98 protein-coding genes, 1 pseudogene and 1 riboswitch are annotated in these 90,691 nt (G+C 64.9%); of the genes and pseudogenes, 58 read left to right on the top strand and 41 right to left on the bottom strand.

All coding sequences use genetic code 11. The features are described 5' to 3' along the window. Positions 1 to 943 precede the first annotated feature (943 nt). The 4 genes from CV770_RS15760 to CV770_RS15775 all read left to right on the top strand — a co-directional run bounded on the left by CV770_RS15760 (position 944) and on the right by CV770_RS15775 (position 3,650). The gene (locus tag CV770_RS15760; RefSeq protein WP_245453764.1) at positions 944 to 1,498 is read left to right on the top strand and encodes a TetR/AcrR family transcriptional regulator; all 555 of its coding nucleotides are present in this window, start codon (positions 944 to 946) and stop codon (positions 1,496 to 1,498) included. A gap of 53 nt (positions 1,499 to 1,551) precedes the next feature. Then, a complete protein-coding gene (locus tag CV770_RS15765; protein WP_104462964.1) occupies positions 1,552 to 2,745 on the top strand; it encodes an MFS transporter in 1,194 nt (397 codons plus the stop codon). A 149-nt stretch (positions 2,746 to 2,894) separates the two neighbouring features. Beyond that, positions 2,895 to 3,314, top strand: coding sequence for a DUF4118 domain-containing protein (locus tag CV770_RS15770; RefSeq protein WP_104462965.1), 420 nt, complete (start codon positions 2,895 to 2,897; stop codon positions 3,312 to 3,314). A gap of 138 nt (positions 3,315 to 3,452) precedes the next feature. After that, complete coding sequence (locus tag CV770_RS15775; protein ID WP_028144073.1) at positions 3,453 to 3,650, top strand: hypothetical protein; 198 nt, start codon at positions 3,453 to 3,455, stop codon at positions 3,648 to 3,650. Positions 3,651 to 3,664: 14 nt separating this feature from the next. Here the strand turns inward: CV770_RS15775 and CV770_RS15780 are convergent. Next, positions 3,665 to 4,892: pseudogene (locus CV770_RS15780) on the bottom strand (class I SAM-dependent methyltransferase). A 152-nt stretch (positions 4,893 to 5,044) separates the two neighbouring features. Between CV770_RS15780 and rfbC the strand changes: the two are divergent. After that, positions 5,045 to 5,569: a dTDP-4-dehydrorhamnose 3,5-epimerase gene (rfbC, locus tag CV770_RS15785; protein WP_091964811.1), complete on the top strand. Its 525-nt coding sequence runs from the start codon at positions 5,045 to 5,047 to the stop codon at positions 5,567 to 5,569. After that, positions 5,566 to 6,462 (top strand): NAD-dependent epimerase/dehydratase family protein, encoded by an 897-nt coding sequence (locus CV770_RS15790; protein WP_104462966.1) that lies wholly within the window; start codon positions 5,566 to 5,568, stop codon positions 6,460 to 6,462. Before rfbC ends, CV770_RS15790 begins: the two co-directional genes overlap by 4 nt. A 229-nt stretch (positions 6,463 to 6,691) precedes the next feature. On the opposite strand, the gene CV770_RS15795 is transcribed toward CV770_RS15790, so the two are convergent. Beyond that, positions 6,692 to 7,669, bottom strand: coding sequence for a LysR family transcriptional regulator (locus tag CV770_RS15795; RefSeq protein WP_091964807.1), 978 nt, complete (start codon positions 7,667 to 7,669; stop codon positions 6,692 to 6,694). Between the two features lie 118 nt (positions 7,670 to 7,787). Here CV770_RS15795 and CV770_RS15800 point away from each other — a divergent pair, with 118 nt between their 5' ends. The 10 genes from CV770_RS15800 (at position 7,788) to CV770_RS15845 (ending at position 19,029) form a co-directional block, all read left to right on the top strand. Continuing rightward, positions 7,788 to 8,825 (top strand): class 1 fructose-bisphosphatase, encoded by a 1,038-nt coding sequence (locus CV770_RS15800; RefSeq protein ID WP_104462967.1) that lies wholly within the window; start codon positions 7,788 to 7,790, stop codon positions 8,823 to 8,825. Between the two features lie 12 nt (positions 8,826 to 8,837). Beyond that, a complete protein-coding gene (locus CV770_RS15805; protein ID WP_018321765.1) occupies positions 8,838 to 9,713 on the top strand; it encodes a phosphoribulokinase in 876 nt (291 codons plus the stop codon). A gap of 16 nt (positions 9,714 to 9,729) precedes the next feature. After that, complete coding sequence (gene tkt, locus CV770_RS15810; RefSeq protein ID WP_091964803.1) at positions 9,730 to 11,748, top strand: transketolase; 2,019 nt, start codon at positions 9,730 to 9,732, stop codon at positions 11,746 to 11,748. Between the two features lie 11 nt (positions 11,749 to 11,759). After that, on the top strand, positions 11,760 to 12,845 hold the full coding sequence (gene fba, locus CV770_RS15815; RefSeq protein WP_091964801.1) for a class II fructose-bisphosphate aldolase: 1,086 nt from the start codon (positions 11,760 to 11,762) through the stop codon (positions 12,843 to 12,845). Positions 12,846 to 12,883: 38 nt separating this feature from the next. After that, positions 12,884 to 14,344 (top strand): form I ribulose bisphosphate carboxylase large subunit, encoded by a 1,461-nt coding sequence (locus CV770_RS15820; RefSeq protein WP_091964799.1) that lies wholly within the window; start codon positions 12,884 to 12,886, stop codon positions 14,342 to 14,344. Between the two features lie 11 nt (positions 14,345 to 14,355). Beyond that, positions 14,356 to 14,763: a ribulose bisphosphate carboxylase small subunit gene (locus tag CV770_RS15825; protein WP_091964797.1), complete on the top strand. Its 408-nt coding sequence runs from the start codon at positions 14,356 to 14,358 to the stop codon at positions 14,761 to 14,763. A 98-nt stretch (positions 14,764 to 14,861) separates the two neighbouring features. Continuing rightward, entirely contained in the window at positions 14,862 to 15,794 is a 933-nt protein-coding gene (cbbX, locus tag CV770_RS15830; RefSeq protein ID WP_091964795.1) for a CbbX protein, read from the top strand. After that, positions 15,791 to 16,528: a ribulose-phosphate 3-epimerase gene (rpe, locus tag CV770_RS15835; RefSeq protein WP_104462968.1), complete on the top strand. Its 738-nt coding sequence runs from the start codon at positions 15,791 to 15,793 to the stop codon at positions 16,526 to 16,528. The genes cbbX and rpe overlap by 4 nt, the downstream gene beginning before the upstream one ends. Before the next feature lie 265 nt (positions 16,529 to 16,793). Further along, positions 16,794 to 18,650, top strand: a complete 1,857-nt coding sequence (locus CV770_RS15840) for a putative bifunctional diguanylate cyclase/phosphodiesterase (protein ID WP_104463006.1) — start codon at positions 16,794 to 16,796, stop codon at positions 18,648 to 18,650. A 166-nt stretch (positions 18,651 to 18,816) separates the two neighbouring features. Then, positions 18,817 to 19,029: a hypothetical protein gene (locus CV770_RS15845; protein WP_063203548.1), complete on the top strand. Its 213-nt coding sequence runs from the start codon at positions 18,817 to 18,819 to the stop codon at positions 19,027 to 19,029. A gap of 20 nt (positions 19,030 to 19,049) precedes the next feature. On the opposite strand, the gene CV770_RS15850 is transcribed toward CV770_RS15845, so the two are convergent. Further along, positions 19,050 to 19,886 (bottom strand): universal stress protein, encoded by an 837-nt coding sequence (locus CV770_RS15850; protein ID WP_165637682.1) that lies wholly within the window; start codon positions 19,884 to 19,886, stop codon positions 19,050 to 19,052. Positions 19,887 to 20,095: 209 nt separating this feature from the next. On the opposite strand from CV770_RS15850, the gene CV770_RS15855 reads away from it, so the two are divergent. Next, a complete protein-coding gene (locus CV770_RS15855; RefSeq protein WP_201759874.1) occupies positions 20,096 to 21,631 on the top strand; it encodes a Do family serine endopeptidase in 1,536 nt (511 codons plus the stop codon). Positions 21,632 to 21,907: 276 nt separating this feature from the next. Then, positions 21,908 to 22,270 carry a hypothetical protein gene (locus tag CV770_RS15860; RefSeq protein WP_092262621.1) on the top strand — a complete coding sequence of 121 codons (363 nt, stop codon included), beginning with the start codon at positions 21,908 to 21,910 and terminating at the stop codon, positions 22,268 to 22,270. A gap of 12 nt (positions 22,271 to 22,282) precedes the next feature. Here the strand turns inward: CV770_RS15860 and CV770_RS15865 are convergent, their stop codons facing one another. Beyond that, positions 22,283 to 22,570, bottom strand: a complete 288-nt coding sequence (locus CV770_RS15865) for a DUF6496 domain-containing protein (protein ID WP_091964784.1) — start codon at positions 22,568 to 22,570, stop codon at positions 22,283 to 22,285. A gap of 79 nt (positions 22,571 to 22,649) precedes the next feature. Continuing rightward, entirely contained in the window at positions 22,650 to 22,844 is a 195-nt protein-coding gene (locus CV770_RS15870) for a DUF3072 domain-containing protein (protein ID WP_091964783.1), read from the bottom strand. Between the two features lie 115 nt (positions 22,845 to 22,959). On the opposite strand from CV770_RS15870, the gene CV770_RS15875 reads away from it, so the two are divergent. Both CV770_RS15875 and CV770_RS15880 read left to right on the top strand, forming a co-directional pair. Continuing rightward, a complete protein-coding gene (locus CV770_RS15875) occupies positions 22,960 to 23,181 on the top strand; it encodes a hypothetical protein (RefSeq protein WP_104462970.1) in 222 nt (73 codons plus the stop codon). 18 nt (positions 23,182 to 23,199) lie between these two features. Continuing rightward, positions 23,200 to 23,397 carry a hypothetical protein gene (locus CV770_RS15880; protein WP_104463008.1) on the top strand — a complete coding sequence of 66 codons (198 nt, stop codon included), beginning with the start codon at positions 23,200 to 23,202 and terminating at the stop codon, positions 23,395 to 23,397. Between the two features lie 112 nt (positions 23,398 to 23,509). On the opposite strand, the gene CV770_RS15885 is transcribed toward CV770_RS15880, so the two are convergent. Together CV770_RS15885 and CV770_RS15890 are read right to left on the bottom strand one after the other, a co-directional pair. After that, positions 23,510 to 23,758 carry a hypothetical protein gene (locus CV770_RS15885; protein WP_104462971.1) on the bottom strand — a complete coding sequence of 83 codons (249 nt, stop codon included), beginning with the start codon at positions 23,756 to 23,758 and terminating at the stop codon, positions 23,510 to 23,512. Positions 23,759 to 23,853: 95 nt separating this feature from the next. After that, the gene (locus CV770_RS15890) at positions 23,854 to 24,111 is read right to left on the bottom strand and encodes a hypothetical protein (protein WP_091964781.1); all 258 of its coding nucleotides are present in this window, start codon (positions 24,109 to 24,111) and stop codon (positions 23,854 to 23,856) included. A gap of 142 nt (positions 24,112 to 24,253) precedes the next feature. Between CV770_RS15890 and CV770_RS15895 the strand changes: the two genes are divergently transcribed. After that, complete coding sequence (locus tag CV770_RS15895; RefSeq protein WP_028144049.1) at positions 24,254 to 24,475, top strand: hypothetical protein; 222 nt, start codon at positions 24,254 to 24,256, stop codon at positions 24,473 to 24,475. A 97-nt stretch (positions 24,476 to 24,572) separates the two neighbouring features. Here the strand turns inward: CV770_RS15895 and CV770_RS15900 are convergent, their stop codons facing one another. Next, a complete protein-coding gene (locus CV770_RS15900) occupies positions 24,573 to 26,060 on the bottom strand; it encodes an HWE histidine kinase domain-containing protein (protein ID WP_104462972.1) in 1,488 nt (495 codons plus the stop codon). A gap of 13 nt (positions 26,061 to 26,073) precedes the next feature. Further along, a complete protein-coding gene (locus CV770_RS15905; protein WP_104462973.1) occupies positions 26,074 to 32,370 on the bottom strand; it encodes a HAMP domain-containing protein in 6,297 nt (2,098 codons plus the stop codon). 281 nt (positions 32,371 to 32,651) lie between these two features. Between CV770_RS15905 and CV770_RS15910 the strand changes: the two genes are divergently transcribed. Continuing rightward, entirely contained in the window at positions 32,652 to 32,933 is a 282-nt protein-coding gene (locus CV770_RS15910; protein WP_091964777.1) for a hypothetical protein, read from the top strand. A 7-nt stretch (positions 32,934 to 32,940) separates the two neighbouring features. Here CV770_RS15910 and CV770_RS15915 read toward each other — a convergent pair whose 3' ends face one another. Then, positions 32,941 to 33,453, bottom strand: coding sequence for a DUF4142 domain-containing protein (locus CV770_RS15915; RefSeq protein WP_104462974.1), 513 nt, complete (start codon positions 33,451 to 33,453; stop codon positions 32,941 to 32,943). Positions 33,454 to 33,547: 94 nt separating this feature from the next. Between CV770_RS15915 and CV770_RS15920 the strand changes: the two genes are divergently transcribed. From CV770_RS15920 to CV770_RS15925, 3 genes are all read left to right on the top strand, one after another. After that, the gene (locus CV770_RS15920) at positions 33,548 to 33,742 is read left to right on the top strand and encodes a hypothetical protein (protein ID WP_018321739.1); all 195 of its coding nucleotides are present in this window, start codon (positions 33,548 to 33,550) and stop codon (positions 33,740 to 33,742) included. Between the two features lie 118 nt (positions 33,743 to 33,860). Further along, positions 33,861 to 33,992, top strand: coding sequence for a hypothetical protein (locus CV770_RS43875; protein WP_257787559.1), 132 nt, complete (start codon positions 33,861 to 33,863; stop codon positions 33,990 to 33,992). 70 nt (positions 33,993 to 34,062) lie between these two features. After that, a complete protein-coding gene (locus CV770_RS15925) occupies positions 34,063 to 34,284 on the top strand; it encodes a hypothetical protein (RefSeq protein WP_028144043.1) in 222 nt (73 codons plus the stop codon). 252 nt (positions 34,285 to 34,536) lie between these two features. Here CV770_RS15925 and CV770_RS15930 read toward each other — a convergent pair whose 3' ends face one another. After that, on the bottom strand, positions 34,537 to 34,785 hold the full coding sequence (locus tag CV770_RS15930) for a hypothetical protein (protein WP_091964774.1): 249 nt from the start codon (positions 34,783 to 34,785) through the stop codon (positions 34,537 to 34,539). A 172-nt stretch (positions 34,786 to 34,957) separates the two neighbouring features. Between CV770_RS15930 and CV770_RS42600 the strand changes: the two genes are divergently transcribed. Together CV770_RS42600 and CV770_RS15935 are read left to right on the top strand one after the other, a co-directional pair. Further along, entirely contained in the window at positions 34,958 to 35,116 is a 159-nt protein-coding gene (locus CV770_RS42600; RefSeq protein ID WP_018321736.1) for a hypothetical protein, read from the top strand. Next, a complete protein-coding gene (locus tag CV770_RS15935; RefSeq protein ID WP_104462975.1) occupies positions 35,100 to 35,294 on the top strand; it encodes a hypothetical protein in 195 nt (64 codons plus the stop codon). Before CV770_RS42600 ends, CV770_RS15935 begins: the two co-directional genes overlap by 17 nt. On the opposite strand, the gene CV770_RS15940 is transcribed toward CV770_RS15935, so the two are convergent. From CV770_RS15940 to CV770_RS15970, 7 genes are all read right to left on the bottom strand, one after another. Next, positions 35,265 to 35,750 (bottom strand): hypothetical protein, encoded by a 486-nt coding sequence (locus CV770_RS15940; protein ID WP_104462976.1) that lies wholly within the window; start codon positions 35,748 to 35,750, stop codon positions 35,265 to 35,267. The two genes, CV770_RS15935 and CV770_RS15940, sit on opposite strands and share 30 nt — an antisense overlap. Further along, entirely contained in the window at positions 35,750 to 36,097 is a 348-nt protein-coding gene (locus CV770_RS15945; RefSeq protein ID WP_091964771.1) for a DUF3147 family protein, read from the bottom strand. Before CV770_RS15945 ends, CV770_RS15940 begins: the two co-directional genes overlap by 1 nt. Next, on the bottom strand, positions 36,094 to 36,672 hold the full coding sequence (locus CV770_RS15950) for a phosphatase PAP2 family protein (RefSeq protein WP_104462977.1): 579 nt from the start codon (positions 36,670 to 36,672) through the stop codon (positions 36,094 to 36,096). Before CV770_RS15950 ends, CV770_RS15945 begins: the two co-directional genes overlap by 4 nt. Before the next feature lie 101 nt (positions 36,673 to 36,773). Next, positions 36,774 to 37,664: an SDR family oxidoreductase gene (locus tag CV770_RS15955; protein ID WP_201759878.1), complete on the bottom strand. Its 891-nt coding sequence runs from the start codon at positions 37,662 to 37,664 to the stop codon at positions 36,774 to 36,776. A 199-nt stretch (positions 37,665 to 37,863) separates the two neighbouring features. Continuing rightward, positions 37,864 to 38,415, bottom strand: coding sequence for a DUF4142 domain-containing protein (locus CV770_RS15960; protein ID WP_091964768.1), 552 nt, complete (start codon positions 38,413 to 38,415; stop codon positions 37,864 to 37,866). A gap of 88 nt (positions 38,416 to 38,503) precedes the next feature. After that, positions 38,504 to 38,731: a hypothetical protein gene (locus tag CV770_RS15965; protein ID WP_018321730.1), complete on the bottom strand. Its 228-nt coding sequence runs from the start codon at positions 38,729 to 38,731 to the stop codon at positions 38,504 to 38,506. A gap of 8 nt (positions 38,732 to 38,739) precedes the next feature. Continuing rightward, positions 38,740 to 40,536, bottom strand: a complete 1,797-nt coding sequence (locus CV770_RS15970) for a thiamine pyrophosphate-requiring protein (protein WP_104462979.1) — start codon at positions 40,534 to 40,536, stop codon at positions 38,740 to 38,742. A gap of 141 nt (positions 40,537 to 40,677) precedes the next feature. Between CV770_RS15970 and CV770_RS15975 the strand changes: the two genes are divergently transcribed. From CV770_RS15975 to CV770_RS16005, 8 genes are all read left to right on the top strand, one after another. Continuing rightward, positions 40,678 to 41,052 carry a PRC-barrel domain-containing protein gene (locus CV770_RS15975; protein ID WP_028144036.1) on the top strand — a complete coding sequence of 125 codons (375 nt, stop codon included), beginning with the start codon at positions 40,678 to 40,680 and terminating at the stop codon, positions 41,050 to 41,052. Positions 41,053 to 41,073: 21 nt separating this feature from the next. Beyond that, positions 41,074 to 41,232 carry a hypothetical protein gene (locus tag CV770_RS42605; RefSeq protein ID WP_201759875.1) on the top strand — a complete coding sequence of 53 codons (159 nt, stop codon included), beginning with the start codon at positions 41,074 to 41,076 and terminating at the stop codon, positions 41,230 to 41,232. 198 nt (positions 41,233 to 41,430) lie between these two features. After that, on the top strand, positions 41,431 to 42,579 hold the full coding sequence (locus CV770_RS15980; RefSeq protein ID WP_104463010.1) for an HlyD family secretion protein: 1,149 nt from the start codon (positions 41,431 to 41,433) through the stop codon (positions 42,577 to 42,579). Then, positions 42,576 to 44,195 (top strand): DHA2 family efflux MFS transporter permease subunit, encoded by a 1,620-nt coding sequence (locus tag CV770_RS15985; protein ID WP_104462980.1) that lies wholly within the window; start codon positions 42,576 to 42,578, stop codon positions 44,193 to 44,195. Before CV770_RS15980 ends, CV770_RS15985 begins: the two co-directional genes overlap by 4 nt. Positions 44,196 to 44,332: 137 nt before the next feature. Continuing rightward, positions 44,333 to 45,334 carry an NAD(P)H-dependent flavin oxidoreductase gene (locus CV770_RS15990; protein WP_104462981.1) on the top strand — a complete coding sequence of 334 codons (1,002 nt, stop codon included), beginning with the start codon at positions 44,333 to 44,335 and terminating at the stop codon, positions 45,332 to 45,334. A 107-nt stretch (positions 45,335 to 45,441) separates the two neighbouring features. After that, positions 45,442 to 45,861: a hypothetical protein gene (locus CV770_RS15995; RefSeq protein ID WP_104462982.1), complete on the top strand. Its 420-nt coding sequence runs from the start codon at positions 45,442 to 45,444 to the stop codon at positions 45,859 to 45,861. Positions 45,862 to 46,178: 317 nt separating this feature from the next. Continuing rightward, positions 46,179 to 47,753 (top strand): alkaline phosphatase D family protein, encoded by a 1,575-nt coding sequence (locus CV770_RS16000; protein ID WP_104462983.1) that lies wholly within the window; start codon positions 46,179 to 46,181, stop codon positions 47,751 to 47,753. Positions 47,754 to 47,951: 198 nt separating this feature from the next. Continuing rightward, complete coding sequence (locus tag CV770_RS16005) at positions 47,952 to 48,770, top strand: aldo/keto reductase (RefSeq protein WP_104463011.1); 819 nt, start codon at positions 47,952 to 47,954, stop codon at positions 48,768 to 48,770. 174 nt (positions 48,771 to 48,944) lie between these two features. Here the strand turns inward: CV770_RS16005 and CV770_RS16010 are convergent, their stop codons facing one another. Together CV770_RS16010 and CV770_RS16015 are read right to left on the bottom strand one after the other, a co-directional pair. After that, positions 48,945 to 49,181: a hypothetical protein gene (locus CV770_RS16010; RefSeq protein WP_104463012.1), complete on the bottom strand. Its 237-nt coding sequence runs from the start codon at positions 49,179 to 49,181 to the stop codon at positions 48,945 to 48,947. 95 nt (positions 49,182 to 49,276) lie between these two features. Further along, positions 49,277 to 49,729 carry a hypothetical protein gene (locus tag CV770_RS16015; RefSeq protein WP_104463013.1) on the bottom strand — a complete coding sequence of 151 codons (453 nt, stop codon included), beginning with the start codon at positions 49,727 to 49,729 and terminating at the stop codon, positions 49,277 to 49,279. A 159-nt stretch (positions 49,730 to 49,888) separates the two neighbouring features. Here CV770_RS16015 and CV770_RS16020 point away from each other — a divergent pair, with 159 nt between their 5' ends. Further along, a complete protein-coding gene (locus tag CV770_RS16020; RefSeq protein WP_026202606.1) occupies positions 49,889 to 50,161 on the top strand; it encodes a helix-turn-helix domain-containing protein in 273 nt (90 codons plus the stop codon). Positions 50,162 to 50,245: 84 nt separating this feature from the next. Here the strand turns inward: CV770_RS16020 and CV770_RS16025 are convergent, their stop codons facing one another. Beyond that, complete coding sequence (locus CV770_RS16025; protein WP_104462984.1) at positions 50,246 to 51,478, bottom strand: aminotransferase-like domain-containing protein; 1,233 nt, start codon at positions 51,476 to 51,478, stop codon at positions 50,246 to 50,248. Between the two features lie 55 nt (positions 51,479 to 51,533). After that, complete coding sequence (locus CV770_RS16030; protein WP_201759876.1) at positions 51,534 to 52,061, bottom strand: DUF3124 domain-containing protein; 528 nt, start codon at positions 52,059 to 52,061, stop codon at positions 51,534 to 51,536. Between the two features lie 67 nt (positions 52,062 to 52,128). On the opposite strand from CV770_RS16030, the gene CV770_RS16035 reads away from it, so the two are divergent. The 4 genes from CV770_RS16035 (at position 52,129) to CV770_RS16050 (ending at position 57,504) form a co-directional block, all read left to right on the top strand. Next, on the top strand, positions 52,129 to 53,859 hold the full coding sequence (locus CV770_RS16035) for a cation:proton antiporter domain-containing protein (protein WP_091964759.1): 1,731 nt from the start codon (positions 52,129 to 52,131) through the stop codon (positions 53,857 to 53,859). A gap of 174 nt (positions 53,860 to 54,033) precedes the next feature. Then, the gene (gene ribB / locus CV770_RS16040; RefSeq protein ID WP_091964758.1) at positions 54,034 to 55,110 is read left to right on the top strand and encodes a 3,4-dihydroxy-2-butanone-4-phosphate synthase; all 1,077 of its coding nucleotides are present in this window, start codon (positions 54,034 to 54,036) and stop codon (positions 55,108 to 55,110) included. Between the two features lie 129 nt (positions 55,111 to 55,239). Continuing rightward, on the top strand, positions 55,240 to 56,454 hold the full coding sequence (locus tag CV770_RS16045; RefSeq protein ID WP_104462986.1) for an acyl-CoA dehydrogenase: 1,215 nt from the start codon (positions 55,240 to 55,242) through the stop codon (positions 56,452 to 56,454). Between the two features lie 132 nt (positions 56,455 to 56,586). Next, positions 56,587 to 57,504: an MBL fold metallo-hydrolase gene (locus tag CV770_RS16050; protein WP_104463014.1), complete on the top strand. Its 918-nt coding sequence runs from the start codon at positions 56,587 to 56,589 to the stop codon at positions 57,502 to 57,504. A 127-nt stretch (positions 57,505 to 57,631) separates the two neighbouring features. Here CV770_RS16050 and CV770_RS16055 read toward each other — a convergent pair whose 3' ends face one another. Both CV770_RS16055 and CV770_RS16060 read right to left on the bottom strand, forming a co-directional pair. Next, the gene (locus tag CV770_RS16055) at positions 57,632 to 58,486 is read right to left on the bottom strand and encodes a DUF1499 domain-containing protein (RefSeq protein WP_091964755.1); all 855 of its coding nucleotides are present in this window, start codon (positions 58,484 to 58,486) and stop codon (positions 57,632 to 57,634) included. Between the two features lie 207 nt (positions 58,487 to 58,693). Beyond that, positions 58,694 to 60,322: a fatty-acid--CoA ligase gene (locus CV770_RS16060; RefSeq protein WP_091964754.1), complete on the bottom strand. Its 1,629-nt coding sequence runs from the start codon at positions 60,320 to 60,322 to the stop codon at positions 58,694 to 58,696. A 65-nt stretch (positions 60,323 to 60,387) separates the two neighbouring features. Here CV770_RS16060 and CV770_RS16065 point away from each other — a divergent pair, with 65 nt between their 5' ends. Continuing rightward, on the top strand, positions 60,388 to 61,521 hold the full coding sequence (locus CV770_RS16065; protein WP_104462987.1) for an extensin family protein: 1,134 nt from the start codon (positions 60,388 to 60,390) through the stop codon (positions 61,519 to 61,521). Between the two features lie 36 nt (positions 61,522 to 61,557). Here CV770_RS16065 and CV770_RS16070 read toward each other — a convergent pair whose 3' ends face one another. Next, positions 61,558 to 62,244: a L,D-transpeptidase gene (locus CV770_RS16070; RefSeq protein ID WP_018321707.1), complete on the bottom strand. Its 687-nt coding sequence runs from the start codon at positions 62,242 to 62,244 to the stop codon at positions 61,558 to 61,560. A 336-nt stretch (positions 62,245 to 62,580) separates the two neighbouring features. Here CV770_RS16070 and CV770_RS16075 point away from each other — a divergent pair, with 336 nt between their 5' ends. Both CV770_RS16075 and CV770_RS16080 read left to right on the top strand, forming a co-directional pair. Continuing rightward, positions 62,581 to 63,558: a magnesium transporter CorA family protein gene (locus tag CV770_RS16075; RefSeq protein ID WP_028144018.1), complete on the top strand. Its 978-nt coding sequence runs from the start codon at positions 62,581 to 62,583 to the stop codon at positions 63,556 to 63,558. Positions 63,559 to 63,762: 204 nt separating this feature from the next. After that, complete coding sequence (locus CV770_RS16080; protein WP_038972668.1) at positions 63,763 to 63,981, top strand: hypothetical protein; 219 nt, start codon at positions 63,763 to 63,765, stop codon at positions 63,979 to 63,981. Between the two features lie 1,096 nt (positions 63,982 to 65,077). Here the strand turns inward: CV770_RS16080 and CV770_RS16095 are convergent. Then, positions 65,078 to 65,830 carry an SDR family NAD(P)-dependent oxidoreductase gene (locus tag CV770_RS16095; RefSeq protein WP_091964864.1) on the bottom strand — a complete coding sequence of 251 codons (753 nt, stop codon included), beginning with the start codon at positions 65,828 to 65,830 and terminating at the stop codon, positions 65,078 to 65,080. A 26-nt stretch (positions 65,831 to 65,856) separates the two neighbouring features. Continuing rightward, a complete protein-coding gene (pdxH, locus tag CV770_RS16100; RefSeq protein WP_091964751.1) occupies positions 65,857 to 66,498 on the bottom strand; it encodes a pyridoxamine 5'-phosphate oxidase in 642 nt (213 codons plus the stop codon). A gap of 113 nt (positions 66,499 to 66,611) precedes the next feature. Here pdxH and CV770_RS16105 point away from each other — a divergent pair, with 113 nt between their 5' ends. Together CV770_RS16105 and CV770_RS16110 are read left to right on the top strand one after the other, a co-directional pair. Further along, on the top strand, positions 66,612 to 67,019 hold the full coding sequence (locus CV770_RS16105) for an RT0821/Lpp0805 family surface protein (protein ID WP_161966502.1): 408 nt from the start codon (positions 66,612 to 66,614) through the stop codon (positions 67,017 to 67,019). Positions 67,020 to 67,128: 109 nt separating this feature from the next. Next, positions 67,129 to 68,091 carry a DnaJ C-terminal domain-containing protein gene (locus CV770_RS16110; RefSeq protein WP_091964750.1) on the top strand — a complete coding sequence of 321 codons (963 nt, stop codon included), beginning with the start codon at positions 67,129 to 67,131 and terminating at the stop codon, positions 68,089 to 68,091. A gap of 321 nt (positions 68,092 to 68,412) precedes the next feature. On the opposite strand, the gene CV770_RS16115 is transcribed toward CV770_RS16110, so the two are convergent. Continuing rightward, complete coding sequence (locus CV770_RS16115; RefSeq protein ID WP_091964748.1) at positions 68,413 to 69,183, bottom strand: anti-sigma factor family protein; 771 nt, start codon at positions 69,181 to 69,183, stop codon at positions 68,413 to 68,415. Between the two features lie 106 nt (positions 69,184 to 69,289). Then, positions 69,290 to 69,778: an RNA polymerase sigma factor gene (locus CV770_RS16120; RefSeq protein ID WP_028144186.1), complete on the bottom strand. Its 489-nt coding sequence runs from the start codon at positions 69,776 to 69,778 to the stop codon at positions 69,290 to 69,292. A 173-nt stretch (positions 69,779 to 69,951) separates the two neighbouring features. Between CV770_RS16120 and fabI the strand changes: the two genes are divergently transcribed. From fabI to CV770_RS16140, 4 genes are all read left to right on the top strand, one after another. Continuing rightward, positions 69,952 to 70,767, top strand: coding sequence for an enoyl-ACP reductase FabI (gene fabI / locus CV770_RS16125; protein ID WP_091964746.1), 816 nt, complete (start codon positions 69,952 to 69,954; stop codon positions 70,765 to 70,767). Between the two features lie 13 nt (positions 70,768 to 70,780). Then, complete coding sequence (locus CV770_RS16130) at positions 70,781 to 71,380, top strand: histidine phosphatase family protein (RefSeq protein WP_104462989.1); 600 nt, start codon at positions 70,781 to 70,783, stop codon at positions 71,378 to 71,380. Positions 71,381 to 71,564: 184 nt separating this feature from the next. Then, on the top strand, positions 71,565 to 72,653 hold the full coding sequence (gene aroC / locus CV770_RS16135; protein ID WP_104462990.1) for a chorismate synthase: 1,089 nt from the start codon (positions 71,565 to 71,567) through the stop codon (positions 72,651 to 72,653). A 75-nt stretch (positions 72,654 to 72,728) separates the two neighbouring features. Further along, positions 72,729 to 73,919 carry an adenylate/guanylate cyclase domain-containing protein gene (locus CV770_RS16140; RefSeq protein WP_091964740.1) on the top strand — a complete coding sequence of 397 codons (1,191 nt, stop codon included), beginning with the start codon at positions 72,729 to 72,731 and terminating at the stop codon, positions 73,917 to 73,919. 21 nt (positions 73,920 to 73,940) lie between these two features. Here CV770_RS16140 and CV770_RS16145 read toward each other — a convergent pair whose 3' ends face one another. The 6 genes from CV770_RS16145 to CV770_RS16170 all read right to left on the bottom strand — a co-directional run bounded on the left by CV770_RS16145 (position 73,941) and on the right by CV770_RS16170 (position 77,518). Further along, entirely contained in the window at positions 73,941 to 74,702 is a 762-nt protein-coding gene (locus tag CV770_RS16145; RefSeq protein ID WP_104462991.1) for a hypothetical protein, read from the bottom strand. A 76-nt stretch (positions 74,703 to 74,778) separates the two neighbouring features. Continuing rightward, a complete protein-coding gene (gene clpS / locus CV770_RS16150; protein WP_018322577.1) occupies positions 74,779 to 75,084 on the bottom strand; it encodes an ATP-dependent Clp protease adapter ClpS in 306 nt (101 codons plus the stop codon). A gap of 43 nt (positions 75,085 to 75,127) precedes the next feature. Next, positions 75,128 to 75,469 (bottom strand): DUF190 domain-containing protein, encoded by a 342-nt coding sequence (locus CV770_RS16155; protein WP_104462992.1) that lies wholly within the window; start codon positions 75,467 to 75,469, stop codon positions 75,128 to 75,130. 2 nt (positions 75,470 to 75,471) lie between these two features. Then, positions 75,472 to 75,894 carry a fluoride efflux transporter CrcB gene (crcB, locus tag CV770_RS16160; RefSeq protein ID WP_104462993.1) on the bottom strand — a complete coding sequence of 141 codons (423 nt, stop codon included), beginning with the start codon at positions 75,892 to 75,894 and terminating at the stop codon, positions 75,472 to 75,474. A 6-nt stretch (positions 75,895 to 75,900) separates the two neighbouring features. Continuing rightward, on the bottom strand, positions 75,901 to 76,290 hold the full coding sequence (gene crcB / locus CV770_RS16165; RefSeq protein WP_104462994.1) for a fluoride efflux transporter CrcB: 390 nt from the start codon (positions 76,288 to 76,290) through the stop codon (positions 75,901 to 75,903). A 19-nt stretch (positions 76,291 to 76,309) separates the two neighbouring features. Beyond that, positions 76,310 to 77,518 carry an MFS transporter gene (locus CV770_RS16170; protein WP_104462995.1) on the bottom strand — a complete coding sequence of 403 codons (1,209 nt, stop codon included), beginning with the start codon at positions 77,516 to 77,518 and terminating at the stop codon, positions 76,310 to 76,312. 114 nt (positions 77,519 to 77,632) lie between these two features. Next, a riboswitch (Fluoride riboswitch) is annotated at positions 77,633 to 77,723 on the bottom strand. Positions 77,724 to 78,150: 427 nt separating this feature from the next. Here CV770_RS16170 and CV770_RS16175 point away from each other — a divergent pair. Both CV770_RS16175 and CV770_RS16180 read left to right on the top strand, forming a co-directional pair. Beyond that, a complete protein-coding gene (locus CV770_RS16175; protein WP_091964726.1) occupies positions 78,151 to 79,014 on the top strand; it encodes a DUF1194 domain-containing protein in 864 nt (287 codons plus the stop codon). A gap of 168 nt (positions 79,015 to 79,182) precedes the next feature. After that, a complete protein-coding gene (locus CV770_RS16180; protein ID WP_104462996.1) occupies positions 79,183 to 79,818 on the top strand; it encodes a hypothetical protein in 636 nt (211 codons plus the stop codon). A gap of 37 nt (positions 79,819 to 79,855) precedes the next feature. Here the strand turns inward: CV770_RS16180 and CV770_RS16185 are convergent, their stop codons facing one another. Together CV770_RS16185 and CV770_RS42145 are read right to left on the bottom strand one after the other, a co-directional pair. Continuing rightward, positions 79,856 to 80,629: an enoyl-CoA hydratase/isomerase family protein gene (locus CV770_RS16185; protein WP_104463015.1), complete on the bottom strand. Its 774-nt coding sequence runs from the start codon at positions 80,627 to 80,629 to the stop codon at positions 79,856 to 79,858. Between the two features lie 15 nt (positions 80,630 to 80,644). After that, positions 80,645 to 80,809: a hypothetical protein gene (locus tag CV770_RS42145; protein ID WP_161499996.1), complete on the bottom strand. Its 165-nt coding sequence runs from the start codon at positions 80,807 to 80,809 to the stop codon at positions 80,645 to 80,647. A gap of 42 nt (positions 80,810 to 80,851) precedes the next feature. Between CV770_RS42145 and CV770_RS16190 the strand changes: the two genes are divergently transcribed. Both CV770_RS16190 and CV770_RS16195 read left to right on the top strand, forming a co-directional pair. Then, on the top strand, positions 80,852 to 81,235 hold the full coding sequence (locus tag CV770_RS16190; RefSeq protein ID WP_104462997.1) for a bleomycin resistance protein: 384 nt from the start codon (positions 80,852 to 80,854) through the stop codon (positions 81,233 to 81,235). Positions 81,236 to 81,312: 77 nt separating this feature from the next. Then, positions 81,313 to 81,930 (top strand): hypothetical protein, encoded by a 618-nt coding sequence (locus CV770_RS16195; protein ID WP_104462998.1) that lies wholly within the window; start codon positions 81,313 to 81,315, stop codon positions 81,928 to 81,930. A gap of 199 nt (positions 81,931 to 82,129) precedes the next feature. Here the strand turns inward: CV770_RS16195 and CV770_RS16200 are convergent, their stop codons facing one another. Beyond that, entirely contained in the window at positions 82,130 to 83,038 is a 909-nt protein-coding gene (locus tag CV770_RS16200) for a GntR family transcriptional regulator (RefSeq protein WP_245453767.1), read from the bottom strand. Positions 83,039 to 83,128: 90 nt separating this feature from the next. Here CV770_RS16200 and CV770_RS16205 point away from each other — a divergent pair, with 90 nt between their 5' ends. The 5 genes from CV770_RS16205 to CV770_RS16225 are packed head-to-tail and all read left to right on the top strand — an operon-like array spanning position 83,129 to position 88,063. Beyond that, on the top strand, positions 83,129 to 84,064 hold the full coding sequence (locus CV770_RS16205) for a hydroxymethylglutaryl-CoA lyase (protein ID WP_104462999.1): 936 nt from the start codon (positions 83,129 to 83,131) through the stop codon (positions 84,062 to 84,064). Beyond that, positions 84,061 to 85,275, top strand: coding sequence for a CaiB/BaiF CoA transferase family protein (locus tag CV770_RS16210; RefSeq protein ID WP_104463000.1), 1,215 nt, complete (start codon positions 84,061 to 84,063; stop codon positions 85,273 to 85,275). Before CV770_RS16205 ends, CV770_RS16210 begins: the two co-directional genes overlap by 4 nt. Before the next feature lie 42 nt (positions 85,276 to 85,317). Next, entirely contained in the window at positions 85,318 to 86,364 is a 1,047-nt protein-coding gene (locus CV770_RS16215; protein WP_104463001.1) for an ABC transporter substrate-binding protein, read from the top strand. Further along, positions 86,361 to 87,209, top strand: a complete 849-nt coding sequence (locus CV770_RS16220; protein WP_104463002.1) for an ABC transporter ATP-binding protein — start codon at positions 86,361 to 86,363, stop codon at positions 87,207 to 87,209. Before CV770_RS16215 ends, CV770_RS16220 begins: the two co-directional genes overlap by 4 nt. 2 nt (positions 87,210 to 87,211) lie before the next feature. Next, positions 87,212 to 88,063 (top strand): ABC transporter permease, encoded by an 852-nt coding sequence (locus CV770_RS16225; RefSeq protein ID WP_104463003.1) that lies wholly within the window; start codon positions 87,212 to 87,214, stop codon positions 88,061 to 88,063. Positions 88,064 to 88,073: 10 nt separating this feature from the next. On the opposite strand, the gene CV770_RS16230 is transcribed toward CV770_RS16225, so the two are convergent. The 3 genes from CV770_RS16230 to CV770_RS16240 are packed head-to-tail and all read right to left on the bottom strand — an operon-like array spanning position 88,074 to position 90,629. After that, positions 88,074 to 89,321 (bottom strand): class I SAM-dependent RNA methyltransferase, encoded by a 1,248-nt coding sequence (locus tag CV770_RS16230; protein WP_104463004.1) that lies wholly within the window; start codon positions 89,319 to 89,321, stop codon positions 88,074 to 88,076. Beyond that, positions 89,314 to 90,048: a TlyA family RNA methyltransferase gene (locus CV770_RS16235; RefSeq protein ID WP_104463005.1), complete on the bottom strand. Its 735-nt coding sequence runs from the start codon at positions 90,046 to 90,048 to the stop codon at positions 89,314 to 89,316. Before CV770_RS16235 ends, CV770_RS16230 begins: the two co-directional genes overlap by 8 nt. A gap of 26 nt (positions 90,049 to 90,074) precedes the next feature. Next, positions 90,075 to 90,629, bottom strand: a complete 555-nt coding sequence (locus CV770_RS16240) for a nucleoside 2-deoxyribosyltransferase (RefSeq protein ID WP_091964704.1) — start codon at positions 90,627 to 90,629, stop codon at positions 90,075 to 90,077. Positions 90,630 to 90,691: the final 62 nt, after the last annotated feature.

Genomic DNA, 90,691 nt, shown 5'->3' on the forward strand with positions numbered 1-90,691 from the left:
GCTGCCAGGCTTCGTCTCGTCTGTAAGTTTCCGGCTTCGTCGACGGAGTCAGGGAAAACTGCGGCGAAATGGCGGGCCGTGCGTACGGCAAAACCGTGTGGTCCTGGCCGTCGTTGCTACGGTCAAGCTTCCGCGGAGATGCGAGCGAGCCCAACCGGGCAGACTGCATCATCAATTCGCGGGGCGAGGGAGGCCAGAAGGAATGGTCGGCTCCCGGGAGATCACGGCATAAGCCGTCCAGCCATCGCGCAGGGAAGGCCGAGTGATCGGCACCACCTGTATGCTGCTGTGCGGTTCTTCCTGCGTGCGCTTTTCGCGCAGCGGACCGCGGGTGCGAGCCAGCACCCGGCCTTCCCTGCGCCCTCTTGGATGAGAGGGTGGAGAGATGAAGCAAAGCTCGGGCGAAATGCGCCGCGAGGACGCAAAGCCGCGTGTGCGATTGAGCTGCGTGCCACAAACTAGTCTCGTAGGGTGGGCAAAGCGCAGCGTGCCCACGCCTTGTCGCTCATGGAGCGAGATCGTGGGCACGGCGCTATGCGCCTTTGCCCACCCTACGGCACCGCCGCTGGGATGTGCACTGGAGCATCGCAATCATGTGGAGAGCATGCGCCACACTCCGCTCTCGTGCCCCGGACGCAGCGCAGCACTGCCGGCGATGCGAAGCATCGTCCGGAAGCGGTGCGCTGCAGAGCCGGGGCCCATCCATCCGCATCGCGCCCTATCGCTTTCTGGGTCCCGGCTCTGCGCAGCAACGCCAAGAGGCGTTACAGCGCGTCCGGGACACGAGATCCGGCCGTCCTGCTTATCCGACCACTCGATCTCCCCCATCACGACCAATTGTCTTTATTAGGAAACAATCATTCCCTATTATCCCACAATGCAAAAAGCCGCCCGCCGATCCCACTCTGCCGCCCGTCCGCCCGGTCGTCCCCGGGAATTCGACATGGATACGGCGCTGGACCGCGCCATGCGGGTGTTTCGCGAGCGCGGCTATCATGCGACCTCCATCGGCGACCTCGCCGCGGCGATGCGGCTGGCGACGGGGAGCATCTACAAGGCGTTTCGCGACAAGCATGCGGTGTTCCTGGCTGCCTTCGAGCGCTATACGGCGCTGCGCCAGGAGCAGACCCGCAGCGCCGCCCAGCGCGGCACAAACGGCCGCGATCGGGTCCGCAATTTGCTGCTGTCCTATGTCGAGCAGTCCCAAGGCGCCGAGGGACGGCGCGGCTGCCTCGTGGTCGGCAGCGCGGTCGAATTGTCGGCGGTCGATTCCGTCGTCGCCGCCCGCGTCGGCACGCAGCTCAAGACCAACGAAGATTTCATCGCCGGCCTCATTCGCGAGGGGCAGGCCGACGGCTCGATTCCCGGTCACGTCGCGGCCGACGACACCGCGCGGCTGATGATCTGCATCACGCAGGGCCTGCGTGTCGTCGGCAAGGCGCGCCTGCCGCTCGACGGAGCCCGCCTCGTCGGTGTCGCGATGAAACTGCTCGCCTGAACTTTTGTCTTGTTAGGGAATGATCGTTCCCGATTGCTCGGAGACCGTACGTCATGACGATGAATGCCACGATCGAGACCGCGCCCGGGCCGGATGCGGTGTCGCAACGCCTGACCTTCGTGCTTGCCGCGGCCTGTGGCATGATCGCGGCCAACATCTACTACGCGCAGCCGCTGATCGCCCCGATCAGCGCCGCGCTCGGCCTGTCGCACGCGGCGGCCGGGCTGATCGTCACCATGACGCAGATCGGCTACGGCACCGGGCTGCTGCTGATCGTGCCGCTCGGCGATCTCGTCGAGAACCGTATCCTGATCTGCTCCGTGATCACGCTCGGCGCGGCGGCTCTGCTCGCCGCCGCGTTCGCCACCCATGCGCTGCCGTTCCTGGTTGCCGCGCTGTTCATCGGCCTCGGTTCGGTCGCGGTGCAGATCATCATTCCCTATGCCGCGCATCTGGCGCCGGAAGCCATCCGCGGCCGTGTCGTCGGCAACGTCTCGACCGGCCTGATGCTCGGCATCATGCTGGCGCGTCCGGTGTCGAGCTTCGTCACCGCGGCGCTGTCGTGGCACGCGGTGTTCTTCGCCTCCGCCGCGCTGATGATCGTGCTGACGGCGGTGCTCTGGATGACGCTGCCGAACCGCAAGCCGGTGACGCGGATGCACTATGGCGAGCTGTTGCTGTCGATGCCGCATCTGGTGCGGGCGACGCCGCGGCTGCGGCGCCGGGCGCTCTACCAGGCCAGCCTGTTCGGCTGCTTCACCCTGTTCTGGACGGTGGCGCCGCTCCAGCTCGCCGACGCGTTCGGCTTCACCCAGCGCGGTATCGCGCTGTTTGCGCTGGCCGGTGTGGCCGGCGTGTTCGCGGCGCCCATCGCCGGACGGCTCGCCGATCGCGGCCATAGCCGCATCGCGACGCTGGTCGCGATGCTGCTCGCGGCCGGGGGCTTCCTCGTGACCTATATCGGCATGCCCGGCTCGACGCTGAACCTGGTCTGCCTGGTCGCGGCGGCAATTGCCATCGACGTCGGCGTCCAGGGCAATGTCGTGCTCGGCTTCCGCGCCATCTTCGCGCTCGGGCACGAGCACCGCAGCCGCCTCAACGGCCTCTACATGGCGACGTTCTTCACCGCCGGGGCGGCCGGGTCCGCGGTCGGCGCCTGGGCTTTCGCGCAAGGCGGCTGGACGCTCGCATCGGCCATCGGCTTCGCTCTGCCCGTCATCGGATTGCTCTATGCGGCGACCGAATAGCCGCCGGCCGCAGCAATTGTGCGATGCGGGCGTTTACCAAGGCCCGGAGACGAAGCCGCGGGCGCCGCAATTTCCATCTCGCGATTTCGGTGCTGCTGTAGTACTTTGGTCTCAAGCGGGCCCGGTTAATGGGCGGCAGGGGGAGGCTGATGAGGCGTGCGGGGCTGTTTGGCGTATCGCGGGTACGGCCATGGTCGTGGCAGGCGTTTCTGCTCGGATGCGTCGTTGTCGCCATGTCGGCTGCGTTTCAGGGTATTTGCGTTGCGCTCGGCGCAAAGCTCTATTTTGCAGCATTCCTGCCCGGTCTGTTCATGCTCGGCATCGTTGCGGGCACGCCGGCGGCGGGATTTGCCGCGCTGTTCACCATTCCCCTGGTGTGGTGGGCGTTCATTCCGCCCTTCTTCGAATTCAACGCGCTGAGCAACGCAAATACCGATTCCATCAACCTGTTCTGCCTGCTCGCCGTGCTGCTGATTGGCCTCGCCGATCTCTGCCGCGAGACCATGAGGATCGTCAGCCAAGGCGGGCTGAAGTCCCCGGGCGAGAGCGCGGCAACGAATCCGCAATAATTCGCCTTTGCGCGGTCGTGCACGTTGCGTCCGCGCAACAGTCTGGCAACCATCCGCAGGCTTGCCGCGCGCCGCTAACTTTTCGAAAAAGATTTGGCCGCAGTTTCTCCCCCGGGAATGACGAGGGAGTTTTCGGACATGAACGGTCAAGCCATCTTGGAGAATGTGCGCCGCTATCGCGGCATCGCATCGCTTTATCGCCAGACCGCTGCGTTCCGCCCGGGCCAGAGCTGGTCGCTGCTGGAGCAGGCAAGCGATTGGGAAGCGCGGGCGTTGTCGGAGCTGGAAGCCTATTTCGCGTTGCGCGCGGACTACGCCGCTCCGCTCGCAGCCTGATCGTTAACCATCGCTCACGATATGATCGTCAGATCGGGCGTCGGCACCACGAATTGTCCACCCCAGGCGCGAACCTCCGCCAGCTGGGCGATGATCTCGTCTTTCAGATTCCAGGGCAGGATGAAGACGTAATCAGGCCTGGCCGCGATCAGGGCGGCGGGATCGCGGATCGGCAGATGCGATCCCGGAAGCAGCAGGCCCTGCTTGTGCGGATTGCGGTCCACGGTGAACGGAATCAGCTCGCGCGTGATGCCGCAATAATTGAGCAGCGTGTTGCCCTTCGCGGGCGCGCCGTAGGCCAGCACCGACGTGCCCGCGCGCCGCGACGAGAAAATCGCGGATCGTCTCGCGCTTGGCCGCCACCTTCGCCTGGAAATCACGATAGCTCGCGGGCTGCTCGAGCCCTGCCAGGGTCTCGCGCCGGCGCAAGCTCTCGAGTGCAAGGGACGCGCTCGGAGGCGCGGTCTCGCTGCAGACGTGCAGACGGAGCGAGCCGCCATGGGTCGGCAATTCATCCACGTCGAAAACGCGCAAGGCATGTGCGCGAAAGACCGTCTCGAGGGTCGCGAGCGAGAAGTACGACAGGTGCTCGTGATAGATCGTGTCGAACTGGACGCCTTCGATCAGGTGCAGGAGATGCGGAAGCTCCAGCGTTGCACGGCCGGTCTCGGGCAGCAGAATGCGCAGGCCCGCGACGAAATCGTTGATATCAGGGGCGTGCGGCAGCACGTTGTTGGCGGCGATCAGCTCGGGCCTATGACCTTCGGCGCGCAGCGTGGTCGCGATGTCGCGGCCGAAATAGCAGGTCCGGGTCGGTATGCCCTTGGCGATCGCAGCGGCCGCCGGGCCGCTTGCCGGTTCGATTCCGAGCGCGCGGATTCCGGCGTGCTGGAAATACTGCAGCAGATATCCGTCATTGCTGGCGATTTCGATCACCTCGGACGCTGCTCCGAGCTTCGCGCGGGCGATCATCGCGGCGGCATAACTCTCCGCATGCCGGAGCCAGCTCTCGGAATAGGACGAATAATACAGATACTGCGCGAAGATGTTGGCCGCAGGCTCGAATTGCGGAAGCTGCACCAGCCCGCAGGCTCCGCACGCACGGGCATGCAGCGGATAGGTCGGCTCAGTCGCATCCGCCCGCTCCGGCGGCAGATAAGAATTCGCCAGAGGCGACAGGCCGAGATCGACGAAGGTCTCGTCGAGCTCCTGCGCGCAAAAGCGGCATCGGTGCCTGTCCATGAACGGATCGTCCCGTTGTGCCGTCGTGCTGCGGCTGTTAGTGAATTCTCTCAAGCCACGGAAATTCCGACAAGGTTGCGCATGATGCAACCCAAAAGGCGTTTCGGTGAACCGACGTTCGCAACGGCGGCGTCGCGGCGCGGAGGCCCGGGATGAAGTTCACTGCATTGGCTCTCCCGGGCGTAATTGAAATCGGGATCGAGCCGGAGACCGACGCGCGCGGATTCTTCGCCCGGCTGTTCGACACTGAGGCCTTCGCGGCGCAGGGCCTGCCGACGCATTTCGCGCAACACGGCCTCTCGCATAACGAGCGCGCCGGCACGTTGCGCGGTCTGCACTACCAGGTGGGCCGGCCGGAGGCCAAGCTGGTGCGATGCGTGGCCGGCCGCGCCTTCGATGTGATCGTCGATCTGCGCCGCTCGCTGCCGACCTACGGACAATGGTGCTCGGTCGAGCTCGCCGCCGATCGCCGCAATGCCGTGTTCATCCCCGCCGGATGCGCACACGGCTTCCAGACGCTCGTCGATGGGACCGAGCTGATGTATTGCATCGATGTGCCCTATGACGCGCAAGCTGCGGCCGGCATTCGCTGGGATGATTCGTCGCTCGCGATTGCATGGCCGCTGCCCGATCCGATCCTGTCCGCGCGCGACCGCGCGCTGCCGTGTCTCGCATGAGGCGGGTGCTGGTCACGGGCGCGTCGGGCTTCATCGGCCGGGCGCTGCTGCCTGTGCTGGCTGGTCGCGGCTTCGAGGTGCACGGCATCGCGCGCTCGTCGCAACCGGCGATGTCAGGCGTGAGCTGGCACGCCGCCGATCTCCTCACCGAAGCCGGCCGCGTGCACGCGCTGTCGGCGTCGCGGCCGACGCATCTCGTTCATCTCGCATGGGAAGTGCGGCCGGGCCGCTATCGCGAGGATCCGGTCAACCGGCTGTGGGCCGAGGCGAGCATTGACCTGTTGTCACGTGCGCGAGCCTGCGGCACCAAGCGCATCCTCGGCATCGGAAGCTGCCTCGAATACGGACCGCAGAGCGGCCCATGTGATGAACGCACCAGCCAATGCCGTCCCACGACACTGTACGGCCAAGCCAAGCTCGCGACGGCCGAGGCCTACATCGCGGCAGGCGCCGCCTGGGGCCGCGTGTTTGTCCCGTTCGGGCCGCACGAGCCCGAGGCGCGCCTGATCCCTTCGCTGATCCGGAGCCTTCGCGCGGGAGCGAATTTCGATTGCTCGCATGGCGGACAGCTGCGCGATTTCGTCTATGTCGATGACCTCGCGCAGATGATCGCCGCCATGCTCGACAGCGAGCTCTCCGGCGTCGTCAATCTCGCCAGTGGCGAGACGAGCAGCCTGCGCAGCGTGATCGAGCATGTCGCAGGTCTCCTCAAGGCACGCCATCTGGTCAGGTTCGGCGTCGTCGATGCAACGGGCGTCGACGCTGAGCCGATCATTGCCGCCGACGTCCGCCGTCTCCGCGGCGTGACCGCGGTCGTGCCGATCATCGGTCTCGAGGCGGGCGCTGCGCGCGATCTCGCATGGTGGATCGACCGTCTGCCGGGGAGGGGATGACGTGCGATCTCCTCGCAACAGGCCGGCGGCAAGCGGCACCCGTGGCAATTACGGAGTTGTCTGGCTGGGTGCCTGTGCTAGCAACGGGCCGACCGAAATCTCCCTCACGTCGGCCGGGGCAAGCAATGATCACGTTCAACCGCATCTTCACGACCGAGCGTCTGCTCCAGATCATCGTGATTCTGGCGGCGACGGTTGCTATGAAGCTGATGAGCTGAACGCGAGCGGATCATCTTCCGCCGAACTCGGGCACGTCGGGCAGATAGTTCGACCCTTCCGAGCCCAGAAAATCGAACATCGCCTGCGCCGGCGGCAGCAGCACCTTGTCGCTGCGGCGGATCACGTACCATTGCCGCACGATCGGCAGGCCCGCGACGTCGAGCACGATGAGCCGGCCCTCGGTGAGCTCATGCGCCACCGTGTGGGCCGAGATGAAGGCGATGCCGAGCCCGGCGATCACGGCCTGCTTGATGGTCTCGTTGCTGCTCATCTCCATGCCGATGATCGGCTCGAGGTCGGACTTCTGGAACATGCCCTCCATCAGCGTCCGCGTGCCCGAGCCGGGCTCGCGGGTGAGGAAGGTCTCGTGCACGAGGTCGGTCAGGTTGAGGCCGGAATCGTTTTCCAGCCAGTGCCCCTTGCGCGCGACGATGATGTGCGGATTGCGCCCGAGCTGGCGGACGTCGACCGTGACGTCGGCCGGTGGCCGACCCATCACCGCGAAATCGAGGTCGTAGCCGTGCATGGCCTCGCGGATCTCCTCGCGATTGCCGATGGTGAGCTTGATCTCGATCTTGGGGTACCGCTTGGAGAACGCCGCGATCGCGTGCGGCACGAAATATTTCGCGGTCGAGACCGCGCCGAGATGCACGGTGCCGCCGGTCCGGCCGGCGAGCAGGTCGAGCGCGCCCTGGCAGTCCATGATGGCGGCCTCGACCCGTTCCGCCAGCGTCAACACCTCCTTGCCCGCCTCCGTCAGCAGCATGCCGTCGCCGGTCCGCTGCACCAGCGGCAGGCCGGCGAGGTCCTGAAGCTGCCGGAGTTGCTGGGTCACGGCCGGCTGGGTCAGCCCGAGATGGCCGGACGCCGCCGTCACGCTGCCCTTGGCCGAGAGCGCCGCAAGCGAGCGCAATTGCCGGATCGTCAGATGCCGGAGCTGGGCCGCCGCATGGCCGGGGCCATTATAAGAAAATTCTTTGACGCTCATTATGAATAGAAATTTTCCTTATTAAGCCGCCCCTGTCAATCTCCTGATGCCGGGACCGACCGTACCGACCTCCAGAGGGGAGGGAACTGGATACGGCGCCGGCAAAGGGGATGCGCAGATGACCGGGCAACTGAGGCTGGACGACCATCTTCAACGGTATTCCGAGACCGCACCTCACGCGCTCGCCGTGGCGGCCGCGGTCGATGCCATCGCGGCGGCGGCGATCGAGATCGCTGACCTGATCGCCACCGGAGATCTCGCGGACGCCTCCGGCCTGACCACCGGCCGCAACAGCGACGGCGACGTCCAGCGCGATCTCGACGTGCAGGCGGACGCGATCCTGCGCCGTTGCCTTAGCAAGCTGCCGGTCGCGGCGCTCGCATCGGAAGAGATGCGCGAGGCCCAGATCGGCGATCGTGAGGCGAAGATCTGCATCGCGATCGATCCGCTCGACGGCTCCTCCAACATCGACATCAACATGACGGTCGGCACGATCTTCTCGATCCTGCCCGCGCCCGATGATCTCTCGCTCGCCTTCCATCAGCGCGGCTCGGCGCAGCTTGCGGCAGGCTTCGTCACCTACGGGCCGCAGACCTCCCTGGTGCTGACGCTCGGCGAGGGCGTCGACATCTTCACGCTCGACCGCAAGGCGGGCTGCTTCCGCCTCGCGCGCAGCGGCGCGCAGATCGCCGAGGCCTGCGAGGAGTTCGCGATCAACGCGTCGAATCGCCGGCACTGGGATTCGCCGGTGCGTGCCTTCGTCGACGAGTGCCTCGCCGGTGTCGACGGGCCCGCCAACCATGATTTCAACATGCGCTGGGTCGGCTCGCTGGTCGCCGAGGCCTATCGCATCCTCACCCGCGGCGGCATCTTCCTCTATCCCTCGGACGCGCGCCCCGGCTACGGCGACGGCCGCCTGCGCCTGACCTACGAGGCGCATCCGATGGCCATGATCATCGAGCAGGCCGGCGGCTCCGCCACGACGGGACGCGAGCGCATCCTCGATCTCTCGGCGCAAAACCTGCACCAGCGCGTGCCGCTGATCATGGGCTCGAGCAACGAGGTGCGCCGGGTCGAGGAGCTGCATTGCGATCCGCTGCTGGTTGCCAGCGTCTCAGCGCCGCTGTTCGCGCGGCGCGGATTCTTCCGGCTCTGAGGAGGGCGTCCGATGTCCAGGAAGCATCCCATCATCTCCATCACCGGCTCCTCCGGCGCCGGCACCACCTCGGTCAAGAAGACCTTCGAGCAGATATTTTTCCGCGAGAAGGTCAACGCGGCCTACATCGAGGGTGACGCGTTCCATCGCTACGACCGCGCCGAGATGCGCGCGCAGATGGCGAAGGAGGCCGATCGCGGCAACAAGCATTTCAGCCATTTCAGTCCCGAGACCAATTTGTTCGAGGAGCTGGAGCGCGCGTTCCGCGACTATGGCGAGACCGGCACCGCGACGACACGGCATTACGTGCATGACGCCGAGGAGTCCGCGCTGCATGGCGCGGCGCCCGGCACCTTCACCGACTGGAAGCGGCTGCCGGAGAATTCGGACCTGTTGTTCTACGAGGGCCTGCACGGCGCCGTCGTCACCGACAAGGTCAATGTCGCGCGCTATGCCGACCTCAAGATCGGCGTCGTGCCAGTCATCAATCTCGAATGGATCCAGAAGCTGCACCGCGATCGCAGTGCGCGGGGCTATTCGACCGAGGCCGTCACCGACACCATCCTGCGGCGGATGCCCGATTACATCCACTACATCTGCCCGCAATTCACCGAGACCGACATCAACTTCCAGCGCGTGCCGACGGTGGACACCTCCAATCCGTTCATCGCGCGCTGGATCCCGACGCCGGACGAATCGATGGTCGTGATCCGCTTCAAGAACCCGCGCGGCATCGACTTCCCCTATCTGCTCTCGATGCTGCCGCAGAGCTGGATGTCGCGCGCGAACTCGATCGTGTGCCCCGGCGCAAAGCTCGATCTCGCGATGCAGCTGATCCTGACGCCGCTAATCATGCAGCTCATCGAGCGCAAGCGCAGCTTGAAGTGAACCAGGAGAGAATCCGATGAACATCTCCGTCCACGCCGAAGCCGACCTCACGGCGGTCACGCACAACGACCTCGCCAATGCCGTCCGCTTCCTCGCGGTCGACGCCATCGAGACCTCGCAGTCGGGCCATCCCGGCCTGCCGATGGGCATGGCCGATGTCGCAACCGTGCTGTTCTCGCGGTTCCTGAAGTTCGACTCGGCGCACCCCAACTGGCCGGACCGCGACCGCTTCGTGCTGTCGGCGGGCCATGGCTCGATGCTGCTCTATGCGTTGCTGCATCTGACCGGCGGCGACGTCAGCCTCGACGACATCAAGGCCTTCCGGCAATGGGGCTCGAAGACGCCGGGCCATCCGGAATATGGTCACACGCCGGGCGTCGAGATGACGACAGGGCCGCTGGGGCAGGGGATCGCGACCGCGGTCGGCATGGCGCTCGCCGAGCGGATGGCCAACGCGCGACATGGCGACGGCCTCGTCGATCATTTCACCTATGTGATCGCGGGTGACGGCTGCCTGATGGAGGGCCTCAGCCAGGAAGCGCTCTCGCTCGCCGGGCATCTCGGGCTTGGCCGCCTGATCGTGCTGTTCGACGACAACGGGATCTCGATCGACGGGCCCACCTCGCTGGCGACGTCCGACGACCAGCTGGCGCGTTTCGCCGCCTCCGGCTGGTCGGTGCGCAGCATCGATGGCCACGATCCCGAAGCGATTGCGCAGGCGATCGCAGAGGAGCGAGAGACCGCAAAGCCGTCGCTGATCGCCTGTCGCACCATCATCGGCTACGGCGCGCCTGATCGGCAGGGCACGGAGAAAGCCCATGGTGCGCCGCTCGGCACCGAGCAGACCGCGGCCGCGCGCCGGACGCTGGGTTGGGATTATCAGCCCTTCGTGGTGCCTGTTACCGTCCAGAAGGCGTGGCGGATGATCGGGCAACGCGGCCAGGTCGATCGGCTCGCCTGGCTCGATCGCTATGAATGGGTGACGGCCGAGCAGCGCGACATGTTCATCGAAGGCAAAGCGGTTGCCCTGCCGGCCGCCTATGCGCTGGCCGCGGCGAAGTTGCGCGAACGCTTTGCGTCCGAGCGTCCGAAGCTCGCGACGCGGCAGGCCTCGCAACAGGTGCTCGACGGCATCGCCGGGACGATTGCCGGCCTGGTCGGCGGCTCCGCGGACCTGACGCATTCGAACCTCACGCACGCCAAGGTGCAAGTCCCCGTCAAGCGCGGGACGTTCGCCGGCGACTACATCCACTACGGCATTCGCGAGCACGGCATGGCCGCCGCGATGAACGGCCTCGCTCTGCATGGCGGCTTCATCCCGTACGGCGGCACCTTCCTCGCATTCTCCGATTACAGCCGGCCCGCGATCCGCCTTGCGGCCCTGATGCGGCTGCGCGTCATCCATGTGATGACCCACGACTCCATCGGCCTCGGCGAGGACGGCCCGACGCACCAGCCCGTCGAGCACCTCGCCGCGTTGCGGGTGATCCCGAACCTGCTGGTGTTCCGTCCCGCCGACGCGGTGGAGACGCTGGAAGCCTGGGATTGCGCACTCAACTCCGAAGGCCGCCCCTCCGTGCTGTGTCTGTCGCGGCAGGCGTTGCCGACCTTCCGCAGCGATGCGCGCGGCAGAAACCGCGTCGCACACGGCGCCTATCTCGTCGTATCGCCGGACGGCGGCCGCGACGTGACGCTGATCGCAACCGGCTCGGAAGTCTCGATCGCGATGGAAGCCGCTCGCCTGCTCGCGACCGAGCATATCCGCGCCGCCGTGGTGTCCGCGCCTTGCTTCGCCCTGTTCGAGGAGCAGCCGGACGATTACCGCGCCAGCGTGCTCGGCACCGCGCCGCGTGTAGGAATCGAGGCGGCCGTGCAGGGCGATTGGGCGCGCTGGATCGGCTCCGACGGCGAGTTCGTCGGCATGCGCGGCTTCGGCGCCTCGGCGCCGGCGCCGGTGCTGTACCGCGAATTCGGCATCACGCCGCAAAGCATTGCGGAAGCCGCCCGCCGGGCGATCGCCCGCAAGCGACAGTAAGGAGGACTATCGTGGCCCGTATCACCCTTCGACAACTGCTCGATCACGCCGCCTCTCACGGCTACGCAGTGCCGGCGTTCAACATCAACAACATGGAGCAGGGCATCGCGATCATGCAGGCAGCGGCCGAGGTCGATGCGCCCGTCATCATCCAAGCTTCGCGCGGCGCGCGCAGCTACGCCGGCGATCTCATGCTCTCGCACATGATCGATGCGTTAGAGCGGACCTATCCCGACATCCCGCTCTGCATGCACCAGGACCACGGCAATGACGAAGCGACTTGCGCCTCCGCCATCGCCCACGGCTTCACCTCCGTCATGATGGACGGCTCGCTCAAGGCCGATGCCAAGACGGCGGCCGATTACGACTACAACGTCGCGATCACCCGCCGCGTCGTCGATCTCGCCCATTGGGTCGGCGCCTCCGTCGAAGGCGAGCTCGGCGTGCTCGGCTCGCTCGAGCATGGCGGCGGCGAGCAGGAAGATGGTCACGGCGTCGAGGGCACGGTCAGCCACGACCAGCTCTTGACCGATCCCGACCAGGCGGTCGACTTCGTCCGGGCCACCAAGGTCGATGCGCTCGCCATCGCGATGGGCACCTCGCACGGCGCCTACAAGTTCAGCCGCAAGCCGGATGGCGACATCCTGGCGATGCGGGTGGTCGAGGAGATCCATCGCCGCTTGCCGAATACGCACCTCGTCATGCACGGCTCCTCGTCGGTGCCGCAGCCCCTACAGGACATGTTCAACCAGTTCGGCGGCGAGATGCCGCAGACCTGGGGCGTGCCGGTCGAGGAGATCGTGCGCGGCATCAAGAGCGGCGTGCGCAAGGTCAATATCGACACCGACTGCCGCCTCGCGATGACCGCCGTGTTCCGCAAGGTCGCCGCTCAAACGCGTTCCGAGTTCGACCCGCGCAAATTCCTCAAGCCCGCAATGGACGCGATGCGCGAACTCTGTCGCGACCGTTTCGAGCAGTTCGGCACCGCGGGCCATGCCAGCAAGATCAAGGTCATTCCCTTGAGCGAGATGGCGCGGCGCTATCGCGCCGGCGAGCTCGATGCGCGCATCGACGCCCGCGAACCCGTTGCGGCCTAGTCAATCGGAAACAACAGAGAAAACAGCAGGAGAGAGACATGAACGCACATGCAGGCACGGTCCGCGGCAAAGAGCGCTATCGCTCCGGCGTGATGGAATACAAGCGCATGGGCTATTGGGAGCCCGACTACACGCCAAAGGACACCGACGTCATCGCGCTGTTCCGCGTGACGCCGCAGGAGGGCGTCGACCCAATCGAGGCCTCGGCTGCGGTGGCAGGTGAATCCTCGACCGCGACCTGGACCGTGGTGTGGACCGATCGCCTGACCGCGGCGGAGAAATATCGCGCGAAATGCTACCGCGTCGATCCCGTGCCGGGCACGCCGGGCTCGTATTTCGCCTACATCGCCTATGACCTCGACCTGTTCGAACCAGGCTCGATCGCGAACCTCTCGGCCTCGATCATCGGCAACGTGTTCGGCTTCAAGCCGCTCAAGGCGCTGCGGCTGGAAGACATGCGTTTCCCCGTCGCCTATGTGAAGACCTTCCAGGGTCCGGCGACCGGCATCGTGGTCGAGCGCGAACGGCTCGACAAGTTCGGCCGGCCGCTGCTGGGCGCGACGGTGAAGCCGAAGCTCGGGCTTTCGGGGCGCAACTATGGCCGCGTGGTCTACGAGGCGCTGAAGGGCGGACTCGACTTCACCAAGGACGACGAGAACATCAACTCGCAGCCCTTCATGCACTGGCGCGACCGTTTCCTCTACTGCATGGAGGCCGTGAACCGCGCGCAGGCTGCTTCGGGCGAAGTGAAGGGCACCTACCTGAACATCACCGCCGGCACGATGGAGGACATGTACGAGCGTGCAGAGTTCGCCAAGGAGCTCGGATCGTGCATCGTCATGATCGACCTCGTGATCGGCTACACCGCGATCCAGTCGATGGCCAAATGGGCGCGGCGCAACGACATGATCCTGCATCTGCATCGCGCCGGTCACTCGACCTATACGCGGCAGAAGAGCCATGGCGTGTCGTTCCGCGTCATTGCCAAATGGATGCGCCTTGCCGGCGTCGACCACATCCATGCCGGCACGGTGGTCGGCAAGCTGGAGGGCGACCCCAACACCACGCGCGGCTATTACGATGTCTGCCGCGAGGACTTCAACCCGACCAAGCTCGAGCACGGCCTGTTCTTCGACCAGAACTGGGCGAGCCTGAACAAGATGATGCCGGTCGCCTCCGGCGGCATCCATGCCGGCCAGATGCATCAGCTGCTCGATCTGCTCGGCGAAGACGTCGTGTTGCAGTTCGGCGGAGGCACCATCGGCCATCCCATGGGCATTGCGGCCGGCGCGATCGCCAACCGCGTGGCGCTGGAAGCGATGATCCTCGCCCGTAACGAGGGGCGCGACTATGTCCACGAAGGTCCGGAGATCCTGGCCAGGGCGGCCGAAACCTGCACGCCGCTGAAGGCCGCGCTCGAGGTCTGGAAGGACGTGACGTTCAATTATCAATCCACCGACACGCCGGACTTCGTGCCGACCGCGCTCGAAACCGTTTGAGGAGACGCAGCATGAAACTCACTCAAGGTTGCTTTTCGTTCCTGCCCGATCTCACCGACGATCAGATCTTTAAGCAGGTGCAATATTGCCTTGGCAACGGCTGGGCGGTGAATATCGAGTTCACCGACGATCCTCATCCCCGCAACACCTATTGGGAGATGTGGGGCTTGCCGATGTTCGACCTCCAGGACGCCGCCGGCGTGATGATGGAGCTCGCGGAGTGCCGCAGGGTGTATGGCAACAAGTACATCCGCATCAGCGGCTTCGATTCCAGCCATGGCTGGGAATCGGTGCGGATCTCCTTCCTCGTCAATAGGCCACCGCATGAGGCCGAGTTCGAGCTGGTGCGGCAGGAAGTCGGCGGCCGCGCGATCCGCTACACCACCGTGCGCCGGCCGGCCGCGCACGCCTCAACTTAAGTATCCGCTTCCGCGCGGAGCACTCCCTGCTCCGCATCCTTGGCGGACCACTGCTTCGCCGCTCCCTCGCGGCGAAGCTCTTTTCTTCGAGGGTAGCCATGCTCGATGTTCCCCACGCAACCACGACTGAGCCCAACGAGACCCAATTCGATCTCCGCAAGGAAGCCGAAGCGGCCGGGATCACCGACACGCTGCAGCAGCTCGAGCAGGAGCTGATCGGATTGAAGCCGGTGAAGAACCGCGTGCGCCAGATCGCCTCGCTGCTGCTGATCGAGCGCATCAGGCAGCGCGCCGGCCTGGCATCGACTCCGCCGACCCTGCACATGTCGTTCACCGGCAATCCTGGCACCGGCAAGACAACCGTCGCGCTGCGCATGGCCAAGATCCTGCACGGGCTCGGCTTCGTGCGGCGCGGGCAGGTGATCTCGGTCACGCGCGACGATCTCGTCGGCCAGTATATCGGCCACACCGCGCCGAAGACCAAAGAGATCCTGAAGAAGGCGATGGGCGGCGTGCTGTTCATCGACGAAGCCTATTATTTGCATCGCCCCGACAACGAGCGTGACTACGGTCAGGAGGCTATCGAGATCCTGCTCCAGGTGATGGAGAACCAGCGCGAAGACCTCGTCGTGATCCTCGCCGGCTACGGCGAGCGCATGACGAGCTTTTTCGCGTCCAACCCCGGCTTCCGCTCGCGCATCGCCCATCACATCGAATTCCCTGACTATGCGGAGGCCGAGTTGCTTGTCATTGCCGAGCTGATGCTGAAGGAGCGGGGCTATCGCTTTTCGGCCACGGCCCGCGAGGCGTTCGAGAAATACATCGCGCTGCGCCGGACCCAGCCGTTCTTCTCCAATGCGCGTTCGATCCGCAACGCCGTCGACCGCATCCGCTTGCGGCAGGCCGATCGCCTGGTGTCCGACCTCGACCGTATGCTCGATGTCGACGATCTCGAAACCATCGATCCCATGGACGTTCTGGCGAGCCGTGTCTTCAGCGGCGGCGCCGATGCGCGGAGTGCAAAGCCATGACCAGAGAGATCATGATCGCTCCCTCGATCCTGGCCGCGGATTTCGCGCGCCTCGGCGAGGAGATCGCCGCAATCGACACGGCCGGCGCCGACTGGATCCATTGCGACGTCATGGACGGACACTTCGTGCCGAACATCAGCTTCGGCGCCGATGTCATCAAGGCGATCCGGCCGACGACGAAGAAGATCTTCGACGTGCATCTCATGATCGCGCCTGTCGATCCTTATCTCGAGGCGTTCGCGAAGGCCGGGGCTGACGTCATCACGATTCATGCCGAAGCCGGCCCGCATCTCGACCGCTCGCTGCAGGCGATCCGTGCGCTCGGCAAGAAGGCCGGTGTCAGCCTGTGTCCCGCCACTCCCGAGAGCGCGATCGCCTATGTGCTCGACCGCATCGATCTCGTGCTGGTGATGACGGTCAATCCGGGATTCGGCGGCCAGTCCTTCCTCGAATCCCAGCTCGAGAAGATCGAACGGATCAAAGCCATGATCGGCGACCGGCCGATCCGGCTGGAGGTCGATGGCGGTGTCACGCGCGACAATGCCGCTGCCGTGGTGGCAGCGGGCGCTGATACGCTGGTGGCGGGCTCCGCGGTGTTTCGCGGCAAGAGCGTTGCCGAATATGCCGCGAATATTCAGGCCATTCGCATGGCCGCCGAGACGGGCCGGGTTACGAAGCTGCAAGATAATTCTACGCAGCCGCTGCGCGTCAGCGAGGCAGGCCGTATCCGGTAGACTACGGAAAGCGCAAGCCGTGGAAGATCCGCCCGTGCCGGTTGTCCCACGGCGTGGCACTTACTCCGGGGTTCCACGGAGGTTGCGGCAAAAAGCGATCGCGTCTTTCAGGTCGGGGTAACCAACGCATCCGAGGCGAAAATTCGATTAACGCCCGCGCAATGCTGTGCATCGCAACCTGCGTGCAGGAATGCCAAGAGAGCGCGGGGATGCGGATCAAGGCTATTGCCAGGCACGAGGCCTGCACGCGGCATGGGGCGATGGCGTGAGCATCCATCGCTTGTTCGCCGAGCAGCTTCGCTGCGCGACCGATGCGGCCGGACGGGTCGACGTCCTCAAGCTGGGCGAGCTCGTCAGCGCGGCCTATGACGCGAGCGATCGCGACCGCCAGCGGATGACCGACGCACGCGCTCACACGCACGATGAGGTCAAGCTTGATCTGCTGCGAACCCAGGAATTCCTCGACACCATCGTCGAAAACATCCCGATCGCCGTGTTCGCGAAATGCGCGAAGGATTCCCGCTACATCCTGCTCAACCGGGCCGGCGAGGACTATTACGGCATTCCGCGCGAACAGATGTTAGGCCGGACGCCGGAGGAGATCTTTCCGGCCGACGTCGCCCGCGTGGTCAAAGAGCAGGACCGCCGTGTCGTCGCCAGCGGCATGCCGATGTTCCTCGAAGAGCATCTGCTCGACATCGGCGTCAAGGGCCACGACCGCGTCGTCAATTCACGCAAGATGCTGATCACGGATGACGACGGCGACCCGCAATACCTGGTCGGCGTGATCGAGGACGTCACCGAGCGCGTCAACACCCAGGAACGCATCAGCCATCTTGCGCATCATGATGCGTTGACCGACCTGCCGAACCGCAGCGCCTTCAACGCCGTGCTCGGCGAGCGGCTGGGGCGGGCGCAGGAGGCGGCGACCAGTTTTGCCGTGCTCGGCCTCGATCTCGACCGCTTCAAGGAAGTCAACGACGTGTTCGGCCACCCCGTCGGCGATCTGCTGATGCGGGCGGCGGCGGACCGGCTTGCCGAGGAAGCCGACGGCGCCTTCGTCGCCCGTATCGGCGGCGACGAGTTCATGATCCTGATGCCCGACGACGTCAGCCGCGATGACGTTCTGGCGCTCGCCGAACGCCTGGTCGAGACCATCGGTCAGGAGCTGGAGGTCGACGACTATCTCTCCCATGTCGGCCTCAGCGTCGGCATCGCGTTTTATCCCGACGACGGCGTGAACGCCGCCACGCTGCTCGCCAACGCCGACTCGGCGCTTTATCGTGCCAAGCGCGAGGGCCGGGGCCGGGTGCGCTTCTTCGAATCCGAGATGGACCAGGAACTGCGCGACCGCAGGCTGTTGCAGCACGATTTGCGACAGGCGCTGGAGCAGAACCAGTTCCTGGTCTACTTCCAGCCGCAGGCGCGGGTGGATGGCGAGGTCATCGGCTTCGAGGCTCTGCTGCGCTGGAACCATCCGACGCGGGGCTTCGTTTTGCCGGACCAGTTCATTCCGCTCGCCGAGGAGAACGGGCTGATCGTCCAGATCGGCGAATGGGTCTTGCGCGAAGCGTGCCGCGAGGCGGCTTCCTGGCCGCGGCCGCTGCAGGTCGCCGTCAATCTGTCGCCGATCCAGTTCCAGGCCGGCGATCTCGAACGTTCGATCCACCAGATCCTGCTGGAGACGGGGCTGACGCCGACGCGGCTCGAGGTCGAGATCACCGAGGGCGTGCTGATCGGCGATTTCACCCGCGCACTCAATCTGCTGCGGCGGCTGAAGGCGCTCGGCATCCGCATCGCGATGGACGATTTCGGCACCGGTTATTCCTCGCTGTCCTATCTCCAGTCGTTCCCGTTCGACAAGATCAAGATCGATCGCAGCTTCATCTCCAATCTCGAGGCGACGCCGCAATCGGCCGAGATTGTCCGCGCGGTCCTGAGCCTCGCGCACGCCCTGCATATCCCGGTCATTGCCGAGGGGGTGGAGACGGAAGCGCAGCGTGCCTTCCTGGCGCGGGAGGCCTGCGAGGAGATGCAGGGCTATCTGGTCGGCCGGCCCGCCCTGATCGAGCGCTATCTCGACCTGGTCGGCGTGACCGTTGAGCGCCGGCTCTACGCCTAGCCTTCGGGTCCAAGGCGCGGTTCATTTGGAACTTTGGCCCGGACATATATTTCCTAACAACGAGCCGAGGCTAGGCGCGCGGTCGGCGCAGCAAATCTTTTGCATAATCGCCATCGGCCTGACGCAAATCGGGGCAATAAGCCTTGTGAGTGCGAGGGAGGGTCTCATGGAGAACGTACGTCGCTACCGGGCGCTGGCGTCCCTCTGTCGTCAGCAGGCGGCCTACCGGCCGCTTCAGAACTGGGAACTCCTCGGCCAGGCCGAACATTTCGAATATCTCGCCGAGGTCGAGCTCAAGGCGCATTTCGACGCGTGCAATGTGCAACACGACGAGGGCGCCGCTGCGCCCGCGACGTGGGAGACCCCGGTCGCGGCGTGACGGCGCCGGGCGGGCCCGGCTCAATGCGACATCAGCGTCGGGACCGTCATGGCCTGCAGCATCGCGCGGGTGACGCCGCCGAGAACGCGCTCCTGCAACCGCGAATGGCCGTAGCCGCCCATCACCAGGAGATCGAGGCCCTCGTCGGCCGCCAGCGACAGGATGGTCGGCTGGATGTCGGCGCGCGTCGCCGACAGGCCGACTGTGCGGGTCGACAGTCCGCGCCGGCCGAGATGTCTTGCCAGACCATTCGCTGAAGCTTCGTCGGGGGCCGCGTCGGCCTCGTTGATGGTGATGATCACGATCTCATCGGCGCGCGCCAGGAACGGTGCGGCGTCGTGCACGGCGCGGGCCGCGAGGCGGCTGCCGTCCCAGCAGATGCCGATCCGGCCCGCCTTGAACGCTCCATGGAAGGTGTAGGGCAGGAACAGCACCGGGCCGCCCGCCTGGAACAGGATCTCGCGCGGTACGTCGTTGTCGAACGAGCCTTGCGCCGGATCTGGCTGAAGCACGACGCTGAGGTCGTGCAACCGCGCCATCTCTCCGAGCGAGCCGGCCGCGTCCACCGGGATCGCGCCGAGCGCGCGGCAGCCGTAGGAGATGCCGGCGTTCGCCGCTTCGATGCCAAACACCGCGAGCGCGGCCTCGGCCCGCTCCACCGCGCGCTCGCGTTCCAGTTCGAACACGGCCGCCACCGCGGCACCGCCCTCCATCACGTAAGCCGCACTGGTTGCGACATAGCCGATCGCGACTGCGTCGAGATGGGCGTTGAACTGCGCCGCGAGCGAAATCGAGCCTTCGATCGCGCAGCGCATGGGGCGTTCGGTGGGGATGTGGACGAGAATGTCTTTGTACATGGCGCGCCTCCGATGAACATCATCCGGTGGCCGCATTTTTTCACTGCCCGAAGGACCCGCGTTGAGCTGCATCAAATGCGCAGGGGAGGACTTTCCCGCGGGGGCCGCGCATTCTTTGCCAAGATTTAATCGGATGGACGGGACGTCGTAAGGTGACGATGGCCATGTTGGATGCAAGGCGACACCTTATCCAACATGGACATTTCGACATGAACGATCGCGTCAATTCCGACACCACGACGTCCCGCAGGATCTTGAGGCCGCGCCGGCTTGCGCTGCTCGGCACCGTGGCCGCGCTTGGCGTGGCCGTGCTGGCGGCTGCTCCCGGCTCTTCGCCGTTCGGTCCGAGCTCCTTCATTACCCCGGCCCAGGCCGCCGAATCCGCCGCGACGCCGCCGGGCTTCGGTGACCTCGTCAGCAAGGTCAAACCCGCCGTCATCTCGGTGCGGGTCAAGATCGACCAGGACAACGACAAGAGCGCGATGCTGCAGCAGAACCGGATGGATCAGGACGAGGACACCCCGTTCGACCAGTTCTCGCGGCAGTTCGGCTTCCGCGGACCGGGCGGCATTAACGGCATGCCGCGCCAGCGCCATCAGATGATCACGGGCGAAGGCTCCGGCTTCTTCATCTCCGCTGACGGCTATGCCGTGACCAACAACCACGTCGTCGACCACGCCGAGTCGGTGCAGGTGACCATGGATGACGGCACGAGCTACACCGCCAAGGTCGTCGGCACCGATCCGAAGACCGATCTCGCGCTGATCAAGGTCGACGGCAAGAAGGACTTCCCGTTCGTCAAATTCTCCGACCAGAAGCCGCGCATCGGCGACTGGGTGGTCGCGGTCGGCAATCCCTTCGGCCTCGGCGGCACCGTGACTGCCGGCATCGTCTCGGCCAGTGGCCGCGACATCGGCAACGGCCCCTATGACGATTTCATCCAGATCGATGCGCCCATCAACAAGGGCAATTCCGGCGGCCCGGCCTTCGACATGAGCGGCAACGTGATCGGCGTGAACACTGCGATCTTCTCGCCCTCCGGCGGCTCGGTCGGCATCGGCTTCGACATTCCGGCCTCGACCGCAAAGCTCGTCGTCGCGCAGCTGAAGGACAAGGGCGCTGTGACCCGTGGCTGGCTTGGCGTGCAAGTGCAGCCGGTCACCGCCGAGATTGCCGACAGCCTCGGACTGAAGGAGGCGCGCGGTGCGATCGTCGACAATCCGCAGGATGGCAGCCCGGCGGCCAAGGCCGGCATCGAGGCGGGCGATGTCATCACCGCCGTCAACGGCACCGCGATCAAGGATTCCCGCGACCTCGCCCGCACGATCGCGACCCTTGCGCCTGGCAGCTCAGTGAAGCTCGACGTCTTCCACAAAGGCGACAGCAAGACGGTGACGCTCGCGCTCGGCGAACTGCCGAACGAACGCCAGGCCAAGGCCGATGTTGGCAAGGACCAGCCGGGCCCCGGCACGCCGCGCCTCGGTCTTGCTTTGGCTCCGGCCGGTGACGTCCAGGGCGCTGGCCAGAAGGGCGTTGTCGTCACCGAAGTCGATCCGCAGGGGCCGGCGGCGCAGCGCGGCATCCAGACCGGCGACGTCATCCTCAATGTCGGCGGCAAGGCCGTCGCCAATGTCGGCGATGTCCGCTCTGAGCTGGCGCAGGCCAAATCGTCCGGCAAGCGCAGCGTGCTGTTGCAGGTCAGAGGCGCACAGGCGACCCGCTTCGTCGCGGTACCACTCGCCTGAGGCGAACGTCGATCGGCATGGATCAAGGAAGGCGGCCCTCGAGGCCGCCTTTTTCGTTCGGCTTCAGGACTCCCGGGAGGCGATCGATAACATTCTCGTCAACGGCAGCGACGATGACGCGGTTCGTCCGAAAAAGCCGTGTTCGCTCATCAAAGTTCCGACTCGTGCAGGTCGCCGGCGGCAACGATGCCACCGGGACTAGTTGCAAGCGTGGAACTTCGAACTTGCCGCCGGTTTCTGGAACTGGCCGCTGGTTCGCATTTGATCGGTGCCGACATGGATCGATTGAAGCTCTCGCTGAGGAGGGCGCTACTCGTGGCGCCATTCGTGCTCTGGGGCGGAGACGCTCTCGGGCGGGACGACGGCCGCTATGCGGACTCACCCCTGAAGCCATGGTTCGACAGCCTGCGCAGCCACCTTGGTCCGTGCTGCTCGGATGCGGATGGTTTTGCCGTCGCCGATCCCGACTGGGAGTCGCATAACGGGCATTATCGCGTGCGTCTCGACGGCGAGTGGATCGAGGTGCCGGACGAAGCCGTCATCACCGAGCCGAACCGGGCCGGCCGCACCATGGTGTGGCCGGTGAAGACCGCGTTCGGCGTTTCGATCCGCTGTTTCATGCCGGGCAGCATGATCTGACACGGGCCAACGTCAGCGCTTGCTGGATTTGCGCTTCGACGATTTCTTGGTCGTCCTCTTCTTGGACGTCGTCTTGGACGTCTTCTTGGAGGTCTTCTTGGCAGCCTTCTTCGGGACTTTCTTGCCCTTCTTGCGTGCCTTCGACAGTCCGATCGCGATCGCCTGCTTGCGACTCTTCACGCGTCCGCCACGGCCTTTACGACCGCTCTTTGCCGTGCCCTTCTTGTAGCGACGCATCTCGCTTTCGACATCGCTGCCGGAGCTGCGCGAGTAGCGGCGCTTCTTTGCCTTGCGTGCCATGCATGTTCTCCCTTGGCCGGGGAGAACCATTCGACACGGGCATGGTTCCGAAGGACGCGGACAGCGTACCAGGCGCAGCCTAGAAGGAATTCGCCAGCTCGATCTCCGCTTCCAGCACCTGAATGCGCCGTGCGGCCTCGGTGAAGGACAGATCGCGCGCATATTGCGCGGGCTGATACGCTTCTTCACTCAGCCGTTTCAACCTCTGCCCCTGCGTCCGTGTCATCTGCTCGGCGAGGAAAACCCTGGCGTCGTATTTGCCTTGAACCAGCATGTCGCTTCTCCGTCCTGAAATCGTGACTTGACTATATGTTCTTATTTTGTTCTAACAAGCCATGGACAACAGAATTAATGAAATTCGGCGTAAAATCAGCGCCTTGAGGGTTGAGATGGCCGGCGTCGAGGCCTCCGTGCGCGATCTCATCAACGGCGACCGCGATTGCGTCCAGCAGGCCCTGGCGCAGATGGATTTGCGCCGGAAGGTCAATTTGCTGATCGGCGAATGGAAGGCTGCCGGCGGCCGCGATGTCCTGCCTGACGTTCGCGACCGGGTGCGCCTTCGTCTCGTGAAGACAGCCGGCAATCCCGAGCGCGCGAGCACGCGGCGCTGAAACCTTTTGGGGGCCGCCGTGGAGGAAGACCCGGACACTTACCGGATCTTGAGGTTGCGCGCCGAGATTCTCGAATTGGGCTCTGCCATCCGGCAATTGCAGCGTGCGGGGCTCGACGATGCTGCGGCCCAACTTCTGATCGGACGCAAGCGGGCGCAGCTCGAGCAACTCGTGAAGACGAATGCTGCGCTCAACTCTGAAACGCGTCGCCCGTAACGAGCTGACGCGGGCGCTCGACGATGTGGCGCTCGATTGCCGATCCCGCATCAAGAAACAAGAAAAAAGCCCCGCGTCGCCGCGGGGCTTTTGATGTCATGTCGGCCTGAGCTCACTTGGTATTGCTCATGCCCTTGCTGCTCTTGTTTGTCATGGTGCCGCCCTGGTCCGAGCCGGGACCGGAGCCGCCCTGGCCGGAAGGATCCGCGCCCTTCGAGGCCTTGGTGTTGGCGCCCGTGGTCTGCGAGGACGACATCGATGATCCGTGTTTGGCCTTTTGCGACTTGGCCTGTGCGGCGAGCGGCGCGGCGGCGAGGCCGGTGGCCAGCATTGCGGTGAGAACGAGCTTTGCCGTTGTCATGCGGGGAACTCCCTGAGTTAAATTGACGCAGGCAGCCAACCGCCATTTGCCGAAGGAGTTCCCGACAAACGCATCTGCCGCGCCGCACGCACGCATCAAGATTGCTTGTCCTCTGCAAGGATGAACACGACGCCGGTGAGTGTCGCGCCGATCGCGAACGTCGTCACCAATGTGAGGGCGAAGACGATTGCGGCCTGGCTTCCGCCGTGATCGAGCAGCCTGGCGACGGCGGGATTGGACAGGATCAGCGTGAGGCTGAAGGCGAGGCCGAGAGCTGCGCCCATCATCGCATGCGTCATCAGCTTGATGAGGCCGGTGGGAGAGATCAGGTCCGACGACTTTTTTGCGCGCATGGGAACTGCATCCCGAACTGACATGCAAACGCGGACGATATTCACCGGTTCCAAACGCATGAAGGAATTGTCATCACCGGCTTCATCCGGCGTTCATGCCGGGCCTGCGAGGATAAGCGTCGGCAAAACGGGAACATTCGATATGGGTAAGGTAGTCTTTCTTTACCGCTCGCTGGCCTATCGCAACGCGGCTGCGGACATGCTGCGCAAGGCCCGCAAACTGCCGCGCGGTGCGGAGCGAAGCGCGGCCCGCCGCTACGCGAGGGCGCTACGCGATCTCGCCCAGACCGAAGCCTGGCTCGAAGGACGCCTCGCCGAGGAAGCGCGGCCGCCGCGGCAAACCAGGATGGCGGCGTCGGGCTAAAGCATGATCCGGAAAAGTGCGCAGCGGTTTTCCGAAGAGATCATGCTCAAACAGCAAACCAAAGCGCGATGACGATTCATCCTGATCGCATCGCGCTTTAGCCCGAAACGCGTTGCAATTCGGCTGAGCTGGGGGCGTCGAATTTTCCGGGGGCGGTCGTCGCCGTCTTGCGTGTCAGCGGCACCTTGAGGCGGCACAACAGTCCTTCGGCTCGCCAATCGAATTGCGCCTGTCCACCGAGCTGGGACTCGACGCTCGCAAGCAGGCTCCGCGTGCCGAAGCCGCGCGATTTCGGCGTCATGACGAGCGGACCGCCGGATTCCTCCCAGCTCAACGTCAGCAGCTGGTCCTCGACCTGCCAGCCGATCGTGAGCCGTCCCGACCTGGTCGAGAGTGCGCCATACTTTGCAGAGTTGGTGAAGAGCTCGTGCAACGCGAGCGCCAGCGTCTGGGCCGTCGCCGGCAGCAACTGGACCTCCGGACCCGCCAATACGATCTGTCCGCCGAGCGAATAGGGCGCAAGCTCCTCGTCGATCAGCTTGGAGAGCTCCGCGCCCTGCCAGCTCGACAGCGACAGGATCGTGTGCACGCGCGCCAGCGCATTGATGCGCCCCTCGACGGCGTTGACATAGGCCTTGACCTCGTCGGCGCGGGTGAGGCGGACGATCGACTGCGCCAGCGCCAGCGCATTCTTGGCGCGATGATCGACTTCCCGCGCCAGCAAATTCTGCCGTTCCTCGGCTCGCTTGCGTTCGGTGATGTCCACGGTGACACCGCTCACGCGCACGACGCGACTGCTATCGTCGACCGTCGCGGCCGCCGTACCGACGCACCAGCGCACCTCGCCGTCGGGCCGCACAATGCGGAACTCGGTCTCATAGGCCCGCGTGCCCTTGTTGAATTCGGCAATCGCCTTGCGCAACTGATCGACGTCGTCGGGATGCAACAGCGCCTGAACGTTGGGCGGATTGACCTCGAAGCTCTCCGGGCCGACGCCAAAGATGCGATATTGCCCCTCGTCCCACATCCAGTCGCCGCTGATCCAGTCCCAATCCCAGGAGCCCATCTTGCCGGCGGCGATGGCCATGCTGCGCCGCTGCTCGCTTTCGCGCAGCTTCGCGGTGGAGTTCTCCAGTTCCGCCGTGCGCGCGCGGACGCGATCCTCGAGCTCCTGGTTCAGCCGTTCCAGCTCGCGGGTCTTGCGGTAGAGCTCGGCAAACACCTTGATCTTGGCGCGCAGCACCTCCGGCACGACCGGGACCGGCACGTAGTCGACCGCGCCCATCTCGTAGCCACGCAGCCGGTCGATGTCGCTGACCTGGATGGCGGAGATGAAGATCATCGCGGTCTTCTGGAAGCGCGGATGCTCGCGGATCATCGCGGCGAGCTCGAAGCCGTCGAGCTCGGGCATGCAGACGTCGACCAGGATCACCGCGATCTCGGTTTTGAGCAGCACCTCCAGCGCCTCGCGTCCGGACGAAGCAATCACGAGATTCTCGCCCAGTTCCTTCAGGATCACCTCATAGGCGAGCAGCTTGGCCGGCTGGTCGTCGACGAGCAGGATGTTGACCTTTTCGTGGTCCATTCGCGGGCCCAACTCAGCGGTGCAGCCACATGCGGATCGCAAGCAGCAATTGATCGGTGTTGACGGGTTTGGCGAGGTAATCGGACGCGCCGGCTTCGAGGCATTTTTCCCGGTCACCCTTCATCGCCTTGGCGGTCAGCGCGATGATCGGAAGGCGGGCGAAGGCCGGGTTTTCGCGAATGACGCCGATGGTCTGGTAGCCATCCATCTGCGGCATCATGATGTCCATCAGAACGATGGCGATCTCCGGATTGGATTCGACCAGGGTGACGGCTTCACGGCCGGTCGTGGCGGTCAGCACCTTCATGCCGCGCCGTTCCAGCACGCTCGACAGCGCGAAGATGTTGCGGGCGTCGTCGTCGACGAGAAGCGCAGTCTTGCCGATCAAATCCTCGTCGGAACTGTTCAGCTTCTCCAGCATGCGCTGCTTCTCGACCGGAAGCTCCGTGATCACGCGGTGCAGGAACAGCGCGGTCTCGTCGAGCAGACGCTCCGGCGATTCCACGCCCTTGACCACGATGCTGCGCGCCATGGTGTGGAGTTCCGCATCCTCCTCCGCTGAAAGCTCGCGGCCGGTGAAGACCACGACCGGGACGTTGGACAGCGCCTCGTCGTTGCGGATCTGGTCCAGCACCTCGAAGCCGCTCATGTCGGGCAGCCTGAGGTCGAGCACCACGCAGTCGCAGGGCGCCTCGCGCAGCGTCGAGAGCGCGCCGGCGCCGGTGTCGGTCGTCACGATCTCGATGTCGTCGTGGTGCAGCAGCTCGCGGATCGAAAGCTGTTCGGCCTCGTTGTCCTCGACGATCAGGAGGCGCTTGCGCCTGGGACGCGCATATTCCTTGATCTGCGTCAGCGCGGCCGAGACGCCCTCGGTCGTCGTCGGCTTGTTGACGAAGGAGAACGCGCCACGGGCCAGCGCATGCTGGCGGTCCTCGTCGAGCGTGATGATTTGCACGGGGATGTGGCGGGTCAGCGGATTGTGCTTGAGCTGGCTCAGCACGGTCCAGCCGAGCATGTCGGGCAGGAACACGTCGAGCGAGACTGCTCTCGGCTGGTACTGCTTGGCAAGCTCCAGCGCCTCGGCACCGCGGGCGGCGACCAGAACCTTGAATCCCTTGTCGCGCGCGAGATCGACCAGCACACGCGCGTAATGCGGGTCGTCCTCGACGATCAGGAGGATGCTGTCGCCAGGCTCGAGGTTGAGCCGGTCGTCGGGAAGCTGCTCGATGACGCGCTGCTGCTCCGGCGCGGCCGGCTGCAGCGCCGGCGGCTGGTTGTATTGCTGCGGCGCGGGTGCGGCGCGGGGTGCGAGCGTCGGGCCGGAATATTTGAGCGGCAGATACAGCGTGAACGAGGAGCCTTTGCCGGGCGAGCTGCGCAGATGAATTTCGCCGCCGAGCAGGCTTGCCAGTTCGCGGCTGATCGCAAGCCCAAGGCCGGTGCCGCCATATTTCCGGCTGGTGCCGGCATCGGCCTGCTGGAACGCCTCGAAGATCAGCTTCTGCTTCTCCACGGGAATGCCGATGCCGGTGTCGGACACTTCGAACGCGATCACGGCCGGCGCGGAGTTCAGCACCGGGTGATCCGTTCCCCAGCCGCCGACCGCGGCGGTGATATTCAAGCGCACCTCGCCTTCGGCGGTGAACTTGAAGGCGTTGGAGAGCAGGTTCTTCAGCACCTGTTGCAGGCGTTTGGAGTCGGTGACGATGCTGCGTGGGAGGGCCGGATCGACGTCGATCTTGAATGACAGATTGCGGTTGTCCGCCTCGTGTCGGAACGGCCGTCCGACGGTCTCCAGCAGGTTCGCGGTCAGGATTTCCTCGGCGTCGACCGTCACCGTGCCGGATTCGATCTTGGACAGATCCAGAATGTCGCTGATGAGATTGAGCAGATCGGTGCCGGCGCCGTGGATCGTGCGGGCAAATTCGACCTGCTTGGCCGAGAGGTTGCCGTCCGGATTGTCGGTGAGCTGCTGTCCGAGGATCAGGATCGAGTTCAGCGGCGTGCGCAGCTCGTGGCTCATATTGGCGAGGAATTCGGACTTGTACTTCGAGGTCAGCGCGAGCTCGGTGGCCTTTTCCTCCAGGGCGCGGCGGGCCTGCTCGATCTCCTGATTCTTGCGCTCGACCTCGACGTTGCGCTCGGCGAGCTGCTGTGCCTTCTGTTCGAGCTGGTCGTTGGTCTGCTGCAATTCGCGCTGCTGGGTCTGCAGCTCGCCGGCGAGCTGCTGCGACTGCTTGAGCAGGCCTTCGGTCTGCATCGTCGCTTCGATCGAATTGAGAACGATGCCGATGGAGTCGGTGAGCTGCTCCAGGAAGGTCATCTGCGATGTCGTGAAGGAGACGAGCGAGGCAAGCTCGATCACGGCCTTGACCTGGCCTTCGAACAGCACCGGCAGCACGACGAGGTTCTTCGGCGCGACGCGGAACAGCGCCGAGTTGATCGGCACCGCGTCGGATGGAATGTCGGCGACCACGCGCGGCCGCTTGTCGAGCGCGCACTGGCCGATCAGGCCGTCGCCGAACTGCAGCACGCGCTGATACGGGTAGATGCCGTCACTGGCATAAGAGGCCAGCAGCAGGAGCTGCGGATTGTCCTCGCTCTCGACCTGGTAGATCACGCCGGTATGGGCGTTCACCAGCGGCGACAGCTCGGTGAGCAGCAGCCGGCCCACCGTGGTGAGGTCGCGCTGGCCTTGCAGCATGTTGGTGAATTTGGCGAGGTTGGTCTTCAGCCAGTCCTGCTCGGTGTTCACGTCCGTCGTGAGACGGAGATTCGTGATCATCGTGTTGATGTTGTCTTTCAGCTCGGCGAGCTCGCCGCGGGCGTCGACCTGGATCGACCGCGTCAGATCGCCTTTGGTCACGGCGGTCGCGACTTCCGCGATCGCGCGCACCTGCGAGGTGAGGTTGGCCGCGAGCAGGTTGACGTTACCAGTGAGGTCCTTCCAGGTGCCGGCGGCGCGGGGCACGTCGGCCTGGCCGCCGAGCCGGCCTTCGACGCCGACCTCGCGCGCCACCGACGTCACCTGGTCGGCGAAGGTCGCAAGCGTCTCGGTCATGTTGTTGATGGTATCGGCGAGAGCGGCGACTTCGCCCTTGGATTTCACAGTGAGGTTCTGCTTGAGGTCGCCGTTGGCGACCGCGGTCACAACCTTGACGATGCCGCGGACCTGCTCGGTCAGGTTCGCCGCCATGAAGTTGACGGTGTCGGTGAGATCCTTCCAGGTGCCGGCGACGCCGGGCACCTGGGCCTGGCCGCCGAGCTCGCCCTCGGTGCCGACCTCGCGCGCCACGCGCGTCACTTCGCCGGCGAAGGCGTTGAGCTGGTCCACCATGGTGTTGATGGTGTTCTTCAGCTCGAGGATTTCGCCCTTCACGTCCACGGTGATCTTGCGGGACAAGTCACCGCGCGCAACGGCGGTGGTGACTTCGGCGATGTTACGCACTTGCGTGGTCAGGTTCGCCGCCAGCAGGTTGACGTTGTCGGTGAGGTCCTTCCACGTGCCGCCGACGCCGGGCACGACGGCCTGACCGCCGAGCCGGCCTTCGGTGCCGACCTCGCGCGCGACGCGCGTCACTTCCGCGGCGAAGGAGCGCAGCTGCTCGACCATGGTGTTCAAGGTGTCCTTGAGCAGCAGGATCTCGCCGCGCACGTCCACCGTGATCTTCTTCGACAGGTCGCCGCCGGCGATCGCGGTCGCGACCTCCGCGATGTTGCGGACCTGGGCCGTCAGGTTCGAGGCCATGAAGTTGACGTTGTCGGTGAGGTCCTTCCAGGTGCCGGCGACGCCGGGCACTTCGGCCTGGCCGCCGAGCTTGCCTTCGGTGCCGACCTCGCGCGCCACGCGCGTGACTTCGCCGGCGAAACCGTTGAGCTGGTCCACCATGGTGTTGATGGTGTTCTTGAGCTCGAGGATTTCGCCCTTCACGTCGACGGTGATCTTGCGCGACAGGTCGCCGCGCGCGACGGCAGTGGTCACTTCGGCGATGTTGCGGACCTGGGCGGTGAGGTTGCCCGCCATCGAGTTCACGCTGTCGGTGAGATCCTTCCAGGTGCCGGCGACGCCCGGCACGTTGGCCTGTCCGCCGAGGCGGCCTTCGGTACCGACCTCGCGCGCCACGCGCGTCACCTCGCCCGCGAAGCGGTTGAGCTGGTCGACCATCGTGTTCAGCGTGTCCTTGAGCTGTAGGATCTCGCCGCGCACGTCCACGGTGATCTTGCGCGACAGGTCGCCGCCGGCGATCGCGGTCGCGACCTCGGCGATGTTGCGGACCTGGGCGGTGAGGTTGCCCGCCATCGAGTTCACGGAGTCGGTCAAGTCCTTCCAGGTGCCGGCGACGCCGGGCACGCCGGCCTGACCGCCGAGCTTGCCGTCGGTGCCGACCTCGCGCGCGACGCGCGTGACTTCGCCGGCGAAGGCATTGAGCTGGTCGACCATGGTGTTGAGCGTTTCCTTCAGCTGAAGGATTTCGCCCGACACGTTCACCGTGATCTTCTTCGACAAATCGCCCTTGGCGACCGCGGTCGCGACCTCGGCGATGTTGCGGACCTGGCCGGTCAGGTTCGAGGCCATCGAGTTGACGCTGTCGGTGAGGTCCTTCCAGGTGCCGCCGACGCCGCGCACGACGGCCTGGCCGCCGAGCTTGCCTTCGGTGCCGACCTCGCGGGCGACGCGCGTGACCTCGCCGGCGAAGGCGTTGAGCTGGTCCACCATGGTGTTGATGGTGTCCTTCAGCTCCAGGATCTCGCCGCGCACGTCCACGGTGATCTTCTTCGACAAGTCGCCGCCGGCGACCGCGGTGGTCACCTCGGCGATGTTGCGGACCTGGGCGGTCAGGTTCGAGGCCATCGAGTTGACGCTTTCGGTGAGGTCCTTCCAGGTGCCGGCGACGCCGAGCACGTTGGCCTGGCCGCCGAGCCGGCCCTCGGTGCCGACCTCGCGCGCGACGCGCGTCACTTCGCCGGCAAAGGCGTTGAGCTGGTCGACCATGGTGTTGAGCGTCTCCTTCAGCTGAAGGATTTCGCCCGAGACGTTCACCGTGATCTTCTTCGAGAGGTCGCCGCTCGCGATGGCGGTGGCGACGTCGGCGATGTTGCGGACCTGCGCGGTCAGGTTCGAGGCCATGAAGTTGACGTTGTCGGTGAGGTCCTTCCAGGTGCCGGCGACGCCGGGCACCTGCGCCTGGCCGCCGAGCTTGCCTTCGGTGCCGACCTCGCGCGCCACGCGTGTCACTTCCGAGGCGAACGAATTGAGCTGGTCCACCATGGTGTTGATGGTGTCCTTCAGCTCCAGGATCTCGCCGCGCACGTCCACGGTGATCTTGCGCGACAGGTCGCCGCGCGCCACGGCGGTGGTGACGTTGGCGATGTTGCGGACCTGCGCGGTCAGGTTGCCGCACATCGCGTTGACGGAGTCGGTCAGGTCCTTCCAGGTGCCGGCGACGCCGGGCACGATCGCCTGGCCGCCGAGCTTGCCGTCGGTGCCGACCTCGCGCGCGACGCGCGTCACTTCGGAGGCGAAGGAGCGGAGTTGGTCCACCATCGTGTTGATGGCTTCCTTGAGCTGAAGGATCTCGCCGCGGACGTCGACCGTGATTTTCTTGGAGAGGTCGCCGTTGGCGACCGCGATCGTCACCTCGGCGATGTTGCGAACCTGGTTGGTCAGGTTGTTCGCCATCGAGTTGACGCTCTCGGTGAGGTCCTTCCAGACGCCGGTCACTTCCGGCACCTGGGCCTGGCCGCCGAGCTTGCCTTCGGTGCCGACCTCGCGCGCCACGCGCGTCACCTCGGAGGTGAACACGCCGAGCTGCTTGATCATGGTGTTGACGATGGTCGCCGACTGCAGGAATTCGCCCCGGAGCGGACGGCCATCGACGTCGAGCTTGACGGTCTGAAGCAGGTCGCCTTGCGCCACCGCGGCGACCGCACGCGTCACCTCGCGGGTCGGCCACAACAGATCGTCGATCAGCGTGTTGACGGAGCCTTCCATGTCGGCCCAGGAGCCCGAGGCGAGGCCGAATTTCACGCGCTGGCGGGTCTTGCCCTCGCGGCCGACCACCTGGCCGACCAGCTCGAGCTGCTGCGCCATACGCTGGTTGGCGGCGATGATTTCATTAAAAGTGTCGGCGATCTTGCCGTCGATGCCGAGATAGTCGCCGCTCATGCGGACGGAGAAATCGCCGCTGCGCATGGCCTGCAGGGCGAGCAGCAATTCGGCCCGGGAATCCGGATCCGATACACCGTTGGGTTTTGGCTTTGGGACGCGACGACCGGACCTTGATGCAGATCCGGGATCGAGGTCGCTCATACTGATTCCCCCGCAGGTGTCGGCCGAATCCAAGGCCCGACGCGATTGGTCAAAATAGAGCGTCAGCCAAATTCGAAATCAAGCGCCAACGTTGCAGCGCCAGCAAATGGAACCTGCTTTGCTCAGCCCGGCCGATATAACCACGATCCGCCGAATTAGTTCCATGCGAATCGGAAAAAGAGATGGGGACCGCGGTCCCGCGGCCCGTTCGTCCGTCACCGCCATCCTTCGGAACGAGCGCCAGGCCGCGCGGTTAGCCCGCAACGACAGGGAGAACGGATATGAAAGCAGGACTTGCCGCGATCGTCGTCATGCTGTTTGCCGGGTCAGCCTTGGCGCAGGGCGGAGCGCCCAGCGGCCGCGGGGCGGTGACCGGCGATCCCGCCGCGAGCTCCGCCAGCCCCAAGGCGGATACACCGACCACGGGGGCGGCGACCCGGTCGAACCCGAGCGGCAGCGGCACCTCATCTTCGGGCGGCAAGGACGACAATGGCGATGCGGGCCGGGACCGGATGCCGGAGAGCGACCGCACCGTGCGACCGCAGAGCCAGCAACATAAATAGAAGGGGGCTACTTGTCCGCCATGGTACGCCCGGCGTCCTTGACTTGCGCCCGCAGCATCGGGAGCTGCTCGCGCGCAAACGTTGCGAGCGCCGCATTGTCGGGCGCCTTCAGATAGCGTTCGAGCAGCTCGATGGCCGATTCATATTCGGGAATCTGCGAGGCATAGAAGCTTCGGACGTAAGTCGGTCCGTCCGATGTTTCAGGCTCGACCAAGCCCGCGCTAACCGACATCGTCTTGTCGACGCGCGGCTCCGCGCCGATCGCCTCCTGGATCTGCTTCAGCGCCTTGTCGCGCTTGGCAGCTTCCTCGGCACGCAAGGCGGCGAGGTTCTTGACCTCGGCGTTGCCCTTCAGATCGGTGCTCTCCAGGAGGCCTTGCTGGAAGCGGCTGAAATTATAGAGGCCGCTGATGACGTCGGTTGCGCTCGGAGGGCGGTCGCCAGACTTTCGTTCACCGGTGCTGTCGGCAAGCGCTGCGGTGCTGATGAATGCCAGGACGATCGCGACGGGAACTCGCATCGATATCAAACAGCCAATGGCGGGCGATGTTCCCTGAACATTACGATCCGGCAAGCGGGTTGCGACGCGAGAGTTCCGTCCCCACGTCTTCAAGATGAAACAGTCTGATATCTTCAGGGATAATGCCGACAACTGTCTTCAGCTCGCTGAGCGCGCCGAGGGACAACCCGCGCACAAGCGCTTTTCGCGCATGGCGGACGCCTGGACGGCGCTCGCTCACGAGCAGGACTGGCTCGATGGCGAAATTCCGCCCGTCGTGGTCCGTTTCCCTCAAAAGCGGGATGCGTGAGGGCTCTTCTTTTCGTGAATCCGCGTGTGAGACCGCTCACGGAAACCAAGTGACCAATCCAGGATGATCAGGGAATAGTCGATCGCGTTGGTTTTCGCTTCCAGAAGGAGGTTTGGTAATGGCTCCACGTCTGGCTCTTCTTTCACTCATTCTCGCCTTTGGTGTGTCGGTCGCGTTCGCGACGGTGACGACGGTGCGTCAGGTTCATCTGGAGAACGCATCGGCTGCGGTCCACGCGGCGCACAGCTAGCGCTGCGCCGGAACATTCGACGCCGCAGTGCGTAAGCGCTTCGACACATCAGAGAGAGGCGAAGCACATCATGGCCCATTCCGACCACGGCATCGTCAAGGACAAACGGGCGGAGGAACAGCCGCGCGACAAGCAGCGCGCGCAGTCCGTGCACAAGACGGATCCGCAAAAGACGGGTTCGAAAGGCTCACCGTCGCGGGAGGCGACGCGCGATCCCAAGCTGAACGACAACAGCAAGACCCCGGGCTCAGGCATGACGCCGGACGATTCCGGCGACGCGCCGAGCGGCTAGAGCACGATCCGGAAAAGTGCGCGGCGGTTTTCCGAAAAGATCATGCTTGAACAACCTAAAGCGCGATGACGATTCATCCTCATCGCATCGTGATTTAGACGCAACGGATTAGCGCGAGGAACAAATCTTCGCGCGACGCGTCGACAGGTTGCTTCCGGTTGTCATGCCCCCGGTGCGCCGGAAGCAATCTCCAAGGACGGCCCTGGCACCCACCGTGCCGGGGTCGTTCGCTTATGGACGGTTCTTTGCGGGTCAGCCCCCGGTGCCGTTCTCGGGATCTTCCTGCGTATGTCCCTCCGGCCCGCGGCCGAACACGCCGAAGCTGCTCGACTTCACACCCGCGGCTGCGTCGACGCCGACGGCGGCCAGTCCGAACTTGAGCAGTTCGCGGACCGCTGCCGCCCGCGTCGGCATGCGATGCTTGAACCGGAAATCGTCAACGGCGGCCAACTCTTCCGGCGAGAGCATGACCTGAAGGCGCTCGGCGCGAAGGTCGTTCATGGTCGATCACGCAAATTGAGTAGGTTGAGTAGATTACTCAACAAACCAACTTGGCGGGAGTTCCACAAGAGTCGAAAAAGACGCCAAATGAGTATGAAAATATAGCAAAATCAATGAGTTATTATTGAACGACTTTCGCGATGGCGCATTCTCTTGGAAAGGGAGAGAAGCCATGACTGACGAAGTCAGGTTGCCCCGTAAGCTTTCCGAAGAGCCGGAAGCCCCCAAGCCGGTGCGTCCGAGCCACCAGAAGGTCATCGAGCAAGTCGAGCGCTGGGCCAACAGCCCGGGTCTGCAGCCACCGAGGACGGAAGATGCGAAGACGATCTGAGCCACATACATTCGAGCAGCGTCTCAGGGCGCAGAAGCTGCGGCTCGAGCACGAATTGTCGGACCTGCCGGACGGCCGCCAGCGTGACGTTGTTCTCGCGCGCATCGATCAGCTTCAGACGGCCGCCGAGATGTATGGTTTTCTGAAGCTACGGGAAGAGGCCGCGGCCCCTCGCTGATGGCCCGATGCGCTCGGTCTGCGTGGTGCGCGAGGTGATGCGAAGCTTCCGCCGCAGCCACCACCCCGACACCGACACGGCCGCCCATACCAGGATGGCGGCGATGAACGCCCCAATCACGGTTGTCGAAACCACGACGTAAAAGACTGCAGCGAATGCCGCCAGGCCGATGCTTCCCAGGCCGGCACCGGCGGCATCGAGGGCTGCGGCCTGCTGCCCGCGTCTGTCTCCGCTGAGGCCGGCCGTTTCCTTGGCGCGGCGCTCATGGCTTTCGATCAGCGTTGCGCTGGCGCAGAGGATGGCGGGGAGCGCGAGGAAGAGGCCGCCGACGGAGACGCCGAAACCTGTGGTCACGGCCCCCGCGAGGACCGTCGCCAGTCCGCCGAGCAGAAAGCGGACACCATACTCGTACCACCGCGTCTGTTTGAGCGCCGATGTAGACAGTTTCACCAGCATCAGGCAGCACCTCCGAAACCCGCGAGCAGAGCGAAGGCGACGACGAGCCATGCGGCAAAAGCGAGGATGGTGGCTGGCAGTGCGGAGAAGTGAAACCTCATCAGGAGATGGCAGACGACAATGCTGTAGCAGCCGAGTGCGATGGCACCATAGATCATCGTCCAGCTTTCGGCGGCGACATATTGCGGGCCGTGCTGGACGACGGCGATGCTGAGGGTGGCCAGCGCGACCGACGGCGCCGCGCCGAGCAGGCCGGCAAAGCTCTTCGGTCGCAGCATGTCGCCCAGGATCGCGAAGGCAGAGACGATCAGGCCGCCGGCGATGAAGCGCAGGAGATATTCGGTCATGGCCGTATCCGTGAGGCTTTAGGCTGCCGCTTCGCCAGCGTGAACGGCCTGAACAGTCGCTCGACGGCGACGCCAAGCGTAAAGCCCGCCACCACATCGCTGGCCCAATGCGCAAGCACCACGACGCGCGTCAACGACAGCGCCACGGCAAGGACGCGGACCGCCCGACGACGGGCAGGCGGCAACAGGCCGGCCGCCGAGGCGAGAGCGCCCATATGCACGGCGTGACCGGAGGGAAATGCGTCGCGGGATCGCCCCGAGAAGGGGACGCCGCGCCAATGGCCGGTGACCGTCAGCCGGTCCGGCCTGGTCTGATCGAACACGGACTTCAGAACATGCGGCAGTATGGCTGTCGCCAGCGAGACCATCAGAACGTGATCTGCAACGGGACGCTGCTGCGGCTGCCGCAGCCGGGTGTAGAGCCATCCCGCAGCGGCCAGCGCGATGAGCACATGCTCGTCGGCACCCCAGGTCAATGTCTGGGCGGCATGCTCGAGCCCCGAGTTGGTGTTGTGTGCGATCTCGTTCGCGATCGCCGTGTCGATCCGGGTGGGTTTGACTGTTACGAGCGCCATCGGTCAGCAGGCGAGATGTTCTCAATGACAAATTTGTAAAGCCGGGAAACAAGGAAGGTTCCTGAGCTCGGCCGCGTGCCATCAGGCCCGCGGCGCTGCGACTATGGCTGCCCGGATCCGCCGGCAGCGCCATAGACCTGGCCGGTCGCATAGCTGGCGTCGGCGGCGGCAAGCTGCACGTAGATCGAGGCGAGCTCGACCGGCTGGCCCGGGCGGCCGAGCGGCGTCATGGCGCCGAATTTTTCGAGCTTCTCCATCGTGGCGCCGCCGGAGACCTGGAGCGGCGTCCAGATCGGCCCCGGCGCCACGCCATTGACGCGGATGCCCTTCGACGCCAGCTGCTTGGCCAGCGCCTTCACATAGTTCATCGTCGCCGCCTTGGTCTGCGCATAATCGTAGAGATCGGGCGAGGGATCGTAAGCCTGCTCGGAGGTCGTGCCGATGATGCAGGATCCGGGCTTGAGATGCGGCAGCGCCGCCTTGATGATCCAGAACGGCGCGTAGATGTTGGTCTTCATGGTCGCGTCGAAGTCCTCCGAGGAGATGTCGAGGATGGAGGCGCGCGCCTGCTGCCGGGCGGCATTGTTGACGATGATGTCGAGACCGCCAAGGCCTTGCACGGTCCGCTCGACCAGCCGTTTGCAGAAGGCTTCCTCCTGGAGATCGCCGGGGATCGCCAGCCCGGTACGTCCTTCCTTCTTGATCAGCGCGATCACCTCCTGCGCATCAGGCTCTTCCGCCGCCAGATAATTGATGGCGACGTCGGCGCCTTCACGCGCATACGCAATGGCGGCGGCGCGGCCCATGCCGGAATCGCCGCCGGTGATCAGCGCCTTGCGGCCGGCGAGCCGACCGGAGCCCTTGTAACTGGTCTCGCCATGGTCCGGCCGCGGCTCCATCTTGCCGGCGAGGCCCGGCCAGGGCTGCGACTGCTTTTTGAACGGCGGCTTCGGAAAGCGGCCGACGGGATCGATCAGCGGCTGCTCGGCCATGTGCGAATCTCCTTTCGCGGTCGAAGACGCCAGCGTAGCCGCGGCGAGCGTCGTGCTCGCGGCGCGAGCGACGTGCCGGCTGGATATTGAGGTCTTGTCCTGCTGGGCCATGATGCTCTCCGCGATGTTTGTGATCGGAGACAGGCATCATTGCCAGGACGCAGAGGACGCCGGCCAAGCCGGCGCCCTCGTTCAACGTTTACTTCGCCTGGCCGACGCTCGGCGCCTTGCCGAGCTCCTTGGCCATGTCGAGATGGTGCTTGAGCGCCGGCAGCGTCTTGCCGGCCCAATCCTTCAGCGCGGAATTGTCGCCGCCCTTGGCGTAGCGCTCGAACAGCGACACGGCATCCTCATGGGCGCTCACCTGATAGGAATTGTAGTCCGAGCTGAAGTCTTTGCCGTTCGCGCTCTTGAGCTTGTCGAGCTTGCTCTGGTGCGAGCTGTCGAGCGCCGTCGGAAGGGTCGCCTGCACCTTGCCGTCACCGACGAGGCCCTTGAGCTCGGTGCTGGTCTTGGTGTGGTCGGTCACCATCTGTTGCGCGAAGCTCTTCTCCTGCGCGTTGCCCTTTTGCGTGGCAAGCTTGCTCGACTCGATCTCGAACATGTCGCTGATGGCGACCTGCTTGACGAAGTCGGCAGTCGTTGGCGCGACGCCGAGCGCCGAATTGACACCGGTCTTCTCGCCAAGAGATTGGGCGAGCGCTGGCCCTGCGACAAGCACGCAGGCAAGGGCGATGATGGTACGTTTCATGGTTCGGTCCCTCCGAGTGGGGCGCGCGGCCTCTTGCCGCGCGGTGTTGCGCCGATCAACACGTCGCATGCACCGAGGTTCCTAACGACTAATCCGTCGGATTCCGCCCGGTGCGCGGATTGATCGGATCGGTCGGTTTGCGTCGAAGCCGCTCCGGCAGAAACGGCTCGGCGGGGGCAGCCGTGGCGTCGGCACGCACATCGGCATGGTGCTGCGCGCGCTCGTGCGGAGTCTTGTTGTCGTTGAAATGGTATTTCACGTCGACGCCGTCGACGGGATCGTTGACGCCGTGCTGGATGTCGCGAAAGTCGCTCATGGTTGACCTCATTGCTTTCCGGGCAGGATCGTTTCGAGCACCTGCCGCGCTGCTCCCTTGATCATCCCGCTTTCGTTCGGATCGCCCTTCAAGAGGGCGAGCGAAAAGTTCTTGGCCTGCTGAAGCGTGATATGCGGCGGCAGCGGCGGCACTTCGGGATCGGTCTTCACCTCCAGCACGACGGGCATCTCGCTTCCCAGCGCCTGCTCCCAGGCCGAGCCGAGCAGCTGTGGGCTGTCGACGAAGATGCCACGCAGGCCGATGAGCTCGGCGAAGCGGGAATAGGAGACGTCGGGAATGCGCTGCGAGGCTTCGAATTTGGGATCGCCGTTGATGATGCGCTGCTCCCAGGTCACCTGGTTGAGGTCCTCGTTGTTGAAGACGCAGACAATGAAACGCGGGTCGCGCCAGGAGCGCCAGTATTTCGCGGCGGTGATCAATTCGGCCATGTTGTTCATCTGCATCGCGCCGTCGCCGACCAGCGCGATCACCGGACGGTCCGGATGGGCGTATTTGGCGGCGAGCGCATAGGGTACCGCGGCGCCCATCGAGGCGAGGCCGCCGGAGAGCGAGGCCGTCATGCCGCGGCGCATCTTCAGGTCGCGGGCGAACCAATTGGCGCAGGAGCCGGAATCGCTGGTGATGATCGCACGGTCGGGCAGGCGCGGGGACAATTCCCAGGCGACGAGCTGCGGATTGACGGGCGCTGCCGGCTGATGTGCCCGGTCATCCAGCGTTTTCCACCATGCCGCGACGTCGTCTTCGATACCCTGGCGCCAGGCGCGGTCGCTCTTGGGCTTGAGCCGCGGCAACAGTGCGCGCAGCGTCTCGGCGGCGTCGCCCACGAGGCCGACCTCCATGGGAAAGCGGATCGACATCATGCCGGCGTCGATGTCGATCTGCACGCCGCGCGCTGCGCCTTCCTTCGGCAGGAACTCGGCATAGGGGAAGGCGGAGCCGACCATCAGCAGCGTGTCGCATTCCATCATCATGTTGTAGCTGGGCTCGGTGCCGAGCAGGCCGATCGAGCCGGTGACCCACGGCATGTCGTCCGGCAGCGCTGCCTTGCCGAGCAGCGCCTTGGCGCAACCGGCCGAGAGCCGGTCAGCGACGGCGATCACCTCGTCGGTGGCGCCAAGTGCGCCGGCGCCGACGAGCATCGCGACCTTCTTGCCGGCATTCAGCACTTCCGCGGCGCGATCGAGATCGGCCTCACGCGGCATGATGCTGGGCGCGCTGTAACCAATGCCGGAATGCAGCGTGCCGTGTGCACGTGGCGGGCCCTCGAAAGCTTCTTCCTGCAGGTCGTTGGGCAGGATGATCACGGTCGGGGTCCGCCGCGCCAGCGCGATCCGCACGGCTCGGTCGATCAAGTGTCGCACTTGCGCAGGCGAGGATGCCTGCATGACGTAGGCACCGGCGACGTCCTTGAACATCGAGAGAAGGTCGATCTCCTGCTGATAGTGCCCGCCGAGGGCGTTGCGGGCCTGCTGGCCGACAATCGCCAGCACCGGCTGGTGATCCAGCAGCGCGTCGTAGAGCCCGGTGATGAGATGCGAGGCACCTGGGCCCGAGGTCGCGATGCAGACGCCGAGCTGCCCTGAGAATTTTGCGTAGGCGCTGGCCATGAATGCCGCCATCTCCTCGTGCCGCGCCTGCACGAAGCCGATCTCTTCTTCCTTGCCTTGGGCCCGGTTCATCGCGCCGAACACGCCGTTGATGCCGTCGCCGGGATAGCCAAAGATGTGGCGCACGCCCCATTGATGCAGACGCTGGACGATGAAGTCGGAGACGGTCTGGGACATCGCGCGTGGCTCTCGGTTGTGCGTGAAGTTCAGAGAACGGCTCCTTCCCTGCGATGTTCCTGGTCCGCTTCCGGGAACATCGGCGCCGGAACGATCGCTTGCTCATCCGGTTGATTCACATTGGCTGAGTGGAGGATTGAGATGCTGAATCAAGGCGAGCTGGGCCGCAGCGAGATGGGACGGCTGATCGGCAGCGACAAGGTCGAGGGAACGTCGGTCTACGGCGCCGACCGCAACCGGATCGGTTCGATCGAACGCGTGATGATCGACAAGGTCAGCGGCAGGGTGTCCTACGCCGTGCTTGGCTTCGGCGGATTCCTGGGCCTCGGCAACGACCACTACCCGTTGCCCTGGCAGTCGCTGAAATACGACACGGAGCTTGGCGGGTATGTCACCGGCATCACCACCAAGGAACTGGAAGGGGCGCCGAAATATGGCGAACGGAGCGATTGGAACTGGGGTGATGACGCCGCGGTGCGCGGCATCAACTCCTATTACGGTGTTCCCTTCGCTTGACGTTCACGGAAAGGGAGATCGATGAGCAAGGAACGGCCTAACGACGATCCCCGGCAGCAGAACGACTGGGGTTCGCACCGGCAGACGGACAAGCCCTGGAAGGGCAATCCGGAGAAGGAGCAGGGATCGGACGAGGAGAAGCCCGATCTCGAGAAATGGCACGGGACGAAGACGCACTGAGACAGGCGGGCTTCCCGTGAGACGTCAGAGACGAGCGCGGCACCCATTGTGCCGCGCTTCTTTTTGAGCAGGCGTTCACGAATGGGCGCGGGGCTCTCGCAATGCGGAACCATGCTTCGGCGTTGCGGTTAGGCTCGCGGCGGGCGAGGCGGCTCGTTGCCACCTGCCGCCGGTTGAGTCCCGAGAAAGGTGTTGGCCGTGGATGCTCAAACCCGGGAGCGTGGGCCGTCCGCGGAGCAGCCGCAGAGGGCGAAGGAAGCTCCAAAAACGCCTCCTGATCATACGAGCGAGACCAGTCAGCCGGCGAAGGCGCCGTCGCTGCGAGACCGGCTTCGTCAGCATTGGCTGCTGGCAACCGCCGGCGCCTTCGTGCTGATCGCCGCACTCGTTGGCGGTCTGCTCTATTGGCTGCAGGTGCGCCACTATGAATCCACCGACGATGCTTTCGTCGCCGCGCGTAGCTTTTCGGTGGCCTCGAAGGTCGGCGGCTACGTGACCGACATCCCGGTGACGGACAACCAGCACGTCAGTGCGGGCGATCTCCTCGCCAGGATCGACGAGCGCGACTACCGTATCGCCATCGATCAGGCCAATGCGCAGGTCGCCAGTGCCAGGGCGAACATCGCCAATGTCGAGGCGCAGATCGATTCGCAGCAGGAGCAGATCAAGCAGGCCCAGGCACAGCTCGAACAGGCGCAGGCTCAGCTGCAGTTCGCGCAAGAGGAGTTCAAGCGCGCCGAGGATCTCGTCGAGAAGGGTGCCGGCACCGTGCAGCGCCAGCAGCAGACCCGTTCCGACCTTCAGGCGCAGCAGGCCAACACCGAGCGCGCCAAGACCGCGGTGACCTCGGCGCAACTCGGCATCAAGACGCTGCAAGCCCAGCTCGAAGGCGCCAAGGCGCAGCTTGAGCAGTCGCAGGCGCAGCTCGATCAAGCCAAGCTGAATTTGCAGTACACCAACGTCGTCGCGGCGCAATCGGGCCGTGTCGTCAAGCTCTCGGGCGCCAAGGGCACCTTCGTCACGGCGGGACAGAGCCTGATGATGTTCGTCCCCGACGAGGTCTGGATCGTCGCCAACTACAAGGAGACGCAGCTGGGCGACATGCGTCCGGGCCAGCCGGTCGAGATCCGCATCGATGCCTATCCCGGCCGCAAGCTCACGGGCCATGTCGATTCCGTGCAGCCGGGCTCCGGCACCGCGTTCAGCCTGCTGCCGGCGGAGAACGCGACCGGCAACTACGTCAAGGTGGTGCAGCGCGTGCCGGTGAAGATCGTGGTCGACAACTGGCCGGCCAATCTGCCCGTCGGTCCCGGCATGTCGGTCGTGCCCTGGACCAGGGTGCGATGACGGACGCTGCGCGAGGCGGCGCATCCGCAGGCGGCTGGTCGCCGGAGCGCTCTGCGGCCGGCGGACACAATCCCTATTTGATCGCCTTCGTGGTTTCGATCGCGACCTTCATGGAGGTGCTCGACACCACCATCGCCAATGTCGCGCTACGCCACATCGCCGGCGGGCTCGCGGTCGGCATCGACGAGAGCACCTACGTCATCACCAGCTATCTCGTCGCCAACGCGATCGTGCTGTCGATCTCGGGCTGGCTGTCGACGGTGATCGGCCGCAAGCGCTTCTATATGATATGCGTGGCGATCTTCTCGATCGCATCACTGCTGTGCGGTTTCGCCTGGAATCTGCAGTCGCTGGTGCTGTTCCGCATCCTGCAGGGGCTGGGCGGCGGCGGCATGGCCACCAGCGAGCAGGCGATCCTTGCCGACTCCTTTCCGCCGCACAAGCGCGGCCAGGCTTTCGCCATCTACGGCGTCGCCGTCGTGGTCGCGCCGGTGATCGGTCCGACGCTCGGCGGCTGGATCACCGATACCTACAGCTGGCACTGGGTGTTCCTGATCAACGTGCCGATGGGGCTGCTCTCGCTGTTCCTGGTCGGTACGCTCGTCAAGGAGCCGTCGGGCGCGGAGGAGGAGAGGGAGAAGCTGCTGAGCAAGGGCCTGCGCGTCGACTATGTCGGCTTCCTGCTGGTCGCAATCGGGCTCGGCTCGCTCGAATTCGTCCTCGACGAGGGCCAGCGCAACGACTGGTTCGGCTCAAACATGATCATCATCTTCGCGGTGCTGGCCGCCGTCTCGCTGGTCGCGCTGATCCCGTGGGAGCTGACGCGGGAAGATCCCATCCTCGATCTTCGCTTGCTCGGCCGGCGCCAGTTTGCCGCCTGCTTCCTGGTCATGCTCGGTACGGGCGCGGTGCTGATCTCGACCACCCAGCTGCTGCCGCAACTGCTCCAGACCGAGCTGAACTACACGGCAATGCTGGCCGGCCTCGCGCTGTCGCCCGGCGGCATCGCGACCCTGGTGCTCATGCCGGTGGTCGGCCGTCTCGTCAGCACGGTACAGCCGAAATATCTGATCATGTTCGGCGCTGCCATCGTCGCGTTTTCGATGTGGCATCTCACCGGGCTCACCGGCGACATCACCTATGGTTACGCGGCGCTGTCGCGCATCTTCCTCGCGCTTGGCCTGCCCTTCCTGTTCCTGCCGGTGACGACCGCGTCCTACGATGGCGTGCCGCCTGATAAGACCAACCAGGCTTCTGCGCTGATCAACGTCGCCCGCAACATCGGCGGATCCATGGGCGTCGCGCTGGCGCAGACGGTTCTGGCGCAGCGCCAGCAATTCCACCAGAGCCGCCTGATCGAGCACGCCGCGCCGTCAGACCTCGGCTATCAGCAGACCATCGACGCGATGACGCGCTACTTCCAGGCCCAGGGCTCGAACGCGAGCGATGCCGCGTCACAGGCGCTCGCCTGGGTCGGCCGCACCTTGCAGCAGCAGGTCGATTTGCTCGCCTATATCGACGTGTTCTGGACGCTGGCGATCATTGCGGTGCTGATGATCCCGACGGCGGCCGTGCTGCGGCCGATCAAGCTGGGCGCGCCGGCGCGGGGACATTGACCGACGCGGGTCGTCAGGCGAAGGCCGGACCATGCCAAGCGTGGCGGGACGTTCGAGATCGGAGAGAAATGGTGACCGCGGCGCAAAAGTCCGGCTAGACTGAACCCAACCTGAGCAAATTCCGGGAGGCGAATTAAGTGAAGACCGCGATCACCGAGCTGTTCGGCATCGAGCACCCCATCATCCAGGGCGGCATGCATTTCGTCGGCTTTGCCGAGCTGGCCGCCGCCGTGTCGAATGCCGGCGGGCTCGGCATCATCACCGGCCTCACGCAGAAGACGCCGGAATTGCTGGCGAAGGAGATCGCGCGCTGCCGCGACAAGACCGACAAGCCGTTCGGCGTGAACCTCACCTTCCTGCCGACCTTCGCGGCGCCGCCTTACCCGGAATACATCGCGGCCATCGTCGAGGGCGGCATCAAGGCGGTGGAGACGGCGGGCCGCAGCCCCGAACAATACATGCCGGCGCTGAAGGCGGCGGGCATCAAGGTCATCCACAAATGCACCTCGGTGCGTCACTCACTCAAGGCCGAGCGGATCGGCTGCGATGCCGTCAGCGTCGACGGCTTCGAGTGCGGCGGTCATCCCGGCGAGGACGACATTCCCAACATGATCCTGCTGCCTCGCGCGGCGGAGGAACTGAAGATCCCGTTCGTCGCCTCCGGCGGCATGGCGGACGGGCGCAGCCTCGTCGCGGCATTGTCGCTGGGTGCCGCCGGCATGAACATGGGCACGCGCTTCATCGCCACCAAGGAAGCGCCCGTGCATCAGAACGTGAAGAATGCGCTGGTCGCCGCGACCGAGCTCGACACCCGCCTGATCATGCGCAGCCTGCGCAACACCGAGCGCGTGCTGAAGAACGCCAATGTCGATCGCCTCATCGAGATCGAGCGCGAGAAGGGCGACAAGCTGAAGATCGACGACATTCACGATCAGGTCGCGGGCGTCTATCCCAGGATCATGCTGGAGGGACAGATGGACGCTGGCGCCTGGAGCTGCGGCATGGTCGCCGGCCTGATCCACGACATCCCCTCCTGCAAGGAACTCGTCGATCGCATCATGAGCGAGGCGGAACAGATCATCCGCAGCCGTTTGATGGGGTTCCTGGATGGGACGGGGGCGACGCGAAAGGTCGCCTGACACCGTCAACTTCTTAACCACGGCGGCACTTGGCCGCTGGAATTGCGCGCGACGCCTCCTAAATAGAGGTAAATTACCTCTTTCAGAATCAATTTCAGGAGGCGTCCGTGGTCCTGAAAAGTGTTCCTTTTGCAGTTGCTGTTGCCCTCGTGATCGCATGGGGCGGCTTCGCGCGCGCTGACGACTACAAGCCAGACGAATATCTCGGCCTCGACCTTTCGAAGGCCGTTCTGTCGCCGAAACGACTCGGGCCCGAAACGCAATTCGCGCCGGTCGCCCTCGAAGCGCGCGGCGGCAATGACGCGCACGCGCGCGCCGAGCCGGTCGACGTGCCGAAGAAGGTCGCGGCCGAGCGCGTGCACGTGGCCCAGCCGAAGGTCGCGCACGCCAAGCCCGTGCAGCCGCGCGGTGCAGCCCGCGCCAAGCTCGCGCACCGCCGCGGCAATCCGCTGGATGCACAGGCGAGAGATACCCGCATCCAGACCTGGCCGTGCCGTTCCGGCGGCATCTGCAACTGGCAGCGCTAGACGCTTGTTTCGCCTCTCCCCGCATGCGGGGAGAGGCCGGAATTTGCGCGGAGCGCAGATTCCGGGTGAGGGGGACTCTCCGCGAGTCCAGCTCTCACCATCTTCGCGGAGACAGCCCCTCACCCCAGCCCTCTCAACGCAAGCGAAGTTTGTCGCGGCCCCGTAAGAACGGGGCGAGGGAGCAGACTGTCGCCTCGGCTGCGGCCGTGCCCGTCATCGGCACGTCGCAAAACCGTAGGCGCGGGGTCAAGAAACCGTAAGGGTAGGAGTCAAGGAGCGCAGGCACCTTCCGTCGCGATTCGACGAAGGTTTCCTGAATGGCAACGCTCCGCGCTTCGCGCGCATGGACCCGGCGGCAATTCCTGGTCCGCTCGACCTCCAGCCTCGCCGTCGCCTCGCTCGGCACGCTCGCAACGCCACGCCTCAGCCGCGCCGCCGATCGGCCGCAGATCGCGGGCGGTATCCAGTCCGGCGACGTCTCTGGCGACTCCGCCGTGATCTGGGCGCACGCCGACCGGCCCGCGCGGATGCAGGTGGAATGCTCGTCCGTCGAGAGCTTCAAGACCATCATCGCGTCAGCTTCGCGCGACGCTGTGCTTGATGCGGATTTCACCGCAAAGCTGCTGCTGAACGATCTGCCGCCCGGCCAGGATATCTTCTACCGCGTGAGCTTCGACGACATCGCGACCGGCATTGCCGGCGAAAGCCGCGTCGGCCATTTTCGCACTGCGCCGGCCGCGGGCCGGTCGATCTCGTTCCTGTGGTCCGGGGATGTCGCGGGGCAGGGCTGGGGCATCGACATTTCGCGCGGCGGCTATAGCAGCTATCGCACCATGCTCGACAACCGTCCGGATTTCTTCATCCACTCCGGCGATCACATCTACGCCGACTGCACGGTTCCTTCCGAGCAGAAGCTGCCGAACGGCGAGATTTGGCGCAACCTCGTGACCGAGGAAAAATCCGAGGTCGCGCACACGCTGGCGCAGTTTCGCGGCAATTACAAATACAACCATCTCGACGAGAATTTTCGCGCCTTCCACGCCGAGGTGCCGATGTTCGCGCAATGGGACGACCACGAGGTCACCAACGACTGGTCGCCGGCCGGCAGCCATGACGAGGCCGGTCATGAGGACGACGGCACCCCGCGCCTGGTCGCGCGCGCCCGCCGCGCCTTCTTCGACTTCATGCCGATCCGCGATATCGGCGCGCCGCAAGGCCGGGTCTATCGCAAGATCGCCTACGGCCCGCTGCTGGACGTCTTCATGATCGACATGCGCAGCTATCGCGACGACAGCTGGAACAAGGGCGGCGATCACCGCGGCTGGATTTTGGGTGCCGAGCAACTCGCCTGGCTGAAGCGCGAGCTCGCGGCCTCGCGCGCGACCTGGAAGGTGATTGCGGCCGACCTGCCGATCGGCCTGGTCAGCCTGGACGCCGTCGCGCTCGGCGATGGGCCGCCCGACCGGCGCGAGCACGAAATCGCCGACCTTCTGGCCTCCATCAAGCGCGCTGGCGTGCGCAATATCGTCTGGCTCACCGCCGATATGCATTACACCGCCGCGCACCATTACGATCCCGGCAAGGCGCAGTTTCAAGACTTCGAGCCGTTCTGGGAGTTCGTCTCCGGCCCGCTGCACGCCGGCACCTGGGGCCCGGGCGAACTCGACAACACCTTTGGTCCGGTCGCGATGTACCAGAATGGCTGTAGCGCGGCGCAGGGCGAGAACCTCGCGCCCTGCTTCGGCCTGCAGTTCTTCGGCCGCGTCGACATCGACGGCGCCAGCGGCGTGATGACTGTGACCTTGAAGGACGTCGACAATTGCGACCTCTGGTCGGTCGATATCGTGCCGCAACAGCAGATCCGCCCGGCCGTGGTGGCGCAGCATTCGTGAGGGGCGGATACTCTGTGCGCGGGCCCCGCCATGACGAAGGATAGGCCTGGCGCGCCTCTAACCCGATCTTGATTGGCCGCGCTGCTCGTGCCGGGCTATGCTGCTCGCTCCCGCCACCTCTTTTCCATCACCAAAGAGTCTGCTCACGCGGCAACGCCGCGTGCATCCAGCGGGTTGAACGACGTCAGGAGCCTGTTCATGGACAATCTGAAGACCCAGGGCATCAGCATGCCCAAGCTCGGCCTCGGCACCTTTCGCATGCAGGGCGATGCGTGCCGTGCCGCGGTCGAGAGCGCGCTGTCGATCGGCTATCGCCACATCGACACCGCCGAGATGTACGCCAACGAAGAATCTATCGGCGCTGCCCTTGCCGCGGCTCGCCTGCCGCGCGGCGAGCTGCACGTCACGACCAAGGTCTGGCATGAGAACCTCAGCCCCGACGCGATCCGGCGTGCCTTCGATGCCAGCCTGAACAAGCTCAGGCTCGATCATGTCGATCTCTATCTCGTGCACTGGCCGTCGAAGGCTGCGAACTGGGGCGCGGTGTTCGAGACACTGATGAAGCTGAAGCAGGAGGGGCGCACGCGGGCGATTGGCGTTGCCAACTTCACCACGGCGCTGCTCAAGACCGTGGTCGAGGACATCAGGGCTCCGATCGCCTGCAACCAGATCGAATATCACGCGATGCTCGATCAATCGAAGGTGCTGGCCTATCTCGCCGCGAAGTCGATCCCGCTGGTGGCCTATTGTCCGCTCGCGCAAGGGCGCATTGCCTCGGACCCGGTGCTGGCCGAGATTGGCGCCAGGCACAACGCAACCGCTGCGCAGGTGGCACTGAAATGGCTGCTCGACCAGGACGGCATCGCCGCGATTCCGAAGGCCTCGCGCCGGGAGAGCCAGCAGGCCAATCTCGATGCGCTGAAGATCACGCTCGACGATGCCGACCGCAACAAGATCGCGGCGCTGCCGAAGGACCGCCGCTGTGTCAATCCGGGCTTCGCGCCGGCGTGGGATTAGCTTCGTTTCAAACGCGAATGGCAGGAATCGTAGGGTGGGCAAAGGCGCACTTGGGCCGTGCCCACCACCTCTCAATCACTATGGAAGCGGTGGGCACGCTTCGCTTTGCCCACCCTACAAGACTGACGACACGCAAAATGGCCCCGTGAGGGGCCATTTCCATATGCGTCTCGGTTAGTCCCAGTGATGGTGACGATGGCTGCGCTTGATCACCACGACCTTGTCGCGATGGTGGCCGCGATGCCAGCCGTAGTCGCGATGGCCGCGGAATTCGGCGCGGGCGCCGTAGGGGCCGTGATGGTGATGGTGATAGCCGTCGCGTTTGATCACCACCGTCTCCGCGTTCGCCAGCGTCGGCGCCGCGATCACAAGCGCACCCAGAGCCGCAACCACATAACCAAGCTTCTTCATGATGTCCTCCTCCAATCGAATGCACATTTAAACCGCGCATTCGCGCGAACGTTCCGGAGGAAACGCGGGAGAATTCTGAACAGCTGTTCAGGTGACTAATCGCAGCGTTGCTGCGCCGGCGTCGGCGCGCCGGTGGCGACGTATTTGCCGTCCCTGATCGTGTACTCGCCGCGCTCGCTGCGATTGTAGATCGCGCGCAGGCTGCCGTCCTTCGCCAGCAGCAGCCCGAACTCACGGGTCTGGTGCAGCGAGGGGAAGTACACCATCACATTGAGCAGGCCCTCGGCGCCGACCCTGGCCGACACGACCTCGTTCTCGTCCTTGGCCTCGCCGAAATTGCGCCGGTACATCACCCGGCCGTCCTTCCGGATTTCGTAAGTCAGGAGCGCGCCCTTGTCGCGGTCGGGCCGGACGGCGCAATCGACCGCCCACGAGCCGAGCAGGCCCCATTGCTCGACCGTCGCGGTCAACGTCTCGGCACCTGCCGTGGAGGTGATCGCCGCCCACAGCATCGCAGCCGCGATCCAGCGGCTCAAACAACGCGTCATGTCCTGAAGAAACCCCGCCTCGAAGAATTCCAAAGTGTAGCATTCCGCCCGCTTCCGTCCATGGCCGCCGCCGATCGCTCGCGAATTTGATCCGCGTCAATGAGGCCGGTCGTTTCCGGGGTAGGATGGCGTTTCCCGAAGGCGAACCTGGATAGACCAATGCTGAATCAAGTCATGGATTTTGCGGGCGAAGTGCTGCCGGGGAGCTGCGCCGTGCCGCCTTATTCCGAGACCGCGTTTCTGACCGAGCTGGGCGATCGCTTGCGGTCCTCGCGCATGCGCTGCGACCTGTCGCGCCGCGAGCTGGCTCGCCGTTCCGGGATTTCCGAGCGCTATATCGCACAGATCGAGGCCGGCAAGGGCAACGTCTCGATCGTCCTCTTGCTGCGGCTGGCCTCCGCGATCCACGGCAGCCAGCCACAGGCGGCCTGATCCGAGCATGATCCCGACCCGAAGGGCCGCGTCAGCGCAAACGGCGTAGCGGTTTTCCGGCAGGACCATGCCCAAACAATAAGGCTAGGCCCGCTTCTCCACATTGGCACTCCGGGCCGGGACGCCGAATTCCTTGCGGCACACCTCGGCCAGCACGGCGACGCCTTCGCGGATCTGCTGATGCGTCGGGCTTGCAAAGCACAGCCTGAGCCGCGAGCGGGAATGGCTCTTGTCGGTCGACCATTCCGGCCCCGGATTGATCGAGACGCCGGCGGCGAGTGCGGCCTGATAGAGTTTCAGCGTATCGACCTGTTCGGGCAGCTTCACCCAGAGGAAGATGCCGCCCTTGGGCTCCTCGAACTCGGCGGCCGTCCCGAACTGCTCGTTCAGTGCCTCCATCAGCGTGTCGAGCTTGGTGCGCAGCGCCTTGGTCAGGGCCGGCACGTGGCTTGCGAAATGCGGCTTGCAATAAGCGGCGAGCACCATCTGCTCCAGCGCCCCGGAGCCCGCATCCGTCTTCAGCGCCAGCATCCGCGACATCACCTCCCAGGGCGCCACGATGAAGCCGACGCGTAGCGCCGGCGCGATCGATTTGGAGAACGAGCCGATATGGATCACGCCGCCGCTCTCGCTCATCGCATGAATCGCCGGCGGCCGCTGTCCTGACCAGACGAGGTCGGCATAGCAATCGTCCTCGAAGACAGGCACGCCATACTCGGTCGCGAGCCGTACCAGCTCGGTGCGGCGGCTCTCGGGCATGATGCTGCCGGTCGGGTTCTGCACCGTCGGAATGGTGTAGATGTATTTCGGCCGGATCCCGCGACTCTTCAGGTCAGCCAGCGTCGAGGCCAGCGCGTCCATGCGCATGCCGTCCTTGTCGAGGGGGACGCCTGCTACAATGACGCCGAGCCGTGCCAGGCGGGTCAGCGAGCCCTGATAGCTGTCCTGCTCGAAGATCACGGTGTCGCCGCGGGTCAGCAGCGTCGCGTTGACGAGGTCGAGCGCCTGGAGCGAGCCGGACACGATCAGGAGATCGTCGACGGTGCAGGTGATGCCGGCATCGCGCTTGAGCTTCGTCACCAGGAATTCGCGCAAGGGCAGGTAGCCCTGCGGGCCATGCGCCAGCCCGTAGGTCGCGAGCGACCGGCCTTCGCGCTGTAACGCTGAGGTGGTCGCCTCGATCAGGCCCTCGAGCGGCAGTTGCTCCGAATCGTTGTTGCCGCCCACGAAACTGTACTTGGCAAGGCCCGTCCAGCGCGCGGAAGGGGCCGGCAGCCCTGCCGGAAACAGGGGTGCGAAATCGAAGCTGGACGTCATGGGGGCGTTCCTCGTTTTGTTCTTGTTGAGCCCGCCGGCGTTGCGCCGGCCAGCCTTACTTCTTGCCAGCCGTCCTAGTCGGACGGCCCTGGCTGATGAAAGCGTAATGCGCATTGGCGACGCCGCCAACCATCAGGGCCTCGACCACGGGCTCGGCGATCTCGCCTGTCGCGGCCCAGTCGACCAGGAAATTGGCCCCGGTCCCGCCGCGGACGTCATCGGTCGGAATGAAGATCGAGACGGTGGCAAGTGGCCTCACGGCCACCGGCGTCTTCAGATAGCTCTCGACCTGCTTGCCTGCGGTGTCGAAATAGGCGATGCGTTTGATCACCAGTGCTTGCGTCTCGGAGGCGTTGTGAACACTCAAGGTCACCGAGAAGTCGACGCGCAGCTTGCCCTGGCTCATTGCGACGCTGGAATAGGCAGGCACGTAGAATCCACCGGAGATTGCGAGTTCCTCCTTCGGCAGCGCGATGAGGGAATCGGCGAAGTTCTGTTCAATATTGACCTTGGATTGTGCGGCGGCGGGCACGGCAAAGGCGAGGGGGCATAACAGCATTGCTGCGAACAGCCCTTTTCGCATGTGACGAATTGCTCGCTTGCCGCGCCGCAACCCGTCTCTAGGGTGCGGCAAAACGGACCAATTTGGCATGCACGAGCTCATTCGCGACATCACTCTCTGTATTCTGTTTGCCTGGATGCTGGGCCTGCTCGCCCATTTCTCCCGGCAGCCGCTCATTCTGGCCTATCTTATCGCCGGCTTTTGCATAGGTCCATTCGGCGCCGGCTGGGTCCATTCGCAGGAATCGATCGGCGTCATCTCCGAGCTCGGCCTGATCTTCATGCTGTTCATGATCGGCCTGGAGATCGACCTGAAGAAGATCGTGCGGGCGGGAAAGGTGATCCTGTTCGCGGCGGGCGGCCAGCTGCTCGGCGGCTGCCTGCTCGGGGTCCTGTTCTTCGTCGGCATCGGCCTGTCGCTCGGCGGCGGGCACTTCGATGCGGTCTATCTCTGCGTCGCCTGCGCGCTGTCGAGCACCGTCATCATCGTCAAGGTGCTCTACGAGAAACGCGAGCTCGACACGCTGCCAGGGCGTATCACGCTCGGCGTGCTGGTGCTGCAGGACATCTTCGCCATCCTGTTCCTGGCGGTGCAGCCGAGCCTTGCCAATCTGCAGGCCAGCGTCATCCTGCTCTCGATCGGCCGTGTCGCGGTGCTGGTCGCCGCAGCTCTGCTGATCAGCCGCTACGTGCTGCCGCGGCTGTTCCACCAGATCGCCCGGCGGCCCGAGCTGATCCTGCTCGGCGCGCTGGCCTGGTGCTTTCTCGTCGCCGAGACCGCCGAGCGGCTGTCGCTGTCGCGCGAGATGGGCGCCCTGATCGCCGGCGTCTCGCTCTCGACCTTTCCCTACGCGCTCGACGTCACCGCCAAGGTCACCACGCTGCGCGACTTCTTCATCACCCTGTTCTTCGTCGCGCTCGGCATGACCATTCCAGTCCCCGGCCTCTCCGTGATCGGGCTGGCGCTGATGATCGCGGCTTTCACGGTCGTGAGCCGCCTCGTCACCACCTTCACGCCGCTCTATCTGATGAAGCAGGGCCTGCGCGCCAGCCTGTTGCCGGCGCTGAACCTCGCGCAGATCTCCGAGTTCTCGCTGGTGGTGATCCAGACCGGCGTCGCCGATCACCATATCTCAGCGCAGACGGCGAATGCCGCCTCCTTCGCCTTCGTGGTGCTCGCGGTGCTCTCGACCTTCGCGATGAGCCGCAGCGACGAGATCACCCGCTGGGCGATCGGCCCCCTGAAGCGGATCGGCCTGCGCGACCTCGACCACGGCAACGGCCATGCCGAGGAGGGGCATGAGGGCGGCCATGGCGAGGCCCGCCGTATCGTCATCCTCGGCTTTTTCCGTGCGGCGAGCGCGCTGCTGGCCGAGATCGAACGGCAGACGCCGGTGCTGCTCGAGCAGATCACCGTGGTCGATTTCAACCCCAATGTGTACCAGACGTTGCTGTCGCGCGGCCTGCACGTGATCTATGGCGACATCAGCAGCGCGGATACGCTGCTCCATGCCGGCGTCGGCAAGTCCGAGATGATCATCCTCAGCGTGCCGGATTCGCTGCTGAAGGGCGCCAGCAACGAGAAGCTGGTCCGCCACGTCCGCGCGCTCAATCCGACCGCCCTGATCGTGGCCACGGCCGATCTCCTGTCGGACGTGGAGGAGCTCTATGCGGCCGGCGCCAGCTACGTCACCGTAACCCGGCTCAGCGACGCTCATGAGCTGTTCACGGTCATTGAGGCCGCGCAGGCCGGCCTGCTGACCGACAAGCGCGCCGAGCTCGACCAGCGGCTCGGCGAGCGCCGCGAAGTGCTACCCTGACGGGGACCGGCCGCCTTCCACCCCGGCAATCCGCGCCTATATCCCTGGTATCTTCGGTGCAAGCCTGTCCACCTTGGCAGACCTGCCGTCAGGCATATGCGGTTGCGTCCAGGACACTAGCGCCCCGGCCCAAGTCCGGCTAAGCCTCCCGGCATAACCGATAGAGATTGGGACATGCCCGATAGCGTCCAGGAAGTCTTGCAGGCCTTTGCCCGGGGTGAGCTCGTGGTCGTCACCGACGACGAGGACCGTGAGGGCGAGGGCGATCTGATCGTCGCCGCCTCGCTCTGCACCGCCGAGAAGATGGCGTTCATCATCCGCCATACGTCAGGCATCGTCTGCGCGCCTGTGACCACCGAGGACGCGCGCCGCCTGCGGCTCGATCCGATGGTGGCCCACAACGATTCCGCGCACACCACCGCCTTCACGGTGTCGATCGACTACAAGCCCGATGGCGGCACCGGCATCTCCGCCGAGGAGCGCGCCTCCTGCTGCCGCGCGCTGTCCAATCCCAATGTCGGCGCCAATGATTTCGCCCGGCCCGGCCACATCTTCCCGCTGATCGCCAAGGATGGCGGCGTGCTGCTGCGCTCGGGCCATACCGAGGCCGCCGTCGATCTCTGCAAGCTCTCCGGCCTGCCGCCGGTCGGCGTCATCAGCGAATTGATGAACGACGACGGCAGCGTGATGAAGGGCGAGCAGGTCGCCCGCTTCGCCGCCCAGCACAAGCTCAAGCATGTCACCATCGCGGACATGATCGCCTACCGTCAGGCGCGCGAGAAGCTGATCGAGCGGGTCTCGACCTTCGTCACCGAAAGCCCGATCGGCCCCTTGCAGGGCTATGCCTATCGTTCGCCGTTCGATTCCATCGCCCACGTCGCTTTCGTCTACAACGGCGTCGGTGACGGCAAGAACGTGCTGACGCGCTTTCACAAGCCGAACATCGTCAAGGACACTTTCACGGGCCACAAGCGCATGGCGACGGTGCTCGAGCACTTCAAGAAATCCGGCCGTGGCGTTCTGGTTTATCTGCGCGACGGCGCTGCCGGTGTCCCCGTGGCCCCGCTGCCCGACGAGAGCGCGACGGAGGCAGACCGCAACCGCCAGTGGCGCGAAGTCGGCGTCGGCGCGCAGATCCTGCGCGATCTCGGCGTCACCTCGATCCGGCATCTCACCTCGTCGGTGCACGACTACAAGGGCCTGTCGGGCTTCGGCATCGAGATCGTCGCCAACGAGCAGCTCGAAAGCTGACGAGGCCGTTGCTGGGTTCGCGCCGTTGCGCGCCCCGGAATGACCGAAACCAGGATGCAATTGCACTTGTTGCCGCGGCGCTTTAGTTTGTCGGGCAAATTTTGACGGAACCAGACGAAAGGACGTTTCATGAGCGTGCGCCCTCAGGCCAAGGACAAGCCGGCTGCGGCTTCTTTCCAGTGGGACGATCCGTTCCTGCTCGACGAGCAACTCACCGAAGACGAGCGCATGGTGCGCGACACCGCCCGCGCCTATGCCCAGGACAAGCTGCTGCCGCGCGTCACCAAGGCCTATCTCGAAGAGACGACCGATCGCGAGATCTTCAACGAGATGGGTGAGCTCGGCCTGATCGGCATCACGCTGCCGGAGGAATATGGCTGCGCCAATGCGAGCTATGTCGCCTATGGCCTGGTCGCGCGCGAGATCGAGCGGGTCGATTCCGGCTATCGCTCGATGAACTCGGTGCAGTCCTCGCTGGTGATGTACCCGATCTACGCCTATGGCGACGAGAACCAGCGCAAGAAGTACCTGCCGAAGCTCGCCAGCGGCGAGTGGGTCGGCTGCTTCGGCCTGACCGAGCCTGATGCCGGCTCCGATCCGGCCGGCATGAAGACCCGCGCCGAGAAGGTTGCGGACGGCTATCGCCTCACCGGCAGCAAGATGTGGATCTCGAACGCGCCGATCGCCGACGTGTTCGTGGTGTGGGCCAAGTCGGCGGCGCACGATAACCAGATCCGCGGCTTCGTGCTGGAGAAGGGCATGAAGGGCCTCTCCGCGCCGAAGATCGGCGGCAAGCTGTCGCTCCGCGCTTCGATCACCGGCGAGGTCGTGATGGACGGCGTCGTGGTTCCGGAAGATGCGCTGCTGCCCAACGTGTCCGGCCTGAAAGGCCCGTTCGGCTGCCTCAACCGCGCTCGTTACGGCATTTCCTGGGGTGCGCTCGGCGCCGCCGAGGACTGCATGCATCGCGCCCGCCAGTACACGCTCGACCGCAAGCAGTTCGGCAAGCCGCTCGCCGCGACCCAGCTCGTGCAGAAGAAGCTCGCCGACATGGAGACCGAGATCGCGCTCGGCCTGCAGGGCTCGCTTCGCGTCGGCCGCCTGATGGACGAGGGCAAGTTCGCGCCCGAGATGATCTCGATCATGAAGCGCAACAATTGCGGCAAGGCCCTCGACATCGCCCGCGTCGCGCGCGACATGCACGGCGGCAACGGCATCTCGGCCGAGTACCACGTGATGCGCCACGTCCATAACCTCGAGACGGTCAACACCTACGAGGGCACGCACGACGTCCATGCGCTGATCCTCGGCCGCGCCATCACGGGCATTCAGGCGTTTTTCTGATTTGATTCTCCGTCATTCCGGGGCGATGCGAAGCATCGAACCCGGAATCTCGAGATTCTCTGGTGCGCAATTGCGCACCAGAGTTCGCCCTTTGGGCGCCCCGGAATGACGTCAAAGAACAAAGAAGAAGCCATGTCCGACAATGACGACGTCCCGTTCAACCGCAACTTTCCGCTGAAGCCGGGCGTCGTCGAGGAAGTCCGGCCCGGCGTGCGCCGCGTGCTCTGTAACAATCCGAGCCCGTTCACCTTCACCGGCACGGTCAGCTACATCGTCGGCAAGGGCAATGTCGCGATCATCGATCCCGGTCCGGACGATGCGGCCCATGCGGCCGCGCTGCTCGATGCCGTGCGCGGCGAGACGGTGAGCCATATCTTCGTCACCCACACCCATCGCGACCATTCGCCGAACACCGCGCGGATCAAGCAGGCGACCGGCGCACCGGTTTATGCCGAGGGCCCGCACCGGGCCTCGCGCCCGCGTTTCGAGAGCGAGAAGCACAATCCGGAATCCGGCTCCGATCGCGACTTCGTACCCGACATCCGGATCGCCCATGGCGACGTCGTCGAAGGCGACGGCTGGCGGCTCGAGGCCGTGGCGACGCCGGGGCACACCGCCAATCATCTGGCATTCGCCTGGCCGGAGCGAAAGTTCAACTTCGTCGGCGATCACGTGATGGGCTGGTCCACCTCGATTGTGGCGCCGCCCGACGGCTCGATGATCGACTACATGGACTCGCTCGATCGGCTCGCCGCACGCGCGGAGGATCTCTACTTCTCCGGCCATGGCCCCGAGATCCCCGACGGCCAGCGCTTCGTGCGCTTCCTGATCCGTCATCGCAAGGCACGCGAGGCCTCGATCCTGCATCGCCTCGCCAAGGGCGAGACCGACATCCCGACCATGGTCCGCGCGATCTATATCGGCATCGATCCGAGGCTGACGACGGCCGCCGGCTATTCCGTGCTGGCGCACCTGGAAGACCTGGTCGCCCGCGGCGTGGTGGCGACGGATGGCGATCCCGTGATCGGCGGGACATATCGGATGGCCTAGCTCGTCATTCCGGGGCGCCGCAACGCGGCGAACCCGGTATCCAGAGGTTGCGGCGCGAGATCCTCAGGTGCGCAATTGCGCACCAGAGTTCGCGCTAATGCGCGCCCCGGGATGACGCTCTATCGCGTCACTTCTTCACCGTCTTTGCCGGCGCCTTCGGTGGCGCCACCGGGGTCTTCTTCACCGGCTTGAGCGCGTCGGCATCGGCGGCGGTGTTGAGATCGTCGATGAATTTCTTGACGCGCGCGGCATTGCTGCCGAGATCGCTGTCGAAATTGCGCGAAGCCGAGCGGATGTCGACGCGGGAATCATCGCCGTCCGGCACGAACCTTATCGAAATGTCCTCGCGAAAACCCATGATCGGCGTGCGCGCCACCGCCTCGATACGGCCGATGCGGCGCGGCGGCTGCGGTGCTCGCTCGTCGATGACGATCCATTTGCGCTTGTTGACGAGCTGGAGCGCGATCGCATAGGCGCGGTCGACGGAAATCTCGAGCTCGATGGGCTCGATATCAGGGTAGAAATGGCGCTGCTGCTCCGCCGAATAGAGGCCGGCATAGACCGCGGTGTTGGTGCCCTCGCCGGTGCGCAGGCGCGCCAGCGCGTCGAAACGCGGCGGATCGATCGGGTCGGTGGTGATGTCGTAGATCGCCGGCAGCTTGCGATATTGCAAGGCCAGATAGGCGGGATAGGCGAGGATCGCCCCGTCGATCAGCAAAGCGAGCAGGATGCGCGCCATGCCGCGCGAGCCGTTCTGCCAGATCGCGGCAAAGCCGGCGAGCCCGAACAGGATCGACAGGCCTGATATCGCGAGCCCGCCGAAGAAGGTCGCAAGCGCCGGCTTCGGCTCCAGGAAATCGAAGCGGACGATTATGATCGAGACCACCACCGCCACCACCGCGAACACGGCCAGATTGCGCGCCCAGCTCGCGAGGCTGGACACGGGCTCCGACTGATAGGGAGCGGAAAACCTGCGGGCCATCGAGTGAGCTCTGCCGGGGTTTGGCGATGCCGGCCGATCTGGCGCGACGATGGGCCGTTGAGACCACGGCGCGGGGGCAAATTCAAGGGAGACCGGGCTGTTACTGCCCGTCATTCCGGGGCGATGCGGAGCATCGAACCCGGAATCTCGAGATTCCGGGTCTGGTCCTTCGGACCATCCCGGAATGACAGTGCGTGGCTTAGCGCGCTACGCCGCCGCGTTCGGGAAGCGGTAATCCTTGAACTGGTCGCGCAGCGCGGTCTTCAAGATCTTGCCGGTGGCCGTATGCGGAATACCGTCGACGAAGGCGACGTCGTCGGGCATCCACCATTTGGCGATCTTGCCGTCCATGAATTTCAGGATGTCCTCGCGGGTGGCCTGCTGACCCTGCTTGAGCTGCACGATCAGGAGCGGCCGCTCGTCCCATTTGGGGTGGAACACGCCGATCACGGCGGCTTCCGCCACGGCCGGATGGCCGACCGCGAGGTTTTCGAGGTCGATCGAGGAGATCCACTCGCCGCCGGACTTGATCACGTCCTTGGAGCGGTCGGTGATCCGCATGTAGCCGGCCTCGTCGATGGTCGCGACGTCGCCGGTGTCGAAGAAGCCGTCCTCGTCGAGGATGTCGGTGTCGATCCGGAAATAGGCCTTGGCGACGGCCGGGCCTGAGACCTTGAGGCGGCCGAAGGTCGTGCCGTCCCAGGGCAGTTCCTTGCCGGCATCGTCGGTGATCTTCATCTCCACCGCGAAGGGCGCATAGCCCTGCATCTGCAGCACGTCGAGCCGCGCATCGCCGGTGGCGTTCTGGAACGGCGGCTTCAGCGCCGCGACGCTGCCGATCGGGCTCATCTCGGTCATGCCCCAGGCGTGACGCACGTTCGAGCCCATGTCGAGGAAGGCCTTGATCATTGAGCGCGGCATCGCCGAGCCGCCACAGATCACCATCTTCAGTTCCGGCAGCTTGAGATTATTGGCACTCATGTGCTGGAGCAGCATCAGCCACACCGTGGGCACGCCGGCGGTGTGCGTCACCTTCTCGGTCGAGAGCAGCTCGTAGACCGAGGCGCCGTCGAGCTTGGCGCCGGGCATGACCAGCTTGGTGCCCTGCGAGGGCGCGGAGAAGGCGATGCCCCAGCTGTTGGCGTGGAATAGCGGAACCACCGGCAGCATCGTCTCGGACGCACTGGTGCCGAGCGCGTCGACATTGTTGGCCATCAGCGCATGCAGCACGTTGGAGCGATGCGAATACAGCACACCCTTCGGGTCACCGGTCGTGCCCGACGTGTAACACATCGCGGCTGCCGTGTTCTCGTCAAAGTCCTTCCATTTGAATTTGCCGTCGGCCTCCGCAATCCAGTCCTCGTAGGCGACCACATTCTTCAGCGTCGTCTGCGGCATGTGCGCCTTGTCGGTGAGCACGACGTAGCGTTCCACGCTTGTCAGCTTGTCGGCGATCTTCTCCAGGACCGGAACGAAGGTGATGTCGGTCATCACGATGCGGTCCTGCGCATGGTTGATGATCCAGGCGATCTGCTCGGGGAAAAGGCGGGGATTGACGGTATGGCAGATGGCGCCGATCCCCATGATGCCGTACCACACCTCGAGATGGCGCCAGGTGTTCCAGGCAATCGTTGCGACACGGTCGCCGAGCTTGATGCCGTCGCGCTCCAGCATCTGCGAGACCTTGAGCGCGCGCTTGTGGATCTCGGCGTAATTGGTGCGATGGATCGGTCCCTCGACCGAGCGAGTAACCACCTCCTGCTTGCCATGAATTTTGGCGGCGTGTTCGATGATCCGGTGGCAGAGCAGGGGCCAATCTTGCATCAAACCAAGCATTCCGACGTTCCTCCGAGAAGTCGCTGGGCGCGTTGTCGCTCTCAGCGTTGGGCCAAAGAATTGTCATGAGTTTTAGCCTGCCGGACTTTCGCCGCAAATGGTCTTGTCGCGGCTATATGTCCGCTGGCGCGGCAATGGTTACCGCTGCGCTCGGGCTGTCGCTCGTGCTCGCCGAGAGGGCAGAGGCGCGAAAATACACATCCCCGCTGGATATCTTCGGTATCGCTGCACCACGGTCGCGCCCCGCGGTTCATTCCGCCCGGATTCCGCTGCCGCGACCGCGCCCCCAGGAGGCGCCCAAGGCATCGGACGAGGCCCCGCCGGAGGCGGACAGCAAGCCTTCGGCGGACAAGTCCGGCGCCGACAAGCCGGCCGAGGCTGCGCCGCCGGCCCAGAAGCCGGTCTCGGCCTGCCGTCTCGCGCTGACCGAGGAGATCGCGATCGCGCCCTCAATTCCGGATATCCGCGGCCCCGGCGCCTGTGGCGGCGAGGATCTGGTGCGGCTGGAGGCCGTCGTGCTGCCGGACAAGCGCAAGGTGACGGTCAAGCCGGCGGCGATCCTTCGCTGCACCATGGCGTCGGCGATCGCCGATTGGCTGCGCAAGGACATGGCGCCGCTGGCCACCAGCCTCGGCTCGACCATTGGCGAACTCGACAATTTCGATTCGTTCGAGTGCCGCGGCCGCAACCGCGTCGTCGGCGCGCTGCTGTCCGAGCACGGCAAGGCCAACGCCCTCGACGTCCGGGCCATCAAGCTGGCCAACGGGCAGTCGATCGGCCTCACCGATCGCACCATGTCGCGCGACGTGCGCGAGCGCGTGCTGCACTCGGTTTGCGCGCGGTTTTCCACCGTGCTCGGCCCGGGTTCGGATTGGTACCATGAGGACCATATCCATCTCGACCTGGCGCAGCGGCGCAACGACTACCGGATCTGCCAGTGGAACGTCTGGGATCCCCTGCCGCAGGTCGCCCCGCTGCTGCCGGCGGAACGCCCCGAGGAGGCGCCACCGCGCGAGGTCGCGGCCAAGCCCGAGGTCAAGCCCGAGGTCAAGCCCGAGGCCAAGCCTGGGGCCAAGTCTGAAGAAAAGGAAGGAGCTGACGACGAGGCGGCGGAGAAGTCCGCGGCGCCTGCGAAAAAGCCGGCGGCCGACGGCAGCAAGTCCCAGCCGCGCAAGCCGGCAACAAAAAAGCGCCGGTGAAACCGGCGCTTTTGGATCTCAGAGATCAGCAGGCGATCAGTAGCTGCCCGCCTGGCCGGTCTGGCTGCCGCCGAGCGCCAGCCGCGAATTGTAGGGCGAATCGCCGTGCTTCGGCTCGAGCACCACGACGAGGGTGCCGAGTTTGACGCGATCATAGAGATCGATCGCGTCCTCGTTGGTCAGGCGGATGCAGCCCGAGGAGATCGAAGCGCCGATATATTCCGGCTGGTTGGTGCCGTGGATGCGGAACAACGTGTCTTTCCCGCCGGAATAGAGGTAAATCGCGCGAGAGCCCATCGGATTGTCCGGGCCGGGTGCGACATAGGTCGGCACGCCCAGGCGCGAAATCTCGCCGGGGGTGGGGTGCCAGGCCGGCCACTCGGTCTTGCTGCCCACCTTGGCGATGCCCGACCAAGCCATGGCCTCTTCGCCAACGGTGATGCCGTAACGGATCGCCTTGCCGCCATCCAGCACGTAATAGAGGTAGTGATTGTCGGAATCGACCACGATCGAGCCCGGCGATTCCTTGCGGTGGTATTGGACGATGGCGCGGCGGAACGGCTCCGCAACCGGGGTGTTCTCGTACCGAACCTTGGCGAGCAGTTCCTTGTCCTTCGGCTTGAAGGCTTTGGTGTCGGTCGCCTCGAAATGCGTGGCCTGCATGCAGCCCGACAGCATCAGGCCGGCGGCCAGAATTCCTAACTTAACTTTCAGCGACGACATGATTTGGTTCCAATCAAAACAATACCGTGCGGAAGGCCTGAGCTTACCGCCCAAGTTCCTCGACTCCGTTAATCCCATTATCGTTGATATCTGCCACAATTCCAGCACTGAAGGCCTTATCCCGCGCTGCGAGACCCAAGCTGTGGCTTTTCTGCCGCAAATTTTGCGGCCCCGTGAAGATTTTTGGGCAAAGGGGGCCGGACTGTCGATTCCGTGCCACAGTTGAGCCATGTCACCGCCACAAATGCAAACGCTCCGTTAATGTGGTTGTCATCGTGAACTTGTCAGAATCGCGCTAAGGGCTGTCATTCTGTCGCAGGTTCGCTGGAGTCGTGCATGTTTTCGGTGTTTGTTCCCTCCGAGTCCGTCCTGAAGAAGGTTGTCATCGAAGATCTCACCGCGTTGCCCGAAAGCGCGGTCTGGATCGATCTCGTCAACCCGAGCGCGGCCGAGGACAAGGCGGTGGAGCGGCTCGCCGGCATCGCCATCCCGACCCGGGAAGACATGCAGGAGATCGAGATCTCCAGCCGTCTCTATATCGAGAACGGCGCGCGCTACATGACCGCGACGCTGATGTGCCACTCCGATACCGACATGCCCAGGACCACGGCGGTGACCTTCATCCTCGGCGACCACCGCCTGGTGACGGTGCGCTACGACCTGCCGAAGCCGTTCGCTCTGGTCGAGGCCAAGCTCGCCCGCTCCTGCACGCCCTCCATTACCGGCGAGATGGTGCTGATGGAGCTGCTGGACGCCGTGATTGACCGCTGCGCCGACATCCTGGAACGCTGCGGCGCCGAGATCGACCAGGTCAGCCACGACATCTTCGAGCCCGAGAGCGAGCGCCACGGTCACGCCAAGCAATATTCCCAGATCCTGATCTCGATCGGCCGCAAGGGCGATCTGACCTCGAAGGTTCGCGAGAGCCTGGTGTCGATCGGCCGCGTCGTCACCTTCCTTTCGGCGGTGGTGGAGGGTGTGAAATGGTCGAAGGACATGCGCGAGCAGCTCAAGACCATGCAGCGTGACGTTTCCTCGCTGACCGACCACGCCTCCTATCTCTCCAGCAAGATCACCTTCGTGCTCGATGCCATGCTCGGCGTCGTCAATCTCGAGCAGAACAACATCATCAAGTTGTTCTCGGTCATGGCCGTCGTGCTGATGCCGCCGACGCTGATCGCCTCGATCTACGGCATGAACTTCAAGATGATGCCGGAACTCGAATGGGCGCACGGCTATCCGATGGCGCTGGTGATGATGCTCGTCGCCGCGATTCTTCCGTACTGGCTCTTCAAGTGGAAGAAGTGGCTCTGATCTCGTCGCGCTCGGAAAATAGCTACCGAGACCTTACGCCGGTCGCACAGACACGGTGAATCGTGTCGCAGAATAGATCGGGATTGAGGCCGCGCCGTGATGTGTTCGCCGTGCCGCAATTCCTCCGGTAAAATTTGAGCGGTGGGCTGAACGTTTGCGCGAAACTTGTCTGCGATAAGCAGTGCGTAGCCGCGAGGAACAACCATGGTTGAAAAACACATAACGTCGCCCCGCAACGTCATCGACCTGGCGAACTATCGTCAGGTCCTGGCGAGCGGCAAGGCGTCGTCGATGTCGGCACGCATGTGCCGGCACTGTGGTGCTCCGCTGCTCGACGGTGAGAACGACGACGACTGCTCGACCGCATTCAGCACGGCCGCTCCGCGGCCGCGCGACAGGTCACGTCGGATTCGAATCGATTGAGGAACGGAAGGCGAGGGCGATCCAGGTCTTGCGGCGGCGTTGTCTGGATCGCCTTGCTTCCCTTTCTTTTCAAGACAATCGGCTGTGACGTCCGATTGGCGGGTGCGCTGGAGAGCGACTGAACCGTCCATCCAGCCAAAACGGGGCCTGTGTCGCGCTCTGTCAATCCGCTTCGCCAAAAATATTCCACTTTACCGAAATTCGGTTTCGGCGTATGTGTCGTCCATCCCGGCTCACCCAAGAGGGGCGATCATGTGTCGTCACGCATCGCGAGCCGGGCTTGCGGTGGACGCGGCAGCGTCGGCATGAGAGGCGCGGGCAGGGCGGGTAGTCCCTGTGAGCCCGAGGCTTCGTGCGGATGAGCGGCGCTGCTAGGCTTCGTCTCGTCTGTAAGTTTCCGGCTTCGTCGACAGGGCCTGGAAAAACTGCGGCGAAATGGCGGGCCGTGCGTACGGCAAAACCGTGTGGTCCTGGCCGTCGTTGCTACGGTCAAGTCCTGCGAAGGTGCGAGCGAGCCCAACCGGGCAGACTGCATCATCCAAATTCGCGGGGCGAGGGAGGCCAGAAGGAATGGTCGGCTCCCGGGAGATCACGGCATAAGCCGTCCAACCACCGCGCAGGGAAGGCCGAGTGATCGGCACCACCTGTATGCTGCTGTGCGGTTCTTCCTGCGTGTGCATTTCGCGCAGCGGACCGCGGGTGCGAGCCAGCACCCGGCCTTCCCTGCGCCCTCTTGGATTTAGAGGGTAGCGAGACCAAGCAAAGCTCGGGCGAATTCAGCCGCGAGGCCGCGATGCCGTGTCTGCGACTTGAACTGCGTGCCACAATCTCGATTTCGTAGGGTGGGCAAAGCGCAGCATGCCCACCACTCTCCCGCATTGCTTAAATTCGTGGGCACGGCGCTATGCGCCTTTGCCCCGGCACCGCCGCTGGGATGTGCACTGGAGCATCGCAATGAAGACGTGGAAAGAGCATGCGCCACACTCCGCTCTCATGCCCCGGACGCAGCGCAGCGTCACTGCGTGCCGCAACGCGTCCGGGACACGAGAGAGCGAGGTTGTCGCCCTTGCTCCGTCACTGCAATGACGCGAACGGACTACACGTGCTGGCCGCCGTTGATGTGGATCTCGGCGCCGTTGACGTAGGACGAAGTGTCCGTGCACAGCACGTAGATGATTTTTGCCACTTCGTCGGGGGTGCCGAGCCTGTGCATCGGGATCTGCTGTTCGACGATCTTCTCGGTGCCCGGCGACAGGATCGAGGTGTCGATCTCGCCCGGTGCGATCGCGTTGACGCGGACGCCGACGCGGCCGAAATCGGACGCCATCTCGCGCGTCAGCGATGCGAGCGCGGCCTTCGACGTGGCGTAGGCGGCGCCCGCGAACGGGTGCACGCGCGAGCCCGCGATCGAGGTGACGTTCACCACCGAGCCCCTGGCCGCCTTCAACTCCTCGATCAGCCCGCGCGCCATCATGATCGGCGCGAAGAAGTTGACGTGGAAGACGTGCGTCCAGGTTTCGAGATCGGTGTCGACCGAGCCGAGCCTGGAGCCGCCCGTGCCCTTCGGCGAGATCGCGGCGTTGTTGACCAGCGCATGCAGCGTGCCGCCCTCCAGCCGGCTGCGGATCTCGCTGATCGCGCGCGCGGTGTCCTCGGGATTGCCGAGGTCGACCTGGATGTGGTCCTCGGGTCCCGCGTCCCACGGGCAGTCTTCCGGGAAGGGATGCCGCGAGCAGGTGATGACGCGCCAGCCCGCCGAGGAGAAGCGGATCACGGTGGCGTGGCCGATGCCGCGGCTGGCTCCGGTCAGGAGCAGTGTGCGGCGCGGCGCATTGGACGAATGCGGCATGGACATCTTTCAGGTCGGCCTAAAGCTTAGGGGTACATGCGCGTCTTGGACCACTTCTGGCCGGCCGCGTCACGGCGAAATTCGATGCGGTCGTGCAATCGGAACGGGCGGTCGTGCCAGAACTCGATACGTGAGGGCGTGATGCGCCAGCCGCTCCAGCCCGGCGGCCGCGGCACTTCGCTGATGACGTATCTGGCCGCGACCTTCGCGATCGCCTGCTCGAAGGCGAAGCGGCTCTCCAGCTCTTGCGACTGCTTGCTCGCCCAGGCGCCGATCTGGGCCTGCTTGGGTCGGGTGGCGAAATAGGCGTCGGCCTCGGCCTCGGTCACCGGCGTCACGTTGCCGCGGATGCGGACCTGACGGCGCAGCGACTTCCAGTGAAAAAGTAACGCTGCCTTAGGATTTGAGGCGAGTTCGCGGCCCTTCTGGCTGGCGATGTGGCTGTAGAAGACAAAACCCTCGGTATCGAAGCCTTTCATCAGCACCATGCGCACGTCAGGCAAGCCGTCGGGGTCGACGGTTGCGAGCGCCATGGCGTTCGGATCGTTCGGCTCGCTCTTGATGGCCTCGTTCAGCCAGGCCTCGAACAGTGCAAATGGCTCGTCGGCGGCGGTGAAATCACCGGATGTTAAGGGTGTCTGGTGTTTCATCGAGGTCGTGTCGGTCATGTCTGGAGTCCGAGTTGCGTCCCGCGGCCCAAAACGCGTTGTCGTCCGCTACCGCCCTATATAGGGCATGGGGACGCGTTGGCCTATCGGCGATCCGGCCGTCCGGCTTTGTCATGACGATCATTCTCATCGGGCTCGGTGCCGGAGGATGCAGCTTTTCCCGCAATGACAAGAGTGCCTACGCCAAGGCCGACGACAGCGACCTCACCGGTTCGATCGCGCGGCCGGCGAAGGACGCCCCGCCGACCGAGACCGATCTCGCCTTCGCCCGCAACGCCGCCTCCGACGTCCTCAGCAAGGGCGACAGGGATTCCAGCCAGCATTGGGAGAATCCGGAGACCGGCGCGCGCGGTTCGGTGACGCCGATCGCGCAGTCCTATGCCGCCGAGGACGGCCGCAAATGCCGCGATTTCCTGGCGAGCTACGTCAACGGGGCGACCGAAAGCTGGCTCCAGGGCGCCGGCTGCCAAAGCACCCGTGGCCGTTGGGAGATTCATACGCTAAAGCCGTGGCGGAGCTAGGATTCGGCGCGCGCCCCTAGTTGCAAAAATGCCACTCTCTTCCCACATGAATCCCTGGTGGGGCGGGGAGCCCTTTGAACAATTCGATTTCTTGAAGGAGACGTGACGGATGCGCGACCCCTATGAGGTCTTGGGGGTGCCGCGGAGCGCCAACGCTGCCGCGATCAAGAGCGCCTATCGCAAGCTTGCCAAGAAGCATCATCCCGACAGCAACAAGGACGACCCGAAAGCCGCCGAGCGCTTCTCCGAGATCAACTCGGCGAACGAGATCATCGGCGACGAGGACAAGCGCAAGCAGTTCGACCGCGGCGAGATCGACGCCGACGGCAAGCCGCGCTTCCAGGGTTTTCCGGGCGGTGGCGGGCCGCGCGGCCGCGCCGGCCCCGGCGGGTTCGAAAGCTATACTTTCCGCTCCGGCGGCGGTCCCGGCCAGGGCGGCGGCGCGTTCGAGGATATCCTCAACAGCATGTTCGGCGGCGGGGTGCGCGGCGCCCGGCCTGGGGCCGGCGGCGCCGGGCAGTTCGAATTCGACACCGGCGGCGTCGGGCTCGATCTCGACGTGAATGTCGCCATGTCCGTCTCGCTGGAAGAGTCGGTCAAGGGCGGCGAGAAGCGCGTCCGGCTGCCGACGGGCAAGGAGCTCAACGTCAAGATTCCGGCCGGCGTCACTGAGGGCCAGCAGATCCGGCTCCGGGGACAGGGCGAGTCCGCGCAGGGCCATCCGCCCGGCGATCTCCTGATCACCATCAGCATCGCGCCGCACGCCTACTTCAAGGTCGAGGGCGCTGACTTGCGGATCGATCTGCCGGTGACGCTCTACGAGGCGGTGCTCGGAGCCAAGGTCCGCGTGCCCACCCTCGGCAATGCCGTGGAGCTTTCGGTTCCGAAAAACACCTCCAGTGGCCGGACCTTCCGCCTCAAAGGTAAGGGATTGCCGAAATCTGGCGGAACCGGGGATCTCTTCGTCACCATCAGGATTATGCTACCGGACGGGAACGACGCCGAGCTTGAAGCATTGATGGAGAAGTGGCGGGACCAACACCCCTACAATCCACGTAGCGGACTCGGCTAGGGCGCTAGCCGAGGTATCCCGACGATCGGAGCATTCTCTTCCCGAAAGGATGATGCTCAACATACGCCTGAAGCGCGGCTCGCGCTTCGACGCTGACGTTCGAGACGTGTCGGTTGCCCGGCGGGGCAGCCGATAAAAAGGTGCGGCCTCGAGAGGGGGACCAGCGCGGTACCAAAAACCCCAATCGAGGCCGCCCGCGTCGATCGGCGGATCGAACGCTGCTCATTTTCGCGTGATCATCCGGTGCGATAATGAGACGCGCCGATGTCTTCATTCCAAATTTTCAATGACGGAATCTAGGCACCGCCCTCGAGCGACTGTCTAGGTGCCGTTTTTCTCGGCCTGATCATACACCGCCTGCGCCACCCGGGTCAGCCGGTCGCGATCACCGCCGCCGCTGACGACGTAGCCGACGCCACGCTCGGTCCAGAACAACGCACCATCCTTGTCCGTTTTGGCGTAGCGCATTTGCGTCGCACCATTCTCAGTCTTGGCGGTGTAGATCGTGTAGCGCTCGCCCGAGGCGCCCTCATACATCAGGAACGAGGCCGGACCGCTCGGACCCGGCAAGAGCCGGCCGCCGACGAGCTTCAGCCCGCTCGCCTCCAGGTTCGGCGCGAACACGGTCCAGCCGCAACGCCGGGTCAGCCAGGCCTGCAGGTGGTCGCGCTCGTTGCCGCCGACCTCGACAGGGTGGCGGACCTCCACGACATAGAGGCGGTGGGCGTCGAGCGCGTCCGCCGTAAAGCTCCGGAAGGTGGAGGGGGCATTGGCGGCGCCATGCCCGACCCAGCCGGCGGCGCCGCCGGCGACGAAGCCGACCAGCACCGCCGCCGCGGCGCCATAGAGCCATTGCCGCGGGCGGCGTTCCAGCCGCTCGAGCTCCAGCCGGGCCGGCACCGGCTCCTGGGCGATGGCATCGTAGCGGGCGTGCAGCATCTCCGCCATGGCGCGCCAGGACTGCACGCGCTCGGCCTCTTCAGGATGGGCTGCGAGCCAGGCCTCGACGTCGGCGCGGCGCTCGGCCGGCAGCTCGCCGTCGACATAGGCGTGCAGTTCGTCCTCGGTCACTGGGATATTGCGGTCGTTCATATCAATCGTCTCTGGCTCTGTGGCCTTAAATGTCGTTCAAAGCTCGACGTCGCGTAGCTCATCTTCATGCTGCGGGCGGACGACACGCGATGCATCAACCCTGCCATCATTTCACCCGCCTGAGCGTCGGACGCTCGCCCTCCAGCGAAGCCTTGACGTGGGCGCGGGCGCGGGCCAGGCGCGACATCACGGTGCCGATCGGTACGCCCTGGATGTCGGCGACCTCGCGGTAGCTCATGCCTTCCAGCATCACGAGGAGCAACACCGAGCGTTGCTCTTCGACGAGCGTCGCCAGCGCCCTCTCGATGTCGCGCCCTTCGGCTTCGGTGCCGCTGGCGTCCGGGTTGTTCTCCGTCAGCTGCATGAACTGCGGCCGCCTCGCCAGCGAGCGCCGCCGGTTCTTGTTGAGGTTGGTCAGGATCGTGTAGAGCCAGCTCCTGACGTCGCCTCCGAGAAACAATCGCTCCGAACGCAGTGCCCGCACCAGCGTGTCCTGCACCAGATCGTCGGCCGCGTCCGCGTCGCGCGTGAGCGCGCGGGCGTAGCGGCGCAACGCCGGGATCATGGCTTCCACACTCTGGCGAAACGCACTCATTGCGATCTTGACGTCCTGGTATCAGGCGCGAGCGCCTATAGCGATCATAACACCCGAACGGAACGGCTATTCCGGCGCTCGAAACAGCGTTAACGCGGCGTATTAGGGCTGTACCGCAGGGGAGGGCTGGTGTACCTCCAGACCTCACCAAGAGTTCGACGGGACGTTCAAAAATGGCGCAGAATTCGGGTCTGATGCAAGGAAAGCGCGGAGTGGTCCTCGGCGTTGCCAACAACCGCTCGATCGCCTGGGGCATCGCCAAGGCATGCCGCGCCGCCGGCGCCGAGCTCGCCTTCACCTATCAGGGCGATGCGCTGAAGAAGCGCGTCGAGCCGCTCGCTGCCGAGATCGGTGGTCTCGTGCTCGGCCATTGCGATGTCACGGATGCCGCGACCATCGATGCCGCGTTCGCGGTGCTGAAGGAGAAGTGGGGCAAGATCGACTTCCTGGTGCACGCGATCGCCTATGGCGAGCAGCTCGACGGCCGCTACGTCGACACCACGCAGGAGAATTTCTCCAAGTCGATGCTGATCTCCTGCTACTCGTTCACGGCGGTGGCGCAGCGCGCCGAGAAGCTGATGACCGACGGCGGCTCGCTGATCACGCTCAGCTATTACGGCGCCGAGAAGTGGATGCCGCACTACAACGTGATGGGCGTCGCCAAGGCGGCGCTGGAGGCCAGCGTGCGCTATCTCGCCGCCGACCTCGGCGAGAAGAACATCCGCGTCAATGCGATCTCGGCAGGTCCGATCAAGACGCTCGCGGCGTCCGGCATCGGCGACTTCCGCTATATCCTGAAGTGGAACGAGGCCAACGCGCCGATGCGGCGCAACGTGTCGACCGAGGACGTCGGCGGCAGTGCGTTGTATTTCCTCTCCGACCTCTCGCGCGGCGTCACCGGCGAGGTGCATCACGTCGATTCCGGCTATCACGTGCTCGGCATGAAGCGCCCGGACGCGCCGGACATCTCGTTCGGCGGCAAGGACTAGCCTCAAATCCGGAATGGCCGTGCCCACGATCTATTACCTTCGCCATGGTGAGACCGAGTGGAACGCGCTCGGGAGGCTTCAGGGCACCAAGGACGTTCCGCTGAACGCGCGTGGACGCGGTCAGGCCGTGCAGGCCGGCAGCATTCTCGCCGATCTGTTCAAGCGCGACGGACGTGACAAGGCGGCGCTACCGTATGTGTCGAGCCCGCTCGGCCGTGCGCGCCAGACCATGGAACTCGCGCGCGCCAAGTTAGAGCTGCCGGTGGCGGATTACGCGCTCGACGATCGCCTGCGCGAGATCGGCTATGGCGTCTGGGAAGGTCTGACGTTGGCCGAGAGCGAGGCGAAGGATCCCGGCGTCTATGCCAGGCGCCTCACCGACAAATGGACGGTCGGCCCCGACGGCGGGGAGACCTATGCCGACGTGCAGGTCCGCGTTCGCGCCTGGTACGACCAGCTGCGGACCGACATCGTCGCGGTCGCCCATGGCGGGACCTGCCGGGCCCTGATGGTTTCGCTCGGCCTGGAGACCCCCGTCAGTGCCGCCGAGCTCTATATCGAGCAGGGCGCTGTCTACGTGTTCCGCGACGGCCGGCTGGAGAAGTTTAGTTAAGCCCATCGCCGTCATTCCGGGGCGGCGCGCAGCACAGAGCCCGGAATCTCGAGATTCTCAGGTGCGCAAGGGCGCACCGGAGTTCGCCCTTCGGGCGCCCCGGAATGACCGAGTGTGTTTGACCCCGGTGTTCCCCCGCGTTACCACCACAAGTCAGAACTGACGTACGCACCAGCGAGCAGCGATGTCCTTCAACACTTTCGGCCACATGTTCCGCGTCACCACTTTCGGCGAGAGCCATGGTGTGGCGATCGGCTGCGTGGTCGACGGCTGTCCGCCCATGATCCCGCTCACCGAGGCCGACATCCAGCAGGACCTCGATCGCCGCCGACCCGGCCAGTCGCGCTTCACCACCCAGCGGCAGGAGCCGGACCAGGTCAAGATCCTCTCGGGCGTGATGGCGCATCCGGAGACCGGCGTGCAGGTGACGACCGGCACGCCGATCGGGCTCCTGATCGAGAACACCGACCAGCGCTCGAAGGACTATTCCGAGATCAAGGACAAGTTTCGTCCCGGCCATGCCGACTTCACCTATGAGGCCAAATACGGCCTGCGCGATTATCGCGGCGGCGGCCGCTCCTCGGCGCGCGAGACCGCGACGCGCGTTGCCGCCGGCGCCATTGCGCGCAAAGTGCTGCCCGACGTGAAGGTGCGCGGCGCGCTGGTGCAGATCGGCCCGCACAAGATCGACCGTGCGAAGTGGGATTGGGACGAGATCGCCAAAAATCCGTTCTTCTGCCCGGACAAGGACAAGGCCGCGTTCTTCGAGACCTATCTCGACGGCATCCGCAAGAGCGGCTCCTCGATCGGCGCGGTGATTGAGGTGGTCGCCGAAGGCGTGCCGGCCGGCCTTGGCGCACCGATCTACGCCAAGCTCGATTCCGATCTGGCAGGCGCGATGATGACCATCAACGCGGTGAAGGGTGTCGAGATCGGCGCCGGCTTCGGCGCGGCCGAGCTCACCGGCGAGGAAAACGCCGACGAGATGCGCACCGGCAATGACGGCACGCGCTTCCTGTCCAACCATGCCGGCGGCGTGCTGGGCGGAATCTCCACGGGCCAGCCGGTGGTGGTGCGCTTTGCGGTGAAGCCGACGTCCTCGATCCTGCAGCCGCGCCGGACCGTCGATCGCAAGGGCGCGGACACCGAAATCTTCACCAAGGGCCGCCACGACCCCTGCGTCGGCATCCGCGCCGTTCCGGTCGGCGAAGCCATGATGGCTTGCGTGCTGGCCGATCACTTCCTGCGCGACCGCGGGCAGGTGGGACGCTAGCAAAAGGTCTTCATGTCGCGGTACTAACCCACCGCGCAGCTTGACGTTCCCACAACTTCGTCCGCAAATGCGGGCATGCAAAGCTCCGAGCTGCAGCGCATCACCAACTGGCTGATCGACGGCGCGCGGTCGTCAGGCACCCCGGCCGAGATGATCGCGGACGTCTGCGAGCATCTGGTCGACGCCGGCCTGCCAATCTGGCGGTTCGGCATCTTCATCCGTACCCTGCATCCCGAAATCTTCGGCCGCAACTTCATCTGGCGGCAGGGCGAGGAGGTCGAGGTCGGCACCGTCGATTTCGATGTCCTGGACACGCCCGAATTCGCCGCGAGCCCGCTCCGCATCGTGTTCGAGCAGGGGATCGAGGTCAGGGGGCGCGTCGGCGATCCCGACAATGCGCGCTTTCCGATCGTCAAAGACATCGGCGCCGAAGGAGCGACCGACTACATCGCGGTGCCGATGCCGTTTCTCGACGGCTCGGTCCACGCCACGAGCTGGGTGACACGGCATCCCGGCGGCTTCACCGACGACCACATCGCGGCGATCCGCTCCATCGTGACGCCGCTGGCGCGCGTCAGCGAGATCATCAGCCTGCGCCGCACCGCCGAGATGCTGCTCGACACCTATGTCGGCAACCGCGCCGGCGCGCGCATCCTCGGCGGCCAGATCCGCCGCGGCCACAACGACACCATGCAGGCCGCGATCTGGCTGTCGGACCTGCGCGGCTTCACCGCGCTGTCGGACCGGTTGCCACCCGAGACGGTGGTCGAGATCCTCAATCACTATTTCGACTGTCAGGTGACCGCGATCCGCGGCCACGGCGGCGAAGTGCTGAAATTCATGGGCGACGGCCTGCTCGCTGTGTTTCCGATCGACGAATATGTCGGCGATGCCGCGCATGTCTGCACGCGCGTGCTGGAAGCAGCGCGCGAGTCCCGCGCCAGCGTCGAGGCGCTGGCCTTTCCGGTCGGCGAGGCCGTCGAGCGCTTCCGCTTCGGCGTCGCGCTGCACGTCGGCAACATCCTCTACGGCAATATCGGCGGCGGCAACCGCCTTGACTTCACCTGCATTGGTCCCGCCGTGAACCTTGCCGCAAGGCTCGAGAAGATCACGGGCCGCCTGGGGCGGACCGTCGTCGCCTCGGAAGGCTTTGCCAATGTCTGCCGCCACGACTGGCGCGAGCTCGGGGAGTTTCCGATCGCAGGATTTTCCAAGGCGCAGCGCGTGTATGGGCTCGGCGAGGAGACACCGGTTGTGATGGCCTAGCGGACGGCACCGTCGGCGGGACTAGTCTGCGCGCACGTATGACTGCCTCAGCCCAAGCGTCAGGATCGTCAGAGTGATCCACAGCCGCAGCATCGCAAAGCTGAAGATGAAGACGAAATAGATCAGGTTCTTGGTGAACTGCGTCGCCGACGAGGTCTGCCAGAAATTCCAGATCGCGGTCCGCACCGCTTCCTGTCCATAGGCGAGTGCGATGTTGACGACGCCGAGGACGATGACGGCGGTGCCGAGCCACAGTCCGCGCCGTGCGAATTCGCCGATCGCGGCGAACAGGGCGACCCTGCTGTCATCGCGCTCGGCACGGACGATCATGAGCAGCACGATGGTGGCGATCCATGCGCTCCAGAATCGCCCGGGATGGGTGAACTGGTCGAACGCAATGCCATCGAGCCCCGCCAAGAGATGATACGAAGCCTCAAAGCCGGCTAATCTGGCGCTGAGCGCCGCCGCGATCATCACGAGCATGATCCGCCACAGGATCGAGAAGGACAGCTTGAACTGCTCGCCCAATGTCAGCGCGCCGAGCGAGGACTGGCCGCCGGCCGCCTCGATCGATTGTTGCGCCGTGGCGAAGAAGGCCAGGAGCACCGAAATGTCGGCAATGATTATTGCTGGCAGCGCCACGGCGCCGCCGCCGAACGCGATCACCCGCATCGCAGCCGCGAGGATCAGCCAGGGCAGGGCGTGCAGGAGCTTGAACGGACCGAATGAGGTTTCTGGGCGGGCCGGCTTGAGCGCGAGCTGTTTGCGCAGTGCAACTGTCATCTCAGCGTGGTGACACAGGAGATTGAACCTGCGGTAGCGGAGATCGGTAAAATTGACCGGAGGCGGGCAAACGCCGCTATTCCTCCGGCTCCGTCGTGAACAGCAGCGGATAGCCCTTGGCGCGGCCGGCGTCGGTGGCGCGGGTGGCCTTGGTCTCGGCGACGTCCCTGGTGAACACGGCGACGACGCAGGCGCCGAGCTTGTGCGCGGTGATCATCACCTTGTAGGCCTGATCCTCGGTCATGCGGAATTCAGCCTTGAGGATCATGGTGACGAACTCGCGCGGCGTGTAGTCGTCGTTGATCAGGATGACCTTGTGCAGCTTCGGCCGCTCGACCTTGGTCTTGGTCCGCGTCTTCGGCTTGGTGACAGTGTTGTTCATTCCGCCTCCCGGACACGCGGGCTCGGGTTCCCTGCCGCAGCGATCAGCTGGCGATCTTCGCACCATATTGCAGGACCTGCACCTTCTCCAAGGTGATCAGCCCGCTCGACATCATGCCATCCAGGATGGGCAGGAATGCGTTGATGTTGTCCTCGCTGTCGACGATCTCGATCAAGAGCGGCAAATCTTCCGACAGCCGCAAGATCTTCGACGTATGCAGCCGGCTCGACTTGCCGAAGCCCATGGGGCCACGCAGCACGGTGGCGCCGGCAAGGTGCCGCTCGCGCGCGGTCATCACGATCGCTTCATAAAGCGGCTTGCCGTCGAAATGGTCGTTCTCGCCGATGAAGATCCGGAGCGAAACTGCCTGATTGGGGATTTGCATGGTCAGCTCCTCGCCAAGCGGTTGTAGCGGCTGGCCATCATATGCCCTGCCCATATCGACACCAGCCAGCAGATGACGGATGCCGCGATATAGGCCAGCGCGGTGTATTTCATGCCGCTGTGGAATAGGCGGAAGGTCTCCAGGCTGAAGGTCGAAAAGGTGGTGTAGCCGCCGCAGAACCCGGTCATGACGAATTGCCGGTGCTCGGGCCGCGCCAGCATGCGGCCGTCGGGGCCGGTCAGCGTCGCGTAGAAGCCGATGATCAGCGAGCCCGTGGCGTTGATGAACAGCGTCGCGAAGGGAAAGCCCGGCCCGGTGTCGAGTGCGAGCCCGACCAGATAACGCGTCAGGCCGCCGACGATGCTGCCCGCGGCAACCCAGGCATAGAGCAGCGCAGTGCGCCAGCGCTCGGCGGAAGAGTTCATCGGCCTCTAGCCTCCCAGACCGTCCGCAAGGAGGAAACCGCAGCTGACGGCGGCAAGGCAGAGCCCGACCGAGAACACGACATTGCCGAGCGCATGCATCGGTTCGCCGTTACGTGCGAGTGTCAGCGTCTGCAGGCTGAACGAGGACACCGTGGTGTAGCAGCCGAGAAATCCCGTCACTGCGAACAGCCACGGATTGGGCGTGGCGAAGGGCGAGCCGGGATGGGTCGCCAGCGCGCCGAAAATGCCGATCAGGAAGGCGCCGGTGACGTTGATGGTCATGGTGCCCCACGGAAACGTCTCGCCCAGCCGCCGCGCGATCACGCCGGAAACGAAATAGCGCGCGCAGCCGCCGAGCACGCTACCGACCATGATCGCGATTGCTCCGCTCAGCACGATGAACGACCTCCCATCCTCATTTGTCCTCCGCTGCCAGACCGTTGCCGACAGCCAAGAGTCCCACGAGCGAGACCAGCGCGAAGCCGAGCCCCGCAAAGAACGTTCCTGCCGGACCATAGGCGTCCCACAGCGCGCCGGCGATCACGCTCGCGGCCAGCAGGGCAAGACCGGTGAACAGGTTGAAATAGCCGAACGCGGTGCCGCGCAGGCTGGGCGGCGCGGCGTCGGCGACGAGGGCCGAGAGCAAGCCTTGCGTCAGTCCCATATGCAGCCCCCACAGCGCGACGCCGAGTGCGAGGCCGCCGAGGCTCGGCAGCAGCGCCAGCGCGAGATCGGCACACGCGAGGAAGACGAGCCCGAGCGCGAGCAGGCCGGTCCGGTTGATCCGGTCCGAGAGCACGCCGGCCGGATAGGCCGACAGCGCGTAGACGATGTTCATCAGCACCAGCACCGCCGGCACCCACATCGCATTGAGCCCGATATTCTGTGCCCGCAGGATCAAAAAGGCCTCGCTGAAGCGCGCGAGGGTGAAGACGACGCCGACGGCCACGACGCGCCAATAAACCGTGCCGAGCTGCCGCATCGCGGCGAGATTGAGCGGATTCCCTGCGGGCTCCCGGCTCGGATCCGGCTCCGGCTCGCTCACCGCGAACGCGATCAAGCCGAACGACAAGAAGGCCGGCAGCACCGCCACCCAGAACACCGCGGTAAAATTGTCAGCGGTCCACCACATCAGGCCGATCGCCACGAGCGGTCCGACGAAGGCGCCGATGGTGTCGAGCGATTGCCGCAGCCCAAAGCTCGCCCCGCGCAGGCCGCGAGGCGCGATATCGGCGATCAGCGCATCGCGCGGCGCGCCGCGAATGCCCTTGCCGACGCGGTCGATGAAGCGCGCCGCCACCAGCCATCCGACGCTGGGCGCAAGCGGGAACAGCGGCTTGGTGAAGGCCGCGAGCCCATAGCCGAGCGCCGCGAGCAGCTTGCGCCGGCCGAGCCAGTCGGACAATGCGCCGGAGAAGATCTTCGTGATCGAGGCCGTCGCCTCCGCGATGCCCTCGATGAAGCCGACGGTGAGCGTCGAGGCGCCGAGCACGGTGACGAGATAGACCGGCAGAAGCGCGTGGATCATCTCGGAGGAGATGTCCATCAGCATCGACACGAAGCCGAGCACCCAGATCCCCCTGGGCAGCCCCGCACACGCAGCATTCGGTGTCGTCGTCGTCACGTCGTCGCCGTCTCCTTCGCGTTCTCCTGGCTTTCGTCGCCAGACAACAAAAAACCCGCCACCGGCGGGTTTGTCCATGCTCCCGCCGAAGGCAGAGGCTCAGTGATTGCCCCTCCTCAAGCAGGAGTCATCAGCCCACTACGGTCCAAGATTCGGGTTCATGGCCGCCGGGCGGTTATCGGGGGACTCCATCCCCATCTGCGTGGCCAACCTAGCATGGAAATCGTGCCGGACAAGTAGGCGGGGTGTAGGCCTCTATCAGCACCCTGTCTTTCCCAGGGCAATCGCATATGCAGCGATTTTGCCTGTGGCCATCCTTCGAGACGCCCGCCGTTGGCGGGCCCTCAGGATGAGGACCGAGTGCGTTGCGCTAGTTTCGACGGGCACCGACGCTTAGCCTCATCCTGAGGGACCGCCACCGGGTCCGCGCAAAGCGCGGCCCGATGACAGGCTCGCGGTCGTCTCGAAGGACGAGACGTGCGCTCAGATCGCGCCTGTTCCCGTGTCAGCGCCATGGCGAAACGACGGCGACGCGCGGCAGCGATGCACTTGAATGTGAAGCGCAAGCGATCTTCGGCCTTTGCGGCTCGGCGATTGCATGTCACCATCGCGTCATACGACGGGAGACTGCGATGCGCTTGCTGTTCTCGATCGGGGCTGTGCTGGTTGCCGGCATGTTTGCCGGAGGGGACGTCGCGGGCATCGCGGCACCAGGACCAAAATTCGAACCGCCAAAGAACGAGCCGCAGCGGCTTGCAGCCGACAGGGACGCGCAGACGGTCGACGTCGAGCTGATCCTCGCCGTCGACGTGTCCTACTCCATGGACATGGACGAGCTCGCGATCCAGCGCGAAGGCTATGCGCAGGCAATCCAGTCGAAGGAATTTCTTCAGGCGCTGAAGCTCGGTCCGAACGGCCGGATCGCGGTGACCTATTTCGAGTGGGCCGCCTCGAGCGACCAGAAGATCATCATCCCCTGGCGGCTGGTCGACGGGCCGGAGACGGCGGATGCGGTCGCGGCCGAGATCATGAAGACGCCGATCCGGCGCGCCTCGCGCACCTCGATCTCCGGCGCGATCACGTTCGCGATGCCGCTGTTCGACGAGGATCCCTATCGGGGCCTGCGCCGTGTGATCGACATTTCCGGCGACGGCCCCAACAACAATGGCGGCCCGGTCACGGTGGCGCGCGACGCCGCGCTGGAGAAGGGCGTCGTCATCAACGGCCTGCCGATCATGGTCAAGGAGCCGTCCTATTCGACCATGGATATCGACAATCTCGATTTCTACTACGAGGACTGCGTCATCGGCGGTCCGGGCTCCTTCGTCATCACGATCAAGGACCGTGACAAGTTCAAGGAGGCGATCCGCACCAAGCTGCTGATGGAGGTCGCCGGCCGCACGCCTGAGCGCCCCGTGATGCGCGTCGCCGACAAGGAGCCGCGCGTCAATTGCCTGATCGGCGAGAAGATCTGGTCGGACCGCTGGGGGCGATGAAGCCCCCCGGCTGAGACCTTTTGCCCATCCAACCGGCAGTTGAACTTAACGGCTCGTTAACCGGTGCATGGCCCTAATCGGTCGGTTTCTGTCCGTTTCCAGTCGGCGTCCCGATATCGCTGAAGCCGAACGAAGCGGGTCTGTCGGGCCCGTCTTCCGAGCAATCACATGGCCGTCATCTCATCGAGCACCAACCAGATTTCGCCCGCCAACGAGCGCCTGTATCACCAGAGTGCTCTGGTCGGCGACTGGAAGGGCAATTGGGTGGGCAACAACCAGCCCGTCGGCTTCAAGGTCGTGAACATCCGCGGTGCCCGGGCGCAGGTCGAGTACACCCATAACGGGCACACCGAGCGCGGCTTTGCCGAGGTCCAGGGCACGCTCATCACCTTCGGCGGGGTCACGGTCGGCACCAAGGACGGCAAGAACATGGTGATGCTGTTCTCCTTCGGGGGCGCTGGCAAACAGACCGCGAATCTCGAGAAGCAGGCCCCGCCAGCTTCCGACAGCCGCCTCATGGGAAGCTGGGGCGGCTATTCCAGCGCCAACGGCAAGAGCGCGAGCTTCAAGGTGCTTGCGGTCAACGGCAAGGAAGCGCAGGTCAGCGTCACCACCGACGGCATCACGCGCCAGGGAACCGGCTACGTCTACAAGAACGTCATCATGTTCGGGCAGACGCAGATCGCGACCGATGACGGGCAGAACGGCAAGGTCATCTACCAGGTCGGTACGAAATCCTTCATGGTGCCGGTGACGAAATATCCGCCGGCCGATTCATCGTCCTCCGTGGACAGGACGGCCTGAACGCGCGGCGCTCCGACACGCGCGGGGCCTGCTGTCCTCACCATTTCGGCGCCCGCTTCTCCACGAACGCCCTCAAGCCCTCCTGCGCCTCATCCGACGTCGCGACGTTGCAGAAATCGTCCACGGCGCTCGCAATGCTGCGGCGATAGTCGAGATCGATCTGGCGCATGAAGGCGGCCCGCCCCATCCGCAGCACCGCAGCCGATTTGGCGGTGAACTGCGCAGCGAGCTTCGCGACCTCCGCCTCGAGCTCCGCATCCGCGACGACGCGGTTCACCACGCCGAGCTCGCGTGCTTCCATGGCGCTGAAGACCCGGCCGGTGAACAGCAGCTCGAAGGCGCGGTGTCGTCCGACGATGCGCGGCAGATGCGCGTAGTGGATCGCGGGAATGACGCCGACGTCGATCTCGGGATAGCCGAACGTCGCGCTCTCGGCTGCCAGCACCACGTCGCAGGACACCGCCATGGTCATGCCGCCGCCGCGCGCCGCACCGCCGACCGCGGCGATCGAGGGCTTTCCGAGCCCGTACTGTGCATCGTAAAGGTCGATATAGAGCGCCTGGAGGAATTCCCGGATCTCGGCGCCGGATCTGCCAAGCAGGATGTCGAGGTCGAGGCCCGCCGAAAAACGTTTTGCAATTGCGCTCGCCAGCACGACCACGCGTGCGCCGTCGTCGTCCGCAGCGCGGCGGAAGGCGGCGACAACTGCGCGGATCATCTCGAGGCTCAGCGCATTGACGGGCGGGCGGCGCAGCGTGATGCGGGCGATGTTGCCAACGCATTCGTACGCGACGGGATTGTCAGAGGTCACCGAGTTCTCCATGCTTCATTGAGGCAGCACCTTCAACTGCCGCTCGATCTTGCGCAAGACTTCGCGGGCGGCCGCAAGGGCGCCATCGCCGATCAGCCGCCAGACATCGTCAGTCCGTTCCGTCAGATGCGGGATCAGCTTACGTTGCGGCGCGACCCGTGCAAGACCTCGGGCGCGCATGCTAGGCTGCGTGCGGGAGATTGCTCGCGACGGAGAGGACAGATGACCGACGAACATCCCATGATGGCCGACTCCGCCACCGTTTTCGTCGTCTCCGACATCGCCGCGAGCCTCGTCTATTACCGCGACGTGCTCGGGTTCGAGGTCACCTTCGAATATGGTGCGCCCCTGTCCTATGCCTGCCTCTGCCACGAGGAGGTCGCCCTGCATCTGCTTGCAGCGGCCAGGACGAAACGATTGCCCGGGCAGGGCGGCCTCTGCATTTTCGTCCGCGACGTCGACCAGCTCTATGCCGAATTGTCCGGCCGTGGCGCCAGGCCCATCAACCAGCCGGAGGATCGCGATTACGGCATGCGCGATTTCGACATCGTTGATGCCGACGGCAATCAACTCACCTTCGGCATGGGTATCCCGGAACCCGGGTGAGGCGATGCCGGCGCAGCCTCGCTGGCATTCCTCATCGCCGGAGGGTATGATTTGCGAGGTTTTCGAAGGTTACCTGAATGTCCCGCCTTGCAACTTCATGCGGTCTTGCAGCCATCTTCGCCGTGCTCTGGCTCGGCGGCACCTCCGTTGATGCGCAAGTTGCACCGCTGAGGTATGTCATACCGGGCGGACCGTTTGGCTTTGGCGGCAGCGATGGCCAGAGCTCGGATCCTTACGGCAATTTTCCAAGCTTCAATGCCGGTGACGCAGGCGGGCGCACTAATTTTGCGAACGGCCTCTTCGTCGGCAGCCAGCGCGGCAACCTCAATTGGAGCGGGCTCAGTCAGACTGGACTTAGTCAGAGCGGACTTGCCGGCAATTTCAGCGCGCTCTCCTATGACAGCACGCAGTTCGGCTACACCACCAAGACAGCTGGCGGCTTGCCCGTGACGTTCTTTGCCGGCATCGACACGTTGAAATATGGCAATGGCATCGGCAGCTCGGTGGCGCCGCTGACCTCGGGCGCGGCCCCCGGCACCAGCGCATTTGCGGGTGTCGAGTTCAAACCGACGTCCAATCTCAGCCTGTCGTTCGGCGCCGGTTTCATCCAGCAGGACTCGGGTCGCATGGACAGCGATATCAGGTCGAACATGCTGCCCGGCGAGTCGCCGGCCCTGAGCGGCCTTCGGCGTTAGGATCGCATCACCAGTTCCGGCGGACGCCGCGAGAACAAGGTTTTCGGCGGCGCCGCCAAAACTGACAAGAGGTGATGGCCGTGGGGTAGCCACAGCGTCGCTCCATGCCCTTGCGCAGGATGCGCTTAGCAGCAGCGGCTCAGAACGATTGACCGGAATCAAGTTCGGATGACGGGGGCACGCAATCCTGGTTTGGGCATCACGACAAGCCCGCCACCAGCGGCCGTTGCAGGTGCTTGGCCATCAGTTCCGCCGCTTCGGCATAACGCCCGGTTTCCAGAATGTCGAGCAGGCGCAGATGCTCGCGCACGTGACGCCGCATGCCGTCGCGGTCGGCGAAGCTGCGGTAGGCGAACAGGCGTCTGATCGAGTTCACGCGCTTGAGCGCTTCGAGAAAAAAGGGATTGCCGGCGCCGCGGATAATGTCTTCGTGGAATTCGCAACCGGAGTGAAAGATCTCGCCGATCGTCATCTTCTCGAGCTCGCCTTCGAAGACGCGCTGCTGGCGCTCGCGCAGACGTACGATCACTTCCTGCGGCAGGGCAAAACCCGGCTGCGCGATTGCTGCCGGCTCGATCACCGCACGAAACGCCTTGGCCTGTGCTTGAGATTCGGGACTTGAGACTGTCTCTGCGAAACGCCAGCCATAGCCCGGCAGGCGCGCGATCCAGCCCTCGGCAGCAATCCGGTCGAGCAGCCGCTGCAGCTCGGCCCGCGTGACGTCATAGCGGCGCATCAGCTCCGCTTCGGTAACTTCGGTCGGCAGCCGGCTCGCGAGCACGTCGCCTGCGACGGACGCATAAACCTGCTCGTTGCGCCTGACTGCCGCGAGCGCCGGTTGGGCTGCGCCGCTGGTGGGATTCTTGGCCAGCACAAAGCCGCGATGCGGCTCGCCGCGCGCCAACCCCGCGGCCTCCAGAGCCTTGAGGCCGAGCCGGATCGGCGCGCGTGAAAGGTCCAGCGCGTCGGCAAGCCTTTGTTCGATCAAGCGGTCGCCGGCCTTCATGCCTTCGCGCCGGGCCAGCGCCATGATCAGCCCGGCAAGGTGTTCGGCGCGTTCGGAACCGTTCTTGTCAGTGCGTTGTCGGGAACTGTCGGATGCAGTCATTGCAGTGCACGCAAAGTTTAGGGCTTGACAGACTGTCCCATGGATTGTTCTTTTATGCAACAATATACAATCAACTCCAGGGAGAGCCCGATGGCGCGCGCGCCGGATGTCCATATTTGCGAGGTCGCTCCCCGCGATGGTCTGCAGAATCTCGACATCTTCGTTCCGACCGAAGCCAAATGCGCGTTGATCGACACGATCGCTGCTGCCGGCGTGCGCGAGATCGATGCCGGCTCGTTCGTGCCGCCAAAGGTCGTGCCGCAATTCGCCGACGTCGATACGGTGATGGCGCACGCGCGCACGCACAAATCGGCAACCATTGGTGCGCTGGTGCCGAACGTGAAGGGCGCCGAGCGCGCCATCGCCGCCGGTGTCGACGCCATCTATTTCGTCATCTCGGCGAGCGAGACGCACAACCAGGCCAATGTGCGCCGCTCGGTCGATGAGCAGATCGAGGGATTTCGCGCGGTTCGCGCCGCGATCGACGCCCGGCCCGCGGGCCAGCGGCCGCAACTGATGGGCGCGATCTCCACCGCCTTCGGCTGCTCGCTGGAAGGTGAGGTGAGCGAAGCAGCGGTGTGCCGGCTGGCGCGCGCTTTCGCCGAGGCCCGCGCCGACGAGATCGGGCTTGCCGACACCGTCGGCTATGCCACCCCAAAACTGATCGGGCAGATCGTTGCAGGCGTGCGGCGTGAGGTCGGGTCGCAAATGACGCTGCGGCTGCATCTGCACGACACGCTCGGTGCGGGCCTCGCCAATGCGGTCGCGGGCCTCGAAGCCGGCATCCGCCGTTTCGACGCCGCCGTATCAGGCCTCGGTGGCTGCCCCTTTGCTCCCGGTGCGCGGGGCAACATCGTCACCGAGGACCTCGTGTTCATGCTGGAACGCATGGGCCTCTCCACCGGCATCGACCTCGACCGTCTGATGCAGACGCGCGAGATTCTCGCCCGTCATATCCCGGCAAAACATTTGACGGGGCATCTGCACGAGGCCGGCATTCCCAAAGTCCTGCGGAGCGCGGCATGACCACAGCTGCACGTGAGACGGCATCGGAGCTTCGCCCGCTCGCCGGGCTTCGCGTCGTCGAGTTCAGTCAGATGGTGATGGGGCCGAGCTGCGGCTTGATCCTGGCCGATCTCGGTGCCGACGTGATCAAGGTCGAGCCGCCCAAGGGCGACCGCACCCGCACTTTCAAAGGCCCAGCCGCCGGCTTCTTCGCCACCTACAGCCGCAACAAGCGCAGCATCGCGCTGGATACGTCGACCGCGGCCGGCCAGAACATCGCACGCAGGCTGATCGAGAACAGCGATGTCCTGATCGAGAATTTCCGGCCGGGCCTCTTGAAGCGGATCGGCCTCGACTACGAGAGCGTCGCGGCCTTCGCGCCCCGCCTGATCTATTGCTCACTCAAGGGCTATTTGCCCGGCCCCTACGAGAACCGCCTCGCGCTCGACGAAGTCGTGCAGATGATGGGCGGCCTCGCCTACATGACCGGCCTGCCCGACCGTCCCATGCGTGCCGGGGCCTCGGTCAACGACGTCATGGGCGGCATGTTCGGCGTGATCGCGATCCAGGCGGCGCTCGCCGAGCGGCAGCGCACCGGCCGCGGCCGTTACATCCAGAGCGCGCTCTACGAGAACAACGTGTTCCTGATGGCGCAGGCCATGATGTGCGAGGTGGTCAGCGGCCAGCCTTCGATTCCCTATTCGATCAAGGACAGCCCGTGGCCGGTTTACGATCTCTTCGACACCAGGGACGGATCGAAGCTGTTCGTGACCATCGTCGGCGAGGAGCAATGGGAGGCGTTCTGTCGTGCCTTCGATCGTGAAGTCTGGCTCGTTGATCCGCGCTTTGCGACGAGCAATGACCGCGTCGATCATCGCGGCTGGCTGATCCCGGAAATCGCGAAGATCTTCAAGCAATGGGACAAGGCCGATCTCGCCGCGCGCCTCGAGCAGCTTGATCTGCCCTACGCGCCGGTCAACAAGCCCGGCGATCTCTTCGATGATCCGCATCTGAACCAATCGGGCGGCCTGACCGACATCAGGCTGCCCGACGGTAACGAGGCCAAGACGCCGCTCTTGCCGATTTCCATGGACGGAAGGCGCCTGCCCAACCGCTACGATCCACCTGGGATCGGTGAGCACAGCGGCGAGATCCTGCGCGAGATCGGCATGTCTCCGGAAGACATCGAAGCGCTGCGACAAGCAGGGACGATCAAGGTCGCGCCGTCCTGACCGATCGGCGTAATCGAACAGAAAACGAGGGAGGAGGAGCACATGAGCATTACCAGGCGCCAGGCGCTGATCGCGGGCTCCGCATTGGCCGGAGCATCGCTGTTGCCGGGACGATTGCTTGCGCAGAGCAAGCAGGTCTCCCTTGCGTTCGGACCGGTGTCGCCGGTCTACGCCATCGGCATGATCGCCGAGCTGAAAGGGTACTTCAAGGACGAAGGGCTCGATTCAAAGCTCATCACCGGCAATGCCGGGACGTTCGGACGCCAGACGCTGGCGGCAGGGCAGGCGCTGTTCGCGCACGGCGATGCCAGCCACCCGCTCCAGCTCGGCGCCCGCGGCAAGCCCTGCAAGATCCTGCTCGCAACCGAGATGGTGTGCTCCTACGCCAACATCATGGTCCGGCAGGACCTCCACGACAGCGGCATCAATTCGGTCGAGAAGCTCGCGGAGTACAAGCGCGCCGACGGTGCCAAGCCGATCGTTGCGGCGACCGCCATCGGCTCGGGCACCTGGGTGTTCGGCACCTATGTGTTCGAAGCGCGCGGGCTCGGCGACAAGGTGAACTGGGTCGCGGGCGGCGGGACCAACACGATGTTCCCCTCGCTCCAGACCAAGCAGTTCGACGCCATCATGGCGCCGCCGAGCTGGATCGTCGAGGTCGAGAAGAAAGGGTTTGGCAAGACGATTTACGACACGTCCAAGCCGGGCGTGTTCGAGAAGGATTTCGGCGGCACGCTGCCTGTGCTCGTGATCTACACGCTCCAGGACACGGTGGAGCAGGACAAGGCGTTGGTGCAGGCCTACGTTAATGCGATCTACCGCGCCATGGCGTTCGTGAAAGCGGCGCCGCTCGCGGAGGTGCAGGCGCTGGTCACGCCGAAATATTTCTCGGGCATCGATCCCGATGCGGTCAGTGCCGAGCTCGGTTTCGACAAGTCGACCTGGGCCTATGACGGTGTCATCGACAAGACTGCGTTCGAACGCGGCGCCAGGCCCTGGTACCGCAAGGGCACGGATATTCCCGAGACCAAATACGAGGATGCCGTCGACATGAGCTTCCTCCAGGCGGCCAGGGCGAAGTACAAATGATCGCCGCGTCGGGCCAGGGCCTTGCGCTCGCGCGCGACGAGGATCAAACGGCGGCAGCGCGCGTCCGCATTGCCGTGCAGGGTCTTGCCAAGCGCTTCAACGCGTCCGGCCGCGAGTTCGTGGCGGTGGATGACGTCTCCTTCGAGGTCAAGCAGGGCGAATTCGTTGCGCTGCTGGGTCCGTCCGGCTGCGGCAAGAGCACCATTCTCAACATGGTCGCGGGGTTGTTGTCGCGCTCTGGTGGACGCATCCTGATCGATCAGGACACGGTCGAGACCGGCAAGGTCAACCCCAGGGTTGGTTATGTCTTCCAGCGCGATACGCTGTTTCCCTGGCGAACCGTGGAGCAGAACATCGGCTATGGGCTGGAGATCGCGGGATTGCGGAAGACCGAGCGCGCCAGCCGCGTCGCTTCGGCGGTCGAGAAGGCCGGGCTCTCGGGGTTTGGGCAGAGCTTTCCACGCATGCTGTCCGGCGGCATGCGCCAGCGCGTCGCCTTGATGCGCACGCTGATCCTCGAGCCTGAGATCCTGCTGATGGACGAGCCGTTCGGCGCGCTCGACACCCACACCAAGCTGGAGATGCACAAGACGCTGCTGGAGATCTGGGAGCGCGAGCGGCAGACCGTGCTGTTCGTGACGCACGATCTCGGCGAGGCGCTGACGCTGGCGAGCCGCATCATCCTGCTTTCGGCGCGGCCCGGGCGACTGAAGGAGGACTTCGACGTCGCCATCCCGCGGCCGCGTGACCCCGTGGCCGTGCGCGAGAGCGCCGAATTCGGTCGCCTCTATTCTCACATTTGGCACTCCCTCGGCGAAGAATTCCGCCGCACCCGGGCCGATTGACCATGTCCAACAGCCGCACCGTGATCCTGTTCTGGCAATTGGCCATTCTCGCGGCCGTGCTCGTCATCTGGCAGTGGGGCTTTGAATGGAGCAAGGCGCTGCTGCCGAGGGCTTACGTGCCCAAAATCCTCGATCCCTATTTTGTCGCCAAGCCGTCGCTGATCTGGCAGAGCTTTCTGCGGCTCGGCTGCTTCTCTGACGCCGGCGGCTTTGCCGCCTGCATCAGGGGCAACGACAACAATCTTTGGCTCGCCACGCTCGTCACGCTGAAGAACACCTGGTGGGGCTTTCTGTTCGGCTCTGCGAGCGGCATCGCGGCTGGCCTGGTCCTCGGCCGTTCGGATTTCCTTGCCCGCGTGTTCGGACCCTACATCGTGGCGCTCAACTCGATACCGCGCATTGCGCTGGTGCCGCTCGTGATCCTGATCTTCGGTCTCGGCGACCTCTCCAAGATCGCGACCGCCTGGCTCGTCGTTTTCTTCGTGGTGTTCTTCAACACGTTCGAGGGAACGCGTGCGGTCGACCGCGACCAGATCGCTGCCGCCCGTCTGCTCGGCGCCAGCGAGTTCACCGTGCTACGGACCGTCGTGATCCCGTCCGCGCTCGCCTGGGTGTTCGCTTCGCTTTTACCGGCGGTGTCTTTTGCGCTGATCGGTGTCATCGTCGGCGAGTTCATCGGCGCCGAGCGCGGCCTCGGCAAGCTCATCATCGAAGCGGAGGCGCGCGCCAATGCCAGCGAGATGATGGTGGCCATCTTCGTCATGATGTTCGTCGGCATCCTGCTGGCGATCGCGGTACGCTCGCTGCAGTCCTATTTGCTGCGATGGCAGCCGCAATTCGAGCCGTCGGCATAGCGGCCTGACCTCAACGGCTGAACCGCGCCACCAGCTCCACATGCGGCGTGTGGCGGAACTGATCGACCGGCACCACCCCCTCCAGCCGGTAACCGCCGTCAATCAGCAGCCGCGCGTCGCGGGCAAAGGTCGCGACGTTGCAGGACACCGCGACCACCACCGGCACCTTGCTTGCGGCGAGCTTGAGCGCCTGCGCCTGTGCGCCCTGGCGCGGCGGGTCGAATACCACGGCATCGAAATCGCGCAGCTCCGGAGGCACCAACGGACGGCGGAACAGATCGCGCGGCTCGGCCTTGATCGGCTTCAGGCCCGGCGTGCGCGCGGCTTTTGCCAGCGCTGCGATCGCACCGGCGTCGTTGTCATAGGCGGTGACGCGGGCTTTTTCGGCGAGCCGCAAGGCGAACGGGCCGACGCCGCAGAAGAGGTCGAGAACCTCCTTGGCCTTGCCGATGCGCTCGGCGACGAGCGCTGCCAGCGTCTCTTCGCCCGCCACGGTCGCCTGCAGAAACGAGCCTGGCGGCAGCGTCACCTCTGCGCGGCCCATCTTTATTGTCGGCGCCAGGCGTTGCAGCACCAATTCACCATGCCGCGTCAGCCGCGACAGGCGATGCTGCTCGGCGACGCGCGAGAGCGCGGTGACGAGCGCCGTCGGCAGCGGGCCGGAGCCGCGCACGTCGACATCGAGGCCGTTGGCGGTGGCGGTGACCTGGATGTCCAGCGGCTTGGTCACCGGCATCCTGGACGTCAGCGGCTCGGCGAGCGCCCAGGCGGCATCGAGCGCGCCATCGAGTGCGGGATCGAGGATCGGGCAGCGATGGATCGGGATGACGTCGTGCGAGCTTGTCGCCGAGAAGCCCACCTTGAGGATGTCATGCGTGCCGAACCGGCCGTGCAGCGTGATACGCCGGCGGCCGGCGCCATGGGCATCGACCAGCGGCGCCACCTCGCAATCGATGCCGGCCTGCGCCAGCGTCTCCACCACGATGCCGCGCTTCCAGGCGTGATACGGCTCGGCCGCCCAATGCTGGATGGCGCAGCCGCCACAGACGCCGAAATGCGGACAGAACGGCTCGATACGCTCTAGGCTTGCGACGTCGACCGCGAGCAGCTTGCGGCGGTCGGGATGGTTGCCCACGACGTGATCCACCTCAACGGTCTCACCGCCAAGCGTGTAGGGCACGTAGATCGCTTCGCCGGCGTCGAGGCAGACGCCGTCGCCGCGATGGCCGACATGATCGATCCTGATGCGCTCAACCACGACGCGCGCCCAGGAAGAATTCGATATTGCCGTCGCCGCCCGTGATCGGCGAGGGGAAAATCTCGATGTCGGTGCAGCCGAGCGAAGCGGCAAAGGCGGCGATGTCGTCGCAGATCTCCTGGTGCACCGCGGCGTCGCGGACGATGCCCTTCTTGTTGTGCTTCCTGTCAGCCTCGAATTGCGGCTTGATCAGCGCCAGCAGGCTCATCGGCGCTGCGGCCAGCGACAGCGCCACCGGCAACACGGTCTTGAGCGAGATGAAGCTGACGTCGATGACGACGACATCAGGCCGTGCCGGCAGCCGTTTGCCGTCATAGCTGCGGATGTCGGTCTCCTCCATCGACACGATCTTGGGGTGGTCGCGCAGCGAGGGATGCAGCTGGCTGGTGCCGACATCGATGGCGAACACCAGGCTCGCGCCGTTCGCCAGCAGCACCTCGGTGAAGCCGCCGGTGGAGGCGCCGACGTCGAGGCAGACATGGTCCTCGATCTCGATGGGATACCGCTCCAGCGCGCCGGCGAGCTTGACGCCGCCGCGGGAGACGTAGGGGTGCGCAGGCTCGGCCTGGATCACGGCGTCCTCGGCAATCGTCTCCGACGGTTTGGCGACCGGCTTGTCGTCGGCGGTGACGAGGCCGGCTTCGATCGCCGCGCGCGCCCGCGCCCGGCTCTCGAACAGGCCGCGCTCGACCAGCAATACATCTGCGCGCTTGCGGGCAGGGGACAATCGACTCTCCAGGACAGGGCTGTCGCTTATGTAGCGATCAATCGCGCGGCCGCCATCCGGACGCAAGTCTCGAACGCGGCCAGATCGTGCCAGACGTCGATCGGCATCGCGGCCGGCGTCACCAGCGGGCAGCCGTGCAGCTCCAGGGCATGGATCATCATGAGATTGTCGACGAGGCCGAAATCCTCGACCGTCAGCCCCTGCGCATCGACCAGCCGCCCGTCCTCGGAGGTGACCTCCATGAAGCGGCCGACACGGTCGGCATAGGCGGCGCCGTCGTTGGAATAGGCCAGGCACAATTTGCGGCGGCCGGCCATGTAGCCGAGCTCGTAGACGGTGCCGGGATCGGCGCCTGCGCCGCGGAACGGGGTGAGATTGGCGATGATGGCGTCGGCCGCATCCATCATCGCCTCGTTGCCGCAAAAGATCTGCCGCGCGGCATCGGGCGCGGTGAGGTCGATGGCGTTGTCGAGCGGATAGAGGCCGGTGAGCCCGTAGCGATCGCAGATCGCGACCTTCTGCCGGCCGATCTCGATTGCATCCGGCAGGAACACGTCGGGGCCTGCCAGATAGATTTTCATGGCGTCACCGCCGGACAAGATTGGATCGAGGTGCGAGCCGCAGCGCGTGCTCTACTCCCTCT

Source organism: Bradyrhizobium sp. AC87j1, from assembly GCF_002936975.1.
Classification (GTDB): domain Bacteria; phylum Pseudomonadota; class Alphaproteobacteria; order Rhizobiales; family Xanthobacteraceae; genus Bradyrhizobium; species Bradyrhizobium shewense.

Bases quoted from the DNA above. Each gene is read 5' to 3' on its own strand.
- CV770_RS16065 (WP_104462987.1), top strand. From the start codon at position 60,388: ATGAGTTTTAGCCTGCCGGACTTTCGCCGCAAATGGTCTTGTCGCGGC.
- pdxH (WP_091964751.1), bottom strand. From the start codon at position 66,498: ATGACCGACACGACCTCGATGAAACACCAGACACCCTTAACATCCGGT.
- CV770_RS16110 (WP_091964750.1), top strand. From the start codon at position 67,129: ATGCGCGACCCCTATGAGGTCTTGGGGGTGCCGCGGAGCGCCAACGCT.
- CV770_RS16010 (WP_104463012.1), bottom strand. From the start codon at position 49,181: ATGAAGAAGCTTGGTTATGTGGTTGCGGCTCTGGGTGCGCTTGTGATC.
- CV770_RS16175 (WP_091964726.1), top strand. From the start codon at position 78,151: ATGCGCTTGCTGTTCTCGATCGGGGCTGTGCTGGTTGCCGGCATGTTT.
- CV770_RS43875 (WP_257787559.1), top strand. From the start codon at position 33,861: ATGGCTCCACGTCTGGCTCTTCTTTCACTCATTCTCGCCTTTGGTGTG.
- CV770_RS15885 (WP_104462971.1), bottom strand. From the start codon at position 23,758: ATGACAACGGCAAAGCTCGTTCTCACCGCAATGCTGGCCACCGGCCTC.
- CV770_RS16005 (WP_104463011.1), top strand. From the start codon at position 47,952: ATGGACAATCTGAAGACCCAGGGCATCAGCATGCCCAAGCTCGGCCTC.
- rfbC (WP_091964811.1), top strand. From the start codon at position 5,045: ATGAAGTTCACTGCATTGGCTCTCCCGGGCGTAATTGAAATCGGGATC.
- CV770_RS16120 (WP_028144186.1), bottom strand. From the start codon at position 69,778: ATGAGTGCGTTTCGCCAGAGTGTGGAAGCCATGATCCCGGCGTTGCGC.
- CV770_RS15930 (WP_091964774.1), bottom strand. From the start codon at position 34,785: ATGAACGACCTTCGCGCCGAGCGCCTTCAGGTCATGCTCTCGCCGGAA.
- CV770_RS42600 (WP_018321736.1), top strand. From the start codon at position 34,958: ATGACTGACGAAGTCAGGTTGCCCCGTAAGCTTTCCGAAGAGCCGGAA.
- tkt (WP_091964803.1), top strand. From the start codon at position 9,730: ATGAACATCTCCGTCCACGCCGAAGCCGACCTCACGGCGGTCACGCAC.
- CV770_RS15855 (WP_201759874.1), top strand. From the start codon at position 20,096: ATGAACGATCGCGTCAATTCCGACACCACGACGTCCCGCAGGATCTTG.
- CV770_RS15900 (WP_104462972.1), bottom strand. From the start codon at position 26,060: ATGGACCACGAAAAGGTCAACATCCTGCTCGTCGACGACCAGCCGGCC.
- CV770_RS15940 (WP_104462976.1), bottom strand. From the start codon at position 35,750: ATGCTGGTGAAACTGTCTACATCGGCGCTCAAACAGACGCGGTGGTAC.
- fabI (WP_091964746.1), top strand. From the start codon at position 69,952: ATGGCGCAGAATTCGGGTCTGATGCAAGGAAAGCGCGGAGTGGTCCTC.
- CV770_RS15860 (WP_092262621.1), top strand. From the start codon at position 21,908: ATGGATCGATTGAAGCTCTCGCTGAGGAGGGCGCTACTCGTGGCGCCA.
- CV770_RS15970 (WP_104462979.1), bottom strand. From the start codon at position 40,536: ATGTCCCAGACCGTCTCCGACTTCATCGTCCAGCGTCTGCATCAATGG.
- CV770_RS16015 (WP_104463013.1), bottom strand. From the start codon at position 49,729: ATGACGCGTTGTTTGAGCCGCTGGATCGCGGCTGCGATGCTGTGGGCG.
- CV770_RS15775 (WP_028144073.1), top strand. From the start codon at position 3,453: ATGAACGGTCAAGCCATCTTGGAGAATGTGCGCCGCTATCGCGGCATC.
- CV770_RS16075 (WP_028144018.1), top strand. From the start codon at position 62,581: ATGTTTTCGGTGTTTGTTCCCTCCGAGTCCGTCCTGAAGAAGGTTGTC.
- CV770_RS16055 (WP_091964755.1), bottom strand. From the start codon at position 58,486: ATGGCCCGCAGGTTTTCCGCTCCCTATCAGTCGGAGCCCGTGTCCAGC.
- crcB (WP_104462993.1), bottom strand. From the start codon at position 75,894: ATGAACTCTTCCGCCGAGCGCTGGCGCACTGCGCTGCTCTATGCCTGG.
- CV770_RS42145 (WP_161499996.1), bottom strand. From the start codon at position 80,809: ATGCGCGCCCGAGGTCTTGCACGGGTCGCGCCGCAACGTAAGCTGATC.
- CV770_RS15875 (WP_104462970.1), top strand. From the start codon at position 22,960: ATGGCCGGCGTCGAGGCCTCCGTGCGCGATCTCATCAACGGCGACCGC.
- CV770_RS16030 (WP_201759876.1), bottom strand. From the start codon at position 52,061: ATGCGAAAAGGGCTGTTCGCAGCAATGCTGTTATGCCCCCTCGCCTTT.
- CV770_RS15825 (WP_091964797.1), top strand. From the start codon at position 14,356: ATGAAACTCACTCAAGGTTGCTTTTCGTTCCTGCCCGATCTCACCGAC.
- CV770_RS15915 (WP_104462974.1), bottom strand. From the start codon at position 33,453: ATGCGAGTTCCCGTCGCGATCGTCCTGGCATTCATCAGCACCGCAGCG.
- CV770_RS15765 (WP_104462964.1), top strand. From the start codon at position 1,552: ATGACGATGAATGCCACGATCGAGACCGCGCCCGGGCCGGATGCGGTG.
- CV770_RS15925 (WP_028144043.1), top strand. From the start codon at position 34,063: ATGGCCCATTCCGACCACGGCATCGTCAAGGACAAACGGGCGGAGGAA.
- CV770_RS15960 (WP_091964768.1), bottom strand. From the start codon at position 38,415: ATGAAACGTACCATCATCGCCCTTGCCTGCGTGCTTGTCGCAGGGCCA.
- CV770_RS16020 (WP_026202606.1), top strand. From the start codon at position 49,889: ATGCTGAATCAAGTCATGGATTTTGCGGGCGAAGTGCTGCCGGGGAGC.
- CV770_RS15985 (WP_104462980.1), top strand. From the start codon at position 42,576: ATGACGGACGCTGCGCGAGGCGGCGCATCCGCAGGCGGCTGGTCGCCG.
- CV770_RS16180 (WP_104462996.1), top strand. From the start codon at position 79,183: ATGGCCGTCATCTCATCGAGCACCAACCAGATTTCGCCCGCCAACGAG.
- CV770_RS15895 (WP_028144049.1), top strand. From the start codon at position 24,254: ATGGGTAAGGTAGTCTTTCTTTACCGCTCGCTGGCCTATCGCAACGCG.
- CV770_RS15795 (WP_091964807.1), bottom strand. From the start codon at position 7,669: ATGAGCGTCAAAGAATTTTCTTATAATGGCCCCGGCCATGCGGCGGCC.
- CV770_RS16190 (WP_104462997.1), top strand. From the start codon at position 80,852: ATGACCGACGAACATCCCATGATGGCCGACTCCGCCACCGTTTTCGTC.
- CV770_RS16195 (WP_104462998.1), top strand. From the start codon at position 81,313: ATGTCCCGCCTTGCAACTTCATGCGGTCTTGCAGCCATCTTCGCCGTG.
- CV770_RS15820 (WP_091964799.1), top strand. From the start codon at position 12,884: ATGAACGCACATGCAGGCACGGTCCGCGGCAAAGAGCGCTATCGCTCC.
- CV770_RS15850 (WP_165637682.1), bottom strand. From the start codon at position 19,886: ATGTACAAAGACATTCTCGTCCACATCCCCACCGAACGCCCCATGCGC.
- CV770_RS16060 (WP_091964754.1), bottom strand. From the start codon at position 60,322: ATGCTTGGTTTGATGCAAGATTGGCCCCTGCTCTGCCACCGGATCATC.
- CV770_RS15760 (WP_245453764.1), top strand. From the start codon at position 944: ATGGATACGGCGCTGGACCGCGCCATGCGGGTGTTTCGCGAGCGCGGC.
- CV770_RS16025 (WP_104462984.1), bottom strand. From the start codon at position 51,478: ATGACGTCCAGCTTCGATTTCGCACCCCTGTTTCCGGCAGGGCTGCCG.
- CV770_RS15870 (WP_091964783.1), bottom strand. From the start codon at position 22,844: ATGCTGGTTCAAGGCAAATACGACGCCAGGGTTTTCCTCGCCGAGCAG.
- rpe (WP_104462968.1), top strand. From the start codon at position 15,791: ATGACCAGAGAGATCATGATCGCTCCCTCGATCCTGGCCGCGGATTTC.
- CV770_RS42605 (WP_201759875.1), top strand. From the start codon at position 41,074: ATGAGCAAGGAACGGCCTAACGACGATCCCCGGCAGCAGAACGACTGG.
- CV770_RS16140 (WP_091964740.1), top strand. From the start codon at position 72,729: ATGCAAAGCTCCGAGCTGCAGCGCATCACCAACTGGCTGATCGACGGC.
- CV770_RS16080 (WP_038972668.1), top strand. From the start codon at position 63,763: ATGGTTGAAAAACACATAACGTCGCCCCGCAACGTCATCGACCTGGCG.
- CV770_RS15950 (WP_104462977.1), bottom strand. From the start codon at position 36,672: ATGGCGCTCGTAACAGTCAAACCCACCCGGATCGACACGGCGATCGCG.
- CV770_RS15935 (WP_104462975.1), top strand. From the start codon at position 35,100: ATGCGAAGACGATCTGAGCCACATACATTCGAGCAGCGTCTCAGGGCG.
- CV770_RS16210 (WP_104463000.1), top strand. From the start codon at position 84,061: ATGACCACAGCTGCACGTGAGACGGCATCGGAGCTTCGCCCGCTCGCC.
- CV770_RS16240 (WP_091964704.1), bottom strand. From the start codon at position 90,629: ATGAAAATCTATCTGGCAGGCCCCGACGTGTTCCTGCCGGATGCAATC.
- CV770_RS16220 (WP_104463002.1), top strand. From the start codon at position 86,361: ATGATCGCCGCGTCGGGCCAGGGCCTTGCGCTCGCGCGCGACGAGGAT.
- CV770_RS15920 (WP_018321739.1), top strand. From the start codon at position 33,548: ATGAAACAGTCTGATATCTTCAGGGATAATGCCGACAACTGTCTTCAG.
- CV770_RS15800 (WP_104462967.1), top strand. From the start codon at position 7,788: ATGACCGGGCAACTGAGGCTGGACGACCATCTTCAACGGTATTCCGAG.
- CV770_RS16155 (WP_104462992.1), bottom strand. From the start codon at position 75,469: ATGCAAATCCCCAATCAGGCAGTTTCGCTCCGGATCTTCATCGGCGAG.
- CV770_RS15770 (WP_104462965.1), top strand. From the start codon at position 2,895: ATGAGGCGTGCGGGGCTGTTTGGCGTATCGCGGGTACGGCCATGGTCG.
- CV770_RS16200 (WP_245453767.1), bottom strand. From the start codon at position 83,038: ATGACTGCATCCGACAGTTCCCGACAACGCACTGACAAGAACGGTTCC.
- CV770_RS16145 (WP_104462991.1), bottom strand. From the start codon at position 74,702: ATGACAGTTGCACTGCGCAAACAGCTCGCGCTCAAGCCGGCCCGCCCA.
- CV770_RS16000 (WP_104462983.1), top strand. From the start codon at position 46,179: ATGGCAACGCTCCGCGCTTCGCGCGCATGGACCCGGCGGCAATTCCTG.
- CV770_RS15905 (WP_104462973.1), bottom strand. From the start codon at position 32,370: ATGAGCGACCTCGATCCCGGATCTGCATCAAGGTCCGGTCGTCGCGTC.
- CV770_RS15845 (WP_063203548.1), top strand. From the start codon at position 18,817: ATGGAGAACGTACGTCGCTACCGGGCGCTGGCGTCCCTCTGTCGTCAG.
- CV770_RS15890 (WP_091964781.1), bottom strand. From the start codon at position 24,111: ATGCGCGCAAAAAAGTCGTCGGACCTGATCTCTCCCACCGGCCTCATC.
- CV770_RS16035 (WP_091964759.1), top strand. From the start codon at position 52,129: ATGCACGAGCTCATTCGCGACATCACTCTCTGTATTCTGTTTGCCTGG.
- CV770_RS16070 (WP_018321707.1), bottom strand. From the start codon at position 62,244: ATGTCGTCGCTGAAAGTTAAGTTAGGAATTCTGGCCGCCGGCCTGATG.
- CV770_RS15790 (WP_104462966.1), top strand. From the start codon at position 5,566: ATGAGGCGGGTGCTGGTCACGGGCGCGTCGGGCTTCATCGGCCGGGCG.
- CV770_RS15965 (WP_018321730.1), bottom strand. From the start codon at position 38,731: ATGAGCGACTTTCGCGACATCCAGCACGGCGTCAACGATCCCGTCGAC.
- clpS (WP_018322577.1), bottom strand. From the start codon at position 75,084: ATGAACAACACTGTCACCAAGCCGAAGACGCGGACCAAGACCAAGGTC.
- aroC (WP_104462990.1), top strand. From the start codon at position 71,565: ATGTCCTTCAACACTTTCGGCCACATGTTCCGCGTCACCACTTTCGGC.
- CV770_RS16050 (WP_104463014.1), top strand. From the start codon at position 56,587: ATGTCCGACAATGACGACGTCCCGTTCAACCGCAACTTTCCGCTGAAG.
- CV770_RS16205 (WP_104462999.1), top strand. From the start codon at position 83,129: ATGGCGCGCGCGCCGGATGTCCATATTTGCGAGGTCGCTCCCCGCGAT.
- cbbX (WP_091964795.1), top strand. From the start codon at position 14,862: ATGCTCGATGTTCCCCACGCAACCACGACTGAGCCCAACGAGACCCAA.
- CV770_RS16115 (WP_091964748.1), bottom strand. From the start codon at position 69,183: ATGAACGACCGCAATATCCCAGTGACCGAGGACGAACTGCACGCCTAT.
- ribB (WP_091964758.1), top strand. From the start codon at position 54,034: ATGCCCGATAGCGTCCAGGAAGTCTTGCAGGCCTTTGCCCGGGGTGAG.
- CV770_RS16095 (WP_091964864.1), bottom strand. From the start codon at position 65,830: ATGCCGCATTCGTCCAATGCGCCGCGCCGCACACTGCTCCTGACCGGA.
- CV770_RS16045 (WP_104462986.1), top strand. From the start codon at position 55,240: ATGAGCGTGCGCCCTCAGGCCAAGGACAAGCCGGCTGCGGCTTCTTTC.
- CV770_RS15945 (WP_091964771.1), bottom strand. From the start codon at position 36,097: ATGACCGAATATCTCCTGCGCTTCATCGCCGGCGGCCTGATCGTCTCT.
- CV770_RS15910 (WP_091964777.1), top strand. From the start codon at position 32,652: ATGAAAGCAGGACTTGCCGCGATCGTCGTCATGCTGTTTGCCGGGTCA.
- CV770_RS15865 (WP_091964784.1), bottom strand. From the start codon at position 22,570: ATGGCACGCAAGGCAAAGAAGCGCCGCTACTCGCGCAGCTCCGGCAGC.
- CV770_RS15975 (WP_028144036.1), top strand. From the start codon at position 40,678: ATGCTGAATCAAGGCGAGCTGGGCCGCAGCGAGATGGGACGGCTGATC.
- CV770_RS16225 (WP_104463003.1), top strand. From the start codon at position 87,212: ATGTCCAACAGCCGCACCGTGATCCTGTTCTGGCAATTGGCCATTCTC.
- CV770_RS15805 (WP_018321765.1), top strand. From the start codon at position 8,838: ATGTCCAGGAAGCATCCCATCATCTCCATCACCGGCTCCTCCGGCGCC.
- CV770_RS16105 (WP_161966502.1), top strand. From the start codon at position 66,612: ATGACGATCATTCTCATCGGGCTCGGTGCCGGAGGATGCAGCTTTTCC.
- CV770_RS15955 (WP_201759878.1), bottom strand. From the start codon at position 37,664: ATGGCCGAGCAGCCGCTGATCGATCCCGTCGGCCGCTTTCCGAAGCCG.
- CV770_RS16130 (WP_104462989.1), top strand. From the start codon at position 70,781: ATGGCCGTGCCCACGATCTATTACCTTCGCCATGGTGAGACCGAGTGG.
- CV770_RS16215 (WP_104463001.1), top strand. From the start codon at position 85,318: ATGAGCATTACCAGGCGCCAGGCGCTGATCGCGGGCTCCGCATTGGCC.